This is a genomic window from Shinella daejeonensis (genome assembly GCF_024281235.1).
In the GTDB taxonomy this organism is placed as follows: domain Bacteria; phylum Pseudomonadota; class Alphaproteobacteria; order Rhizobiales; family Rhizobiaceae; genus Shinella; species Shinella daejeonensis.
Genome location: NZ_JAHWXY010000002.1, coordinates 738,581 through 839,825, shown reverse-complemented (window position 1 = coordinate 839,825; position 101,245 = coordinate 738,581). Strand labels below are relative to the sequence as shown.

General features: G+C 60.5%; 119 protein-coding genes, 2 tRNA genes and 2 pseudogenes (1 of these 123 only partly in view). 56 read left to right on the top strand and 67 right to left on the bottom strand.

The window, feature by feature from the left end:
• Positions 1 to 108 precede the first annotated feature (108 nt).
• Positions 109 to 1,566: a hypothetical protein gene (locus KYK29_RS10595; RefSeq protein WP_254690844.1), complete on the top strand. Its 1,458-nt coding sequence runs from the start codon at positions 109 to 111 to the stop codon at positions 1,564 to 1,566.
• 33 nt (positions 1,567 to 1,599) lie between these two features.
• On the opposite strand, the pseudogene KYK29_RS10590 reads toward KYK29_RS10595, so the two are convergent.
• Positions 1,600 to 1,805 (bottom strand): annotated as a pseudogene (locus KYK29_RS10590) (flagellin); the annotation flags it as partial.
• Positions 1,806 to 1,910: 105 nt separating this feature from the next.
• On the opposite strand from KYK29_RS10590, the gene KYK29_RS10585 reads away from it, so the two are divergent.
• On the top strand, positions 1,911 to 3,521 hold the full coding sequence (locus KYK29_RS10585; protein ID WP_367880985.1) for a recombinase family protein: 1,611 nt from the start codon (positions 1,911 to 1,913) through the stop codon (positions 3,519 to 3,521).
• Here KYK29_RS10585 and KYK29_RS10580 read toward each other — a convergent pair.
• The 11 genes from KYK29_RS10580 to KYK29_RS10530 all read right to left on the bottom strand — a co-directional run bounded on the left by KYK29_RS10580 (position 3,496) and on the right by KYK29_RS10530 (position 10,986).
• The gene (locus tag KYK29_RS10580; protein ID WP_254690842.1) at positions 3,496 to 4,806 is read right to left on the bottom strand and encodes a tyrosine-type recombinase/integrase; all 1,311 of its coding nucleotides are present in this window, start codon (positions 4,804 to 4,806) and stop codon (positions 3,496 to 3,498) included. The genes KYK29_RS10585 and KYK29_RS10580 overlap by 26 nt on opposite strands.
• Before the next feature lie 190 nt (positions 4,807 to 4,996).
• Positions 4,997 to 5,072: transfer RNA gene (locus KYK29_RS10575), tRNA-Phe, on the bottom strand.
• A gap of 166 nt (positions 5,073 to 5,238) precedes the next feature.
• The gene (yacG, locus tag KYK29_RS10570; protein WP_254690841.1) at positions 5,239 to 5,448 is read right to left on the bottom strand and encodes a DNA gyrase inhibitor YacG; all 210 of its coding nucleotides are present in this window, start codon (positions 5,446 to 5,448) and stop codon (positions 5,239 to 5,241) included.
• A gap of 4 nt (positions 5,449 to 5,452) precedes the next feature.
• The gene (locus tag KYK29_RS10565; protein ID WP_254690840.1) at positions 5,453 to 6,073 is read right to left on the bottom strand and encodes a Maf-like protein; all 621 of its coding nucleotides are present in this window, start codon (positions 6,071 to 6,073) and stop codon (positions 5,453 to 5,455) included.
• A gap of 61 nt (positions 6,074 to 6,134) precedes the next feature.
• Positions 6,135 to 6,353: a translation initiation factor IF-1 gene (infA, locus tag KYK29_RS10560; RefSeq protein ID WP_004435948.1), complete on the bottom strand. Its 219-nt coding sequence runs from the start codon at positions 6,351 to 6,353 to the stop codon at positions 6,135 to 6,137.
• A gap of 143 nt (positions 6,354 to 6,496) precedes the next feature.
• Positions 6,497 to 6,961, bottom strand: coding sequence for an arsenate-mycothiol transferase ArsC (locus tag KYK29_RS10555; RefSeq protein ID WP_254690839.1), 465 nt, complete (start codon positions 6,959 to 6,961; stop codon positions 6,497 to 6,499).
• Between the two features lie 4 nt (positions 6,962 to 6,965).
• A complete protein-coding gene (locus KYK29_RS10550) occupies positions 6,966 to 7,442 on the bottom strand; it encodes a UPF0262 family protein (protein ID WP_254690838.1) in 477 nt (158 codons plus the stop codon).
• 2 nt (positions 7,443 to 7,444) lie between these two features.
• Positions 7,445 to 8,743 (bottom strand): histidinol dehydrogenase, encoded by a 1,299-nt coding sequence (gene hisD, locus KYK29_RS10545; RefSeq protein WP_254690837.1) that lies wholly within the window; start codon positions 8,741 to 8,743, stop codon positions 7,445 to 7,447.
• A 48-nt stretch (positions 8,744 to 8,791) separates the two neighbouring features.
• Entirely contained in the window at positions 8,792 to 9,229 is a 438-nt protein-coding gene (locus KYK29_RS10540) for a DUF2948 family protein (RefSeq protein WP_254690836.1), read from the bottom strand.
• Positions 9,230 to 9,328: 99 nt separating this feature from the next.
• Positions 9,329 to 10,621, bottom strand: a complete 1,293-nt coding sequence (murA, locus tag KYK29_RS10535) for a UDP-N-acetylglucosamine 1-carboxyvinyltransferase (RefSeq protein WP_254690835.1) — start codon at positions 10,619 to 10,621, stop codon at positions 9,329 to 9,331.
• A 155-nt stretch (positions 10,622 to 10,776) separates the two neighbouring features.
• Entirely contained in the window at positions 10,777 to 10,986 is a 210-nt protein-coding gene (locus KYK29_RS10530; protein ID WP_437437241.1) for a hypothetical protein, read from the bottom strand.
• A 139-nt stretch (positions 10,987 to 11,125) separates the two neighbouring features.
• On the opposite strand from KYK29_RS10530, the gene KYK29_RS10525 reads away from it, so the two are divergent.
• The 3 genes from KYK29_RS10525 to KYK29_RS10510 all read left to right on the top strand — a co-directional run bounded on the left by KYK29_RS10525 (position 11,126) and on the right by KYK29_RS10510 (position 12,814).
• Positions 11,126 to 11,200: transfer RNA gene (locus KYK29_RS10525), tRNA-Thr, on the top strand.
• Between the two features lie 255 nt (positions 11,201 to 11,455).
• Entirely contained in the window at positions 11,456 to 11,944 is a 489-nt protein-coding gene (locus KYK29_RS10520) for a hypothetical protein (RefSeq protein WP_254690833.1), read from the top strand.
• A 237-nt stretch (positions 11,945 to 12,181) separates the two neighbouring features.
• Positions 12,182 to 12,814, top strand: a complete 633-nt coding sequence (locus tag KYK29_RS10510; RefSeq protein WP_254690831.1) for an SOS response-associated peptidase — start codon at positions 12,182 to 12,184, stop codon at positions 12,812 to 12,814.
• 533 nt (positions 12,815 to 13,347) lie between these two features.
• Here KYK29_RS10510 and KYK29_RS10505 read toward each other — a convergent pair.
• The 7 genes from KYK29_RS10505 to KYK29_RS10475 all read right to left on the bottom strand — a co-directional run bounded on the left by KYK29_RS10505 (position 13,348) and on the right by KYK29_RS10475 (position 17,672).
• Positions 13,348 to 13,701, bottom strand: coding sequence for a hypothetical protein (locus KYK29_RS10505; protein WP_254690830.1), 354 nt, complete (start codon positions 13,699 to 13,701; stop codon positions 13,348 to 13,350).
• A complete protein-coding gene (locus tag KYK29_RS10500; protein WP_254690829.1) occupies positions 13,698 to 14,063 on the bottom strand; it encodes a hypothetical protein in 366 nt (121 codons plus the stop codon). The genes KYK29_RS10505 and KYK29_RS10500 overlap by 4 nt, the downstream gene beginning before the upstream one ends.
• Positions 14,064 to 14,187: 124 nt before the next feature.
• Positions 14,188 to 14,490, bottom strand: coding sequence for a hypothetical protein (locus KYK29_RS10495; RefSeq protein WP_254690828.1), 303 nt, complete (start codon positions 14,488 to 14,490; stop codon positions 14,188 to 14,190).
• 63 nt (positions 14,491 to 14,553) lie between these two features.
• Positions 14,554 to 14,859 carry a hypothetical protein gene (locus tag KYK29_RS10490; protein ID WP_254690827.1) on the bottom strand — a complete coding sequence of 102 codons (306 nt, stop codon included), beginning with the start codon at positions 14,857 to 14,859 and terminating at the stop codon, positions 14,554 to 14,556.
• Positions 14,856 to 15,509, bottom strand: a complete 654-nt coding sequence (locus tag KYK29_RS10485; protein ID WP_254690826.1) for a lysozyme — start codon at positions 15,507 to 15,509, stop codon at positions 14,856 to 14,858. The genes KYK29_RS10490 and KYK29_RS10485 overlap by 4 nt, the downstream gene beginning before the upstream one ends.
• Positions 15,510 to 15,596: 87 nt before the next feature.
• A complete protein-coding gene (locus KYK29_RS10480; protein ID WP_254690825.1) occupies positions 15,597 to 16,184 on the bottom strand; it encodes a phage antirepressor N-terminal domain-containing protein in 588 nt (195 codons plus the stop codon).
• 678 nt (positions 16,185 to 16,862) lie between these two features.
• Positions 16,863 to 17,672 carry a LicD family protein gene (locus KYK29_RS10475; RefSeq protein ID WP_254690824.1) on the bottom strand — a complete coding sequence of 270 codons (810 nt, stop codon included), beginning with the start codon at positions 17,670 to 17,672 and terminating at the stop codon, positions 16,863 to 16,865.
• 54 nt (positions 17,673 to 17,726) lie between these two features.
• Here KYK29_RS10475 and KYK29_RS10470 point away from each other — a divergent pair, with 54 nt between their 5' ends.
• The gene (locus KYK29_RS10470; protein ID WP_254690823.1) at positions 17,727 to 18,338 is read left to right on the top strand and encodes a class I SAM-dependent methyltransferase; all 612 of its coding nucleotides are present in this window, start codon (positions 17,727 to 17,729) and stop codon (positions 18,336 to 18,338) included.
• 45 nt (positions 18,339 to 18,383) lie between these two features.
• Here KYK29_RS10470 and KYK29_RS10465 read toward each other — a convergent pair whose 3' ends face one another.
• From KYK29_RS10465 to KYK29_RS10415, 12 genes are all read right to left on the bottom strand, one after another.
• Entirely contained in the window at positions 18,384 to 21,755 is a 3,372-nt protein-coding gene (locus tag KYK29_RS10465; RefSeq protein WP_254690822.1) for a glycoside hydrolase family protein, read from the bottom strand.
• Positions 21,756 to 21,823: 68 nt separating this feature from the next.
• Positions 21,824 to 23,929 carry a phage tail protein gene (locus tag KYK29_RS10460; RefSeq protein ID WP_254690821.1) on the bottom strand — a complete coding sequence of 702 codons (2,106 nt, stop codon included), beginning with the start codon at positions 23,927 to 23,929 and terminating at the stop codon, positions 21,824 to 21,826.
• 4 nt (positions 23,930 to 23,933) lie between these two features.
• On the bottom strand, positions 23,934 to 24,350 hold the full coding sequence (locus tag KYK29_RS10455) for a DUF6950 family protein (RefSeq protein WP_254690820.1): 417 nt from the start codon (positions 24,348 to 24,350) through the stop codon (positions 23,934 to 23,936).
• On the bottom strand, positions 24,335 to 24,916 hold the full coding sequence (locus KYK29_RS10450; RefSeq protein WP_254690819.1) for a hypothetical protein: 582 nt from the start codon (positions 24,914 to 24,916) through the stop codon (positions 24,335 to 24,337). Before KYK29_RS10450 ends, KYK29_RS10455 begins: the two co-directional genes overlap by 16 nt.
• Positions 24,916 to 25,635: a hypothetical protein gene (locus KYK29_RS10445; protein WP_254690818.1), complete on the bottom strand. Its 720-nt coding sequence runs from the start codon at positions 25,633 to 25,635 to the stop codon at positions 24,916 to 24,918. Before KYK29_RS10445 ends, KYK29_RS10450 begins: the two co-directional genes overlap by 1 nt.
• Positions 25,636 to 28,218, bottom strand: coding sequence for a tape measure protein (locus KYK29_RS10440; protein WP_254690817.1), 2,583 nt, complete (start codon positions 28,216 to 28,218; stop codon positions 25,636 to 25,638).
• A gap of 4 nt (positions 28,219 to 28,222) precedes the next feature.
• Positions 28,223 to 28,651, bottom strand: coding sequence for a phage tail assembly chaperone (locus tag KYK29_RS22625; RefSeq protein ID WP_437437240.1), 429 nt, complete (start codon positions 28,649 to 28,651; stop codon positions 28,223 to 28,225).
• Positions 28,564 to 29,001, bottom strand: a complete 438-nt coding sequence (locus tag KYK29_RS10435; protein ID WP_254690816.1) for a phage-derived protein YdaY family protein — start codon at positions 28,999 to 29,001, stop codon at positions 28,564 to 28,566. The genes KYK29_RS22625 and KYK29_RS10435 overlap by 88 nt, the downstream gene beginning before the upstream one ends.
• Positions 29,002 to 29,083: 82 nt before the next feature.
• Positions 29,084 to 29,791, bottom strand: a complete 708-nt coding sequence (locus tag KYK29_RS10430) for a hypothetical protein (protein ID WP_254690815.1) — start codon at positions 29,789 to 29,791, stop codon at positions 29,084 to 29,086.
• A gap of 264 nt (positions 29,792 to 30,055) precedes the next feature.
• Entirely contained in the window at positions 30,056 to 30,511 is a 456-nt protein-coding gene (locus tag KYK29_RS10425; protein ID WP_254690814.1) for a phage tail terminator-like protein, read from the bottom strand.
• On the bottom strand, positions 30,508 to 30,966 hold the full coding sequence (locus tag KYK29_RS10420; RefSeq protein WP_254690813.1) for an HK97 gp10 family phage protein: 459 nt from the start codon (positions 30,964 to 30,966) through the stop codon (positions 30,508 to 30,510). Before KYK29_RS10420 ends, KYK29_RS10425 begins: the two co-directional genes overlap by 4 nt.
• The gene (locus KYK29_RS10415; protein ID WP_254690812.1) at positions 30,959 to 32,014 is read right to left on the bottom strand and encodes a putative phage head morphogenesis protein; all 1,056 of its coding nucleotides are present in this window, start codon (positions 32,012 to 32,014) and stop codon (positions 30,959 to 30,961) included. The genes KYK29_RS10420 and KYK29_RS10415 overlap by 8 nt, the downstream gene beginning before the upstream one ends.
• Positions 32,015 to 32,096: 82 nt before the next feature.
• Between KYK29_RS10415 and KYK29_RS10410 the strand changes: the two genes are divergently transcribed.
• A complete protein-coding gene (locus tag KYK29_RS10410; RefSeq protein WP_254690811.1) occupies positions 32,097 to 32,606 on the top strand; it encodes a lipocalin family protein in 510 nt (169 codons plus the stop codon).
• A 1-nt stretch (position 32,607) separates the two neighbouring features.
• Here the strand turns inward: KYK29_RS10410 and KYK29_RS10405 are convergent, their stop codons facing one another.
• Positions 32,608 to 32,982 carry a hypothetical protein gene (locus KYK29_RS10405; RefSeq protein ID WP_254690810.1) on the bottom strand — a complete coding sequence of 125 codons (375 nt, stop codon included), beginning with the start codon at positions 32,980 to 32,982 and terminating at the stop codon, positions 32,608 to 32,610.
• Positions 32,983 to 32,985: 3 nt separating this feature from the next.
• Positions 32,986 to 33,405: a DnaT-like ssDNA-binding protein gene (locus tag KYK29_RS10400; RefSeq protein WP_254690809.1), complete on the bottom strand. Its 420-nt coding sequence runs from the start codon at positions 33,403 to 33,405 to the stop codon at positions 32,986 to 32,988.
• Positions 33,406 to 33,435: 30 nt separating this feature from the next.
• Between KYK29_RS10400 and KYK29_RS10395 the strand changes: the two genes are divergently transcribed.
• Positions 33,436 to 33,825: a pyrimidine dimer DNA glycosylase/endonuclease V gene (locus tag KYK29_RS10395; protein WP_254690808.1), complete on the top strand. Its 390-nt coding sequence runs from the start codon at positions 33,436 to 33,438 to the stop codon at positions 33,823 to 33,825.
• Here the strand turns inward: KYK29_RS10395 and KYK29_RS10390 are convergent.
• The 7 genes from KYK29_RS10390 to KYK29_RS10360 form a co-directional block, all read right to left on the bottom strand.
• Positions 33,785 to 34,624, bottom strand: a complete 840-nt coding sequence (locus tag KYK29_RS10390) for a hypothetical protein (protein ID WP_254690807.1) — start codon at positions 34,622 to 34,624, stop codon at positions 33,785 to 33,787. The genes KYK29_RS10395 and KYK29_RS10390 overlap by 41 nt on opposite strands.
• Positions 34,625 to 34,691: 67 nt before the next feature.
• Positions 34,692 to 35,219, bottom strand: a complete 528-nt coding sequence (locus KYK29_RS10385; protein WP_254690806.1) for an HNH endonuclease — start codon at positions 35,217 to 35,219, stop codon at positions 34,692 to 34,694.
• An 88-nt stretch (positions 35,220 to 35,307) separates the two neighbouring features.
• Complete coding sequence (locus KYK29_RS10380; protein WP_254690805.1) at positions 35,308 to 36,297, bottom strand: major capsid protein; 990 nt, start codon at positions 36,295 to 36,297, stop codon at positions 35,308 to 35,310.
• Between the two features lie 110 nt (positions 36,298 to 36,407).
• The gene (locus KYK29_RS10375; protein WP_254690804.1) at positions 36,408 to 37,163 is read right to left on the bottom strand and encodes a hypothetical protein; all 756 of its coding nucleotides are present in this window, start codon (positions 37,161 to 37,163) and stop codon (positions 36,408 to 36,410) included.
• Between the two features lie 72 nt (positions 37,164 to 37,235).
• Positions 37,236 to 38,675 (bottom strand): DUF4055 domain-containing protein, encoded by a 1,440-nt coding sequence (locus KYK29_RS10370; protein ID WP_254690803.1) that lies wholly within the window; start codon positions 38,673 to 38,675, stop codon positions 37,236 to 37,238.
• Entirely contained in the window at positions 38,675 to 40,126 is a 1,452-nt protein-coding gene (locus KYK29_RS10365) for a PBSX family phage terminase large subunit (protein ID WP_254690802.1), read from the bottom strand. Before KYK29_RS10365 ends, KYK29_RS10370 begins: the two co-directional genes overlap by 1 nt.
• Positions 40,093 to 40,491, bottom strand: a complete 399-nt coding sequence (locus tag KYK29_RS10360; protein WP_254690801.1) for a terminase small subunit — start codon at positions 40,489 to 40,491, stop codon at positions 40,093 to 40,095. Before KYK29_RS10360 ends, KYK29_RS10365 begins: the two co-directional genes overlap by 34 nt.
• Positions 40,492 to 40,514: 23 nt before the next feature.
• Here KYK29_RS10360 and KYK29_RS10355 point away from each other — a divergent pair, with 23 nt between their 5' ends.
• A complete protein-coding gene (locus KYK29_RS10355; RefSeq protein WP_254690800.1) occupies positions 40,515 to 40,745 on the top strand; it encodes a hypothetical protein in 231 nt (76 codons plus the stop codon).
• Between the two features lie 466 nt (positions 40,746 to 41,211).
• Here the strand turns inward: KYK29_RS10355 and KYK29_RS10350 are convergent, their stop codons facing one another.
• Entirely contained in the window at positions 41,212 to 41,523 is a 312-nt protein-coding gene (locus KYK29_RS10350) for a hypothetical protein (protein ID WP_254690799.1), read from the bottom strand.
• 125 nt (positions 41,524 to 41,648) lie between these two features.
• On the opposite strand from KYK29_RS10350, the gene KYK29_RS10345 reads away from it, so the two are divergent.
• The 3 genes from KYK29_RS10345 to KYK29_RS22565 are packed head-to-tail and all read left to right on the top strand — an operon-like array spanning position 41,649 to position 42,648.
• A complete protein-coding gene (locus tag KYK29_RS10345) occupies positions 41,649 to 41,963 on the top strand; it encodes a hypothetical protein (RefSeq protein ID WP_254690798.1) in 315 nt (104 codons plus the stop codon).
• On the top strand, positions 41,963 to 42,187 hold the full coding sequence (locus KYK29_RS10340; protein ID WP_254690797.1) for a hypothetical protein: 225 nt from the start codon (positions 41,963 to 41,965) through the stop codon (positions 42,185 to 42,187). Before KYK29_RS10345 ends, KYK29_RS10340 begins: the two co-directional genes overlap by 1 nt.
• Positions 42,187 to 42,648: a MucR family transcriptional regulator gene (locus tag KYK29_RS22565; RefSeq protein WP_367880984.1), complete on the top strand. Its 462-nt coding sequence runs from the start codon at positions 42,187 to 42,189 to the stop codon at positions 42,646 to 42,648. Before KYK29_RS10340 ends, KYK29_RS22565 begins: the two co-directional genes overlap by 1 nt.
• A gap of 492 nt (positions 42,649 to 43,140) precedes the next feature.
• Here KYK29_RS22565 and KYK29_RS10335 read toward each other — a convergent pair whose 3' ends face one another.
• The 15 genes and pseudogenes from KYK29_RS10335 to KYK29_RS10265 form a co-directional block, all read right to left on the bottom strand.
• Positions 43,141 to 43,524 carry a hypothetical protein gene (locus tag KYK29_RS10335; RefSeq protein ID WP_254690796.1) on the bottom strand — a complete coding sequence of 128 codons (384 nt, stop codon included), beginning with the start codon at positions 43,522 to 43,524 and terminating at the stop codon, positions 43,141 to 43,143.
• Positions 43,525 to 43,908: 384 nt separating this feature from the next.
• On the bottom strand, positions 43,909 to 44,157 hold the full coding sequence (locus KYK29_RS10330) for a hypothetical protein (RefSeq protein WP_254690795.1): 249 nt from the start codon (positions 44,155 to 44,157) through the stop codon (positions 43,909 to 43,911).
• 193 nt (positions 44,158 to 44,350) lie between these two features.
• On the bottom strand, positions 44,351 to 44,803 hold the full coding sequence (locus tag KYK29_RS10325; RefSeq protein WP_254690794.1) for a helix-turn-helix domain-containing protein: 453 nt from the start codon (positions 44,801 to 44,803) through the stop codon (positions 44,351 to 44,353).
• A 9-nt stretch (positions 44,804 to 44,812) separates the two neighbouring features.
• Positions 44,813 to 45,277 carry a hypothetical protein gene (locus KYK29_RS10320; RefSeq protein WP_254690793.1) on the bottom strand — a complete coding sequence of 155 codons (465 nt, stop codon included), beginning with the start codon at positions 45,275 to 45,277 and terminating at the stop codon, positions 44,813 to 44,815.
• Entirely contained in the window at positions 45,219 to 45,941 is a 723-nt protein-coding gene (locus tag KYK29_RS10315) for a DNA replication protein (RefSeq protein WP_254690792.1), read from the bottom strand. Before KYK29_RS10315 ends, KYK29_RS10320 begins: the two co-directional genes overlap by 59 nt.
• Positions 45,938 to 46,330, bottom strand: coding sequence for a RusA family crossover junction endodeoxyribonuclease (locus KYK29_RS10310; RefSeq protein WP_254690791.1), 393 nt, complete (start codon positions 46,328 to 46,330; stop codon positions 45,938 to 45,940). The genes KYK29_RS10315 and KYK29_RS10310 overlap by 4 nt, the downstream gene beginning before the upstream one ends.
• Positions 46,327 to 46,893: an MT-A70 family methyltransferase gene (locus tag KYK29_RS10305; protein ID WP_254690790.1), complete on the bottom strand. Its 567-nt coding sequence runs from the start codon at positions 46,891 to 46,893 to the stop codon at positions 46,327 to 46,329. The genes KYK29_RS10310 and KYK29_RS10305 overlap by 4 nt, the downstream gene beginning before the upstream one ends.
• Positions 46,890 to 47,075 (bottom strand): hypothetical protein, encoded by a 186-nt coding sequence (locus KYK29_RS10300; protein WP_254690789.1) that lies wholly within the window; start codon positions 47,073 to 47,075, stop codon positions 46,890 to 46,892. The genes KYK29_RS10305 and KYK29_RS10300 overlap by 4 nt, the downstream gene beginning before the upstream one ends.
• Positions 47,072 to 48,082 (bottom strand): phosphoadenosine phosphosulfate reductase domain-containing protein, encoded by a 1,011-nt coding sequence (locus KYK29_RS10295; protein ID WP_254690788.1) that lies wholly within the window; start codon positions 48,080 to 48,082, stop codon positions 47,072 to 47,074. Before KYK29_RS10295 ends, KYK29_RS10300 begins: the two co-directional genes overlap by 4 nt.
• A 24-nt stretch (positions 48,083 to 48,106) precedes the next feature.
• Positions 48,107 to 48,526 carry a hypothetical protein gene (locus KYK29_RS10290; protein ID WP_254690787.1) on the bottom strand — a complete coding sequence of 140 codons (420 nt, stop codon included), beginning with the start codon at positions 48,524 to 48,526 and terminating at the stop codon, positions 48,107 to 48,109.
• A gap of 253 nt (positions 48,527 to 48,779) precedes the next feature.
• Positions 48,780 to 48,956, bottom strand: coding sequence for a hypothetical protein (locus KYK29_RS10285; RefSeq protein ID WP_254690786.1), 177 nt, complete (start codon positions 48,954 to 48,956; stop codon positions 48,780 to 48,782).
• Positions 48,957 to 50,193: 1,237 nt separating this feature from the next.
• Positions 50,194 to 50,433, bottom strand: a pseudogene (locus KYK29_RS10280) (DUF2312 domain-containing protein); the annotation flags it as partial.
• A gap of 3 nt (positions 50,434 to 50,436) precedes the next feature.
• The gene (locus tag KYK29_RS10275) at positions 50,437 to 50,730 is read right to left on the bottom strand and encodes a hypothetical protein (RefSeq protein ID WP_254690785.1); all 294 of its coding nucleotides are present in this window, start codon (positions 50,728 to 50,730) and stop codon (positions 50,437 to 50,439) included.
• Between the two features lie 83 nt (positions 50,731 to 50,813).
• Positions 50,814 to 51,080: a hypothetical protein gene (locus KYK29_RS10270; RefSeq protein WP_254690784.1), complete on the bottom strand. Its 267-nt coding sequence runs from the start codon at positions 51,078 to 51,080 to the stop codon at positions 50,814 to 50,816.
• Positions 51,077 to 51,292, bottom strand: coding sequence for a hypothetical protein (locus KYK29_RS10265; protein WP_254690783.1), 216 nt, complete (start codon positions 51,290 to 51,292; stop codon positions 51,077 to 51,079). Before KYK29_RS10265 ends, KYK29_RS10270 begins: the two co-directional genes overlap by 4 nt.
• Positions 51,293 to 51,379: 87 nt before the next feature.
• Between KYK29_RS10265 and KYK29_RS10260 the strand changes: the two genes are divergently transcribed.
• A complete protein-coding gene (locus KYK29_RS10260) occupies positions 51,380 to 51,751 on the top strand; it encodes a helix-turn-helix domain-containing protein (RefSeq protein ID WP_254690782.1) in 372 nt (123 codons plus the stop codon).
• A 25-nt stretch (positions 51,752 to 51,776) separates the two neighbouring features.
• Here the strand turns inward: KYK29_RS10260 and KYK29_RS10255 are convergent, their stop codons facing one another.
• Positions 51,777 to 52,028, bottom strand: coding sequence for a hypothetical protein (locus tag KYK29_RS10255; protein ID WP_254690781.1), 252 nt, complete (start codon positions 52,026 to 52,028; stop codon positions 51,777 to 51,779).
• Between the two features lie 179 nt (positions 52,029 to 52,207).
• On the opposite strand from KYK29_RS10255, the gene KYK29_RS10250 reads away from it, so the two are divergent.
• The 10 genes from KYK29_RS10250 (at position 52,208) to KYK29_RS10210 (ending at position 58,104) form a co-directional block, all read left to right on the top strand.
• Complete coding sequence (locus KYK29_RS10250; protein WP_254690780.1) at positions 52,208 to 52,402, top strand: hypothetical protein; 195 nt, start codon at positions 52,208 to 52,210, stop codon at positions 52,400 to 52,402.
• Positions 52,403 to 52,442: 40 nt separating this feature from the next.
• On the top strand, positions 52,443 to 52,847 hold the full coding sequence (locus tag KYK29_RS22560; protein ID WP_367880983.1) for a type II toxin-antitoxin system PemK/MazF family toxin: 405 nt from the start codon (positions 52,443 to 52,445) through the stop codon (positions 52,845 to 52,847).
• Positions 52,848 to 53,257: 410 nt separating this feature from the next.
• Positions 53,258 to 53,896: a hypothetical protein gene (locus tag KYK29_RS10245; protein ID WP_254690779.1), complete on the top strand. Its 639-nt coding sequence runs from the start codon at positions 53,258 to 53,260 to the stop codon at positions 53,894 to 53,896.
• Between the two features lie 59 nt (positions 53,897 to 53,955).
• Positions 53,956 to 54,345: a hypothetical protein gene (locus KYK29_RS10240; protein ID WP_254690778.1), complete on the top strand. Its 390-nt coding sequence runs from the start codon at positions 53,956 to 53,958 to the stop codon at positions 54,343 to 54,345.
• Between the two features lie 161 nt (positions 54,346 to 54,506).
• Positions 54,507 to 55,493 carry a hypothetical protein gene (locus KYK29_RS10235; RefSeq protein ID WP_254690777.1) on the top strand — a complete coding sequence of 329 codons (987 nt, stop codon included), beginning with the start codon at positions 54,507 to 54,509 and terminating at the stop codon, positions 55,491 to 55,493.
• Positions 55,493 to 55,969 (top strand): hypothetical protein, encoded by a 477-nt coding sequence (locus KYK29_RS10230; protein WP_254690776.1) that lies wholly within the window; start codon positions 55,493 to 55,495, stop codon positions 55,967 to 55,969. The genes KYK29_RS10235 and KYK29_RS10230 overlap by 1 nt, the downstream gene beginning before the upstream one ends.
• 2 nt (positions 55,970 to 55,971) lie before the next feature.
• Complete coding sequence (locus tag KYK29_RS10225; protein ID WP_254690775.1) at positions 55,972 to 56,826, top strand: recombinase RecT; 855 nt, start codon at positions 55,972 to 55,974, stop codon at positions 56,824 to 56,826.
• Between the two features lie 2 nt (positions 56,827 to 56,828).
• Positions 56,829 to 57,152, top strand: coding sequence for a hypothetical protein (locus KYK29_RS10220; RefSeq protein ID WP_254690774.1), 324 nt, complete (start codon positions 56,829 to 56,831; stop codon positions 57,150 to 57,152).
• Between the two features lie 8 nt (positions 57,153 to 57,160).
• Entirely contained in the window at positions 57,161 to 57,601 is a 441-nt protein-coding gene (locus tag KYK29_RS10215) for a recombination protein NinB (protein ID WP_254690773.1), read from the top strand.
• Positions 57,601 to 58,104 (top strand): DUF968 domain-containing protein, encoded by a 504-nt coding sequence (locus KYK29_RS10210; protein ID WP_254690772.1) that lies wholly within the window; start codon positions 57,601 to 57,603, stop codon positions 58,102 to 58,104. The genes KYK29_RS10215 and KYK29_RS10210 overlap by 1 nt, the downstream gene beginning before the upstream one ends.
• On the opposite strand, the gene KYK29_RS10205 is transcribed toward KYK29_RS10210, so the two are convergent.
• Positions 58,045 to 59,115: an RNA-guided endonuclease InsQ/TnpB family protein gene (locus tag KYK29_RS10205; RefSeq protein ID WP_254690771.1), complete on the bottom strand. Its 1,071-nt coding sequence runs from the start codon at positions 59,113 to 59,115 to the stop codon at positions 58,045 to 58,047. The two genes, KYK29_RS10210 and KYK29_RS10205, sit on opposite strands and share 60 nt — an antisense overlap.
• A 115-nt stretch (positions 59,116 to 59,230) precedes the next feature.
• On the opposite strand from KYK29_RS10205, the gene KYK29_RS10200 reads away from it, so the two are divergent.
• From KYK29_RS10200 to KYK29_RS10155, 10 genes are all read left to right on the top strand, one after another.
• Positions 59,231 to 59,623 carry a hypothetical protein gene (locus KYK29_RS10200; RefSeq protein WP_254690770.1) on the top strand — a complete coding sequence of 131 codons (393 nt, stop codon included), beginning with the start codon at positions 59,231 to 59,233 and terminating at the stop codon, positions 59,621 to 59,623.
• Positions 59,616 to 60,491 carry a hypothetical protein gene (locus tag KYK29_RS10195; protein ID WP_254690769.1) on the top strand — a complete coding sequence of 292 codons (876 nt, stop codon included), beginning with the start codon at positions 59,616 to 59,618 and terminating at the stop codon, positions 60,489 to 60,491. Before KYK29_RS10200 ends, KYK29_RS10195 begins: the two co-directional genes overlap by 8 nt.
• Positions 60,488 to 60,982, top strand: a complete 495-nt coding sequence (locus tag KYK29_RS10190) for an HNH endonuclease (protein WP_254690768.1) — start codon at positions 60,488 to 60,490, stop codon at positions 60,980 to 60,982. Before KYK29_RS10195 ends, KYK29_RS10190 begins: the two co-directional genes overlap by 4 nt.
• The gene (locus KYK29_RS10185) at positions 60,975 to 61,241 is read left to right on the top strand and encodes a hypothetical protein (protein ID WP_254690767.1); all 267 of its coding nucleotides are present in this window, start codon (positions 60,975 to 60,977) and stop codon (positions 61,239 to 61,241) included. The genes KYK29_RS10190 and KYK29_RS10185 overlap by 8 nt, the downstream gene beginning before the upstream one ends.
• A complete protein-coding gene (locus KYK29_RS10180; RefSeq protein WP_254690766.1) occupies positions 61,238 to 61,465 on the top strand; it encodes a hypothetical protein in 228 nt (75 codons plus the stop codon). Before KYK29_RS10185 ends, KYK29_RS10180 begins: the two co-directional genes overlap by 4 nt.
• Positions 61,466 to 61,736: 271 nt before the next feature.
• Positions 61,737 to 62,120, top strand: a complete 384-nt coding sequence (locus KYK29_RS10175; protein ID WP_254690765.1) for a DUF2493 domain-containing protein — start codon at positions 61,737 to 61,739, stop codon at positions 62,118 to 62,120.
• 184 nt (positions 62,121 to 62,304) lie between these two features.
• Complete coding sequence (locus tag KYK29_RS22555) at positions 62,305 to 63,339, top strand: tyrosine-type recombinase/integrase (protein WP_254690764.1); 1,035 nt, start codon at positions 62,305 to 62,307, stop codon at positions 63,337 to 63,339.
• A gap of 314 nt (positions 63,340 to 63,653) precedes the next feature.
• A complete protein-coding gene (locus tag KYK29_RS10165) occupies positions 63,654 to 65,171 on the top strand; it encodes a CHAD domain-containing protein (protein WP_254690763.1) in 1,518 nt (505 codons plus the stop codon).
• Complete coding sequence (locus KYK29_RS10160; protein ID WP_254690762.1) at positions 65,171 to 65,920, top strand: ParA family protein; 750 nt, start codon at positions 65,171 to 65,173, stop codon at positions 65,918 to 65,920. The genes KYK29_RS10165 and KYK29_RS10160 overlap by 1 nt, the downstream gene beginning before the upstream one ends.
• On the top strand, positions 65,917 to 66,372 hold the full coding sequence (locus KYK29_RS10155; RefSeq protein WP_254690761.1) for a CYTH domain-containing protein: 456 nt from the start codon (positions 65,917 to 65,919) through the stop codon (positions 66,370 to 66,372). Before KYK29_RS10160 ends, KYK29_RS10155 begins: the two co-directional genes overlap by 4 nt.
• Before the next feature lie 73 nt (positions 66,373 to 66,445).
• Here the strand turns inward: KYK29_RS10155 and KYK29_RS10150 are convergent, their stop codons facing one another.
• Positions 66,446 to 66,967, bottom strand: coding sequence for a SixA phosphatase family protein (locus tag KYK29_RS10150; protein WP_254690760.1), 522 nt, complete (start codon positions 66,965 to 66,967; stop codon positions 66,446 to 66,448).
• A gap of 184 nt (positions 66,968 to 67,151) precedes the next feature.
• Positions 67,152 to 68,021 carry an SDR family oxidoreductase gene (locus KYK29_RS10145; RefSeq protein ID WP_254690759.1) on the bottom strand — a complete coding sequence of 290 codons (870 nt, stop codon included), beginning with the start codon at positions 68,019 to 68,021 and terminating at the stop codon, positions 67,152 to 67,154.
• A 140-nt stretch (positions 68,022 to 68,161) separates the two neighbouring features.
• Between KYK29_RS10145 and KYK29_RS10140 the strand changes: the two genes are divergently transcribed.
• Entirely contained in the window at positions 68,162 to 68,350 is a 189-nt protein-coding gene (locus KYK29_RS10140) for a hypothetical protein (protein ID WP_254690758.1), read from the top strand.
• 96 nt (positions 68,351 to 68,446) lie between these two features.
• Here KYK29_RS10140 and KYK29_RS10135 read toward each other — a convergent pair whose 3' ends face one another.
• A complete protein-coding gene (locus tag KYK29_RS10135; protein ID WP_254690757.1) occupies positions 68,447 to 70,000 on the bottom strand; it encodes a phospholipase D family protein in 1,554 nt (517 codons plus the stop codon).
• 305 nt (positions 70,001 to 70,305) lie between these two features.
• Here KYK29_RS10135 and KYK29_RS10130 point away from each other — a divergent pair, with 305 nt between their 5' ends.
• On the top strand, positions 70,306 to 71,193 hold the full coding sequence (locus KYK29_RS10130; RefSeq protein ID WP_254690756.1) for a DMT family transporter: 888 nt from the start codon (positions 70,306 to 70,308) through the stop codon (positions 71,191 to 71,193).
• A 69-nt stretch (positions 71,194 to 71,262) separates the two neighbouring features.
• Here KYK29_RS10130 and KYK29_RS10125 read toward each other — a convergent pair whose 3' ends face one another.
• Together KYK29_RS10125 and KYK29_RS10120 are read right to left on the bottom strand one after the other, a co-directional pair.
• Positions 71,263 to 73,248 (bottom strand): oxidoreductase, encoded by a 1,986-nt coding sequence (locus tag KYK29_RS10125; protein ID WP_254690755.1) that lies wholly within the window; start codon positions 73,246 to 73,248, stop codon positions 71,263 to 71,265.
• Between the two features lie 53 nt (positions 73,249 to 73,301).
• On the bottom strand, positions 73,302 to 74,297 hold the full coding sequence (locus tag KYK29_RS10120) for a glycine betaine ABC transporter substrate-binding protein (protein WP_254690754.1): 996 nt from the start codon (positions 74,295 to 74,297) through the stop codon (positions 73,302 to 73,304).
• Between the two features lie 178 nt (positions 74,298 to 74,475).
• Here KYK29_RS10120 and KYK29_RS10115 point away from each other — a divergent pair, with 178 nt between their 5' ends.
• From KYK29_RS10115 to KYK29_RS10020, 20 genes are all read left to right on the top strand, one after another.
• The gene (locus KYK29_RS10115) at positions 74,476 to 75,501 is read left to right on the top strand and encodes a GlxA family transcriptional regulator (RefSeq protein ID WP_254690753.1); all 1,026 of its coding nucleotides are present in this window, start codon (positions 74,476 to 74,478) and stop codon (positions 75,499 to 75,501) included.
• A 140-nt stretch (positions 75,502 to 75,641) separates the two neighbouring features.
• Complete coding sequence (locus KYK29_RS10110) at positions 75,642 to 76,415, top strand: enoyl-CoA hydratase/isomerase family protein (RefSeq protein WP_254690752.1); 774 nt, start codon at positions 75,642 to 75,644, stop codon at positions 76,413 to 76,415.
• 50 nt (positions 76,416 to 76,465) lie between these two features.
• The gene (locus KYK29_RS10105) at positions 76,466 to 77,992 is read left to right on the top strand and encodes an AMP-binding protein (protein ID WP_254690751.1); all 1,527 of its coding nucleotides are present in this window, start codon (positions 76,466 to 76,468) and stop codon (positions 77,990 to 77,992) included.
• Positions 77,993 to 78,042: 50 nt separating this feature from the next.
• Positions 78,043 to 79,146 (top strand): Zn-dependent alcohol dehydrogenase, encoded by a 1,104-nt coding sequence (locus KYK29_RS10100; protein ID WP_254690750.1) that lies wholly within the window; start codon positions 78,043 to 78,045, stop codon positions 79,144 to 79,146.
• Between the two features lie 26 nt (positions 79,147 to 79,172).
• Positions 79,173 to 80,606, top strand: coding sequence for an NAD-dependent succinate-semialdehyde dehydrogenase (locus KYK29_RS10095; protein ID WP_254690749.1), 1,434 nt, complete (start codon positions 79,173 to 79,175; stop codon positions 80,604 to 80,606).
• Between the two features lie 87 nt (positions 80,607 to 80,693).
• Entirely contained in the window at positions 80,694 to 81,389 is a 696-nt protein-coding gene (locus KYK29_RS10090; RefSeq protein WP_254690748.1) for an acetoacetate decarboxylase family protein, read from the top strand.
• A 27-nt stretch (positions 81,390 to 81,416) separates the two neighbouring features.
• Positions 81,417 to 82,205: an SDR family NAD(P)-dependent oxidoreductase gene (locus KYK29_RS10085; RefSeq protein WP_254690747.1), complete on the top strand. Its 789-nt coding sequence runs from the start codon at positions 81,417 to 81,419 to the stop codon at positions 82,203 to 82,205.
• Between the two features lie 137 nt (positions 82,206 to 82,342).
• Positions 82,343 to 83,458 (top strand): branched-chain amino acid ABC transporter substrate-binding protein, encoded by a 1,116-nt coding sequence (locus tag KYK29_RS10080; protein ID WP_254690746.1) that lies wholly within the window; start codon positions 82,343 to 82,345, stop codon positions 83,456 to 83,458.
• A gap of 70 nt (positions 83,459 to 83,528) precedes the next feature.
• Entirely contained in the window at positions 83,529 to 84,479 is a 951-nt protein-coding gene (locus KYK29_RS10075; RefSeq protein ID WP_254690745.1) for a branched-chain amino acid ABC transporter permease, read from the top strand.
• 3 nt (positions 84,480 to 84,482) lie between these two features.
• Complete coding sequence (locus tag KYK29_RS10070) at positions 84,483 to 85,478, top strand: branched-chain amino acid ABC transporter permease (protein ID WP_254690744.1); 996 nt, start codon at positions 84,483 to 84,485, stop codon at positions 85,476 to 85,478.
• Positions 85,454 to 86,278, top strand: coding sequence for an ABC transporter ATP-binding protein (locus tag KYK29_RS10065; RefSeq protein WP_254690743.1), 825 nt, complete (start codon positions 85,454 to 85,456; stop codon positions 86,276 to 86,278). Before KYK29_RS10070 ends, KYK29_RS10065 begins: the two co-directional genes overlap by 25 nt.
• Entirely contained in the window at positions 86,217 to 86,918 is a 702-nt protein-coding gene (locus KYK29_RS10060; RefSeq protein ID WP_254690884.1) for an ABC transporter ATP-binding protein, read from the top strand. Before KYK29_RS10065 ends, KYK29_RS10060 begins: the two co-directional genes overlap by 62 nt.
• Positions 86,919 to 86,960: 42 nt before the next feature.
• On the top strand, positions 86,961 to 87,731 hold the full coding sequence (locus KYK29_RS10055; protein ID WP_254690742.1) for an SDR family NAD(P)-dependent oxidoreductase: 771 nt from the start codon (positions 86,961 to 86,963) through the stop codon (positions 87,729 to 87,731).
• A gap of 119 nt (positions 87,732 to 87,850) precedes the next feature.
• On the top strand, positions 87,851 to 88,435 hold the full coding sequence (locus KYK29_RS10050; RefSeq protein WP_254690741.1) for a helix-turn-helix domain-containing protein: 585 nt from the start codon (positions 87,851 to 87,853) through the stop codon (positions 88,433 to 88,435).
• A 19-nt stretch (positions 88,436 to 88,454) separates the two neighbouring features.
• A complete protein-coding gene (locus KYK29_RS10045; protein ID WP_254690740.1) occupies positions 88,455 to 89,219 on the top strand; it encodes an SDR family NAD(P)-dependent oxidoreductase in 765 nt (254 codons plus the stop codon).
• 291 nt (positions 89,220 to 89,510) lie between these two features.
• Positions 89,511 to 90,725 carry an ABC transporter substrate-binding protein gene (locus tag KYK29_RS10040; protein ID WP_254690739.1) on the top strand — a complete coding sequence of 405 codons (1,215 nt, stop codon included), beginning with the start codon at positions 89,511 to 89,513 and terminating at the stop codon, positions 90,723 to 90,725.
• A gap of 127 nt (positions 90,726 to 90,852) precedes the next feature.
• Entirely contained in the window at positions 90,853 to 91,584 is a 732-nt protein-coding gene (locus tag KYK29_RS10035) for a GntR family transcriptional regulator (RefSeq protein ID WP_254690738.1), read from the top strand.
• Positions 91,585 to 91,617: 33 nt separating this feature from the next.
• Positions 91,618 to 93,684 (top strand): hydantoinase/oxoprolinase family protein, encoded by a 2,067-nt coding sequence (locus KYK29_RS10030; protein ID WP_254690737.1) that lies wholly within the window; start codon positions 91,618 to 91,620, stop codon positions 93,682 to 93,684.
• A 29-nt stretch (positions 93,685 to 93,713) separates the two neighbouring features.
• Positions 93,714 to 95,528 carry a hydantoinase B/oxoprolinase family protein gene (locus KYK29_RS10025; protein WP_254690736.1) on the top strand — a complete coding sequence of 605 codons (1,815 nt, stop codon included), beginning with the start codon at positions 93,714 to 93,716 and terminating at the stop codon, positions 95,526 to 95,528.
• 101 nt (positions 95,529 to 95,629) lie between these two features.
• A complete protein-coding gene (locus tag KYK29_RS10020; protein ID WP_302795452.1) occupies positions 95,630 to 96,769 on the top strand; it encodes an alpha-hydroxy acid oxidase in 1,140 nt (379 codons plus the stop codon).
• An 89-nt stretch (positions 96,770 to 96,858) separates the two neighbouring features.
• On the opposite strand, the gene KYK29_RS10015 is transcribed toward KYK29_RS10020, so the two are convergent.
• The 3 genes from KYK29_RS10015 to KYK29_RS10005 are packed head-to-tail and all read right to left on the bottom strand — an operon-like array spanning position 96,859 to position 99,639.
• A complete protein-coding gene (locus KYK29_RS10015; protein WP_254690735.1) occupies positions 96,859 to 97,935 on the bottom strand; it encodes a branched-chain amino acid ABC transporter permease in 1,077 nt (358 codons plus the stop codon).
• On the bottom strand, positions 97,932 to 98,843 hold the full coding sequence (locus KYK29_RS10010; protein ID WP_254690734.1) for a branched-chain amino acid ABC transporter permease: 912 nt from the start codon (positions 98,841 to 98,843) through the stop codon (positions 97,932 to 97,934). The genes KYK29_RS10015 and KYK29_RS10010 overlap by 4 nt, the downstream gene beginning before the upstream one ends.
• A gap of 1 nt (position 98,844) precedes the next feature.
• The gene (locus KYK29_RS10005) at positions 98,845 to 99,639 is read right to left on the bottom strand and encodes an ABC transporter ATP-binding protein (protein ID WP_254690733.1); all 795 of its coding nucleotides are present in this window, start codon (positions 99,637 to 99,639) and stop codon (positions 98,845 to 98,847) included.
• A gap of 111 nt (positions 99,640 to 99,750) precedes the next feature.
• Here KYK29_RS10005 and KYK29_RS10000 point away from each other — a divergent pair, with 111 nt between their 5' ends.
• Positions 99,751 to 100,464 carry an ABC transporter ATP-binding protein gene (locus tag KYK29_RS10000; RefSeq protein WP_254690732.1) on the top strand — a complete coding sequence of 238 codons (714 nt, stop codon included), beginning with the start codon at positions 99,751 to 99,753 and terminating at the stop codon, positions 100,462 to 100,464.
• Between the two features lie 100 nt (positions 100,465 to 100,564).
• Here KYK29_RS10000 and KYK29_RS09995 read toward each other — a convergent pair whose 3' ends face one another.
• Positions 100,565 to 101,245, bottom strand: the final stretch of a protein-coding gene (locus tag KYK29_RS09995) for a xylulokinase (protein ID WP_254690731.1). 765 nt of this gene lie beyond the right edge of the window; 681 of the gene's 1,446 nt are visible here — the last part of the coding sequence; the start codon falls outside the window, past its right edge; its stop codon occupies positions 100,565 to 100,567.

Below are 101,245 nucleotides of genomic sequence, written 5' to 3'. Positions count from 1 at the left end.
GTTCGTCGTCTTGCTTGTCATAGACCCTACTTCTCACGAGTTGGGGTCTCCGGCAAAGCCGGGGCGGTTCATTCCTGTTAATCTACAACGCTAGGTAACGGAGGAAACATGTCCATTTTTGCATCAGAGTTCCCGGTGAAGCGCAAAATCAATCGCGCGGAATTCGTCTCTCAAGTCCTCGCATGGTTGCGCGGGAACAATTTCAGTCGTGTTCTTGATGAGGCAAAAAGCCGTGATCTCGATGGAACATTTGCTCATCTTAAAGCTGAGAACGGCGAGGAGTTGATTTTCAGAGAACTTCCCGATGGGGCGGCTTCAGTCGCAATCGGGTTTCGTCATGACATGCCAGATGAAGAAGGTCGTCTATGGCGGACTGAGGCAGTACTAGTCGGACAGCGCGATCGAAAAGGGCCGGATTTAATCCGATTGCGGACGCAGTGTATAGCTACTGGACCGACCGTTCGTGCCGATGTTCCTAAAAAGCCTTATCTCATAAAGACTCTCATTAAGGATGGCTGGGGCGAAGAGGACGGGTTATTCGCGATATCTGATAGTCCGATTTGGCTTGCGGACGATCAAGAGGGGCTCGAAATAGCCAGCGCAGTCACTAACGCCACTGCGACAAATTATCTTCCAGTTGTCTATATCTCCGCCACAGCATCTTCAAAGTGGGCTATGAGCAAAGCCATAATTGAAAAACTGGCCTATGAATTGGGTGGTATTGCTCATGTCGTCGTTGAGCCCAGCCGTGCGTTCTCATTTACACTACGAGAGATCACCCATGGTGTAAATGTCTATGGTGGAAGTGTCGGCATATCTGTGCCCAAGCATGGCATGCTTCGGCAACTCTTCATCGGTCGTACTCTACCGGATGAAGACGCTCTCCACCGCGAAGTCAGAGTGGTGTCGACCGCCATCAGATCACAAATGGCTTCCGAAGGGTGGGATTGGATCGACTTGCAGGAAGCTAGTCTTCGCGATCAACGAACACGCGAGCGAAATAGACTGTCTACCCAAGACATCGAAGCAATTTATCTGGAGGAGATCAAAGCAAAAGAGGAACGAATAAAAGATCTTGAGCTTCAATTATCCGAACGACCGATCACAGCCTCGATATCCAGAGATGAGGAAACTTTGCTGGATATTGAGTTCGTGAAGCGTATCGGTGCTGAGATTTACCCTGGAGAGTTTTCTGATCGTGTTCGAGCCAGCATAAAGGACTGCCTTGCTCGCTCTGAAAATGATGGTTTAGATAAAAGAAGTTTTCGAATTCTTGATGAATTGTTGAAAGCAACTAGCTTTTCCGACAGCGCAACAGAACTACGCGAGGAGCTAAAAAGAGCAACAAAAGACCCGAAGAAAGTAGCTTCACGGCTCCAGGACGTTTTGAAACGGCATGGTTATGCGGAAAAATCGGACAACAAGCATATAAGGATGGAACCCAAAGCTGGCTTTGAGGGGCTTGATAGCATTACGTTACCAAAAACACCAAGCGATCATCGCGGTTTGAAAAATCTGTGCAAGCAAATTGAGAAAACGCTGGGAATCAATAAATTTTCCGAATGATAAAGGGTCGTGTGCAATAGGAATTGATCGGAAAAATAGTTGTAGGATATTTTCGGCATCGCTATTGGCGATCTGCAGGGACTGAAGCGCAAGTTGCTCCTGTGCCTGTACGCCTTGAGCCGGGTCGAGGCTTCGTCCATGTCGGCGTCCACCAGAACGCCAATGCCCTTGTCGATGCTTTTCATGAAAGTGCGAACAAATGTCGTCTGCATGTCGATACGCGTTTTGAGCGCGCCGAGAATTGCAGCTGTGCCAATCACGTCGGCCGACACGGTTTCGATATCGAGAAAAGCCAGTTCGGCCAGTGGCTCGATGCTAACCACAATCTCCATTCCTCGGGTTCGGTGCGGGCCTATTCCTATGTCCGTATGAGCACCCGCAAGCAGCTTCGCGGCGACAGCCTGCGCCGGCAGCTTGAACGGTCGAAGGCCTTTGCGGACGAACACTCCCTGCTTCTGGGCGATAGCTTGCAGGACCTTGGTGTCAGCGCATGGAAGGGCCGGAACTTCAAGACCGGCGCGCTCGGCCGGTTCCTCGCGATGGTCGAGAGCGGGCAAATCCCGAAGGGTAGCTATCTGCTGATCGAAAGCCTCGACCGGCTGTCGAGGGAAGCGGTGCCGGATGCGCTGACCCTGTTCATGGCGATCATCAATGCCGGCATCGTCATTGTGACCTTGGGCGAGGATCGGCAGATTTACAGCCGAAGCGGCCTCAACGGTGACTGGACGAAACTGATCATCGGCCTCGCGGTCATGTCGCGCGGCCATGAGGAGAGCCGGACGAAGAGCGAGCGCATCCGGGCAGTCGCCAAGAGAAAGCGGGAACAAGCCCGTGAAGGCAAAGGCCATATCACCAGCATCACGCCCACATGGATAGACGCCGAGCGGATCGACGTGAGCCGCTATGCCTTCACGCTGAACCATCACGCCGAGACTGTCAGGGCCATCTACGAGATGGCGGCACGCGGGCTCGGTGCGACGGCAATTGCCCGCAAGCTGAACGCGGACGGCGTACCCGCCTTCAAGAGCAAGGACGGCTGGTATCAGAGCATCATCAAGGCATTGCTGCTCCGCGCCGATGTCATCGGAACGTTCCAGCCGCATCGGGTCGTTGACGGCAGGCGCGTTCCGGATGGCGATCCGATTGCCGGTTACTTCCCCGCCGCCATCGACAAGGATTTGTTCCTGCGCGTGCAGGCGATGCGCAGCAATCCCGGCCGACCCGGACGCAAGGGCAACACGTTTGCCAATCTCTTCACCGGGCTTTGCCATTGCACACATTGCGGCGGGCCGATGACGATGAAGATCAGCCGGGCCAAAGGCAACGAGAACGGTCGCTATCTCGTCTGTGCGAATTATGTACGCGGACATCGCTGCAAGGATGGCAAGCGGCACTTCCGGTATGAGCCGCTTGAAACGGCGGTTCTCGATCACGTCAAGGAACTGAACCTTGCAGAGAGTTTGGCGGCCAGGCATCGTGGTTTCGGCAACGAGGAAACCGATGATCGCATTGCGGCCCTGAAGCTCGATCTGGATGCGATTATGCGGAAGGAGCAGCGCTTGCTGGCAGCACTGGAGGACGGTGATAGTCCTGTTACGAGCATCGTGGATCTGTTGAAGGAGCGCCAGCGGCAGCGGCAGGAGATCGAACGGCAGCTACGGCATGCTATTCAGGAGAAAGCCAGCCACCATGCATGGCGTGCTGGCCCCGTGCTCGAAGCCGATCACGTCGGCCGGCTTCGAAACGCATGGGAGCAGACGGCTGACGAAAACACTCGCTACCTGCTGCGGGCGGAAGCGCATGCCGCAATACGGGAACTGGTCTCCACCATTGATTTTGACGCGGAAGACGAGACGATAACCTTGGCCGTCGCGAATGGTGTGTCGACATACAGGCTTGGGAGAGACTGCGGACAGCCTAACCGAACGCTCAAAATCGGGTGTGCTCCGGTTTGAGTTTGTCTTTCAAGCGCTCCACATCAACCTGACCGTAATGCTTGTCGATCACCGCGATGGAGGTACGAGTGTTGCGGGCTACATCATACACATCGGCGCCGCTCGCGATCATTTCCGAGATGTAGTAGTGGCGTAGGGAGTAGGTCGTGCGGGATGCACCACGATAATCCTGTTTCAGCCCACAGGCATTCAGGAGTTCCGCGAAACCTTTCTTGAACGACTGAATACGCTTGCCCTCCCGGTCAGCAAAAACCGGATCGTCATCATTGGGCTCCCGGCCGACTTCATCTATGAATTTGTCCCACAGCGTATGCACCCAGGAAATCACGCTCGGCAGCGGCACCAGTGTTCCATGTTTGCCCTTACCCTGCACTTGGAAGCGGACGTCTCGGTCGCGGACTGGTGCGTCGCGGGTTGCTCGAAAGCCGACGATATTTCCCCAGTTGAGGTTTTTCATCTCTGTGGGCCGCATTCCCGTTCCCGCACCGATTTCGATATAGGCGTGAAGCTTTATGCGGTCTGAAAGAACATGCTGGTTCTGCCTATGTTGCAGCCAGACGCGACCATCGCGGGAAAGGATTTTCCGGCCACTCGGAGCAGGATGAATTCGCTCCAAGCTCGTGGTGATGAGTAGCGCGAATTCCTCCGGTGTGAAACTTGGCCTCCGATTGTCGGTGCGCTTTCGAACCTTGATGTCGGGGATTTCAATCTTGCCCATATAACCCCACTTTAGGGCCTGCTGGAAAAGGGCGCGGACGATTACGAGTTCACCACGCTGGCGGCTCACCGAAGGAACTTCGTGCCGCGCCGAGCGGCGCAGGATTTTGCCACCGCGCTCATAGCGGATGTACAAGATGTCCTTGCCCGGTCCCGTCGTCCAATAGGTCCGGCGCCATTCGATATAGCGCTCGATATCCGGTTCACGGATTGCATCGATAGGCTTGTCGCCGAAGAAACCGACGAGATAACGGTGGATGACCGGCGGCCAGTCACGGGGCTGATATTCGCTGCGATCGCCACGCTCGCTTTCCGTTTCCACGAGCTTGATGAACTCTTCCGCAACTTCATGAAAAGGACGGACAGTAGCCGTCAGTCCATTTTTTACGCGATAGTTCGCCTCGCTCCATATCTGATATGCCCGGTGATGAGCTTCATCATAGTTATCGGTTTCGAGGCTCTTTCTGATCTGCTTGCCGCCGGCAGAAAACCGCACGGACCAAATGGTGCCACCGGGGCGCTGGAAAAGGGTAAAGGGCGGTTTGGGCTGCTTCGCGCGCTGCAACATGACACTCTCCAAGTGGTTACGCTGCTAGCACGCCTGCGCTAAAACTGTGCTAACGCGTGACCGTGGCACGCAAGGCAAGCCTTGAAGGGAAAGAGCAATTTTGCGGGGTGTGCTAGACGTGTGCTAGCGTATTTCCAGCACATGCGGGCTCAAAGAGCTTTTCAAAAATTCAATGATTTTAAAGGCTTAATGGTGCCCGGAGGCGGATTTGAACCACCGACACGCGGATTTTCAATCCGCTGCTCTACCAACTGAGCTATCCGGGCATCTGACCTTCCGGGGAAGGCGCGGGGCGGTTGATTTCGCCCCGGAAGCGAGCGGGGTTATAGCATCTTGCAAAAATGTGTCCAGTCCCATCAGGGCGTTTTTGCCGGAAAAATCTCTGCTTTCCAAGACGTGGAAAAGGTTGCCTTTTCCGCGTCCCGCCGAGGCTCAACGATCCTCTCCTTCCTCCCCATTCCCCTCCCCGCCGGCAGGCACGACATAAGCGCCGGAAAGCCAGCGATTGAGATCGACGTTGCGGCAGCGATCCGAACAGAAGGGATAGTGTTCGCGCGCCGAAGGCCGCCGGCAGTTGGGACAGGGGACCGCCTTGCGCAAAGGAGCGACCGTTGCCGCAGGTTGACGTTTGTTGTCTGTCATCGTGTCAGATATCCGCCCAGCCGGCCTGCACCTTGAAACCTTCGCCGGACAGCAGCGCGAGCGTCTCGTAAAGCGGCAAGCCTACCACATTCGTATAGGAGCCGACCAGTTTGACGACGAAGCTGCCGGCGATGCCCTGGATGGCGTAGCCGCCGGCCTTGCCGCGCCATTGGCCGGAGGCCAGATAGTTCTCGATATCGGCGCCGGAAAGCCGCTTGAAGCGCACTTTCGTGTCGATGACCTTCTGGCGCACCGTGCGATCGGGCGTGACGAGGCAGACACCGGTGAAGACACGGTGGTTCCGGCCGGACAGAAGGTGCAGCACGCTCGAAGCCTCGTCGATCATCTCCGTCTTCGGCAGGATGCGCCGGCCGACGCAAACGACCGTATCGGCGGCAAGAATATAACGTCCGGACAGCGACGGATCGTCCTTGAGGGCTGCGAGCGCCGCCTGCGCCTTGCCCGTCGACAGACGGCGCGCCAGCGATCGGGGATGCTCCGACCGCTTCGGCGTTTCGTCGATATCCATCGGCATCAGGCGTTCCGGCTCGATACCCACCTGCGCGAGCAATTCCACGCGGCGCGGCGAGCCGGACGCCAGGATGAGCTTCTCGTTTTGCGCCATGAAGACTCCGGAAATCGAAGCGCCGGGGAACCGTCGTCCAGACCGCGGCGATACCGCCGACTTACTTGAAACGATAGGTGATGCGGCCCTTCGTCAGATCGTAGGGCGTCATCTCGACCAGCACTTTATCGCCGGCCAGAACGCGGATGCGGTTCTTGCGCATGCGGCCGGCGGTATGGGCGATGATCTCGTGCTCGTTTTCAAGCTTCACGCGAAACGTCGCATTGGGGAGAAGTTCGGTCACGACACCGGGAAATTCAAGGACTTCTTCTTTTGCCATCTTGTGATGATATTCCTGTAGGATGAATTCAGGCGGCCGGATGCCACCGTGAAAAATTCGCCGGAACCTACACAATCCCCGGGCTTTTGTGAACACCGAAGCGCCGGGTTTCTGCTTTTCGTGGCGGCAACGAAACGTTATGCTCACTCTTCCGCCGCAAGCCGCCTCCGGATGAGGCTCTTCAACTGCTCACGGACATCGCGATAGGCCGAAAGAATCTGATCGCGGGTGCCGGTCGCCACCGTCGGATCGGGCATGGGCCAATAGATGACGTCGACAGCCATCGAGCGCGTCAGTTCGAGCGCCGCATGATGCGCTTCCGGCGCAAGCGTCACGATCAGGTCGAAATAATCGTCTTCCAACTGTTCGAGCGAATGCGGCGCATGGCGGCCCAGGCTGAGCCCCACCTCCGCCAGAACGGCATCGACGAAGGGGTCACGCTCTCCGGGCCGAACCCCGGCGGAAGCGACATAGGTCCCCGCCGGCAGGCATTCGCGGGCCAGCACTTCCGCCATGGGCGAGCGGACGGCGTTCATGCGGCACATGAAAAGGATCGAGCCGGGCATCCGGACCTTCTCCGCCTTTGCGCCGGGGGGCAGGTCCGTCATGGCGTCAACCGCGCCAGTAGAGCACGCAAACGAGCGTGAAGAGACGGCGCGCCGTATCGAAATCAAAGCGGATCTTGCCGGAGAGACGGTCCATAAGGGTCTGCGAACCCTCGTTGTGAATACCCCGGCGCCCCATATCGATGGCCTCGATCTGGCTTGGCGTCGCCGAGCGGATGGCCTGGTAGTAGCTTTCGCAGATCATGAAGTAATCCTTCACGATGCGCCGGAACGGCGTCAGCGAGAGGATATGGGTCGCCACCCCCTCGCCGCTTTCCGTGCTTATGGCGAAGACCAGCTTGGAATCGATCAGCGAGAGGTTCAGGCGATAGGGGCCTCCGGAATGACCGGCGGGCTCGAAGACGTTGTCCTCGATCAGGTCGAAAATGGCCACCGCCCGCTCGTGCTCGACATCCGGCGTGGCGCGGCCGATCGTATCGTCCAGCACCACATCGCAAAGGCGAAAGCAGCCCTTTCCGGCCATCGCTAACTCTCCGGGTTCAGCCTTATGGCGACCGAGCGCGCATGAGCGCCGAGACCCTCCGCCCGTGCCAGCGTGACGGCGGCAGGGCCGATCGCCCGCAATTGCGCCGGGCCGAGCCGGAGGATCGACGTGCGCTTCATGTAATCGAGCACGGAAAGACCGGAGGAAAAGCGCGCCGAACGCGCGGTGGGAAGAACGTGATTGGAGCCGCCGACATAGTCGCCGATCACTTCCGGCGTATGGCGGCCCAGGAAGATGGCGCCCGCATTGCGGATCTGCGGCACCAGGGCGTCAGGCTCGGCGGTCGCGATCTCCACATGTTCGGCGGCGATGCGGTTGGCCAGCGGCACGGCCTTTGCAAGATCGGGCACGAGAATGATCGCCCCGAAGTCGCGCCAGCTCGCCGCGGCGGTCTCCGACCGCTCCAGCGTCGTCAGCTGCCGCTCGACCGCCACCTCCACGGCGTCAGCCAGCGCCGGGCTATCCGTGACGAGGATCGACTGCGCGCCGGTATCATGTTCGGCCTGCGCCAGCAGGTCGGCGGCAAGCCAGTCCGGATCGTTGTCTGCATCCGCGATCACCAGGACCTCGGAAGGGCCCGCGATCATATCGATGCCGACCGTGCCGAAAACCTGCCGCTTGGCGGCCGCGACGAAGGCATTGCCGGGGCCGGTGATTTTCGCGACCGGTGCGATGGTCGCGGTGCCATAGGCGAGCGCGGCCACGGCCTGGGCGCCGCCGATCCGGTAGATCTCGTCAACCCCGGCAATCCGCGCAGCGGCAAGAACGGCCGGATTGACCGCCCCCCGGCTGGCCGGCACGACCATGACGATGCGCGGCACGCCGGCGACCTTGGCCGGAATGGCGTTCATCAGAACCGAACTGGGATAGCTCGCCGTTCCGCCCGGAACATAGAGGCCGACGGCGTCGATGGCCGTCCAGCGCGAGCCGAGGCCGACGCCGATCTCGTCCTCGTAGAGGTCATCCTCCGGCCGCTGGCGGGCGTGATGCTTTTCGATACGGCCGGCGGCAAGCTTCAGCGCCTCGACGATGTCGCTGTCGACGGAGGCCAGCGCGGCATCCAGTTCCCCGGGCGACACGCGCATGGGCAGGACCGAAAAGTCGATCCCGTCGAATTTGCGGGTATAATCCGCAAGCGCCGTATCGCCGCGCTCGCGGACGTCCTCGATAATCGCGCGGACGGTCGCGTTCACATCTTCGGAAACTTCGCGCTTGGTCGTCAGGAAGGCGGCGAACTGCGTCTCGAAACCCTCATTGCTGTAATCGAGCCTGATCGCCAATTTTCCCGTTCCTGTCGCCGGCCGGCGCAAGGCGCGCCGGATATTGCCTCAAACCGCCGGATGGCGGGGTTTCAAGCTGGTTTCCCACGCTCCGCCGGTATCCGCAAGCTGTAGTTCCACACATTCCACATCGAGCGCGATGGAGGCCTCGCCGGAGAGCAGGACCTCAAGCGTCCCCTCCGGCCCCTCGCCCTTCGGCGTGAAATCGAGCGCAAGCATCGAGAAGACGGCATCGCCGTTGCCACGGTCGATACCGATCGTTCGCACAGCGTTCACCCGCTTGATCGCAACGACGGAACGGCGGCGCTCGAAGGTTCTGCCGCGCGGCATGGCCTTTTCCCAGACGAACCGGTTTGCGACGATCGAGAAGACGCCACGCCGGGCGTCGTAGGCAAGGCCTTCCGTCTTGAAGACCGCGTCCTGAAGATGGGCGGAAACGACGGCAAGATCTTCCGTATCGAGGGCAAGCAGTTTCAGACTGTCCATGGATCCTGTCCTTCCGGGACGGTCCCGTTCGGGGCCGTCTGCTACCCTATCGAGATAGGATTTCCCGCGCCTGTCCGCAACGGCGGCGGGCAATGAAGGTCACTCGCTGACGCGCTCGACGATCGCACCGCAACGCGTCAGCTTTTCCTCCAGCCGCTCGAAGCCGCGGTCGAGGTGATAGACGCGCGACACCAGGGTTTCCCCCTCCGCCGCAAGGCCGGCGATGACCAGCGACACCGAGGCCCTGAGGTCGGTCGCCATGACCGGCGCGCCGCGCAGACGCTCGACGCCCTCGATCTTGGCCGTCTGGCCGGAAAGCGAGATTTTCGCTCCGAGACGGGCAAGCTCCTGCACATGCATGAAGCGGTTCTCGAAAATCGTCTCGGTGATGTGCGAAACGCCGGAGGACTTGGCCATGAGGCCCATGAACTGCGCCTGAAGGTCCGTTGGGAAACCCGGGAAGGGATCGGTGACCACATCGACCGGCTTGATGTCGCCGCCGTTGCGCACGACGCGGATACCGCTTTCAGTCGAGGTGATTTCGGCCCCCGACCGACGGATCGCCTCAAGCGCGGTCTCGAGCAATGCGGCGTCCGTGCCTTCCAGAAGAACATCGCCGCCGGTCATGGCCACCGCCATGGCATAGGTGCCGGTTTCGATCCGGTCGGGCAGAACGCGGTGGCGCGCGCCGGAAAGCTGGCTGACGCCCTCGATGGTGATGGTGGGCGTGCCCGCACCGGAGATTTTCGCGCCCATGGCGTTGAGGCAACGGGCAAGATCCTGCACTTCGGGTTCCTGCGCGGCATTGCCGATGACGGTAACGCCGCGCGCGAGCGTCGCGGCCATCATCGTCACATGGGTCGCGCCGACCGAGACCTTGGGAAAGGTATAATGCGTTCCGATGAGGCCGCCCTTCGGCGCCGTCGCCTCGACATAGCCGCCGTCGATCTCGATCTTCGCGCCGAGCGCCGTCAGCGCCTCGATGAAAAGATCGACCGGACGCGTGCCGATGGCGCAGCCGCCGGGCAGCGACACCCGCGCGCGGCCTTCGCGTGCAAGCAGGGGGCCGATCACCCAGAAGCTCGCCCGCATCCGGGAGACGAGTTCATAGGGGGCGGTCGTGTCGACGATGGTGCGCGAAGTGAAATGGATGGTGCGCGAATAGCCTTCGCTCTGGCGCTCGCGACGGCCGTTCACCGAGATATCGGCGCCATGGTTTCCGAGGATGCGGATCAGTTGCTCCACATCGGCCAGATGCGGCACGTTCTCCAGCGTCAGCGTGTCGTCGGTGAGCAGCGAGGCGATCATCAGCGGCAGGGCGGCATTCTTGGCGCCTGAAATCGGAATGATGCCGTTCAGCGCGTTGCCGCCTACAATTCGGATACGATCCATGTGCGATTACGGGCCGCGCCCGCCTTTCTCAAAGAATTCCGGCTTTCGGAGGTGGCGGCCTCTTTAGAGCATAGCGACGAGAAAATGAAGCCCGCCGCCGAACGGCGGCCTTTGCCCGAGGCAGCCCTCCTTCCACGGAAGGTTGCAGCAACCTCTCAACCGTCCGATTCGTCTTTTTTTGCGGCAGGCAGGCCAAAGGTCTCGTCGGCGTCGCCGGCGCGGCGCGCACGCGCCTGCTGCTTGCGGCGCTGGAGATTGTCCCGAAGCGTCCTGGCGAGCCGCTCGGCCCGCACCTCCGCCTCGGTTCTCCCGCCACGCCCCTTGCCCGCACTCTTTCCATCGCCATCGCTCATATCCTTCCTCATAGCGAAATTCGCGGAATGAAAAAAGCATGGCGGGCGAACAGATTTTGTTGGCCAATCCCGACATAGCGGCTTGCACTGCCGCATAACCTGTGGCAATAGGCCCTCGCCTCACACAGAAGCACCCGCTGCTTCACCGGACGCTGCTATAGCTCAGGGGTAGAGCACTCCCTTGGTAAGGGAGAGGCCGAGAGTTCAAATCTCTCTAGCAGCACCATTTCCCGAGGGGTTTGCGCCTACCATATCAAGCCTCTGCGCAGAACAGTGCAGGAACGCGCGTAGACTTACGGCACAGATATGGCACAGCCTGTTCCCCACACGTTCCGTCACTGCCTGAACCACGCCGCAATTTTCATCACTGACTCCCCGAGCATCACTACATCGCTTGACCTCGTCGATCATTGGAACATATTGAGAACGAAACCGGCAGGCGGCGGCCGATCGGAAACCACGGGGCAAGGGTTTTGAAATCTTGGCGTTACAATACAGGCGAGATCCGCCCTCCCCGGCCGCCGGCCTTGAGGACGAGGACAATTATCAGATCGAGGTCTGGGACCGCGAGGGCGGCGAATTTCTTGGTTTTGCCCTGAAGACATCGATGAGCGGCGTCGTGCATGGTGCTTTTCGGGAGGCGGTCGAGCGATACCCGGGAAAGTACCTGGTGCAGACAAATGGCCCCTACGCCATCAAGGCGGTCACCGCGCCCACGGGTGAGCCGGATCAATTCGGCTGGATTTCGGGAAACGACGTCGCTCTCGAAGGGCTGCCCGAGTGGTACGGGCTGGTCGCGAAGTGCAGTTGCGGAAATATGGCGCGCATCGATCGGCACGATCCGAAGGTCAGCCGCTGGAAGGGCTATCCGCTCAGCGCAATCGCCGCGAAACTGAGTTGCAGCGAGTGCAAAAAAGCGCGGCGCGATGGATCGTCGATCGAACTCGGCCTATACAAATTGCCCCGATGAGGCCTAAAAGCGCACTATGGCCATAGACGATCGCACCGACACCCGCCCGCCTGCACCGATCCACGAAGAACACTGGTGCGAGCATCCAGGCTGCAACAAGTGGGGAGGCCTCGGCTTTGCGAGGTCGGCGTCCGAACGGCCGCGCTGGTGGTGCTCGGAGCACTACCCGCACTGGACCGACGCGGAGCGGGAGAGGCGCACCTTGTCGCCGTAGGGCGGCCGCCCTATCCTCCCTGTATGTGCAACCTCTACAACATCTCAACCAATCAGGACGCCATCATCGCCGTGACGCGGGCGCTACGCGGCGATATCGGCAACCTCGAACCATCGCTGGACGTCTACCCCGACCGCCCCGCCCCGGTGATCCGGAGCATGGGAGGCGAACGTGAACTGGCGATGCTGACGTGGGGTATGCCGTCGCCGCCATTTGTCACCAAGGGTCGGCCGGATACCGGCGTCACCAACATCCGTAACACCGAATCCGCTCACTGGCGGCGCTGGCTCGGCCCCGAAAACCGATGCCTCGTGCCGTGGACCACGTTTTGCGAGTGGGAGGACACCAGGCCGAAGAAAACCAAGCGATGGTTTGCGCTGGACGAAAGCCGGCCGCTGGCTTTCTTCGCGGGGCTCTGGACAGCCTGGAGCGGCGAGCGCGGTTCGGCGAAAAACCCACGCTCCGGCGAGCACCAGCTGTTTGGGTTCTTGACGACCGCCCCAAACGCTGTCGTCAAGCCAATCCACCCGAAAGCGATGCCGGTGATTCTGACAACCGCGGAGGAGCGAGACGTGTGGATGCGTGCGCCGTGGGACGAGGCCAAGGCCTTGCAGCGTCCGCTTTCGGACGATGAGTTGATTCTGTTGCCGGCCTGACCAGCAGGTCAAGCGCGCCCATCCGCACAAGCCTCCAGCCCACCCCTCATCCCTGCCTCGCTTCCAGCCCGGCCAACGGCCTCGTTGAGTTTTGGGCAGTCGGCAGCATTCTATCGTAACGCATGGAACCAAGGCCGTAGCGTCGCATTTTTCTCAAAACAGGAGATAAGCGATGATAGGTTCTGAAAAGGCGACACAGACGCCCGAAGTCGAAGATCCGCATCCAGGAAGCGTTTCTGACGGAACGCACCCTGAAGCCGCAAAAGGAAATCCTCCACGGCCAAACAAGCCGTCGCGCGATAGGCCGGAAGTGAAAGAGATCACCGAGAAGAGGACTTACGCCGAAGCGCCAAGGCATCCCACAAAGTCAGCCGGAGCCTCCTGACACCCAGCAAGACTCGGGGACACAGGCATCGCAGACTAACGCCCATGTTGATCCTTAAATGCAACAAAAAGCCCGCCACCACGCGGCGACGGGCTCCACGCTTGGTGTTCAAGCCTAGCCTTTTACAGGAAGCGTGTTGTACTTGCGATCAGTTTAGAAGCGGAGCCAGAGGGTCATAGCCAGTTTTGGGATCGGGTCCGCCTGCTCCACCGCGGCCGGGAGTATAAGCTCCCCTTCCACTCACCCCCATTGTCCCTGCTATATCTCCGACCATGCCGCCCATGTTCGGAATTGGAGTTTGAGACGGAAGCCGACCAGATGCAACGGTCGGCTTGATGCCGGATTTTTTTACTCTTTCGGAAATTTTTGCAGTGACGCTTGCTCCCGCAGCCTGGAGGTAAGCCTTGAACTTAGCGATCAGGGTGTTGTCTTCTGCCATGGCTGGCGCAGCCATCATAGACGCGGCGACAAACGCCAAAACAACCATTGTTTTTTTAATCATGGCTTAAGCTCCACAATATCCTTGATGGTGTTTTTTATGACCTTATCCGACTCTCGAATCAGTTTTTGGGCGGTAAGACGGCGGTAGTTCTCATTCACATTTGCACGGCCAGAAAATGTATTTCTGTACCCATACTGATAGAGCGCGTTTCTGCGAGACGAGCAATTCTGAAGTGAGCGCTCGACCTCATCATCGAAGTTTACGTTCTTCCCAGAATTTCTTTTGAAAAAATCAGTGATCGTACAGCCCATATAGGCATCAGCGACCTTTTCGGCTTCCGCGTCAGGCAAGTCAGCGGTTACGCATCCTGCAAGCATGCTAGCCCCGACCACAAATCCGAATGGATGGATGATTCTCCGCATAAGCCCCTCCTTTTTGGCACGCGGAATGTAGAGGCTCCCTTTAAACGGGTAAATAGTTTTCCATGTTAGGCTCACAACTCACTTGTCACCACTCCCTCAATATGTGTCAGCGACCTTCTGATCGTCAGGGCGAAAACCCACCCTTCATAAGGAAGCTGACAACGCCCGCCCCGATACCGCTGATGAGCAACCATGTAATTCGGGAGAGGACTTTCTTGATGTCGCTCACAGAGTTTTCGAGGCCGGAAAACCTGGTGTCGATCCGGGCGTCCATGGCGGTCCACTTCTCATCGTGACGAGCGGATTCGATATCCTTTTGCCGCTGCCAGGATTCGATGGCGGTGATACGTTGCGTGTTGCTCTGTATGGTGTGCTCTGCGCTCACCATGCGGCTGCGAAGATCGGGGTCGGCTTCCGATGGGGTCATTTCCAGCATCCTGCTTTACTGCCATGCGCGTTGTGAGAGGCCACCTGGTTGGCGAACTGTCGGTCATCCATCGTTATCTTGAGAGCGCTTTCGAGCGTCGGCGTCAGCTTCCGCCAACCGTCGCACGCATTCCCGCTCGTCGTCTTCGAGCAGCCCGAGATGACGGCACAGGCCAGCAAGATCGGAACGAGATATTTCGTCATCGGTGGCGCTCCTTTCGCGCAGGACTTTGACGGATTGTTCAAGGGCGGCCGTTGCAGCCAACTGGCGGCCTTCGCGCTTGCCGAGGTGATGGGCGATCGGTGTGACCAGCGCGGCACCAAGGAGGGCAGCGCCGGCCAGCTTCGCAGCGTCGAGGATGCCGATCATGTCGGGTTCATCCGCTTGCGAATGAAAAAGAACAGCGCCACGGCAAACGAGACAACGAGGATCACCGCGAGAGCCCATTGCAGCGGTCCACTGCCAGCGCCAGCCAGACCAAGCGTCGACAGGATACCCGCAAGCCAGGATACATTCTCCTTCGTCGCGATAGGCTCTGCCGCAGGCTTTGCCGGGATGTTGTTGCTCGCGACAAACTCGCCCTTCGCCCAAAGACCTGCTTCGGCCGAGCGGCGATTGACAAGGCCCTGCACCCGCTTGCCGCCGGCGTTGACCCACTTCATGAGTTCCGCGGGGACAGCATCGTAATCGCCGGCATTGAGCTTCTTCAGAAGCGTGGACTTGTGCAGTGCGCCGGTGTTGAAGTCGAAAGAGACGAGAACGGCGAACTGGTTGTCGGTCAGCGGCACCTTGACGAGGCGCTCGACGCGCTCTTCAAACTTTCCGAGATCGGAGCGCAGGATGTCTTCCGCCTCCCTGTCGCTGACCCGCATGCCCTCCTTGACGTAAGGCACGCCGGCCGCGCTGGTATGGCCGTATCCGATGGTCAGGACACCGCCGACGTCACGATAGGCGACGTTTCGTTTTCCTTCCCATTGCTTGACGTGCGAAAGCCCCGCCGCGTTGATGCGTCGTGTCATGGTGATGCTCCTTTGTTGGGTCTAGCCAATCCGGCAATAGAAAAGGCGCCCCGAAGAGCGCCCTTGAAGGTGTGGTAGACGTAATAGTCAGGCCGCTGGTGAACCCGACGCCGACTTGATCGCGTCGTAGTCAATAAAGCTCAGCTGCCGCGGATCGTGCTGCATTGCCGGAACGACCGGCAGGCCGAGACGAAACCAGAGCTGAGCCGCCGCCTGGGTACCGAAAACCTGACGGCTTTCGTTGACCATGCGGAGTTTGACGCTCTCGTTTTCGTGCGGGTCGTCGACGATATCACCGCTCTTCTCCGCTGAGACGCCGGCCGCCTTTCCCAGAAAATGCTTGGCGAGGACGCCGTAGCATTCACGCTGATAGACGATCACTTTTTCACGCACCGCATCGTCCTTGATCCGCGACGTGTCGATGGTAAAGAGCCAGCCGTTGACCAACTCGAGCTTAAGGCAGACGGCATCCTGAGCGCCGCCGCGCCCGAAAGGTGTGGTCATGATAACCATACCTTCGGAGAGGATCGGGTCACGCTTCACGCGCTGGAGCTGCGCCGACCAATCCATTCCCATGCTCTCGACGATCGGCTTAAGTGCAACAAACACACCGTCATCGTTCTCGAAGCCGTAGAGATCATCTCCACGGAAGTTGACACTCACAATGGTTCCCATGATATGGGTCTCCATGTTTTCTGGCGCGCTAATCGCCAGGGACCAAAGGGGATGGGGCGGTTGGCAACGATGGGGGTCCAATCCAATGTGCCAACCGCCCCGCCGTGTTTAGCGCCACGGCATTCGCCGCTAAGCGAATCTTCTATTTTCTCGCCGAACTACCTATACGAATGCAAATGTGAAGACTGACTTTTCCACGTTCATCTTCAATATTTGTTCTTCATTTGATCTGAGCTTTGCATTCGATTCGTCGAAACACCGATCGCACGCCAGCGAAGAACGCTGCGCGGTTCATGGTCATATCCTCGATGTTGAAAGATGTGGATGACGTGTCGTCAGGTCGCCGCCAAAGGCTCTCCTAACGTTTCGTTAAGCTGATGTGCTCACGTTAAGGCGCGGTTAGGACCATGCCCTGGCCCCCCTAGCCGCAGAAGCCCCGGACGATGCAGGTCGCCGGGGCTTCGCCGTGCACGGATGTCTCGGCTGGTTACCGCAGCAAGTCTAACGGCGCACCCGTAGCGTCAAATGCTACACGGATTGCTCCGACATCAAACTGTCATGTGGACCAGCTACACATCGGTCTGAACGAGGGATCTGGATAGATGAGAACCGAAGACCACGAAGCGCTCGCAGCAAAACATCGCGATGCAGATTTCTCTGATCTCCTTGCGGACGCTGCTACGATGTTGACTGATCGGAAATCAGATCCTCAAAACCCAGCCCGCCCCACTTGTGGCCAAACATCGGATCCGGAACGCGCCAGTTCGGACCGTAAACCTTAGATAGGTACGCCTCCATGTCGGCAGGAGCATCTATCTCGACCCCAAACACATTCATGAGTTTGGAGGGAAAGACATCCGTAAAAAGGATTTCCTTTCGCGGCCCAGGATATGAACTGATAAATTCGCCCTCCTGCAAGGCCACGAAAACATCAAGGGCATAAGGCTGCTGGCCGAATTTGAGGTGTCCTGGATGCTTTCCGAACGTGTATATGTCTGCCTTCCCGGAAAAGGCCTCGCGAATCGCGGTTAGAGCTGACGGAAAATCAGGATGAACACTGGTTGGGATGGCGCAGATCAGATCCACGTCGTCATCGTGCGGGATCAAATCACCTTCTCTAGCTATACCGAGCGCGGTTCCATAACCAATCGTTGCGCTAAAGCCCATTTGGCTCTGAAGTCGGTCGATGACTAATTTAGCGAACCGAATCAGTCCTGCCTTCTCTTCCTCCGACCAAAAGCGAAACGTGCGCTTTATGCCATGGATCGACATCTCACGGCTCTTTTCGGCCAGAACGTGCTCATTAATAAAGTCCCTAATCCTTAACTGCTCTTCCCTTGGAACCTCCCTCCAGGAAGCGCCTAACGCCCTAATCGCCGCTGCCTCATCACCGTATTGCAAGGCACCCGTAATCGTATAGAGGCACTTCAGTCCCGCTTGGCTGAAATCTGGCAGTGATTTTTCGCTCATTGTGGTTGTACCATTCATTTAAAAAAGATACCTGTCCTTACTAGTACAGGTTGACAATCGCAAGGAGCATTCATGGACACGAATTACTGGGATCGTTATTATACGGGCCGCAGTGCACCCATTTTGCCATCTCAATTCGCAGTTTTCATCCTTGGCGAATATCAGCCTGATACGGTACTGGATATTGGATGTGGTTCAGGACGAGATAGCTTCTGGTTTGCTCAGCAAGGTATACCGACAATTGGCGTCGACGGCAGTCAAGCGGCTGTCGATATGTGCAACGAACGTGCCAACGGTACGGAGCACCTTAAGTTCGTTCAAGCTGATATAGCCGCCCCGGGGCTTGCTGATCGACTGCTGGGAGAGACGCAGGGCTCGACCTTGATCTACGCACGCTTTTTTCTTCATGCGATTAATGATGACGGGCAAACAGCGTTCCTTCAACAGGCGGTTCAGATTCTGAAAACCCGCGGCGGTATTTTGGCAGTCGAGTACCGCACTGTACGTGATCAAGCTTTGGCTAAGGCGACGGATGATCATTATCGCCGTTTTATCGAACCCGCAAACCTCGTCGCAGAAGCCGCCCGCATGGGCCTCAGGTGTAGTTACGCTGTCGAGGGGTTTGGCTTTGCCAAATACAAATCTGACGACGCGTACGTAGCACGGATGATATTTGAACTTTAGTCGCATCGAGAGACGGACTGCGCTTGCCTTTACTGAAACGACCTATTAGCTCGACTCATCAGTAATAAGCCCGAGGTTCGTCAGAGCCTGAATCAAACTCGTGAGGGCGGCGTTGCCGCCCTTCGCCCCGGAGACGGCGGGTTTGGAATGCATCGCGGCTCCGAAGAAACCAAGACCACCCGGCCCACTCGTTAGATTGACCGTGTAGAGCCTATTTACCCGATAACTGGGGTCTCCAATATCATACATTGCGTCACCAGATGGCAGGATGTTCCCATTTCCACCCATACTCCATTTGGCTGACAATGGTTGGGCCAGTCCTTTTGTGATGAAGACTAGGTCTCCGCCGAGGTTCGAGCCACTGACACGTGCTCTGGCCAGCACCCGTGCGACTGGCTCAGGCGAACTACTACCCGAGGCCAGACCATAGCCTTCAAGGGCCACGAGGCTTTGGTAGTCACCGGACGGGCCGGGATCGAGCAGGGACCCTGAAACACCGATGCCTCTATAAGCGGGAGTGTCGCCGTTCGCGATAAGGGCAAAGGCAGGGCTCATGCCCTCGGCCGAGATGGCAGCCTTGATTTGGGGGCTGATCAGGCTGGACGCGAGGCGCGATTCCGAAAACAGATACGGATAGGGGTAGTTTACACCCGTGCTTGCCAGGCGGCCCGTCTGGTGGATTTCGCCGGAACCGGTCCCGGCAAACGCCCGGTCCATAGAGGGCGCATGACCGAAGTTGTTGAGTTGCCAGTTGCCAACGATGACGAGGGAGCCTGCGACTAGGTTGCTCTTGTAGATCAACGGCTGGCCGAGCATTTGCACACCCGTCATCTGATCGAACGTGATCATCCCGTTCGTGCCAGCGACAAGCACCGCTCCGAGATCATTGTGCGCGGTCCCTTCGAAGTCCCCGCTGACGTGTCCGGTCGCAGACGAGAAAATGCCGCGGAAGGATGAAGCGCCCACCCCATAGACGTTGTTTTGCGCGTGCAATTTCAGGCGCGGCATGAAGGCATTGACGGCCTTGTGAAGAACAAGACCACACCCTCGATGCTGCTCGATATGCAGCCCGTCCCAGACAAAATCATTCGTCCCCGCGTTAGCGCCAACACTCTCGCTGAAAATCTCGATCGCCGGCGAGAAAATCACATAGACATCCGATACAGTGAGCAAGGGCGCGGTGTCGATCACGCAGGTGGTGGCGGAGGTCACCTCATCGATGGTCGCCCGATGAAGCTCCCTTGGCGATCCGCCCCCTCCGGGGTTGGCCGCGTCGACGATGTAGATCGTCCGCCCGACGTCGGCGCTCGAAAGACTTGCGCCGCTCTCTAAGGTCAACAATGAGGAGCTTGCACTGATCGATCCCTTGACGCCGTCAAAATTAGCGGGGCCATCCACGATCGGGAATACGGCCTGCTGTTTTGTCGTCACCGTCGTGCTGGACGTCACCTCATCGATGGTGAAAAGATGCGTCCTTCCACCGCTGTTTGTCAGGACAATGATCCGGTCTTCATCGCTGGCGTCAAAGATCGGTGCGCTGGCTATCAGGGTGTTTGAGCCTTGAGCGATGCTAAAAGTCGTCGTACCGGCTAGTTTACGCGGCTTGTTATGGCCACCACCCCAAATGGACAGCCCGCCCATGTCGCAGTTCCAGAGTGACGACAGGCTTACGACGGTGTTGTTGCGATAGTGCAGCCAAGAGTGTGCGTCCCCCTCGATTTTGAGATTGGAGGCACGGCGGTATTCAAAGAACTTCGCGCCGATCGCGTTACCGGGCATCGACGGAGAAATAACGATTGACGAATTGCCGGATAGCGTCAGATTTTTCCCGCGCGTTTCGCCATCAGGGTGCGTTGCCTCCAGCAGCACCGCGTCGGCTCCGACAAGCCCGCAGATCAGGCTGGCGCCGTTGTTCCAGTGCAGGCGCAGGTGCTTGTTGGGGTGGATGTTGTGGGGGGCCGTCAGGTAATAGCCAGCACCCGCTAGCATCACGATAGTGCCGCCGTTCGGCTGCGCCATACACCAGTCATAGGCCCGGTCGAATGCATCATCGTCGGGGGTAACACCATCGTTTCTCGCGCCGAACATATCCGGTGTAACCGTGTCAGCCCGCAAGATCCAGCGCCGGGTTCCACCATTGGACAAACGTTGCCATGGCAGGAGTGGCGATCCGTCTTCTGCCACCTCGACCACAAGCGGCCAAGCGCCGCCATCACCTATGGCACTATAGCCGTTCGTGCGTACAGCGGTCATTCCAACCGGGAGATCCAGTAACGTTAGGCTTTCCACCGTGCCAACTATCGGGACTTCTTTTTCGGATGCGATATCATTGACGATTGACGCCGCCATGTCCCTCGCATCCTCCGCACCTATCTGCGCAACCTCGGCACGGTCTGCATCGTCTTCCGCACGATCCGCCTGCTCATAGCTTTTCGCAGCCCAATGCCTCGCCGAAAAGGTGGTGCTCCCATCGCCACCGGATACCACGCTCACCGGGACGTCCTCGGCGTTATTGGCCCACTCCTTCGCAGCTTGCATGTGCAGCAGCGAGTTCGGATCAACCATCAGCCGGAATGTCGATCCCGACACGAAACCCGACAGGATGTCGCCAGCCTGAAGCTCACCGATCGCCGGATCTTCTCCGCTGCGGGTTTTGATCGTCAGGACTGCACCAGCGTTGAATTTCACGGTGACGGGGGACGCCGTATTGTCGGCCGAGATCGGCAGGACGATAAGCGCCTCGCCGTCGCCAGCCGGAATCGGATAAGGCGTCGTAGCGGTAATGGCATTCACGCCGCCGGTGTTCGTCGCCGTAATGAAATGTGAGCCGATATCATTCAGCAGGCGGAAATTCGATCCGGAGACAAAGCCCGCCACCATCACGCCGGCGCGCAGGTCGCCTGCTTTCATCGGGGCGCCCGAGGCGGATATGATGGTTTTCGCGACACCCCCATCGAATTTGACGGTTACGGTCGAGCCGGTGTTGGTCTGCGGGATCGGCAGGGTGATAAGCGCAACGCCATCACCTTCGGGCAGGCGGGGCGAGGTAGTGGCGACGATCGCATTGGCGGTGCTGGCACCGGTGGGCGATGCAGTGACAAACTGATAGCCAGGCAGAAAGGTCGTGAGTTGAATCCACGAGCCAGCCCCGCTCCCTCCGGACTTTCGATAGAGACCGTTGTTGGCGGCGGTCGTGTCATTATAGACGATAGCGATCGTGTTCGCCGGATACGTCAGGGTCATCGCGGCCTTGGTAGCAAACCACGGCCCGGAAGACAGGACGCCGGAGGTGACGAGGTTCTCAAGCCAGCCGGCCCAAGCGCGAATATCGGCCTTGTAAGGGTGATTGGGGCCAGAGGACGGGATACCGTCCGTTACGAAATCGCGCCAAACTTCGACTCCACGAGGTGCGGTCATAGAAATCTCCACAGATGATCGTCCCGCCGTTACCGGCAGGATGCGTCAGGTTGGTTTATTGACTGGGATTAGGTGACTGTGGCCGCCCCCGTAGCGACGGCGCTGGCAGCTACACCGGATGCATTGATCGACACGATAAAGCCGTAGTATGTGCCCGCCGAAAGTCCGGTGATAACCCGGCTGTCAGCGGTTGCAGGTGGTCCGTATTCAGTGCCGACGAGCGTGGCACCCGTCATGGTGTTGCTGGTGTTCAGATAAAGGCGGGAGGCAAAATAATTGGCCGAGTTCGGAGCTTTCCATTCGAACTCGGCTTGTTCTACACCGCCGATTAGATCGGCATTTGCCACTGGCCCCGGCGCGACGGGATCGGCGGTCGCGGTCAGGGTCTGGTACGCCGTCCAGTCGCTTGATGTGCCTCCGCCCCACGCTCTCAAACGCAGACGATACTCTTTGCCGTCAGCCAAATATGCGGAACGGACAGAGGCCTTGCCCGGATCGGAAAAGATAGAGCGAGCTGGTTCGGATAAATCCGTTGGCTCCCACTCCAGTTCATAAACGAGGCTCACATCGTCGAGTGTCCATGTCGCCCTGGCAAACGCTGCGGTTCCTCCACCAGCAACGACTTCGGTTCGGATGCTCGCTGAAAAATTTTCGGGAACCGGAACACCGGTGTCTGGAACAACCTCTATAACCTCCCCCGGCGTTCCTTCCTCCGTTGCGGCGTCGAAAGCATAGAGCGATGCTGGGACAACGATGCCCGAAAAGCTGATGCGCATATTTCGCAGATCACGGTTTACAGTCCCCGTCACCTCGATAACTGCCTCTACGAGACCTCTCGATGGATAGTGGACCCGCACGAAGCGGGAGTAAGCCGCACCCTTTGCTGCGCGGTAATCTGCGCTCACCGTCACCCGCCGGGCGTTGGCGCGCGTAAACGTCAGCTTTTGTTTCCGCTGGCAATGATTGTGGGACTGGATGCAGACATTGTCGAAAGTCTTGGTCCGCTCGCTGTTATCGTCCAACACCCCGTAGGGAGAGCCGTAAATCGCGGCGTCTTCGGTGTTGAAGTGATTGGTACGGTTTATGTAGCGCCCACGGACGGCCAGGACCGTTGCATTCTTTCGCCGGTTCTTGTCGACCGAGATCGAGAAGATGTCGTCGACTGTCAGGCGTACCGTCGGCTCCACGTACTCACCGGCATGAACTCCAATCTGCCCCCCAGCGCGTTCGTAGACGACCATTTCGCCGGCTTCGTCGAGTTGCCGGCCAACCTCGATCGGATCGTTGTTCGCCCGGAACCAGATCCCACCATGGTATCGCTTTTCAGACCCACCCGATCGATTTGTTACATCTTCATCGGCCACATCGGCGGCATGCATCCAGTCCTGCATGTACATGTCCGAGTAGGACAGCTTCCCCCCGTACGGTTTGGTCAGATGGTCGAGCCGGATCAGGGCAAGATTCCGCGAGAACTCCCATGTGTCAGGGTTGCCCCACCGGTGCGGCCCTGACCCACCCGGCCGCGTTGAATCCTTCCGTGGATCGTAGAGCAATGCACCCTGCCCGATAGCCGAGTGCTCCGGCATCTGGTTCGGGAAAATCTTCAGATAGTCTTTTTGCGGCGCGGTCTTGCACAGCATCAGGACAGACGCGAGACCGTCCCCCCGATGATTGTTTGTCCAAACACCAAAGGCTGAAACAACGAGACCGTACGCCGTCGAGGCGGCCTCCCCATCACGCCAACGAATGCGCACATACTTGGTCGCACCAAGCACGAAGTGATCTGGATCGATTACAAAGCCGTCAGCATCAAGCGTGACCGGCTTATCGTGCAGGTAATGACGCGTGAACCCATTAATACGCCGTCCCGACCACACAATGATGTGGTACGCTGTACCCTCGGTCTCTTCGAGAAAGACGTAATCGCCGCCTTTTTTCACTGTCCCGTAAACAATTGGGAGGGAGGGAACGTTCTGCTTTAGATTATAGGAGCCGTCTTCCGGGCGCGGGACAGACGGCTTCTGAACGAACAGGCTCTGAACGGTGCTGTAAAGGTAAGCGCCCCCGACCAGAGCGCCGCCCATCAATCCGACATACAGCAGATTCGAAACGAGAACGCTCGTCGTGCCGATCGATGCAATGATCGACAGCACAAAGCTTTCAATGATGCCCATATGATCAGATTTCCCACATACCCAATGCGCGGGCCGCGATGCCGTGCCAGCCGGTTGGCGTGCGCGTTATCCATCCCTCGCCGTCGTGGATCACGCCGAATTGTCGCGTCGGCTTTGACAGGCTGCCCACAACTGCGATGCAGCCAAGCTTGGGGACCGCAAGTGGGCGCCCGCCTATGGCCTCGGCCTGTCGGCGGACCAGTTCAAGAGCGCCGCCGTGACGAGCCAGCATGTCTAATTGGCCTTGCCCCGCCTGATACGTGCCGCGGAACTTCAAAACCGGATCAGGGTAGCCAAGCCAAATCGCCCATTCAGCGAGAGCAAGGCAGCAGTCGACAGATCCGCCTGGCGTCCATGGTCGAGAACTGTCGAATGCAATAAAATCAGCAAGCGACTGCGGTGTGATCACCAGTTCGGCCAACGAACCGTCTTGTCCCTAAGGCTTGGAACACGCGCACAAAACTTGTCGTCAGGCGCGGATGGATTCAGTTGTTTCGCCCGCGCCCTTTGATCGACGTCGGAAAGGACTGATCCATTGGCGATGGTTCGCAGTGTGAAGCGATTGACGACCTCGATCGTCACGATGGACTGTGTAACGTCGCCCTCGTCGCTCTCTGCGGCTTGGTCAGACACCGCCATATTGTCCACCATGCCAGTGAAAACGATCTCGGGAGCGCCGAGTGGCTGCGAGAACTGATCGACTTCCTGGATCTTGATGACAAACTTCGCCCCACTGACCGGCGTCGTCTCGTCGTACTCCCATATTTCATCGCCAGCCATCTGCGGGAGCCCGATAAGCGACAGAGACAGGGTGTATGATGCCCCATTGATTGCAGCTTCGATCTGCTGGAGCGCATCTTCTGAAAATTGGGCAGCGCGGTAGAGGTTGCCATCACCATCGACAAAGGTTCTTCCGGACCCATCCCAGACACGAAGCACCTTGTCCGGCAGATTTATGTCGCACAAGATGCGTAGCTCATAGCTCATCAGGCGATCCCCGCGGCGAGATCGTTGAGGTATCTAACGTCCTCGATGAATGAGACCGACAGAAACTCAACACCGTCATGACGCATTCCGCGCCGCATCCCGGTATCTGAAACAAGGTTACAAACGCATGTCGGACGGTGGAATTCCAAATCAACGCCATCAGGGATTATCGCGGCGATTGACGGTGTGATCCTGACAGTCCAGACGTCACCAGCGACATCGAGCACCTGCCCGACTTTGTAGGCAGCATGGTTGTAGGAAAACCGAGTTCCTGCGAGGTCTGGGCCGGCATTGATGACGCGCACCGACACAACCGTGGCACCAACTGCGGCGACACCTTGAGAAACAATCGATATCGGGCTCTGCATGTAAAGCGTGCCATCGCTAAACGGCGTGCCGTCGCTATGCGGTACGAGGATATCTTCTTCCCACCCGCATTCAGCGTTGGCATACGGTGCAGAATCCAGCGTCCAGATCGGTACAGCGATACGCCCAGACGAACCACCGAGGTAGGTTGAGATCGCATCCCATGCCCTGCGCTGTTCCGGCGAGGAAACGGCCACGTTCTCCAGATCAATGCGCCAATGTCCAAGATCCGTCCGGTAGGCCGGCTTCGCTCCACCTATGACGCGCCCCCCAGTTCGCGTAAAAGGGACAACGTCCGCGATGGTATTTTCCGGCTGCAAGAGTTCATGCGGCCAGACAAGAACTTCCACCATTTACCGCCACTCCGATCCGGCGACATTCGCCTGATACTCCGCCATTGCCGGGACAGCCTGTTGCTTTGCCGCGTTGATGATGCCTGGCGCGGCCTTCTGGACCTGCTTTTGAGAGCGCTTATCAATGACGGCGCTGATTTGCCCGTCCTTCTCAACTAGGTTGCCTTGCACCTCGACAACGACGTACTGTATGCCGCCATTGTTCTGGTTCGCAGCGCCATAGACGCCGAGCCGGCCGTTTGCATCGCGGCCGAGCGGCATGATCGCTTCTGGTCCCGCCTCGCCCATAAGTCCGGCACCACGGGAAAACCGGAATGGCGTGGGACGATTGACGATCTGGTTTGTAAACGCTCCACCCTTGGCGAAGGTCTGGACGCCACCTTGGAAAGCACCACCATCGGCGAAGCCGAACAGCTTGCCGAGGCCGCCGAGAAGCCCTCCGAAAAGGCCGCCTGCTCCACCTGATGCGCCGCCTACACTGAACAGCGCATTCACCAGTTCGTCTTCAATCTTCGAAATCACCTTGTTCAGCAGGTTCATTGCGGCGTTGGCGAAGGACTTGAAAAAACCTTCACCGTTCTGAAGACCGGTGCGCAGATCGGTGATGAAACCCTTCGTGGCGTCCTTGGCAAAGTCGAAGGCTTCTTTCAGGCGCTTCGTGTTCGCCTCGGTATTCGCCATCTGTTGGGCAAGGCCAGCGATTTCCGTCTTCTGCGCTGCGGTCAGCCTGATATTGTCGTTCGCGGCTTTGTTGAGCATGTCTTGCTCGTAACGAAGCTTGTTGGCCGCTTCGGCTGTCATCCCGATAGTTTGAGCCTCAAGCTTCTGCTGCTCAATGAACTGCTGCGAACTGCGGACCAGTTCGGCGTAAGGGTCCTTCTTGGTGGATCCCTTGCCGCCGGTGGCTGCCGCAACTCCACCGCCACCTCCGAGGTTATCGAGTGCCGCACCGCCAAGGTTCTCCTGACGCTTCTTGTCAGCCTCCGCCATTGCCTTGTTCAGTGCGGCGAGGCTTTCGAGAGGCTTCATTGCGGCGGCGGCCTTGGCGTCAGACTCCGCCATGAGCCTGTTAGCTTCCCCATAGGCATTCGTTGCCGCCTGCGCTGTCTCTTCGAAGTTTTTCTTCGCCGAATTCGCATATTCTTGGAGGCTCGTAGTCGCATCCCCCATGCCAGGGATGTAGGACATACCAGCAACGACAGCGGAGATGAATTCCGCCCACCCGGCTTGCATCACCGCGAGCATGGTAAGGAATGCAGCCTGGATCTTCTGCCAGAGCGACGAAAGGCCCAGTACAAGAGATTCGCCATCGAGTTTGATGCGCTCCCACACCTCTGACGCCACATCGCCGAGCAGCCCCATGGCGTTGCCAAAGCTACCAGCGCCGTCGACCAGGCGCGTGAACTGATAAACAAGCTCGCCGGCCATAACCACCAGCGCGAGGATGCCCGTGCGGAGCAGTGCTGCGCGCAGGAAGGCGAGCGCCCCATTCAGTGTCCACGTTGATGCCGCGGCAATAGCCATCGCACCGGCATAGTACGTACCAAATGCGGTAACGGCCGTGCCGGCATAGACAAGGGTTCGCTGTAGAGTTTCGGTGTTCTGCGAAAGCCAGCGGATACCATCGGCCACGGAGATGATCACGCCAGCGACAGCCGAAGAGGCGCCCGTCATCTGATCCATGGTCCCGATCAGCGCCGTAAAGTTCGTCCCTATCCGCACGAAGGCGTCGGAAATTGTAGCCGGCATTTCTCCGGCACGCTCGCGCACGTCATTGAGCGGCTTTATAATTGCGTCGGCGATTACCTGACCGGTGATCTTGCCTTGAGATGCCAGCCCGCGAAGGCCATTGACTGTCGTTCCAAGCTCCTTCGCGAGGGCTTGGGCAACCTCGCCGCCGTTGGCAAGAATGGTTTCGAGCCCGTCAGCCTGTAGCTTGCCGACAGCCATCGCCTTCGACAATGCGTTCTGGACTGAAGCTGCTCGCTCGCCGCGCGTGGCCGTCAACACCAGCATGTGGTTGAGCGATTCCGTGAAGTCTGCGGCTTCCTGCGCGCTCTTCCCGAGATCCCCCAGTACAGTGACGTTACGGCTGTAGGTCTCGACTGTCTGGGAAAGGGGCGAATATGACGCGTTCGCTACATCCACCATGCGTTGCATGAGCGCCGGCGCTGCTTCCATATTCTTCACCGCGGCGCCGACGCGAGATTGCATGTCGGACCAAGCATCGGCGATGCTCGCCAAAGCACCGACGCTGAAGGCCGCAAAGAACCCACCTATCGCGACGGATGCCAGACGGACGAGCGCGCCAGAGACGCCATTAACACCGGTGGCAATTCGAGCGAACGCGCCTTGAGATTTATTGGCGGCATCTCCGACCTTATTGGTGGCTGATGCTGCCTTACCTGCCTCACCGGCCAGCTTGCCTTTGGCGTCACTGGCCTTTTTGGACGACTTTGAAAGATTGTCATTAGCGACATCGGCTTTGGTCGCAGCTTCGGTGAAGTCCTTTAGCCGATCAGTGGCCTGCGGAACACTATCGCTCGACACCTTCAGGCCAAGAGCGGCGACTTCTGTTGTCATCGTCTCACCTCATCCTCGCCCTAAAGGCATCTCGTGCGGGGTTGTCGCTATCCGGCAGATCAACGTCAGAGCTGATCGCCTTCATGAAAGCCTTGTCCATTTCGCGGATACAGTGACGGAATCGGGAAGCCTCTTCGGGTTCCCATCCTGCGGTGTATCGATCAATAGATGAGGAAGGCACCGGCCCTGTGGCAAACCCGATCTGCCTGTCTGTGGAGAGTTCCCAGAACGCAGACAGCCAAGCATCAGCACCAGGGAGTAAATCGGGCGGCCATAGTTCATCGGGGATAGGTTTCCCCCTCGCCTCAAGCCGCCGTCTGCGCTGCTCGTTTTCTTCGCCGTCTGCTACTTCCCAGCGGACGGCTTCTGCAAGTTTTTTGCCAGATCCTCGGTGCTCTCGGCATTGCCGTTGTCGACGACACCCGCCGCCCACGTCACCGCATCGGCAAAGGAGCGATAGTCAGGGTTCGTCAGCCATTCTTCGGCAAGCGCCGCCTCGTAAGCCACAGGCTTGCCGCCGTCCGTCAGCCCATCCCATTCAAGCAGAACGCCTTTGTGAAGCACTTCGGCGAAGACGCGCAGGTTTGCGGCAACGGTGAGCGAACCGTCGCGCTCGCGCTGATCCTTCGGCACCTGGCGCTCGAGACGGGAGCGAAGGGCGATCACCTGCGGCGAGGTCAAGCCCCGCACGCGCAACCTCATGTCGCCCATACCCGGGATTTCACCGACCCACTGACCACCAGCGATAGCCGAGGCGTCTTTCTTGAGAGATGCAATATCCATAGTCTGTTCCTTCGGTTCTCGGTTCATTCGGTGAAGTGTGGCGACGGGCGAACCGGACCCGCCGCCACTATCGGCCGTTCAATCAGACGGTGATAAACGGCGCGATGGGCTGGATCGGTAGATTGAGGAGGCGCGTTGCCGACGCATCGCCGCCGGTCTTGGTGCCATACATCGCGAAGCCGAACAGCAGGTCCGTCTCGCCCTGCTCGGGGGCGAGAGCAGTATGAACACCGCTCCCGGCCGTCGTGGTGTCGATTGCCGTTCCGCCGGCTGTGGCTGCAACAGAGAACGAGTTCGTGGTGGACGCGACCACGTAGTAGAGCGTTCCCGCTACCAGGGGAGCAGGGAGAGCACCGGTCGTGCTGAAAACGATGGGATCACCATCGGACAAGCCGTGATCGTTCCACGTAACCACGCCGGGCTCAGCATTGGAAATTGTGACTTCGCTTTCCTCGCCGCAGTCCGCGCCCCAATCGATCCTGAAGGCGTAGGGCTTGCACGACTTCTGGGCCAAGGCGAACGCGATCTGGCCGGGATCAGCAAGATCGGGAGCGAAAGTATTCGTCATTATCGGGAAAGAAATCAGACCCTTGGCGTAAATGGTCGTGTTTTCCGAAATCAAGGTCTGCGTGATCGTTGCCTGCTCGGACCCGAGGTCGCCGGTCTGCGCCCACTGGCCGATTTCAGTCCACGTCTGGCCGGCGAAGTCAGCCGGGCGTACGCTCGTCTTGTAGGGCACGCGCTGCCCGATGTAGATTTTGGCACCTGCGACTTTTGTCAAGCCTGCCATTTGCTTTCTCCATGTGAAAAAGCCCGCTCAGGGGCGGGCAGTTAACCGGTCAGGCCGGATTTGTGTGCAACTTTACTGCTTCCCGGGCTTGGGCTTGGGTTTGTCCTTCCCCGCCATTTCAGCCGCGCCAGTCTTTTCCTGGACGCCGACAATCTCGGCCACACCTAGGGCGACGTGGCCCAATGCTTCACTGAATTTCGCATTCAACAAGGCTTCCCGCGCCATCTTGCGACGCGCTTCACAGTCTGTGCACATGGTCTTCCCCTATGCGAAGCAGGTGTAGGTGATGCGAACCTGAGTGCGTAGATAGGCGTCATCTCGATACGATCCGAGGACGCTAGGTGCGGCGGTCACGCGGACCCTGACTCCTTCAAAATCCATCGGCAGATCGGCCGGGAAGTGTGCCGCAGCCTGACCCGCAATCTCCCTGATCGCGTCCTTGTGTGTTTTGCCGGAGCCAGCACCAACCTTGGTAATCGGCCAGCAGAGGGTCAGCAGCAGCAGGCCGGGTCGCTCGTGCGGATCATCGGACCCGATGAAGTGCCGCACCGTCCGGTTCGGCTCGTGATGGCATTCGATATAGGACGCAGGCTGGCCGCCAGCCGTCGGCAGTGATACGGGCTCGCCATCTGTCCAGATCTTCGGATAGGCTGGCAGGCAGGTTGCCACGCGCGCCTGTATGGCTTGGCTGATCTTTGTCTCAATCGTGGGCGTGGTCATAACAGGCCGAACCTCTTCCCAACTTCGGCAGCCTTTGCGGCAACGATTTGGGGCCACCGCTGCGCCACCAGATCAACCCATGGGCGCGGCGCGCGACCGTTCGATCCCGAGTGCACGAAAAATCCGTAGGCGGCCGTGTAGCCCAAAAAGACCGTATCCCCGAGTTCCGCCCCTGCGATGACAAGGATCACGCTGCCCATGTCAGGGTTGACCGCCGCGCCCGGATTGTCACGGATCAGGCGGGGCATTGCCTCAGTTGATGCCACGAGCGAGGCCCGAAGAAAGCCGGTGCGCCGGTAATTCGGCGTCTCCGGCGTGTCGTAGACCATCTCCGTGATCTGGTCATTGAGTTGCTTGACCAGTTCCTGCGCGGATTCCTTGAAGATGGCTTCCACCGCTTCCGGTATCTTGTCCGCCCATGCACCGATCTGGGCAGCGAAAGTCTGCTTAGCCACCAGTGCGCTCCCGATACCGGCGAAGCGCTTGCCCGGTGAAGTCGATCCGATATTCAGGCATAGGGCACTTGCAGTTCACGCGATGGCTTGCAGGCAGGGCCGGGTCATGCGGGCCGGTGCATTGGATGCCATCCGGCAGCGTGAACGGCCGATCGAAAGGAACAGTCACACCCACCATTTCAAGATGCATCTGACGAGGCTCGCGGCTGATCGTGCGGCCCCAGGTCTTTGTCACGTCTCCAGCTTCAAGCTTGCCGGCGTCAATCTGCTGCTGGAAAGCGTCGTGCTTTGCCTTCGCCAGCGCTGTGTTCATTTCGACAATGGCAATAGCCTCGCCACGCTTCCTGAGGGCAATGTTGCTGTAGAGCCGTGCAACGCGCTCGGCTTCTTCTGGCGCAAGCGCCCTGCCCTCGCGAATGGCCTTCAGTACCGTCCGGTCGAGCCGCTTGTCGCGGTTGGCGAAGGTAAGATACTGGCGCATGTATTCGGCATCGCCCCCACGCATGGCGCGCTGGATACGGGCGACAGTTTCCATCTGCGGCCGCGACAGGCCGATGAGACCTCCTTCGCGGCGTCCGGTAGCCCTGTTCACCCGGCCGGCGATCATGCGCCCAGCGTCATACGGGCTTTGACCGCGTGCCAAGTTCTCGGTCAGCACATCACGGATGCCGTCTCGCGCCTCAGTCGTGATGGCTGTGACGAGGCTCGCAGCGTGCTGACGCATGGCCTGCTCGGCCGGCAGATTGCGTACGCCCCACGAAAACACGATCCTGTTTCCCGCCGGGTCACGAAGCGCCGGCATGCTGTCTACCGTCGCGATACCTCCCGAATGGTAGGCTTGGATCAGCGACTGCTCGAACTTCGCCAAAACGCCGTCTTCTATGCCCAGATCAGCGACCGCGCCGGCCACGTCACCGCGTTCTAGCCGCTCGACAATGCGCTTCAGGACGATGTTGGACCGGATGCGATCAATTGCCTCGACCCACGCGGCCCTGATCTGTGGCTGCCAATCAGCAGCGATTTGTTCCAGCAACTCGCGAGGCGTCAATCTGCGTAACATAGCGTCCTAACGCCCCCTCTCTGGAACTTGCTCGAAAGCTTGACGTTGATGGGCTCATGGAGAACCCAATATGAACGATGTGACTGCTGTTCCGACCCTCGACCTCGATCGCTATCTCGGCCGCTGGTACGAGATTTGCCGCCTTCCCCTCAAATACGAGGATGAAACCGCCACCGACATCACCGCGACCTATTCTCTCAACGAGAACGGGAAAGTCAGGGTTGATAACCGGTGTTTCAACGCCGAAAACGAACCGACACAAGCGCTGGGCGAAGCGTCACCGGTGGATGATACGAACGCAAAGCTCAAAGTATCTTTCTTGCCCAAGGGCTTGCGATGGATTCCGTTCACCGAAGGCGACTATTGGGTTCTGAAAATCGATCCAGACTATCAGGTCAGCCTCGTCGGGACGCCTGATCGAAAGTTCCTTTGGGTTCTTGCCCGTTCACCGGACCTTCCTCAATCAACCCGTGACGAATATCTCGATGAAGCTCGCCGCCAAGGTTTTGACCTGTCGCAGCTGATCGCTCCGAAACATACCGGGCGCGAAGTCACAAATTCGATGCTGGAGGCGCACTGATTTAGCGCTTCGCCCTCACCTCAAGCGTGGCGCGGGCCGGGTCTTCGGCAATGTCCAGAATGGTGTAGGTCGCGCCCCTTGCCGTGATCGTGTCCGTCAGATCGGGCCGGAACGGCATGCCCTGCTGGATGATGACGATTTTCACGTCGCCGACATTCACAACGCCGGCCGCGATCAACCGCGCATCGTATGTGTCGATGAAGCCCTGAAACTCATGCTCGACAACCGTGATTGGAGCCAGCCACTCCTGCCACGAAGGCCAATCGTCCGGCGGCGGCTCCTGATGCAGGCGCGGGATCGTCATGTCGTAGGGGATATCCGCTGCGACGAGTGCGTCGCCGATAATCTCGGCCAGTTCACCTTCGAGAAGCGACATCGGTCAAACCCTCAGAAGATCGATCGAGCCGCCGGACAGCGCCGTGATATAGGGCGCAAGGCGTTTATCAATCGCTGTGAACGTGTCATAGCCCGGAGCGCCGTCCATATACTCGACGCGAGCGGAGCCGGCCCCAACCGCTTTGATTTTTCCGCCCCGTTTCAAATCCTTCTCTAGCGATCCGGGCGACACGAGTTCGCGCCGCGCGCCCTCGATGATGGCGAATTTCACCCCCTCCGGTGCGTCATCGTTCTCCCAGTCATCCTTCCAGCGGCCATTGTACTCTCCTGCAATGTAGTCCTGCGAACGACGGATCGCTGCGGCCTTCACCGTATCCGAGCCGGTCCAGTTCGACCATCCGCGCGCCTCGGCATAGGCGCTGGCCTCGGCTGGTGTTACAGCGGCTTCGGTGTATGACAGCATGAATCGCCCCCTGTCGAAATTCAAAGGCCAATGACCCGGATAAACTGCATTCCAGTGAGCGAACTTAGTGGACCGCATCTTGTTGCTGAGTACCGAGAACTTCCGCGCGTGTTTGCGTTGGTGCGCGCTGCTATCGCGCGAGGCGAAAGGCCGGATGACCCACGAAATCCGCAGGAATATCGCCTTGGTGCGGGCCATGTCCGGTTCTTCTATTGCCGGTTGGGTTATCTCGCACGGCGACAGGTCTCACTGGTTCAGGAGATGCGAGCGAGAGGCTACCAGCCTCAATATGACAACCCCTTGGCTCTACTGGACGGTCTGCCGTCCGAATGGTGCCAAGACTGGACCCCAACACCGCAAGCAATTGCTTTAAACAGAGCTAGAATTGCTGAGAGAAGGAGGGAGCAGCAGACGCTATAGCGTTCAACTCGTTATATTTCGCCACCAGCGTTTCGTACTTGGCTGCCGGGTGTGGGGCTTTGCCCGTTTCCTGCTCGATGATCTTGCGCAGTTCATGCTCGGAGAGCTGATCGCCGCTGTCCGTGCCGAGGTCGATCTTGCCTTCCTCATTCTCCAGCTTGGCAACATCTGCTGGCGCAAACCGTGCATCGATGATCTTGTAACCCTTGGCGTTCAATTCGCGCTTGCGCTCCAGCGAAACCGGGTGCGGCTCATAGGCGATCTTCGTCAGTTTGACCTTGCTCATTCTGGCGCTCTCCAGAGTTGGGGCCGGCACATCGGCATCAGTCGAGCCGGTCGCCAGCCATTCGGTTGTCGGAAGCCCGAAGAAATGCGCAGTCCAACCGCTCATCGAACGTATGCGGGCACGGTATTCAGGCCGAAGCGCTTCCCAGACCGCGCGATACCCGCCTGCGGCTTCCCACTGGACGGCATCGAAGTAATGCGAGCTGCGAACCAGGGGAATGCCCGCAAGCACCGCGCTGTCGGCTCCCATATCGATCAGCGCCGCTTTGGCCGTGAATAGCCCGGACGACCCACTGTCACCCTGCCCCGGAAACCGGAACTCGACCAATTCGGTCCATTCAGGCGGATAGTCGCCGTGAACGAGATAGCGCGCAGCATCAGGATGCCCGTTTGCGCGTCGCTGGTCGCGCCAGCGAGTGATATGTTCCGGATGCAGCGTAACCCACGCGTCCAGCCTGCCGGGCCAGATCGTGCCCACGTCATTGCAGGCGACGACGAAATCGAAATCGGCCATTGCCAGCGCGGCGGTCCATTCATCTTGAACGCCAGCCGCGCCGCCAAGGCAGAGTGCAGTTTTGCCCCTATTGGATCGCCGGGCGGAAGAATTCGCCGTGATTGCGCTTAGCGTAGTCGTCTCTCGCCCGCGCTGCTTCTTCTGCTGTATCGAATAGGCCAAGGTTCACCCTCTTTCCATTCGCCCGCACGCGCGCCAACCACTTCCCTGATCGGCGGTCAAAGTTCACCCCAACGAAACCGCTGGTGTTACTCCCCTTGAGGCCGGTGTTGGCATTGTTCTGCATCGGGCTCGCCAGCCGAAGGTTCGCGAACCTGTTGTCTCGCTTATCGAGATTGACGTGATCGATGTGCTGTTTCGGCCATTCGCCGGTCATGTAGAACCAAGCGAGCCGATGCGCGTAGTAGCGATGTCCGAATACGCTTACTCGCCAATATCCGTTGTAACCGAAGCCGCCAGCATCGCTGCCAGCTACGCGCCTGTGTGAATTCGTTACCAGCCACCGGAACTCGCCAGTGACAGGGTTATATTCCAGAGCTTCTTTGAGCTTGGATTGCGTGAGATCACGCGGCGAGATAATCTCGCATTTAGCCATCTCTACCTCCTTACAGGTGGGGCTTGGTCAGAGCCGCCAAAGGTCTGCAAACCGATGGCGGCTCGTTGATTCTAAGAGGTTTCAGCCTTTACGCAAGGCCAACTGCCATGACCCCTGCGGTATGTTTGATATCGCTGGCGATTTTATCCCAGTTGCTTCCGGTCGCCAGTTCGACGTCCGTGGGGGATTTGCCGCCATTTCCTTCATCCCATGTGAAGCCCTTGAGGCCCAGACCGAAGCTGTAATCCAGCTGCAGCGTGGTCTCGATGCGCTCCTTGCCGTTCGACGTCTCGATGTTCGAGATAATGTCGCGGCTGTCGGTGACAGTCGCAGCACCCGCAACAAGCGAAAGAACGCGGCGCTTTGCCGGCGTGGCGGGCGACACAACCGGCGCGGTGTAGAGCGCTGGGGCGTCGGTCACCACTGCAACACGGCCCAGAATGTCGACAACGCGGACGTTGCCAGCCTGGAACAGCGTGCTGGTGTTGGTGAGGTTGAGGCCGATGAAGTTGTGATAGGCCGCGCCATCCATCACCTGCGCAACGATCAGGCTGGAATGATCGCCGAACTTGGCATGGCTTTCATTCACCGCCAGATAATCGACCTTCTTGGCACCGGAGCCGGTCGAGACATCGACCGTGGTTGCCGTGCTCTGATTGCCGATCGCTGCCACAAGGGCCGCAACCGCCGTGTTGAGTTGGTCCTGAAGCAGCGCCTCGGCGAAATTGCGCGATGCAACTTCGACGCCCTCGGCGGTCGGCTTGTTGAGCCAAGTCATCTGCGACGGCTCATAACGAACCGGCCCAAAGCCACCCGCAACCTTCACCGAAGAATGCTTGAGTTGCGTCAGGTCGGTCGGGCTGGCTGCCGCATTGGATGCGTAGCGGTCAACGCGGCGACGTGCCGAGTGGATGGCGGCGTAGAACGATTCCTGAAGGAAGTCGCCCTCAAAGCCTTCCGTGGTCAGGCGGATTGCACCGCCGGAAGCACCGTTGAACTTGTCAACGAGTTGCGCCAGCGTCTCGATGGTCGCGGGCATGAAGTACTTATTGAAAACAGTCATCTGGGAAAGCGACATGATGATCTCCTTTGCGTCGCGGATTGATGATGGGCACTGCCCGAATGCCCGTCAGTTCTCGCGTGACGGGAGAAGTTGCCGCGCCACTGGCGAGGCGGGAGAGAAGGCCCTTAGTTTTGGGCCAACTCCGGGAACTTGCTGGCGATGGCCTTCGTCCGTGCGGTCTTGTCGCCGCCGAAATCGCCACCTTGTGTCTTGATGCCGCCGCGGTTGCCGTTGTTGCCCTCGCCGCCGGGGCCGGTCGCCTTGCCGAGATAGGCCTTGCCTTTGCCGCCAGCCCATTCCTTGACGAAATCGGTCACTGGCACATCGCCGAGGTCCGTTTCGACAAGGGCAGCGCGACCGCCGTCATCAGCTTTCTGGACCTTCACGTTTCCGCGAAGGCTAGCGAGAGCGCCATCAAGCAGATCGGGGTTCACGCCCACGTCGAGCAATGCGTCCTTGAGGCCACCATCGATCAGCGTGCGATCGATATAGCCGTCGCGCTCGCCGATCAGAGCATCCTTCTCGGCCAGGTCTTTCGCATGCTTCGCCTTCAGCGCCTCGACAGCGCGGGCGTGCTGGTCTTTGAGCGCCTGGACGGCTTCATCGGGCTTTCCGCCTTCACCAGCCTTCAGGCGCGTCCATTCGTCAGGATCGAAGTCGTCGGGCAGGTTCTCGACCTTGCCCTCCAGTTCCGTCACCTTGGCGGCGAGCGTTTCCTTGTCCTTGTTGACCTTGTTCAGCGTGCTTTTCAGCGACACTGCGCCGTAGTGCTTGCCGAAGTCCTCAAGAGCGAGGTGAAACCCACCGTCACGCTCGGTGTAATGGTCGCGAAGGGCCTCATCGACACTGTCGAGGCTTTCTACGAATGCTTTGAGAGCCACTGGCTTTCTCCTTTGCTGGAACCGGCACTGCCGGCATGAAAAACCCGCCTCAGTGGGCGGGCAGTGAAATCGTTATTCCTGTTCGTTTGGCTGCCGGTTAGGCAGTATGACTGAGGTCAGATCGTCTTCGCGCTCCACCTCGTCCTTGTCGATCAGCTCAAGCTCTTCTTCAGGGGTTCGGTCCTCGGGGATGATGCCGCCCTTCTGAAGGCGCTCAAAGGCTGTCTTCCAACTATAACTGCCCGCTTGCCACCCACGAACGACAGCGTCGATTTCCTGTCCGCTCAAGGTGTGATCGAAGAAATCGAGGTTCGGCGTAACCTTCACTTTCTCGGGATCAGCGCCGATCCATGTCGCGACATTCTTCAGCGCCTTTTCCAGCCCGGCGGCCGAGGTCATGGCAATGCCCTTGAGCGTGGCGTGCTGGCTATCGAGGCGAACGCGCTTGGCTTCCCCACTTTCCTGCGCCCTGCCCTCATCGGCGAGCATCTGAGCGCCGAACATGACCGCCCGGTCGTAGTTCTTCTGGATCACATCCTCTTGCTTCTGAATGCCAGGGCCGTTGAATTCCAGAAACTTGCCGTCACCACCCTGTGGCAGCACCCAAAGTGTTGATGCGCCGATGCCCTGCGGAACCTTTCCGTCCTTGATCGCCTGTGCCGGATCGTCATAGCCCGAAACCATCGGCGTCGGCTCGGCCGTCATATGCAGCGACGTGGTGAGATCGGCGTCCATCCGGTAAATTCGGACGGCCAACTTGGCGAGGCCATAGAGCGGCACATCATCCGGCGAAGGCGTCAGGTCTGCCGTGCTGATGAAAACGAAAGGTAGGAACGTCAGCGGTCGGCGCTTGCGATCCGCGGCCTCAACCACCTCGCCCGCTTCCCAGCCCTTTTCATCCTTCGTCCAGACCCGAGCGCCATAGCGCCCATTCTCGACAAAGCACTCACGGTAGCGCTCGACAGAATCCCACTCATTCGTTTCGCGATCACGAACATAGCCGCTTTCGTCCAGCACCACGAAATCAGCAACGTTATTATCGTCCTGGTCCCAGTTGATGATGCTTTCGGCAACGTAGCCCGCAAGGTACGGGGAGCCATCAAGCCCAATGCCGGGTAGCACGCCGTAGCGGCCGGTCAGCATAACTTCCGTGGCAATCCGCCTGTGCAATGCCTCCAGCGTCAGGCCGTCCCTCGTGGCCTTCTCGCGCAGCGGCTCAAGCTCGCCCGGCAGTTCGATCACCGCTGCTTTGTCGAGCATCGTGCCGACCGCACCGCGAACCGTAAGGGCGACAAGGTCAGGGAACTCAGCTCGTAGTTTATAGGCATCGTAGGCCTTAGCCGCCCGGGCCGGGTCTTTCAGCGCCAGCGCCTCAATTCCGGTCTTTGTTGGCAGATAGGCTTCCGCCCTGCTCTTGATCTGGTCTTCGCCGTCAAAGGAATCCCTCATCAGCGTCCATGACGGGAGAAATTCGTCATACAGGGGATGGTGCACTGCGATGTCGAAAGCCATCAATAAAAACCCCTGAACTCGGCGGAGGCTGCCGGCCCACTTCGGACGATGTTCACGTTGTCCGCCGCGATCACCGCGTCAGCCAGGTTGTGCGACTTCACACCCAAATCCTTCTTGAGCTTGACCTTCGGCACGACGCGCTTCTTTCCCTCGCTTTCGACCCACCACGGGACGCACAGTTCGGTGAACAGCGCATCGAGCTTTTCCTTTCCCATGGCAGACGAGAACGACAGAACGTCTTCGGGCTTGATCGACTGCCCGCGCGTGACGGCGTTGAAGGTCAGCATGGCGCGGCGGGCAGTATTAGCCCATGCCTGCGCCTTGAGGTTCAGATACTCGTCCTTGTTGAGCGGGCTATTACTGTTCTGCGGATCGCTCGGCTTGTCAGCATCCATGACAGCGCCACCAGCATGGAACGCGAAGTGCTCGACCTTTGCGGCGCTGGCTTGGTTTTGTTCATCGATGTAGCCGCCGACGAATGCCCCGATACCGATGGTATCGTAGGAGACCGTGGCGTTGAGAAGTTTAGCCTTCGCCCAAACCCGCTTTGCGTTCTGGACCAGTTCATCCTTACCAGACGACCAATCCTCGGCATCCACGAAGACGCCTTCGATCTTGTCTGCCGTGGCTGACTTATCTTCGCCGTCATCGGCCGGGTCAAAGCCGATGATGTTCCGACCGGTCAGGTCGATCTTCAACAGCTTGTGCGCGTCAACGCAAGCATCCAGCCAGCGGCGCTTGAAGATGGAAAGCTCGCCCTCGCCCAGCGGCACACCGCCGTAAACGTGCTCGAATTTCTCCGGATTGCTTTCCTGCATTGCAGCGATGTCGCGCAGCGCCTTCTGCGACAGGAACGGGTTTTCTGTGTAGTCGATCTTCCGCACCACCGTATGCGGCGGCGTGTTGACGACGAAATGCTTCCAGACGTAATCGGTGACCAGCTTCGGGTTGAACAGCAGGATCGCCAGGCTGTCTTCCTTGCGGATCGTCGGGCCGATGACAGTCCATTGATCCTCAGTAAGCTTTTCGGCTTCTTCGACCCAGAGAATGTCAACGTCGGACGTTCCCTTGATGTCTTCAAGGTTCCGCTCGATTCCGTAGAAAATGAACTCCGAACCAGTCGCCCTATGGATGATCGTCGTCTTTTGAACGTCGAACGCGGCTTGCAGGCCCAGGTGAGCAACCGCCCATTTCAGTTCGGTGTAGACCGATTCCTGAATGCGGTTCTGGAAGCGCCGGATGCACAGAACCCGCATTCTGACGCCGACATGATCGACCAGGCGCACCAGCTGGCAGGCTGTGTCTCGCGTCTTTGAACTTGAGCGCCCGCCATGCAGAACGGCAATATCCGCATTGCCAAGAAAGACCTGTTCCCAAAAATCGAATAGCGCCGGATTTGTGAGGTGCGTTGTGGCGTCTAGCTCTTTTCGCTTCGCAGCACCTGCCGCCATGTCTTGTCTTCCGCCTGCTCCCATCCGCCCGGCTCGCTAACCTCAGTCTTTGCCGGCGCATGCGAGCCCTGCATCTTGTTCGCTTCGGAAATGGCAGAGACGGCCACACGCGGGTCTGTCATCGCAGTGCGCTCAACGATCTCTGAAAGCGTCTTGAGCCTGTCAGCAGCCGTCCATTGGGCCTTGGCAGCCGCCCCAGCCTGCAACTCAGCAACCCTGTCTGAAATGCTTTGATTTGCTTTAAGCGTAGCCGCGTTCCCACGGTTCGGCTTATACCCCGCTTCCTGATAAGCCTCATCTGCCGTCTTGCCTTTGGCGAGAGCCTGCGCGAACTTCTCATGCCGGGCATTTTTCAAAACTGGCATGGGCTAACCTTGGGAGGGTGGTAATGGATCGCGAACAGCTTTTGGCGCGACGCGCTGGGTATGTGGAAGAGCTGCAAGACGTTGAAGAGTCCCTTGCGTTGCTTGAGAGCGGCACATTCAGCATGCAAGGGAGAAACGGCGATGGCCCTTGGGAAGATCGTACGGGACAGATGCGTGATATGGCCAGGCGTAGCCAGAAGACTTATCAGGATATCATCGCCGACATCGATGAAAGACTGAAGGAACTCGACTGAAGCCCCCGTATCTACCCTCCACCGAGGATACAGAGAGAAGCATCTGAGGACGGTATGATAGACCAACTACAGAACTGGTACACCTGCGAGATTTCGGCCGGCGTCGATATCAATCTCCCGGGAATCTATGAGTGGAGGATCGAAGGAGTTGGCAGTTACATTGGCCGCTATACCCGCAGTTCGCGACCGTTCAAGGAATACGAGCGGAATGTCCTCAAGCTGATGAACGGCAAACCTTATCGCCCCGCGAAGCCCGATAAGTTTCGGGCTATCCACCGCGCCCTCTTCGCTGCTCACCTGGAGCGCCGCCAAATCACTTTGATCATTCTCGAGAACTGCTCACCAAGCGAACTGAACGACCGGGAAGCGGTTCATATCAGAGATCGAGGAGTCTTGAACGGACCTGCCACACGGAGGCTAAGCAGCCGGACCTAAGCCCGGCTCTCGTTTTGGGTGGGCGGGAGCGTTACGCCGCTCGGATGTCGGGGTCGATGTGCTCGTAGGCGGCGACGGCGACGGGCGTACTGGCAACGTTCATGCTCGACGGTTCGATCGAACTTCGGCCGGCGGCGCGGGCCATGGTGGCAGCCGGGGCTTCGCAGGTCAGCGCGGCGTGATCATCATGGACCTGGATAATGGCCGGCGTTTCGGTCGATGCCTTGACGGCTTCGTAGATGCCTGGGTCGGTGGGCGTGACCGCGACGGCCGGTATGATAGAGGCGATGGCCATTGCCGCAAGGGCGATGCCAGCGACGATCAGACTTCGGATCATGCGCATACTATTTCCTTTCTGCTGGGGTGGAGGCGAAAATAGTGGTTGACGGCGCACATGAAATGTCCTAATTATAGGACATGAACGGAAGGGAAAAGTCCCGCCGATCTGGGCAAGGAGGCCCGAACATCATGGCTCACATCATCTCTGCGCAGGAATACCGCAACGAAGCCACTGTCGCTGAAAAGCTTGCTGCGGCTGACTTCACGGTATTCCTCTCCCCCGTCTTTGAGATTGGCGGCGAAGAATATCAGGTCGTTGTTGATGGCCACCACTCTTATGAGGCAGCTGTTCAGGCCGGTGTTGAACCGGAATTCGAAGTCCAGTCAGCCCGCGACAATGACACGATCGCCCTTCTCGACCAGGGACGCATCGAAGACTTCCTCGAACTTCACCTTATCGATGGCGAATATCGCCACATCGCAACCGGAAAGGCTGTCTGGTAATGAGCGACCTTCTGAAACGTACCGGCGAGGCCCTCTATGGTCCTCAATGGCAATCGGCCATTGCCCGCGATCTCGATGTCTCGGACCGGCATGTTCGCCGCATGGCGGCTGGTGAACAGCCGCTGAAACCTGGCATGGCTCTCGATCTCTGGCGAATTGCACTCGAGAGGACTGCAACGCTGGAAGACCTTGCGGACGAGTTGAAGCGGGCGTCGACGCCCTGATGCCACACAAGGACCGTGAGCAACGGCTCGCATATTTGCGGGCATGGAAACTCAAGAATCGGCCGTCGCCCGAACCTGAAGCGCAGCCTGACGCCTCTCTTCCTCCGAGGGGCGTCGTTGTTTTTTCCGCAGACGGAACGCAGGTGCAATGCCATTCCTGCGGCGAATGGTTCGGGAACCTGAACATGCACTTCCGCACGCACGGCCTGGATGCTCGCTCGTACAAGGGACTGTATGGCCTCCCGCGTACGCGGTCACTTTGGCCGCCAGCGATGAAGGACAAACAGCGTGAAGCCGCGCTAGACCGCGACCAGGGCGCGATCGGCCGGGAGAATATCCGCCCCACCACCGGCCGACCAGCGGGTCAAGAAAGTCGCCTCGGGGTTAGGTTGGAGGCAAGCGAAGCACGAAAAGGCGTCAACACCAGAGCAGGGCAGAAAACGAAACGACCCTTTCCCTAGATGAAAGCCCACCGCCGGGCGACAAACTCCGGGGTGGGCTCTCTCTGGCGCTATGGATTTCAGGACGCACCGTAGTCGGCCCCGAAGGGTGGCAGTCTACGCGGGCTTTCCCCTGCCGTTTAACCGACTGGCGTGGCGTTCTTTCGCAGGTTTTCACCACGCTCGGCTGCGATCCGGCGTCCTGAACTGTTACGGCTATGCCGTATGGGGTCGGGAAGGGTCGGGCGCTTTACGCCGTTTCACCGTTTCCAGCGGGAGCGCTGTCGGCAGCACCCCACTCCCATTTCGAGATATCCGACAATCTCGCCTTCCCGATCTCGTTTGCCTTTCGGCGAATTTCTCGAGAAGGAACGGCAGGGAACATTCTCCGTCTGCCTGTACGAACCGGCTACGCGCCGTGCCCGCCTTCCCGATCTGAGAATCAAAAAGGCGACCTGGCCCCAAAGCCACAAATCGCCTTTTCTCATTTCATGCGCAAAGCCGAAGGCTTTGTCAAGCCGCCTCAGCCATCATTTTCCACAAAACGGCCAATCTGTTGAGGGCGAGACGCAAATCTCCGCGCAAACTCTCGACGGGTTGGTTTTCAATCACGATGGCTTCGATCGCCATCATGCCAAAGGGGCCGGATTCGAGAATAGCTGTCCGGGCGGCCTTAAAGTCTGCCTCTATTCTGCCATCCCGCTCAGCCCTACTCTGCTCGAAAGGATCGCTGCCGTCATAGCCACCAGCCTCGTCAAAATCAGTCGCTGACCGCTGCCCAGTTGCACCAAAGACAGCAAGCCATCGTCGATGCAGTTCCTGGTAACGCTCCGCCGCATCCTTGTGCATCTGCGAGAACATGTTGATGTGCGCCTTGTCCGGGCTCTTCTTCATCATGCGAAGCCATTCCTGATGCCATCGCTCAATGACCGATCCGTACTCGGGAAGGCGAGCCTCCGAAACTGTGATGCCGGGGTTATCTCTTCGCCGCTTCCAGGTTGCCGCCTCAAGCTCAAGCCGCTCCGTCAATCTGAGGCTTTCTTTCGATCTCGACTTCTGCCCGCTTGGGGTCCGCATTGCCCCAGCATCTCTCTTACGTCCTGCTTTTGCTCTTGCCATTGTGCTGTTCCTCGTGTTCCGCCGTTCAGGAGTTTGCCGCGCCGATGAGCGCGAATACCGCGAGAGCCCAAAAGAAAATCCCGCTATGGCTCTCATCGTTCTTGGAGAAATATGCTGCGGCTACTGCCGCAAGACCGATGAGGCCGCATGCCGTTGCACCACTCATCCCGCCACCTCGTTAAGGGCGGCGTCGATCATGGCTTGCCAGGCTGGTTCGGCGTACCGATTGAAGTTGTGGTCCCTGCCCACTTCTGACATCACCTCTGTCGGTTCCCGCATGGCCTCTATGGCGGCGCTGGCGTCGGTCAGATACGGCTCCTGATGCGACCTAGGCAGCCGGGACCATGGCTTGCATCCATGCCCGTTGCGGCGCTCGTAAATCTTGCGTGCAGCCTTCTCCACCATCTTCATTCGATCCATCCTTTCCTGAGAGCTAGGGCGACCAACCCGTAACGAGTGCTCGCACCGGTGGCCTGATAAGCTCGGTCAATACGACGCTGTATCGCCCGACTGCTGATGCCGATGATCTCCTCAATCTCCATCCCGGTCTTACCGAGGGATAGCCAATGGACGATTTCCTTCTGTTGGGCGGTCAGCGGGCAGGTCATGGCTGGCCGCTCAATCTTGCCGTATGACGGCGCACGCCATGGAGAGCCGTCGTATGATCGCGCCCGCCAAAGAGCCGGCCTAGCTCGGGAAGCGAGATCGATGGCTTCACGTGGGTCTTGATCTCCCACATGAGCATGTGCCGAGCGCGAGCAATTTCATCCGTCTTTCGCGGCCCGATCATCTCTTCGTAGGAGAGGCCAAGCTCATCGCATCTGGACACGATGTAGTTTTTGAGCGGTGATCCCGCCGACGCCTTCCATCGCTGCCATGCTTTCACGTGGGCGTCGTATTCTCGGTAACGGGCTGGCTTCAACGTCGAGCGTATTTCTGGAGCCGAGGCAATCCGTGGGCGCACGGACGGCGAGAGAAGCCGACGGCGGACAGCGGCCGCATTCGCGACAATCTCCGCTCCGCTCTTGAAATCTTTCGCGCTGAACTGGAGGTTCATGCCGCGCTCCTATGCCCTTCGCGCCGCGGTGACACTGGCGATAATGTCGGCCGCTCTGCGCTTCTTGACTTGCGACACGATCTGCCTTTCAGCCATGACCTTCGCACTTTCCTCAATGCCTCTCCGGCGATCTGCGGCCATGCGGCGAAGCTCCATCTTCGGCAACGCCTCCTGACGAGCCAAGCGAGCGAGTGCCGCAGGGAGCGGGATGAAATCCGGATTGAGATCAGTGTATTCGCCACGCTTGATCTTCGAGAAAGCGGCCCGAAGCCCGAAGGTCGGAACGCCCTTAAGCACGATCCGATATTCCTCGACCGGATCGGCGGCCTTGATCGAGGCCGGGAAGAGCATGCCGCCATCCATCAGCCAGGCGATCGCCTTGGCGATGTCGTCAGGCCCTGCCGGAGAAAGCTGCTCAGTGAGGGCGGAAATCTCCTGATCCAAGGTCGAGAGTTGTGCCGGTAAATTGGTCATCGGTATCTCCGGTCTCGCGTTTCAGTTTTCGGTAAATTTCGTCTTGGTGCTGGCGGAAAGCGGATTGTCTGGGAGGGGCCTGGGATTGCTGGCGGGGACGGTCGTCGTACTTTCCCTCGATCAGCCCATTGAAGCTTTTCGGCTGGCAAAGGAAATCCAGATCGGCGCGCCAGCCTCGATCATTCTCGCCCCGGCAAAACGAGCTTTCCGCCATCTTCCGGCAGGCCTCAGCCCAAACGGGTTCACCGTGCTCCCGAAGTCGAGCCTCGACCTTGCGGCGGCGATCAGCGGTGATCTTCCGAGGCACGGGAAGACCGGCTCTGGAAGCCTGCTCAGAAAAAACCTCAATCGCCCGATCCGTGGGGGAAGAGCCCCCTTTAGGGGGCGAAGGGGGTATGGATTGAAGGGGTTTAGGAGAAGGGGGTGTGGGGGAAGAACCTTCAGGGGAAGAAAGGCCGTCGGTAGCGTCTGAAACGTCTTGATCCGTCTTATTAAGACGCTTTTCAGACGCCCTCTTCTGATAGTAGCGCGCATTCCGCTCTTGTCTGGCTGTCTTTGCCGGGACCGTCGGCGTGTTCGCAAGCGCTGCGGCAGTCCTCCCGATCAATTCAGGGTCGACGCCAGCGCGCACCATATCGGCGATGAGGGCAGCAACGTCGCTCATGCCGCTAGTTCCTGTTCGGCGGCGCAGATCAGAACGACAACAGCAGGGCCGCCCAGATTATCGGCCCACTTCGCGTTAACCTCTTCCGCCAGGTTGTCGTCGGAGATGACGCCAGCAGCAACCAGCGCGTCGGAGACCGGCTTGATGATGTTGTCGATGTCGCGGGCGCGCTTGGACCGCCAATGGCGCTGGACGGCGATGTACAGGCGGTACGGACCGTCTATGCGTCCCGGTCGCGCCCCGGCAATCTCCCACGCTGTGGCCTTCTTCCAAGCAGCATAGGGCTTGCTCTTCGTGCTGCGGACCTTCTCTCCATCATAGAAGTGCGAGCGCATGGCATTCGCTGATGGCGGCATATTGCTGATGGGGATTCGGATCGCACCTGTCATGCCGCCACCCCGTCGAATTTGGTCGCCTCGTTGCCGAAGCTATGCCAGCCAGCGCGGCTCTCACGTGCAAAAATATCAGCCCGGCGAGCGTGGGGCATGACACGATCGCAGATGGAATAGAACTCGTCCGGCTTGCGGCTATGCTCGCGGGCGATCCCGTCGAAGACTGTCGGCGGGACATAAGACTGACGCGGATTGCCGAGCGTGCCGACGAGAATGATTTCGGCAGTCGTGCGGACGCGATAACCAGTGCCCATGCGGACCTTGCCCGCCGGCGTCGTCTTTCGCCAAGCCATGAAGCTCTTGTAGGTGAAGCCCCACGCCTGAAGAGCCTGGATCGCAAACGGCAAGAGCGGCGCGGTCGCGTACGAATAAACAAGGCTGTTCATGCTCGCGAGCTGACCGATCGGCAACGCCAGTATCTGCTCAGCGGTCATGACATCGTATTGCGCCGACGCCGACTTCTTTGCTCCGGCCTCGCTGTAAAGGTCGAACGGCCACGGGATATCGATGACCATCAGTTCGTAGTGGAGCGGGATAAGCGGGTCGAAGAACCACGTCATGCGCTCGCCCTCCTGTTCTCAAGGACAGCAAGAATGTCCTTCAACCGGGAGACGGTGCGCACTCTAACCGCTATCCGGTGGAGCTTGACGCCGTTGTCGGCACGCTGCATCGAGCCGCGAAGACGGAAGATGTCTTCTTCCTGCTCTTTGATTTCTTCCTTGATGAGGGTGATGTCGTTCATTCGCACGCTCCCCACTGATTGCAGGTCGTGTTGAAATCCGCCTGCATGAGGGCCAGCCCGTCGTACTGAAGACCACCGCGGGAGGTCTTAGACCACTCGACGCGAGCTCGAATTCCTGTTCGGGATAGCGACCAGTCGTAGTCGTCTTTATCCCAACCATTCGACAATGCCGGATCATCCGTCACACTGAAGAAGGTTGAGTTTCCCCGCTTCGAGACGGCGCTTACAAGAGCTTCCCATTCTTCGATCTTATCAACGTGCTCGGGGAACCGATCTGCGATGGAGCGCATCTCGTCTTTCCGACACATGATACAAGGCATGCATCCAACGCGCCCCATGCCGTTGTCGTACAGCGGGTTCCAAGCAACGCCGTGCCGACGGTGGTAGGCGAATACTTCTTGAGTTTTCCAGTCTATCAGGGGGCGGTAGGCATAAGCCGTCCAACTCTCCCCAAGTCGACGCATTGAGGCCGGCAGAGAGAACGGAACTGGGTTGATCCGCTGAAGGCGAGGCAAGCCAGACCGAGCCAAACTTTCTTCGCTTCGGACACCTTGCCACGAGATTAGAGCGCCGCCGCGTTCGAAAATTGGCTTTTGCACCGCATCGAACATCGGAGCAATTTTCAGTTCATCGGTGCAAAATCTGGTCTTTGACGATGGAAACCGCGTTTTCCAAAGGCATAGATCGAGAAACGGATTCCCGGTTGGATGTAGTAACGAAACCGCTCTCTCCACCTTTACGGCCGAAACACCTTCGGTCGGCCAAACCTTCGCGACATATTCGCGCTTCTTAGCGAGCCTTTCGCTGAAGTCAGCCTTGACCCATGTAATTTCAGGACCACCGGTACGGCTAGGGAGTTCGCGCACGAAGTCGTAGGTCCACTCATGCTCATTACCAGTATCGGCAAACACGGCGGTAAACGGCAGCCCACGCTCCAGCGCTCGAAGATAGAGAGCCGTGCTATCCTTGCCACCTGAGACGGATACAACGTGATTGAGACGCCCCACGGTTATTCTCCCTCCCCGATCTCGTCACGGAGTTCCGGCGTCAGAGGCTTCTGCCTCTTCAATCGACGCCGCATCCATTCCAGAAATTGACTTCGGCCTCTCGCCAGCAACAAAATCAGCAAGGCGAACAAGCGCCGAATTGCTTTCGCCATGGCGGGACCGCTCCTCTTCGTACAGCGCGTCGATACGTCCGCCCGCGCGCTGAAATGCCTCAAGTATTGACGCCCAGGTACTGAGCTTCATGTCGGTGATTTCGCGGTGACGAAGACGAAGAAGTGCGGCCGCCGGAGCGCCCCACTTGGTCTCGGCGCGCCCGGCAGCAGCTTCTTGCGTGTCTCCAAGGCCGCGATATTCGCGGCGCAGGAGCCATTCGCTCATAGCCTTTGCATCGTTGACGTACGCGACATTCATTTTGTCTTCCACGACATTAGATTTGTTACGCAAGACACAGTCTCCGTGCTTATTTCGGGATGTTCAGGCCCGAAGGGATACACATGAGACGAACTTCAAATTTCGAGGGAGGCGACGGGACAGATGCCAGGAAACCCGCCGCCTCCGCAGGCCCGCCGCAGGGCGGATTTGTTCCCCTCGCCGTTCCTGTCCGAGCCGTGGTTTTGCGGCTTCGAGGACAGTTCCCGAGGGTGAAAGTAATGAGGGGCGCGGATTGTGAGGAGGGTGAACCGCGCCCCTCTGCCGATCAGACGGAGGAGGAACCGTCCTGACCGATCGGAAGAGCACCTTCCGGCGCTCCGCTGTCTTCTTCGTCGAGCGGCGAGTTCAAGAACTGCCAGACGATGGCGAACGCCGCGAGGCCCAACGAAAACCCAACGATGAAGGCCGCACAGCCAATGGAGAGAGCGATAAGCGGGGTCATGGTGACTTCCTCGGGTGGGTGGAGCGGACGAAAGGATCAGCGCCTCGCACTGCCTCGATTGTCGACTGCGCAGCGGAATCTATCGCGGCGGCTACAGCGTCTTCGGTTTCAGTTTCGGGTCCACGCTTCATTCCGCGGCCTCCAAAGCTTCGGCCAGCCCGAAGGCGGCCATGATCTCGTCGGCACGGTCGGGAAGTTCCTTCGCCAACTCGGCGGCGATCTTCCTTTCCTGCGATGGCGTGAAATTTCGGGAAGCGCGCTGCCAGCCGATCAGGTCGATCAGGACGTCATCGCCCCGATAGTTTGCGACCGGATAGGAGATGCCCAAGTTTCTGGCGATGTTGTAACGAGCCCATCCGTCCACGATCATGTCGCCCATGCGGATGATTGGTGTGGAGACGCCGATAGCGATGACGCTGACTTCCAGAGCGCGGTAGTCCGCATTCGACAGCTCCGGGAAGCAGTGCGCATAGGGCAGCCGCTTCATCGACGTCGGCGGGACGTCTTCGATCATCACGTCGGGCCGGCTAGAGGTGAGCGCGGACGAGCGCTGTTCCACCGTAGCTTCAACACTACGCTCGTCCGCTGCGGCGTCCTTTTCAGGTGCCGCGCACTGGCCGGACGACGACGGTTCGACGCCAATGGCGTCCGCCAGTCCGTCTCTTGCGTTCACTGCAACGATTGCGCCGTCGTCCGATTGGGGAATGGTTGCGGTCTCTCCCGCCGTCACGCCTGCCCTTTCGAGGCCGCCGACGTTCACGCCGTCATGCTGGACGGTCAGAGCTGGGATCGCATCGGGTTGCCCCAATCCCCCAGCCACAGCCTCGGCCTTCTCGGCTTCGACCAAAACGGGCGCTACAGTTGCGTCCGTGAATGCGGTCCTCTCGGATACCGCCTCCGCCGCCTTGCGCGGGGATTCTTCCGCCGTTACCGGCGCTGTTCTGATGTCTTCGTGCTTGGTGACGATGGAAAGGCCGGCGTCGGAGCGGCGGGAATCATCAAGGATTTCGCCGGACTCGGTATCGATGACGCCAGCGCCGTACTTGCGGGCGATGGCATCGGACAGGGCGATGTTTTCGGCATGAGCTTCTTCGGAAATAAGGCCAGCGGCGACAAGCTCGGCGGAGAACGCCTTGTTGTCGTCCATAGCTTCGGAAGTCCGGACGGCGGCGCGAGCCTTGCGATCGACTTGGGCCGTCTGCCTCGGCTCATCATCGAAGAACCCCGGCTGCTCGATCATGCCGAGAGCGGCCATATAGGTTTGCAGGATGCTTTCTTCCTCGAGGCGCTCATTGGCGTCCTTCTTGCGCAGCCGGACGATGGTCCGCATCGCCTTGGTGTCGTAGCCGCGTCCCTTCGCCTCGCCGTAGACGTCCTTGATGTCGTCGCTGATCGAGGCTTTCTCTTCTTCCAAGCGCTCTATCCGCTCGATAAGCTGGCGGAGTTCGGCTCGGGTTACTGCGTGTGCGTCAGACATTGGTTACGCTCCCGGCTTCGTGTTGATGAGATCGAGGTATCGCTTCACTTCACCAGTGAGCCCTTCGAGATCAGTAGAGTTGCTGTACGAGAGCGATCGGTTGATGCGGACGACCGCCTTCAAAGCCGCGATATCGATGTTCGCCACGCGCGCCTCGGCAAAAACGAGGCTCTTCAACCGGTTTTGCTCATCCATTCGCTCTTCGATCGAAACGAGGCGACCGACGAGACTGCGCACATCGGCGTCATGGTTTTTCATTCGCTGAGCGAACTCGGCCGGAGTGTCAAAGTCACGCATCGGCTAAAACCTCTCTTCGAGGTTCTTCCAGCACTGGAAGGCGGAGCGGACCTGATCGTCAGCGATGCTGTGTGCGTCGGCGCTCATGGCTGTGACTCCCGTATGTCGCGGAGGTCGATCGCATGACCAGAAGCTGTCACTCTCATCCGCCGATTGCTGAGATATCGCTCGACCATCCCTGCACGTTCGAGCCTCGACCACGTCGAACGCATCACGGGGGCACGCTCGCCAGCGGCGGTGAGAACTTGGTGCTTATCGAACACGCCATCGGCATTGCGGTTGCAGAGCCACTTGAGAGCGGCCTTCATGGCGTTGGTCAATTCGGGAATGCTGTGTGCGTCGGCGCTCATCTCGTCTCCTCCTTGGAGGGGGCGAAGATGTCGGGGCGGCGGCTGGCCATGAAGCCCTTCACCTGCTCGGCCGTTTCGGGCCAAACCCTCCCACCAGAACGCAACCTCTCAACGAGGCGGCCATTGTTCGCTGCCAGGATGCCAAATCGGTGTTCGCCGATTTTCTCCAGCTCGATGAATTTCTCGATGTCTAAAAGCAGGTCGTTGGTCATGCAGGCGATTTTGCACGCTTTCGCGTGTATGTCAATGCACGCTATAACGTTCGAGCCAACTATCGCTCGGAATGCTAGAAACCCAGCATGATTGAGGGGTGGAAAGACCGGCTAGAAGAGATGTTGAAGGCAGATGGGCGCAGCCTGCGCGCCATTAGCCTGAAGGCCGGAACTGGCCCAAATTTCCTATCTCAGATGTTTAAGGATGGGAAAGATCCCTCATTCCCGAAGCTTGCTTCTGTGCTTGACGTGCTGGGATCGACCGCAACTCTTTATGTGACCTCCGGGATGAAGCTCACCCCGGAAGCGGAGGCTTTTATTCGCCTCGCTCTTTCTCTCGACGATCAAGGGAAGAAGGTGGTGCGGGAAGCCCTTGCTTCCTTAGGGTCTCCTTCATTAGATGCACAATCGCCAGGCGCTCCTGTGGCGGAAGACGATACCAGCAATCGAAGAGCCTAAAGGCCTCGCTCATTTCGCCCCCTCTTTAAACCTTTTCCATTCCCATGATCTCTTCCGGCAGATCCTCGCCGTGCGCAAAGATCAGCTTTGGATCTCCGTAATCTCCCGCCTCGGGATCCGCATCGATAACGGTGGCAAAGACCATCGGCTTCTGCTGTGCCAGGCGCTCGGCCATACGCCTTGCGTGCATCATACTGGTTGCCTGCACCGGCACGTCGGCTTTCATCGCGCCGCGCTTGGCCGGCGAGAAGGACTGGACCACGAAAAACAATGCCATGTTCATTCTCCCTTTTTCTAAGCCCATGATGACTCGGAAAAGAGAACGGAACAAGAACATTTTAGGAATCCAGTCCCACGCGCATACGGCTACTAGGTCTTGCCGATGCTACCCATACGCGGGGCAATCTGTTGTGCTGGCAGGGAATCAAGGTATCGTGGCTACGAGAGGAAAGCCTTATGCCAAGAGCCCCCAAGCCTCCCCGCGAACGCGCCGCCCGCGCCCTATGCACGTCGAGAGGGCTGCCCGAGAACACGAAGTTCGAAGGCCGCCCTATGTGGGAAAGCCTGTTGCCGGAGGTGGACGTGGTGCTGAAAGCAGCGCTTTCGCCGGAGGAATGGGAAAGGGTGAAAGCTGAAGGGCCGACCATCTGAGCGGCTTGCGGAATTAGGCCCGGTTGATAACATTGCTGGCATGAGTCTTCTTTCTCACCCACAGGTTGGCACTATTCTGCGCGTTGACTTGAACGATGGGTTCCGCATTCCTGAAATGCGCAAGCGTCGGCCCGCGATCGTAATGTCTCCGAAGCTGTCCGGCAGGGACAAGCTCTGCACTATTGTACCGTTGAGCACGACAGCCCCAAACCCAATGCAGCCATACAACTGTGTCCTGGATCTAGACCCGCCGCTGCCCTTCCCGTACAATGCGGGCCGCATGTGGATTAAGGCAGACATGCTGATGTGCGTTGCATTCCATCGGCTAAAACTCTTGGACCGAGGAAAGGACAACGCCGGTCAACGTATCTACGATGTGCGTGTGTTGCCACCCGAGAAGATCGAAGAAATCCGAGCCTGCATCCGCCACTCTCTGGGGATGTAATTTGACTTTTTGTGACGAATCCCCATATTGGGGGTGGCCCCGGAGATATCCGGGATTTAAGTCCCGCAAGGGCCACCACATGTGCGAAGCCAAGCTAATTGTGGTGTCAGATAGAGCCCTGCCCTAACCGGCAGGGCTTTTCTGTTTATGCCCTGAGAAAAATTCCATTTGATTTTTGCGAGCAGGCGCGTCGGTCATTCCCAACCGCCTGCTCGCTGCCATCCTGAAAGTGCTCTCTGACCTCGAAGCCCTCGGTACCCTCCGGGGGCTTCTTGCGTTGGTGATTCTAGCAGGTTTGGTGGCGGGGGCAATCTTGATGCACGCTTTCGCGTGAATTAATGCTTGACGTGCACGCTATGGCGTGTATTCTCTCCTCACACCCACAAACACAGGTGATGAGGAGCAAGGAAATGGCGAACGAGATCGTCAGCACGCACGAGATTGCCGAGCGTGAATGGGACGGACAGACCGAGCCGCAGGATGTCGATACCGACATGGTCGCGACGAAGGACGCGGAAGGCAAGGGCATCGAGTTTCACGTGTCCATGCGCGACTACACCCTGCGTGACATGGAAACGCTGATCATTGAAGCAGCCGCCCAACAACTCGTCGGAAAGTTCGGGAACGACCGACTGGCGAAGGAGATCGAGGCTAAGACGATTACCCTCGTCACGGCCAAGGCTGACAAGGCGCTTGAAGCTGTGACGGCTGAAATCATCGACCAGCCCATCCTTCCGAAGTTCGGTTACAGCAAGCCCGAAGCCACACCGGTCACTATGCGCGAGTTCATTGGCCTGACGGGTCGCCAGTATCTCGCCGAGCGTGTCGACGGCATGGGAAAGACAACCGATCGCTCTGGATACCACGACAAGAGCCGCATCCAGTTCCTCGTTGAGAAGTACATGGAGACGGCTTTCAAGCGTGAGATCGAAAAGGCGACGAACTCGGCCATTGTCGAGGTCCGCTCCGCTATCGAGGCCAGCCACAAGTCTTTCCTCGCCGCCGAGAAGAAGCGCTTCCTCGAAGCCCTCGAAAGAATCACAACGTGATCCCCTTCGGCATCGCCTCCCCACCGGAGGCGATATCGAAAGAGATCATGGAGGTTGAAATGCACCGCACTCAGTTCTGCACTTCTCGCGAGACGATCCTGATCAAGCTCGTGATTTCCACGGGGACCTACTTCGAGGAAGGCGACACGCACGGCAAGGTTCACGAAACCGTCCGTCACGCCGTAACGCGCCTGACCGCAGATAACGCCTCGGCCTACCTGCGCTTCGACCTCGATACCCTGACGGCCGAGGACGTTACCGAGGATTTCGCCGCCGAGTGGCTGACGACCTTCAAGGGGTCGCCGGAGGATGAAGACCAACTCCCGGCCTACGTCCTGTCCTCGCAGGCATGGGATGACTGGTGTTCGGACTTCACCGTCGAGAACGGTCTTGCCTTCACGCGGCGCAGCCACGGCACACTCAACCACCGCCAGCAGTTCGGGCGCTGACCATGTCACGCCCCGACCTACCCACCCTCTACGGCACGACGACCAGAGACCTTTGTCTTTGCCTGATTGCTTTTGCTGTCGTCGTTGCCGGTGTGATCGCTGTTGCGAGTGAGAGCTTTCCGCGTGTTGCGCGGGCTTATGAAATCGAAGGGAGAGTTTGAATGTCTACCGATAACGCTTGGGCTTGGTGGCAAGCCGCCCTCGAAGGCAATTTCGGCCCGATGCACGAGGGAGAGCCGCAGCAGGGATACTATCGCACCCGGTTCAAGGGTGGACAGTGGGAGCCTGTTGCGCTGTGGCGCGGCGATGACGGTGAATGGCTTGGCCGCCGCGGCGACAAGATGGTCGATGATGTTGGTGATCTCTGGAACTTCTGCCGGACGCATCCTGTGACTGTCGAGGCATGGGAGAAGGCTATCAATGGCGGCGGGTGGGACGACGAGCCTCCGGCACCCGCTATCGGGCACAACAGCGGGTCAAGAGACCCGCTCGACGCCATCAACCTTGAGCTTGCTGGCGAAAAGGAGATGGCGCGGGAATTCTTGGCGTCTCCGGTGGAAACTCAGGAGGCCGCGAACAAAGCCGGTATTTGGTCGAAGCGTCTTTCTGACCTTGCCAAACGCGCCGACAATCTTCGCGCCGACGAGAAGGAACCGCACCTTGTCGCCAGTCGGGAAGTCGACAACAAGTGGCGCGGCCCTATTGCCGAGGCGAAAGACCTTGCAACGGCTCTGAAACTCCATGTCGAGCCTTTCCTCATCGCGCAGAGACGCGCGGAGGAGGAGCGAGCACGTAAGGCAGCGCAGGAAGCAGCGGAGTTACGCCGTCAGGCCGAGGAAGCCGCTCGAAAATCAGCAGAAAGCGACCAAAAGGCCGAGATGGAGAGCGCGGAATTGCTGCGTCAGGCGGCAGAGGCAGACAAGCGAGCTGTTGAGCGCAACGCAAGCGCCGGAAGGACCGGAGCGAAAGTGTCATTGCGGACATTCGTGTCTGCCCGGGTGACGGACTACCGCGCCGCCGCTCTGGCGCTTCTGGATGCCAATCATCCCGACCTTAAGGCCGTTATCGACCAACTCGCCAACCGGACCATCAAGGCCGGTATCGAACTGGCCGGCGTCGAGAAGGTGGAAGAGAAGAGGGCCGTCTGATGCCTCGCGTCACTCATGGGCACAGCTTCACCGATCGGAGAACGCCAGAATATCAATGCTGGCTCGACATGAAGCAGCGGTGCCTCAACCCGAAGACCGAGCATTATGCTCGGTACGGCGGTCGCGGCATCACCGTTTGTGATCGCTGGGTCCATGGTGACGGTGTCACCTCCGGGTTTGAATGCTTCTTGCTGGACATGGGGTCGCGCCCGAAAGGCATGACCATCGACCGGATCGACAACGACGGTCACTACAGCCCGGAGAATTGCCGATGGGCGACCCGGGCCAAGCAGGTATCCAACCGCGACGTCACGCGACGGGTGATGGTGGACGGCGAAAGCCTCAGCCTTACCGAGGCATGCAAGCGCCTTGGTCTCAACCGGAAAATGGTCGCCACGCGCATCGATCGCGGCATGACAGCCGAAGACGCACTCACCCATCCCCTTCGCAAGCACTTCAAAAAGAGGGCCGCATAATCATGAACGCCGTCGCCAAAGTCGAACAGCTCCGCCCGTCGCTCATCACCATGATGGCATCGCAGCGGAACATGGACCCCGAACAGTTCGCCAAGACCGTCCGCGCGACCGTCATGCCAGCGAACCACACAAACGAGCAGTTCGCCGCCCTGATGCTGGTGGCGAGCAAGTACGATCTCGATCCGATCCTGAAGGAGATTTACGCCTTTCCTGCGAAGGGCGGTGGCATCGTCCCCATCGTGTCGATCGATGGTTGGGTGAACCTGATCAACTCACACCCGCAGTTCGATGGCGTCGAGTTCGATTTCGACCACGACGACGCCAAGAGCCTCGTCTCATGCACCTGCCGGATTTTCCGCAAGGACCGCAGCCGCCCGGTTGAAGTCACAGAGTACCTGTCGGAATGCGTGCGCAGCACCGATCCGTGGAAGATGAAGCATCGGATGCTTCGTCACAAAGCGATGATTCAGGCGGCACGATACGCGTTTGGATTTGCCGGGATCTACGACGAAGATGAGGGCTCCAAAATCGCCGAGGCGCGCGACATCACACCCGCAGAGCGCCCTACCCCTCCGAAGCCTCCGGCCCCACCCGCGCCGCCGACCGCCAAGGTCATCGAGGCCGATCCGCCGACGGAAGAGCAGCCGACCGAAACCGATTTCGACCTCGGCGGGTTTCTCGAAGAACTGGAGACCTCGCTGGCGACGGCGAAGGATTCCGCCTCGGCTGCCGAGATCTGGAGCGACTACGACGCGCCGGCGGTGCTGGAAAGTGCTGGTCATGCCGACATGATCGACACGGCGTTCGCCATACGCGACCGGGCGTATGCGAAGCTCGAACCGTATAACGGGGGCTGACCATGGGAACCGAACGAACAGACTACCTGATGCTGGCTACCGATGTAGGAGCTACAGCATTCGATTGGGACAAACACGCAGCCGAGGGCGAAGGTCGCCCGGATAGAAGGTTCGACATCGTCTACGACGGGATGTCGGGCGAATACTGCATGGCTGGCAAGATCATTGCCAAGAGTGATGCCTATGAAGGATTCACGCTCCATCGGATCGATCCGGAGACGATCAATATCGACAAGGCCGAATTGGCATCGAAGGTGTCAACGGCATTCGAAAAGTCGATAGAGCCGGCTGAATTCTCCCTCGTCCTTTTCTCTCACTTTAGCTGAGGGCGACCATGGAAAAGCAGCGCTTCATCCTCATCAACGACAGAGTTCGCCGGAATGCCGTAGACGCTGTCATACGAGCCGCCGCCGGCAGCGCTGTGACGGTCGGCGCGGCAACCCGCAGCCTGGATCAGAACGCGAAGTTTCACGCGATCTGCACCGACATTGCCAATTCCCCACTGACATGGGCCGGGAAGCGCCGCTCCGCAGAAGAATGGAAGGTTCTTCTCGTCTCCGGCCACACTAAGGCGACGGAAGGTGAGGTCGAGTTCGTTCCCGGCCTTGAGGGCGAGTTCGTAAACATCCGTGAGAGTACTGCCCGCATGTCGGTAAATCGGGCCGCCAGCCTCATTACCTACGCCATTGCCTTCTGCGATGCGAACGACGTTCGTCTTACCGAGACCATCCGCGGTGGTTTCCATGATGGAGAAAACGAAGGGAGGGCCGCTTGATGGCATTTCGTCTCCCTCGCCACTCCGAAGCCTTCTCGCGCCAGCCGACCGGCAAAGCGTCGAAGCGCGTCGAGAAGCCGGCATATCTCGACTTCATCCGCTCCCTGCCCTGTATCGTGACAAAGCGTGAGCCGGTCGAAGCTGCCCATGTCTCCTATGCAGAGCCGCGCGCCGGGAAACTCGGACGCGGCAAGGCATCGAAGGAAAGCGATTGCTGGACGCTACCGCTGCATCCCGACGAACACCGCCGCCAACATTCCATGGGAGAGCGCGAATACTGGAGGTCAGTTGGCATCGATCCATGCGTGATCGCTGCCTTCCTCTACGCCGCCTATCCCAACCGTGAGCGCGCAATGCTGGTTATCAACAATATCCAGCGCGGCAAGGTTTCGCGCGCCTCTTTCAACCCTCACACCGGGGAGGTGTGTAACGTCCGCCACTCCCTAACCGGAGAGGATTCCCGTCGATTGGAGGGCGACGTTCCGCCCCGACATCAGGATTAACCGAGCAGAGTTGACATCACGATCATGATGCGCCCCGCACTCGTTGCAAACCCAATGTCTCACTTCGAGACCCTTCAACCCTTTCGGGCCGCCGAGGCTTCCGCACTCGGAACAGGTCTGCGAGGTCCATCGTTCGTCAGCTTCGACATATACCGCCTGCCTTCTGGCAGCCTTGTACCGCAGCATATTTCTGAACGTCGACCAGCTCGCGTCCAACACAGATTTCGCCATGTTGGTTTTTGCAAGCTGCGCCGCGTTCACATTGCCGACGACGATCAAACTGTTGGCGTCCGCCAGTCTTCTGCTGGCGACGTGAAGGTGATGCTTCCTCGCGTTGGCGATCTTGGCCTGGATAGCGCGGGCCAGTTTCTTCCGCCCTGCGCGCTGGGCCTTGCCGAGTGCACGCTCGTATTGCCGATAGTGTCGCAGCGCCGGGACTTCTGTTCCGTCGCTGCATGTTGCCAGTATTTTCAGGCCGAGGTCGATGCCAATTTCACCATTACCGGCCGAAAGGTCGTCCGCGACCTCGCATTGGAAGCAAACGTACCACCGCCCGCGCGCGTCTTGGACGAAAGAGCCTGCCTTGAAGTCACCTTCGATTTCTCGCGACTTCCAGAAGCGGAAGCGGCGCTTGAGATAGACGGCGGCATCTCCGTCGATCCTCATGGCGCGCGGGATGAACGGTATCCATCCGAGCGCGCGCTTGGCACCGAAACTGGCGCGAAAGCGCGGGCATCGGCGGTGAAGATCACGCGATGCGGCAAACTGGCGGCAGATCGTCTGCACAGTATCGGAATGCAGGCCGAGTTCGGCAGCGCTGCCGGTGCAGAGTTTGATGAGGTCGAATGCTGTAGGCCAACGGATAGGCAGGCCGCCCTTTCGGCGTCGCTCAGCTTCGCGCTGCGTGGCAACGCAGAAGTTCCATACCTGATTACAGGCGACCGCGTGGCGAGACAGGTGCTTGCCAGTGACGGAATCCTTGACGCGGAATCTGAATGTGATGATGCTCACTTCGTGTCCGTCCTGCTTCAATCAGGGCCGATCAAGAGCGCGTCGCCGGGTGCCAGCCCTGCGGCGCGTTCGCTTTTTGTACCATCCCTTACCGCCCACATCAAGCGAGAGGTGTATGACGATGCTTAATCCAGCAGCCCTCGAAAGCCTCAAAAGCAGCCGGCGCCAGCTTGATATGGACGGCTGCGAAGTCGGCGTGTCCAGGCAGGCGCTTGAAGAACTGATTGCGGCTTACGAAGCGCTCACCGGCTCAGACGGAGACATGCGCGATTATCACGAGGGCGTCGTGGAATCCCTGATCGACAAAATGAAAACCACCGAAGCCCAACGCGACGAAGCGTTGAAGGCGCTGAATGTCGTGCGCATTGAGGCGCGGACGCGCGAAGCGATGCCGACAGTAAACGCCAGCAAGGACGCTCAGCGAGGCTTCGCACTCTCTCTAGTTGGGAGGCTGGCCGCCATCGAACGCGCCGCCCGCCGCGCACTGACAGGAGGGAAGAATGGTTGATATGCCGGAAAGAATACATGCCTCTCTGCGGGGGCCTACCGTCCGTAATCCCAGCAATGGACGCAGGATGATGGTTGGTGGCTGGTCCGAGAATCCAGCGCGACCGGGAGCCACTGAGTACGTTCGCGCCGACCTTTATGCGGACCTTTATGCCGAACTGGAGGCAGAGAACGAGCGGCTGACGAGCGACCGTGACGGGTGGATGAAGGCCGCCATCGAACAGCAATCCAAAGCAAAACGCTGTGCCGAAGCCCTCTCCCGCACAGGCGCGGTGAAGGTGAAGCGCGGGGTTGACCCGGAGACATGGGGTCATTCGCCAGCCACACAGGAAGGCGACCTGCCGTATGTGTGTGACGCTTGCGTGAATGGGAACGGCGGAACGTGCCGCTGCGATCCATCACCGGAAGGACGGCAAGAGGCGGTGGCACGTCTCACCAAATTCGCCGTGAACGCAGCGAGAGGCATCGACATTCTTGGCGAGGTGTTGGGCGTTTGGGGTTTCCCCGAAGGCCACCCCCAGTGGCAGCGCATTGTTGTTAGGAAGGTTTCGGAAGACATCATCTCTGCTCTATCTGCTCAGCCGATAGAGTTTGGTGAAGGGTGTCAGGACGTATCGGCGTGGCGCGTCACCTATGCCAATGGCGAAACCGTTTTCTTATCAGATAAGCCGGCCGGTGACAGTGGTGTCTATGAGTGCTTGCCCCTCTACGCCCGCCCCTCAGAACAGGCGGTGACAGAGGCGATGGTCGATATTCTGCGGCTGGCCTACTCATGCGGATACGTCGATAGTCCCGGAGATCGTGACTGGTCCGACAATGAGGCACGGCTTCTGGACGCCCTCAAGGCCGCTATGGAGGCAGGAGGATGATGAACCTTACGCCATCAGACATTGAACGCTTCCACGACAGCTACCAGCCAGAGCCCAATTCAGGATGCTGGCTTTGGGCAAAGAGGCTAAACGGCAGTGGTTACGGCATCATGTCAGTGAGAAGCCGCAGGCTTGGTGCTCACCGCGTGGCTTACTCAATTCATAACGGCGATATCACAGATGGGCTATTTGTCTGCCACAAATGCGATGTCCGCTCATGCGTTAACCCGGATCATCTTTTCCTCGGAACGACCCGGGAGAATATCCTTGACGCAAAAAGGAAAGGACGCCTCCACCGGTGGGCGGGTGCCAGATCTGGTGAAGCCAATCCAAAAGCGGTGCTGTCTCGTGACGCTGTAAAACTGATCCGCAAGATTGTGGCGGCTGACATCACGACAAAGAAAGAAATTGCCGATGCATTCAATGTCAGTCGGTCAAATATTTCTATGATTGCATCCGGCGAGCTGTGGAAGGATTGCGCCCATGACTGACGCACGGGAGATCATTGCGCACCAGATACCGGGATCGAGCGCAGAAGTTTGCTTCGGGCTGGCGGATGCCGTCATAGACAGCTTTCACGCCGCCGGCTTACGCATCCTCGGCCCGGATGAAGTCTCGGCGCTCCAGCGGGCGATTTCCAAGGCGGAAGAAGGTGCTGGGACGCTGCCGGCGAAACAGTCGGTGAAGTTGCGCCCAGCCGATTGGCACGCGCTCTGCTCCCTCGTCCGCGCCCTCGGGAGGAAGGCATGAAGCTTACCGCCCAGCAACAAGAGGCCCGGATTGCCATCCTGCACGACATGGAAGAGCGCTTTGGCGGTAAGGCCACATGGTCTCAGCTTCATTCTCGCGGCCACCATTACATGCAGGTCTCGGCGGCGGCTTTACGCGGTGATCTTCGCACGGTGATGGACTACCACTACGAGATCACACCCTCCGGCCGCCAAGCCCTCGCAAGCAAGGGAGGGGAGAGGTGAGCGACATTCTTCGATACCTTGCAACCGTCCTGTTCGGGACGGCGTGGGTGGTTCTTGTCGATCACGACGGAAGTCGCCGCGTCAGGCGCATCAGATGGCAAGGTGGGACGGCCACGGCGGAGCGCGTCGGCTTTGATATTCGCCGAGTCCAGCTTCTCGATCACGGCAAAGTAGGTAACGGCTGCTACGTCCACGCATGGGAACCATATGAACCCCTCGCCGCGAGACGCTGGCCTATCGCGCCAGAAGTCACCGGCCCCGGAGGCAGGACATGAGAGTCCTCGTCTGCGGCGGGCGAGACTTTACCGACAATGATAAGGTGTGGCGGACGCTGGACGGCGTGTTCCCGATTTCGGAACCGGACGCATACGGCAATTACCTGCCGGTAGGAACGCTCATCCACGGCGCATGCCCAACTGGCGCAGATCATCTTGCCGACGAATATGCCGTCGTCAATTGGCTCGATCTGAAGAGGTTCCCCGCCGACTGGGCCACCCACGGCAAAGCAGCCGGCCCGATCCGCAATCAACGAATGCTCGATGAAGGCAAGCCCGACCTTGTCATCGCGTTCCCGGGCGGTCGCGGAACTGCCGACATGGTGCGCCGTGCGCGGGCCGCTGGCGTCGAGATTATCGAGTTCGGAGGCAGGACATGAGCAGAGCGCTACCATCATGGGCAAATGCGCTTGTCCCGGTTGGGATGGATGAAGCCGCAATCCTTCTGGGCGTATCGCGCCGGTTCCTGGTGGACGTAATCCGCGAGCATCGGCATTATGAGCCGCGCGGCAACCGGAAGGTATTCTATCCAGAACACATCGCATTGCTTAGGGAAGCTCTCAAGTGTCCAACCTCGAAATCAAAGAACGAGACGGCATCTGGTACGCCGTTGGAACCGTCAACGGAGAGCGCATACGAAAGAGCCTTGGCACTCGCGACCGCAAAAGGGCCGAAGAGCAATGCGCGCTCTTCGAAGCGAGGATCTGGAAACGTCATTCCTATGGCGAGGAAGCCGTCCGCACATTCGAGGAAGCCGCCGAAAGTTACCTGAGGCAGGGAGGCGAAGGGCGGTTCCTCCCGAAAATCCTAAAACACTTCAAAGGCCATGCCCTAGGTAGGATAAAGCCAGGTGACGTTCGCGATATGGCGGTCACTCTCTATCCGAGCGCCGCAAATGCCACCCGAAACCGACAGGCTATCACGCCAGCCGTAAGCGTCATCAATCATGGCGCAGACCGCGGCTGGTGCTCGCCGATCAAGGTCAAGGGCTTCGAGGTCCCTAAAAGCCGAAAGCACAAACCCGTTGATCGCAAGTGGCTGGACGCCTTCATGGCCGAGGCGGACAGAAGCAAGCTCCCTCATTTATCGGCCATAGTGCTATTCATGCACCAGACAGGCGCTCGCGTAGCAGAGGCCGTGAACTTGACGGGCGAATGCGTCGATCTAGGTCGTCGCATAGCGGTGCTGGCTAAAACGAAGACGGAAGAGGATTCCGTCAGGAGCCTGACGGCAGAACTGGTGGGGAGGATCGCCGGGTTGAACCCGCGCGAAGGAGAGCGTGTGTTTTCCTACACAGACCCGAAGGCCGTAAACCGGAGAATGAAGGCCGTAGCAAAAAGAGCCGGCATCGAGGCTCGTACAACGCACTCTGCCGGCCGTCACTCATTCGGGACGAACGTCATGGCCGGCGGCGCGAAGGTGAAAGACGCCATGGAGGCCGGGGGCTGGAAATCGGCAAAACTTTTTATGGAGACCTACGTTCACAGCAATGAGGCTGGGAAGGCCGTCGCCGCCATTTTTGACGAGCAAAAAGGGCCGATTGACACAAAGGCGGCACAGTCGATAAAGCGGCAACGCAGAAGGTTCGGGAAACACTGACAAATCTACGATTCAGCACCTTACCTTGGTAAGGGAGAGGCCGAGAGTTCAAATCTCTCTAGCAGCACCATCGTTTCCCCTTGAAATCGTTGAAATCTCTGGATCGGCGGCCTCGCCGTCGGGACGCGTGCGTCGTTTCCGGCGGATTTCCTGTATTGTAACAAAACTGTCATCACGCCGTCATGAAACGCGGATCGAGTGGCGTCAGAAGCGGGAAGTCAGGAGAAGGACAAGGCTCTGCGCCTGCCGGGACGAATGCTGAAGATCAGGGTGCCCGAAGATGAAGCGGGCAAGCGAATACGAAAGCAGAGGGGATGACCGTCACCGACGAAACCTGTTACATGCCGGCGAAGCGGGCGGCCGATCTGGCCGAAAGCGACGTCCACAGGCTGACGCCGGTTCTGGAATGGGCCGAAGAGGTCCGACCCTTCACGATCCTTGACTGTTTCGACCACAATCTGCGCTCTACGCAGCGGCTCCTTCTGGTGGAGGACGACCGCATGGTCCTGTTGCCGGCCAGCGGCACCGCCCTGAGCCAGCACGCAACCCCCGAGGCCCGCTTTGTCGCCGATTTCGCCGACGGGCCGGTCAAGGCCGCGCTGGCGGACCTGTCGCCGCTGCGGGCGCTCCTGCCCGTTATCACCGGCACCGCACGGTCGGGTCAGCTTGCATTGATCGACGACGAAGGCAAAACCCGCGTGCGCGCCTGTCTGCGCGAACTGGAGCCGGTCAGCGGCAACACCGTGGTGGTGCTGACGACGCAGGGCCTGCGCGGCTATGACGGAGCCCTCGGCGATCTCGTCGCACGCATCCGGGATTGCGGCGGGACGCCGCTTGCCGCCGGCAATCTCTACCGGATGATCGACCCGGCCAGCGCCCGCTATAGCGCAAAGCCGAGCATCGAGGTCGGCCGCGAGGAAACCGCCTTCGATGCGGCAAGCGACATCATCGACGCCTATCTCCCCGTCGCCCGCGCGAATGAAGAGGGCATCGTCCTGGATCTGGACACCGAGTTCCTGCACGATTACCGCATCGCGCTGCGCAAGATCCGCTCGGTCCTGAGCCTGTTCAAGGGCGTCTACAGCCCGGAACAGACGGCCGGGTTGAAGGCGCGGTTCTCCGCCCTGATGGCGCCGACGGGGCGGCTGCGCGATCTCGACGTCTATCTGCTGGAACAGCGGAGCTTCTTCGATCTTGTTCCCTCCACGATGCATGCCGGGTTGGAGGGGATGTTCACGCTGCTTGGCGAGCGGCGGGCCATGGAACAGGCAAGCCTTGCCGATCATTTCCGTGGCGAACGCTACAGGAAGGACATCAAGGCGCTGGCGAAGCTGTTCGCCAGGCGGCACAAGCTCGCGCCAGGCCCGAACGCCCGCCGCAGTTCCTACGATTTCGCCTGTGAACTGATCTGGAAGCGATACCGCAGGATCCGCCGCATCGCAGCAAGCCTGACCACCGAGACCCCCGACGACGACGTCCATGCGCTGCGGATCGAATGCAAGAAACTCCGTTACCTTATGGAGTTCTTCGCCCCGGTCTTTCCGCAGGATGCGTTCAGGAAAATTCTCAAGCCACTGAAAAAATTACAGGATTCTCTGGGCCTGTTCAATGATTGCGCGGTCCAGCAGACCGCTCTCACGGCCTTTGCCGACAGCCTCGGCGACGAGCCCCGCAAGCTTGAGATCGCGCAGAGCGTCGGTGCGCTGGTCCTCGTGCTGCACCGGCAACAGGCCGCGGAACGCGAGAGGATCGTGGCTGCCTTCGCGCATTTCAACAGCGACCGCGTGCAGAGGACTTTCCGCCAGCTGTTTCATGACGGGAAGGAAGCCTGATGCAGATCATCGCCTGCTATTCCAACAAGGGCGGCGTCGGTAAATCCGCGACCGCCGCGAATCTCGCCTATGCTTTCGCCGCATCGGGCAAGCGGACGTTGCTGTGCGATCTCGACCCGCAGGGCGCATCGAGCTTCTATTACCGCGTGAAGCCTTCGAAGAAACTGACCGAAGCCCGCTTCTTCGAGGATGTCGAGCGTTTCACCCGGGCAATCCGGGGCAGCGACTACGCCAATCTCGACATTCTGCCGTCGAATATGAGCTTTCGCGACTTCGATATTTTCCTGTCGAGAATGAAGAACAGCCGTTCGCGGTTAAAAAAAGCGCTGAAGGCGGTCAAGGCCGATTACGACACCGTGGTTCTCGATTGCCCGCCCAACATCTCGATGTTGTCGGAAAACGTCCTGCGGGCGGCGGATGCGGTGATCGTGCCGGTCATTCCGACGACGCTGTCGCAACGCACCTTCGAGCAACTGCTGGAATTTTTCCGCGACAACGATCTGCCGGCCCGCAAGATACACGCCTTCTTCTCGATGGTTCAGCGCAGCAAGAGCCTGCATGGCGACATGGTCGTCGAGATGACGCGAACGCATCCCAAGCGCTTCATGTCGGCCCAGATTCCTTTCGCGTCGGAAATAGAACGCATGGGGATGACCCGCGCGCCCATTCTCGTCACGGCGCCCAACAGCACGGCCGGCAAGGCGTATCAGGGGCTGTTCGATGAACTGGAGCAGCGGTTGGAGCGATGAAAGAAATCGAACGGAAATTCCTGGTCGAGGGTCCGGTGCCGCAGGGACTGCCCTTCGAGCCGATTCGCCAAGGTTATCTGACAGCCACCTCGGATTCGGTGGAAGTCCGGTTGCGGCAGAAAGGCGGCGATTATTTCCTGACGCTGAAATCCGATGGCGACCTGGTCCGCGAGGAATATGAGATCGCAATCGAGATCACGCAGTTCGAAACCCTCTGGCCCGCCACCGAAGGCCGCCGCGTGGAAAAGAACCGCCATCACGGGACATTGCCCGGAGGTCAGGAATTCGAACTTGACGTCTTTGGCGGACATCTTGCGCCTTTGACACTGGTCGAGGTCGAGTTTCCATCAGAGGAAGCGGCAAGCGCCTTCGACCCGCCGCGCTGGTTCGGCAGGGAGGTCACGCAGGACAAGCGCTACAAGAACAAGGCGCTTGCCCTGTCCGGGCGATAGCCGGCATCCTGCCGGGGGTTTCCCCGCCCCACGGCAAAAAACGCCTTATGGCGCGCGGAGCAGATCGTCGGGATCAGGCGGGTAGGTCAAGCGTCTTCGGCGTCCTGAAGCGCTCCAGACGGCCGGCGCGCGCGGCCACCTCGCTCCAGCTTCCGATATCGAAATCGATCACCGCGAGCCCGCCCGTCGGGTATTTTTCCCTGAGCCGGCCCAGATCGTTTCCGTCGGCTCTTCCGATCAGATCAAGAGTCAGATCCTGAAGTCCCGGATTGTGTCCGACCAACAGCAGCGTATGAATGTCGATACCTGTTTCATGGATGACATCGATGATCGATCCCGCCGGAGCCTCGTAGATGCGGCGCTCGTCAAGCTCGGCAATCGGCTCCGCAAAGGCCGGGCACACCAGTTCCCAGGTTTCCCGGGTCCGGCGCGCCGTCGAAATGACGGCGAGATCAGGCAGCAACCCTTCGCGCGCCATGTAATTGCCCATCAGCGGGCCTGCGTGCCGGCCGCGACGTGCCAATGGTCTTTCATGGTCATCCACACCGCTCGGCCAATCGGATTTGGTATGGCGCAGGAGCATGAGCCGTCGCATGGGTCCCTCTCGTCACGGTTTACGGGAGGAAACGATTGAGCCTCGTTATACAAGCCCGGACGATCCCCGATATCATTCCGCAAGAACGGGGATACCCGAATTGATCCGAAAGGAACAGTTTCCTTTCTCCGTCACCCCTTGCCCGTCGCGGTTCGCCTGGAAAGCAGCCGGAATATTCCCTGCCTCAGATCATGATTTCCCCACCGGTAACCGGGATAATCGCCCCCGTCATGTAACTGCCGAGTTCCGAGGCGAGCAAGACGTAGGCTCCGGCCAGTTCAGCCGGCTGGCCCGCCCGCCCGAGGAGCGTCTGCTTGCCGAAGACCCTGGTCTTTTCAGATGGCATCGTCGAAGGAATGAGGGGGGTCCAGATCGGCCCCGGCGCAACGGCGTTCACCCGAATGCCTTTCTCCGCGACCATTTCCGCAAGACCCGCGGTAAAATTGGAAATCGCGCCCTTCGTCGATGCGTAGGCGAGAAGATGCCCGGACGGCTGGCGAGACTGGATCGAGGTCGTATTGATGATGGAACTGCCGGGCTTCATATGCGGGATAGCCGCGCGCGAGAGAAAGAACGGCGCATAGATATTGGTCCGGAAAGTCAGGTCCCATTCCTCGGTACTGATATCGCCGATTTCCGCGTAGGTTCGCTGAAAACCCGCATTGTTCACGAGGATGTCAAGCCGTCCGAAGTTTTCCAGACACTGGCGCACCAGATTTTCGCAATGGTCCTCGCGGGTGATATCGCCCCGAACCGCGAGGGACCTCCGCCCCGCCGCCGCTATCCAGCGGTTTGTTTCCTGAGCATCCTGATCCTCGCTCAGATAGGAAATGACGATATCGGCGCCTTCCCGCGCGAAGGCGATAGCGACCGCGCGGCCAATGCCGGAATCCGCACCGGTGATCAACGCCACCTTGTCCTTAAGGCGTCCTGCGCCGACGTAGCTTTCCTCCCCGTGGTCGGGACGGGGGATCATGGTATCGGTCAAGCCGGGCGGGCTTTGTTCCTGTGCGGGCTGACGCGGAAAGGGACGATCCCCATCGGTTCTGTTCATCTTAACCTCCACTGGAAAGGCTTCAGATGGCTGAACTCGCCCGTGGCCGATGATGTTCCCCATTCCTGTGCCTGCGTCGGCGGGGCGGAAACCGGTGGAACTTTTGCGGATGGCGAAGGTTGGTTGCGAAGGAGACAGCTATGGCCATCATTCCAAACGATCCGAATCCCGCCCCCGGCCCCGGTCCCGTTCCGGATCTGCCGCCGATCGACAAGCCGGCACCGCCGATCAGGGAGCCGGAGCCCGACCGCCTGCCGGACGAGGAGCCCAATCCCAATCCCGACGAGAACGACGAACCTCCAAAGCAGATGCGGTCGCACCCCTTGTGAGCCGGCGTCGACCGGCATCACAAGAGAGCGTTGATGGATATCGGGCAGGTCCCGTCCGCGGCGCGGCCGGCGATGCGCGCCATGCAGCAGGACGCCTTATAATTGCGACTCGATCGGCAACCAGCCGATGACGGTGGCGGCGATGCGCCGCCAGATACCGGCCTCGGGCTCGCGGACCAGCATCTTCGCCTCCGGACCTTCCCCGTCCTGCCAGGCGATCGCGCCGTCTTGCAACGAAAGCCGATAGCTGCTTGCCGGGGATATCTCATCGGCGAACACGGCGTTCACTTCCTGCGTCAGGGCCGGGTCTCCAAACAGGACGCCCATCTCGGTGTTGAGTGAAATAGAACGCGGATCAAAGTTGAAGGAACCGATGAAGCCGGATTTCCCATCGACGGTGAAGGCCTTGGTGTGCAGGCTGGCGCCACTCGATCCGAACAGGGAGATGTCTCCACCGACCATCCGGGGCCGCAACTCGTAGAGATCGACACCGCCGGCCAGGAGCGGCTCGCGATATCGGGCATAGGCGCCATGTACGGCGGCGACATCCGTTGCCGCAAGCGAGTTCGTCAGCACGGAGACGTCCGCGCCCGCGCCTGCCAGATTGCGCAATGTCGCAACCCCCTGATCCCCGGGAATGAAGTAGGGCGAGATGATATGCAATTCGCGCGTCGCCGCGGCGATGATCGGGAAAATGGTGTTCGCCAGCCAGCTTTCTGCGCCGGAGCCCCTGGCTTTCTCAGCAGGGTCGGCCACGATCCTCGCATCGGCCGTCCAGTGGATCGCCTGTTGCCGGCTCAATACCGCTTCGGTGCCTTTTTCCTCATGCAGCCGTTGTAGGTATGGCTGGGCGTCGCCGCTGGACAGCAGCGCTTCCAGCTTCGCTCTCGTTTTTGCCAGATCGCCCTTGCGGGCCTTTGAAAGCGACGTGATGGGCAGCACCGCCCCGCTGTTCCAGTATTCGTCGAAAACGGTTTCGGCCTGCTGCACCACCGGCCCGAGCAGCAGGAGGTCCATATCGCGGAAGTTCGCGGTGTCCGCCGCATCGAAATAGGCGTCTCCGATATTGCGTCCTCCGACGACCGCCATGCGGCCATCGGTGATCCAAGCCTTGTTATGCATCCGCCGCGTCACGCTGAAGGCGCGAAGCGCCATCTCGACGCCCCGCTGCAACACGTTGGTGCGGCTGCGCGAGGGATTGAACAACCGAACCTCGATGCCGGGATGGCTGTCGATGGCCAGATAGGTGGAATCGTCACCTTTCGTGTTGATATCGTCGAGAAGCAGCCGCACCCGGACGCCGCGATCGGCCGCGGCGATCAGTTCGCGCGCCAGCAGGCCGCCCGTCAGATCATCCTTCCAGTAATAATATTGCACGTCGAGGCTGCGCTCGGCGCTGCGCGCCGCCATGGCGCGGATCGCGAATGCCTGAAGATTGCTCGCGACCAGCATCAGACCGCTCTGGCCCGCATGCGCCTGGAGCTTCGGCACGATCAGGCGGTCGAGCGAGGTATCGCCCTCCGCGACCGGCAAGGCCATGGACGGCGTGCCCCGGCTGCGTTCGACGAAACGTCCGTAGGAATAGATCGCCGCCAGCGATGCCAGACCGAACAGGATCACGAAAAGAACGATTATCCAGACAAGCCGCATTCCCAATCCTGCCGCATACTCACCGACGCGAAGCTATTTGCCGGATCGGGCGCGTTCAAGTCTTTCTTGAGTGGCATGTCCGGTTCCGATGGCTATATTGATCGAGGATGCCCTCCTGCAACCCGACGCCTGGGCAGGCAGGGAAAAGCCGCGGATTTCATCGCGGGAAACGGCTTGCCGGCGGAATAGCCATCGGACGAATGGAGAAGAAACGCCGAGGGCTGTGGCGTTCCCTTACCGCTAACGCTAAACCTGCCCTGACACCGTCGCCTCGCCAGACCCCTGAAGATAAAGTTCGCGCATCCATGAAAAGCAAAACACTGGGCTACGTCTATGTGCTCCTGGCCGTCACGATCTTTGCCGGCCAGGACGGGTTTTCCAAACTGCTAGGCGAAAAATATCCGCCGATCGTGGTCACCATGATCCGCTTCTGGGCGTTCGCGGGTTTCGTCGCCCTGCTGGCGGCGTCGTCGCCGGGTGGCCTGCGTCGCGCCTTCGTGACGCGGCAGCCCGTCCTTCAGACCATCCGCGGCGTCTTGCTGGCGACCGAAATCGTCATCGTCATCTTTGCCTTCACCACCGCCGGACTGGCGATGAGTCAGGCGATCCTCCAGGTCACGCCGCTGATCATCACCATCCTCTCGGTCCCGCTGCTCGGTGAAAAGGTTGGCTGGCGACGGGGCCTTGCGGTCGTCGTCGGCCTCATCGGCGTTCTGGTGATCCTCAATCCCCTGAACGTCCATTTCGACATCCGGCTTCTGCTGCCGCTTGTCGCGGGCATCATGTATGCTTTTTACGGCATCGCCACCCGGGCGGTCAGCCGTCAGGATTCCGCCGTAACCAGCGTCCTCTACGCCGGCGTCATGGGCGCGCTCGCCATCACCCTCGTCGGTCCGTTCTACTGGACGCCCATTCCAATGAGTGACTGGCCGGCGATGGCCGCGCTCTGCGTGTGCGGCGCTCTCAGCCACTACTTCCTGATCAAGGCTTACGGATTGCTGAGCGCCTCGGAGGTGCAGCCGCTGACCTATCTCCAGCTCGTTCTCAGCGTCGGCGTCGCTATCGTCTTCTTTGGCGAGAGCCTGACATTCAACATGGTGATCGGCGCCCTGATCGTCGTCGGCGCCGGCCTGTTCACCGTCTGGCGAGAAAGCCGTCTCGGCATCGAGAGCCCGCCCTCGACAACCTCCTGAAAGCCCACAGCTGGAGCAATTCCGCTTTTCTCCGAAGCGCGAAATCGCTCTATCTCTTTGTGTTCCGCTTCAGAGGCTCATTCCAGCCCTGCGCCCCTCGTAGAAAGCGTAGGGTGCCTGGCGCGGCGCGACTCCATCGCCGATCTCGATAAAATCGACGCCTTCCCCGGCAAGTTCGAGGGCGAGCCAGTTCGCCGCTTCGTTCGTCGTGGCCATCACCAGGCTATCGGCCGCGACGGTCTCCACAGCGCCCGTCAGATGCGAGATCAGCACGGCAGCATCGCCCTGCCAGCGATCGACGCTGGTTTCCGTGAAGAACTGCACGCCGAGTTTCCTCAAGGTCCGCCGCAGCGCCACATCCGCGGCAGTGCGCTGCAATTCCTTGCCGACGAGGGCGTCCGGCGTGACGAGCAGCACCTCATGTCCCTGTTCGGCAAGTTTCCAGGCTGTGCCGCAGCCCTTCCATCCGCCCGTTTCATCGAGCAGTACGATCCGCCTTCCGGGACGCGCCGCGCGCGCCATGACACTTTCAGCGGAAAAGACATTGCCGTTTTCCAGTCCCGGCAGGCCGGGACGCTCCGGCAGCGCCTTCTGGAATCCGGTCTCCGGCGGCAGCGAGCCCGTCGCCACGACAACCGCATCCGCCCCGTGCGCCGCGACGTCCGCCGCCTCCATATAGGCGTTGAGGCGAACCTCCACGCCGAGCTTTTCGAACCGCGTCTCGTACCAGCCGATGAGATCGAGGATCTGCGCACGGCGCGGCTGCTCGCCGGCAAGACGGAAGGCTCCGCCAAGCCGGTCCGAGGCCTCCGCGAGAACGACGCGATGACCGCGCTCGGCGGCGACGCGCGCCGCTTCCAGTCCTGCCGGCCCACCGCCGACCACCAGAACCGATTTCGGCCTTTCGGCGGGGCTCAGGCGATCCCCGCCCCATTCCGCCTCCCGGCCGACCGAGGGATTGATGAGACAGCTTATCCAGTAGTCGCGGGAGCGACGGCCCCAGCACATCTGGTTGCAGGACAGACAGCCGCGGATATCCTCCGGCACGCCATCGCGCGCCTTGTTGACGAGATGGGGATCGGCGATCTGGCCACGCACGATCGAAACGAGGTCCGCCGCACCCTCGCCCAGCGTGATTTCCGCGTTTTCCGGCGTGCGGATATGGCTTTCGGCAATCACCAGCGCGTTGTGGACCACCGTCTTCAGCCGCGCCGACAGTTCCGCGCCGAGCCGCTCGGGATAAAGGAACGTCGGCATCAGGCTGCCGTAGTCGAAATAGCCGCCGGAGCCGCAGGTCACATAATCGATGAGACGCTCGCCATCGAGCAGCCCGACGATCTCGGCAAGCTGGTCGCGCGTCAGCGCGGTGGGACAGCCCGGCTCGTCGCTGACCGTCAGGCCGATAACGAATTCCGGCCCGCAGCGCGCGCGGATGCGACCAAGGATCTCGCGTGAAAAGCGCATGCGGTTTTCAAGCGCCCCGCCCCAGCGATCCTCGCGCCGGTTGTAGAATGGCGTCCAGAACTGGTCGACCAGACCGCCATAAGCCGCCCAGACCTCGACCCCGTCGAAGCCCGAGGCCCGGCAGCGTTCGGCAGCCTTCACGAAGGCTTCGACGGTCTCCTCGATCTCGCTTTCCGTCATCGCATGCGAGCCATCGCTGTCATGGTAGCTCGGACCGCCGGAGGGCGACCAGTGGGCATGATAGGACAGATCGGAATCGCCATGACTGCCGACATGATAGAGCTGCTGGAGCACCACCGCGCCATGCGCCTTGACCGCATCCGTCAGCCGGCGGAAGGCCGGGATCACCGCATCGTCGCAGGTGCGGAAATTGCCGCGCGTGAGAACCGCCGCCGGATGGACCGGCATCGGTTCGACGACGATCATCGCCGCGCCGCCCAGCGCCCGCTCCACGTAATAGGCGATATGCTGATCGCCGGGCAGGCCGTTCTCGGACATATTGGCGGTATGCGCGCCGAAGACGACCCGGTTTTTCAGGCGATGCGGACCGAGGGCGATCTCGGAGAAGATTTTCGGGAACTTGCTCGTCATCTGACTATCCGAAGCGGGCGGCGCGGACGGATGCCCGCACCGGAGCCGCGTTGCTAGAGGGCGGTTTCGATCTTGGCCGCGACGTCGGCCGGAAGCCATGTCTTCCAGAGATCGGGATGTTCCCTGAAGAAGTGGATCGCACCTTCCTCGCCGCTTGCCTGCGTGTCCGTCATCCAGGCCATGACCGAACTGACGGTCTGGTTGTCCCAGGCGCGTTTGCCGAGGTAATCCGCCACCTCCGGATGGCTGCCGTCCGCCAGCCGCTTCGTGACGAGCGTCACGACATTGTCCTTCGGCCATTCGTTCCGCTGCGGATCCGGACAATCGGCAACGGTGTTGCACCGCTTCCATTCCGCTGCGTCATGCGGCACGCCCGCCTCCAGCCGAACCATGGCGTATTTGCCGAGAAGGGCGGTGGGCGACCAGTAATAGCCGAGCCATCCCTCCTTGCGCTCGTTTGCCTTCGCCATCGCCCCGTCGAGACCGGCCTGCGTGCCGGGATCGACGAGACCGAAGTTCTTCGAGGGGCCGCCGTAGGCGTTGAAAAGCTGCGCGCTCACCACCGAGCCGCCCGAACCGCTCGGACCATTGAAGACCGCGCCCCTCGACGGGTCTTCCGGATGGGGAAAGAGTTCCGGATGGGCGAAGGCGTCATCGACCGTCTTGATCTGCGGATTGGCGTCGACGACATATTTCGGAACGAACCAGCCCTGCACGCCGCCCTCGGACAAAGCCTGTCCGATTTGTACAATCCGGCCTTCGTCCGTTCCGCGCTTCACGATTTCGGGAACGAGGTCCACCCAGGCCTCGCCCGCGATGTCCGGCGCTCCCTTTTCCACCATGGATGTGATGGTCGGCACCGTATCACCGGGTATGAAATCGACCTGACAGCCGAAGCCGCGCTCAAGGACGATCTTGTCCACATGCGCGAGCAGTTCGCCGCTTTGCCAGTTCATGTTCGCCACGGTGATCGTACCGCACTCCGCGCTTGCCGGCGCGGCGAAGCCCGCAGTCATGCCGATGATCCCAAATGCCAGAAGATTCCTCATGTCCGCTCCCCCTCAGGATGTCTTGCTGCGTCAATACGCCGAGCGCGGTGCAAGGCTTGCCTTGTTGTTCTGCCTGTCCACCGTTCCCGTTTCTCCCACGCAACGCAGGCTAGTTGCCGTGAGAGTGCGCGTATTGTACGTTTCGGACAATTTTCGTCGGAAGCCGGAGGCGGGCCGCTTGCATCGGGATTATTCTCACCTCGGCCCCGCCAAACCGCCCCCGCTCATCGAGACGCCGCTGCGGATCGGCATCGTGCCGGTCCCGCACTTCACCTTGATGCCGCTCGCCTGTTTCGTGGACTTCCTGCGCCTTGCCGGCGACGAAAGCGATTTCAGCCGCCAGATCTATTGCACCTGGGATTTCCTTTCGCACGACACATCTCCCATTCGCGCGAGTTGCGGCATGACGATACAGCCGGACAAGGCTTTCGGTGATCCGGCCGACTACGATTATATCGTCGTGCACGGCGGCATCCTGCACAGCACGGAAAAACCCGCCCCCGCCCTTTATGATTTCCTGCGCAAGGCCGCGGGCAAGGACGTTCCCCTTGTCGGAAGCTGCACCGGCAGCTTTATTCTTGCAGAAGCGGGATTGCTTGCGGGCAAGCGCTGCGCGGTACATTTCTCGGTCGCCGGGGCGCTCCGGCAATATTTTCCCGATGTCATCGCGGTCACCGACACGCCCGTCGTTTCGGACGGCAACATCATCACCTCGCCGGGCGGCCTTGCCGCGATCAATCTGGCCATGTTCCTCGTCGCGCAGGCCTGCGGAGAATCGCGCGCCCACAAGGCGGTCCACTATCTTCTCGGCGACCACGGCTTCGACAGGACCAAGGCGGCGGAGGAATTCGATCTCGGCCTGAAATGCGGGGATCGCCGCGTGGTGAACGCCATCGGGATCATGCGCCAGAAGATGTACGAGCTTTGCCCCATCTCGGATATCGCGGCAAGCATCGGCACGTCCGAGCGGGAGTTGAGCCGGCTGTTCCGCAAGCATCTACAGGTTTCGCCGGCCCGCTACTGGCGTCAGATGCGGCTGAAAGCGGCGAAATGGATGCTTCTCAACAGCGACCGTTCCATAGCGCAGATCGCCTATGAATGCGGCTTCACCGATTGCGCCCACTTCATCCACTGGTTCCGGCGCTCCTACCATGTCACACCCGCAAGACTGCGCCGGTCGCATCGCCTGTTCGGGGTTCGCTGACCGTTCCTGCACGGCGATCCCGCCCTTTCAGCATCATTCCGTTCTCCGGCTGATAATTCTCGCGCCGTGAAGAATCCCGTTGACATTTTCATATATTAAAATACGATATTTCGTATTGCAATGTGATACGGAATACTTTGATGGCAAATTTCATCCTGACAGAACAGCGCGGCGCATGCCGCGTGATCACGCTGAACCGCCCGGAGGTTCTCAACGCCTGGCATTCCCCGATGCGTTCCGATCTCATAGAGGCGCTGGAGGCGGCCGAGCAGGATGCGGCAGTCGGTGCGATCATCCTCACGGGCGCCGGCGAGCGCGCGTTCGGCGCAGGACAGGACCTCAACGAAACCAAGACCTTCGATCCCGACCGGGCGGAGCTTTGGATCGGCGAATGGGAACGCCTCTACGACCGCATTCGCAGCCTGACCAAGCCGCTGATCATGGCGCTGAACGGCCTTGCCGCCGGCTCCGCCTTCCAGGTGACCTTGCTTGGCGACTTCCGGATCGGCCACGAGGGCGTCAGGATGGGGCAGCCGGAGATCAACTCCGGCATCGCCAGCACCACCGGCCCGTGGATCATGATGGAAATGATCGGGCTTGCGCGCACCACCGACCTGACGCTGAGCGGCCGTATGATGGAGGCGGCGGAATGCGTCGCGATCGGTCTCATCAACCGGATCGTGCCGCGCGAAGACGTGCTTGCCGCCGCGCTTGAACTGGGCGAAGAACTTGCCGCCAAGCCCCGGCTCGCCATGAAGCTGAACAAGCAACGCTTTCAGGAAATCACAGAAGCCCGCTTCCGCGATGCTCTTGCCGCCGGCGTGCGCAACCAGCGCATCGCCTATGGCGATGGCGAGCCCAATCGCATGATGGAGAAGTTCCTCGCCGCAAAAGGCAAGGTGAAATCCGGCTGACCGGAACGCGAGAGCCGTTTTCCATACCCATTGTTTCCCAGGATTCCAGCGTGCAAGACCAAGGTTTCATTTCCCGCCTGCCGGCCCGCGCCGCCATTGCTCCCGACGCCATCTATGCGACGTTCGACGGCGCGCCGATCAGCTTTGCGGACCTGCATCGCAAGTCGGACAGCGTTGCAGTCGCCCTTCGCCGTCTCGGTGTCGTCAAGGGGGATCGCGTGGCGCTCATGCTGCGCAACAGCCCCGACAGCCTCGCCGTGCTGTTCGCCATAGCCAAATGCGGCGCCGTCTGGGTGCCGGTGAACGTCCAGTTGCTTGGTGACGGACTGAAATACATTCTGGAGCACTGCGACCCGAAGGTGGTCTTTGCCGATCGCGACCTCTTCCCGAACATCCAGGGATGCGGCGTCGACGTGACGACCTTCCGGCTCGTCGCCGAGGCGGGAGAGGCGGATTCGCTGGATCGGCTGGCCGATGGCGGTCATGTCTTCTCCGAGGAACTGCCGTCAGCGGACGATCTTTTCGCGCTGAACTATACCTCCGGCACGACCGGCCGCCCGAAAGGGGTCCGCGTGACCCACCGCATGCTGCGCTACGCCGCCGAGGGGGCGATGCTCTGCTCGGAGGCGCGGGACGGCGACGTCTTCTTCGTCTGGGAACCGCTCTATCACATTGGCGGCGCCCAGCTCATTCCGATCCCCCTGCTGCGCGACGTCACGCTTTCCATGGTGCAGCGCTTCAGTGCAAGCCGGTTCTGGGATCAGGTCCGCGAATGCGGCGCGACACAGATCCATTATCTCGGCGGTGTCCTGCAAATCCTGCTCAAGCAGCCGGAGAGCGAGCGCGACCGCGATCATAAGGTACGCGTCGCCTGGGGCGGTGGCTGCCCGCGTGACATCTGGCGCGCCTTCGAGGACCGCTTCGGCACGCCGCTGCGCGAATGCTACGGCATGACCGAATCCTCCAGCATCACGACCTTCAACGCGAACGGCGTGCTTGGCTCGGTCGGCACCCCCGTGCCGTGGCTTTCGGTGGAAATACACGACGAACAGGGCTTGCCCGTGGCGGCCGGCGTACAAGGCGAGATCGTCGTCCACCCGCGCCAGGCAGGCGCGGTCTTCGCGGGCTATTTCCGCAATGAGGAGGCGACGGCAAAGGCGCTGCGGCCCGACGGCTTTCATACCGGCGACCTCGGCATGATCGATGCCGACGGCAATCTCTACTTCCTCGGTCGCCTGACCGACAGCGTACGGGTGAAGGGCGAGAACGTCTCGGCCTTCGAAGTCGAGCATATCGCCGGCGGCCATCCCATGGTGGAGGATTGCGCGATGATCGGCGTCAAGGCAGAGGTCGGCGAGCAGGAGATCAAGCTCTTCATCAAGCCGAAGGCCGGCGCCGAGGTTGACTATGCGGACCTTTCCGACTGGCTCGCCCGGAGGCTCGCCCCGTTCCAGAACCCGCGCTATCTCGCCGTGGTCGCCGATTTCGAGCGCACCCCGAGCCAGCGCATCATGAAACACCGCCTGCCGGCATCCCTCGAAGACAGCTGGGACAGATTGCAGGGCCTCGGCCGATAAGCGCCGGTCCCGGACACACGAACACATGCCCCGAGGGGAGGAAAAGCAGAATGAAGGCCGCCGTTCTCTATAACTACAACGAAGACCTCGTGATCGAGGATGTGCCGATCGCCGATCCGGGCGAGCGCGAGGTCCTCGTCCGCATCATTGCCACCGGCGTCTGCCACAGCGATCTCAGCGCCGCCAGAGGCAAGTCGCGGCCCAAACTGCCGATCATCCTGGGACATGAAGCGGCCGGCATCGTCGAACGCACCGGTTCGGCCGTCTCCAAGGTCCGCAAGGGCGACCACGTCGTCCTCTCCTGGGCTCCGAACTGCGGCGAATGCTTCTACTGCCACAAGCGCCTGCCGACCATGTGCGACACCTATGGCGAAGCCGCCGGCGGCGGCACGCTTTGGAACGGCGCCCGCCGGCTTGGCAGCGCTCAACAGCCCGTCAATCATTTCACCTGCGTTTCAAGCTTTGCCGAACTCGCCGTCGTGCCGGAATCCGGCTGCTCCAGGATCGACAAGGACATTCCCTTCGAAGTCGCGGCGCTTGTCGGCTGCGCGGTGACGACCGGCTTCGGCGCGGTGGTCAACGACGCACGCGTCGAGGCCGGTGAGATCGTCGGCGTTATCGGCGTCGGCGGTGTCGGCATCAATGCCATCCACGCCGCTTCGGTCGCAGGCGCCGAAGCGGTGGTCGCCATCGACATCAAGCCGGAAAAGGAAGCGCTCGCCCGTTCGTTCGGCGCAACGCATTTCCTCAATTCGGCCACGCAGGACGTCGCCGCCGAACTGAAGGCGCTGAGCCGTGGCCGCGGTCCCGACAGCATGATCGACTGCACGGGGCGGCCAGCGGCGATCGCGCTGGCTTATGACGGCGTCCGGCCGGGCGGCACGGTTGTTTCCGTCGGCATCGCGGCGAAGGACGAGATGGTCTGCCTTCCGGCCTCCACCCTTCCCAATACCCAGAAGCGCATCATCGGCAGCAACTACGGCGGCGGCGTGCCGGAGCGGGATTTCGAGCGCATCCTCGGCCTTTACCGCGCCGGCCGTTTCGAACTCGACCGCCAGATCGGCAAGCGCGTGCGACTTGACCAGATCAACGACGCCTTCCGCTGGCTGGAGCAGGGGGTCCTCGCCCGTACGCTCATCTGCTTCGACCACTGACCGCAAGAACCCGAATGAGACAGACCATGTATCCCGATACAAAACTCTTCATCGCAGGCAAATGGATCGATGGCACCGGCGCTGAAACGCTCCCCGTCCTCAACCCGGCCACCGGCAACGAGATCGGCCGCGTGGCGAAGGCGACGCAGGCCGACATGGACCGGGCGCTTGCCGCCGCCGCCAGCGCCTTCGGACAATGGCGCAGGACCCCGGCCCGCGACCGCGCCCGGCTGCTGCATGCGGCAGCCGACAATCTGCGCGCCCGCATCGAGGATATCGCGCCGATCCTGACGATGGAGCAGGGCAAACCGCTTGCCGAAGCCCGTTCCGAGCTGCGGAACGCCGATGACGTCATCCGCTGGTTTGCCGAAGAGGCGATCCGCTCCTATGGCCGCATCATTCCGGCGCGCAAGCCCGGTGTGCAGCAGATGGTGATGAAGGAACCGATCGGCGTCGTGGCGGCCTTCACGCCCTGGAATTATCCGGTCGCCCAGGCCATCCGCAAGATTTGCGCCGCCCTTGCCGCCGGTTGCACCGTCATCCTGAAGGCAGCCGAGGAAGCGCCGGCGTCCTGCGCCGCGATGATCCGCGCCTTTGCCGATGCCGGCTTGCCGGAGAGTGCGATCAACCTTCTTTACGGCGTGCCGTCGGAAATATCCGAATATCTCATCGCGCATCCGACGATCCGCAAGGTTTCCTTCACGGGTTCGACGCCGGTCGGCAAACATCTGACGGCGCTTGCCGGCGCGCATATGAAGCGCGTGACGATGGAGCTGGGCGGCCACGCGCCCTATATCGTCTGCGCCGACGCGGATCTCTCCTCAGCGGTTTCGATGCTGGCCGGACACAAGTTCCACAATGCCGGCCAGGTCTGCATCGCGCCGACCCGCGTGCTTGTGGAAGAACCGGTCTTCGACAACGTCCTGGAAGATTTCATCTCCGCAGCCCGGGCCGTGAAGGTCGGCGACGGACTTTCCGAGGGCGTGGACATGGGGCCGATGGCGAATGCGCGCCGGCTCGACGCCATGGACCGGCTGATCGGCGATGCCGTCGCCCGGGGCGGACGCCTGCTGTCGGGCGGCAACCGGATTGGCAACGCCGGCTTCTTCTTCGAGCCGACCGTGCTTGCCGATGTGCCCCTGGAGGCCGCGATCATGAATGAGGAGCCGTTCGGTCCGGTCGCGGTGGTGAACCGCTTTTCCGGGATCGACGCGGCGATTACCGAGGCGAACCGGCTGCCTTTCGGACTTGCCGCCTACGCCTTCACACGCTCGCAGAAGAACGCCCAGCGTTTCGCCGAGGAAATCGAGACCGGCATGCTCTCGGTCAACGATTACGGACTTGCCTATGCGGAAGTTCCGTTCAACGGCGTGAAGGACTCCGGATATGGCTCCGAGGGCGGACCGGAGGCGCTGGAGACTTTCCAGACGATCAAGTTCGTTTCACAAACAAACCTGTAGAAATCACTCATATGAAATCTTGACATGATTTCTTCATTTATGTGAATGTCCGCCGGACGTGAACAGACAGGAAAGACAATATCCCCCATGTCTCAGCAGGCCTATTCCATTCCGCAGCGCTCGCCCCTCTATCAGGCGCCGCCTTTCGACTACAAAGCCTTCAGCAAGGTCAGCGTGTTCTGCCGTGTCGATGAGGCGGCGATCCGCGCGGCGCTGCCGTCGCAATTCGAGCTGAGGGGCGACGTGATCGAGTTCTTCATCATGGACGTCCCGGCGGGCGGCTCGCTTGGCTCCTATGCCGAGGGCGGGATCGTCGTACCGATGAGCTATCAGGGCCGGCCCGGCGGCCACGTCCTCTATGAGATCGTGACCAATGACGACTCCATGGCCGTCGGCCGCGAAGTCTGGGGCTACCCGAAGAAGATGGGAGACGTCACCTGGAACGCGACGGACAGCGCCATTACGGCGACGCTGTCGCGTCGTGGCACGTCGCTGATCGAGATCGATTTCAAGGCCGACGGCCCGGATTTCGAAAAGCCCGCACTGCATCCGCGCTTCCAGACGCGCATCATTCCCTCGCCGGAAAGCGCCGCCGTCGAAACGCAGATCATCGAGAATTCGCTTGGCCAATCCACGACCCTGCGCCACGCCTTCGGCACGGCTGACATCAGGGTCGGCGGCAATGCGAGCGACCCGTTCTCCGATTTCCAGATCCGCGAGGTCGTCGGCGCGGAGATGATCGTCGCCAATTTCGTGCTCGGCTTCGGCAAGATCGTCGGCTGATACGGCGCAAGACAGGAACCCGTACACATGACGTGTGCACAGGCACCCGAAAAGATGTTCAGGCTCGATGAAAAGCGGGTCTTCATCACCGGCGGCGGTGGAGGGATCGGTCGCTCGGCGGCTTTGCTCTTCGCCGCCTTCGGGGCGCATGTCGTGGTTCTCGACCGGGATCTTGCGGCGGCGCAAGCCGTCGGTAACGAGGTGGCGGACGCGGGCGGCACGGCGTTCGCCGCCGCCCTCGATGTCACCGACGAGAGTGATGTCATCTCGGCTTTCACCGCCGCTGAAGAAACCGCCGGCGGCTTCGATATCCTGATCAACAATGCCGGGATATCGATCCGCCGTCCTTCGACGGAACTGTCGCTGGCCGACTGGAACAGCGTGGTCTCGGTCAATCTGACGGGCATGTTCCTGTGCTCGCGGACGGCCGCCCGCTCCTGGATCGCCCGGGGCGTTGCGGGCACGGTCGTCAACACCGCCTCGATCATGAGCTATTCAGGCGGCGGCCTTCATCCGAACGTCTCTTATCAATCGGCCAAGGCGGGCGTGGTGAACCTCACCCGCACGCTCGCGGTCGAATGGGCCGACGACGATATCCGCGTCAATGCGGTGGCGCCCACCTGGGTCCGGACACCGTTGATCGAACATTTGGCGGCCGATGCGGCGCAGATGCAGAAAATCCGCGATCTGACCCCGCTCAAACGCCTTGCCGAACCCGAAGAGGTGGCCTTCGCCATGGTCTTCCTCGCCGGGTCCGCCGCGTCGATGACCACCGGCCACGTCCTGGCGGTGGACGGTGGCTATCTTGCGAAATGAGGAGGTCCGACGAAAACTTCAGATAGCCGTGCATAAAATCACTCGCATGAAGAGTGAGCGAAATAATTTCACGATTGTGTTGCTCGAACGGACGTTCCATGCAACCAGTCCCGACAAGATGAAAAAGGGGAACCTTCATGACCAGAACCCGTGTAATTCTTTCGGCTGCCGCACTGTTGCTGGCGTCCAGCGCCCTTCCCGCCGTTGCCGACGACATCGTTCTCGGCGGCAGTGCGCCGATGTCCGGCGCGCAGGCCGAATTCGGCCAGTCGCAGATCGACGGCGCCCAGATCTATTTCGACCAGCTCAACGAAAAGGGCGGCATCAAGGGCAACAACATCGTATTCAAGGCCCTCGACGACCGCGCCGATCCGCGGCAGGGAACGCTCGTCGCCCAGCAGTTCTGCGATGACAGCACTGTCATCGGCGTCATCGGCCATATGAACAGCGGCGTCACCATGCCCGCACTCGACATCTATTCCGAATGCGGCATGGCGCAGGTCGTGCCCGCCACCAATCCGGAGCTGATGCGCATGGGTTTCGAGACGGTCGTGCGCCCGGTGGCGAACGACTTCGTCCAGGGCGCGCTGCCCGCGAAATACGTCACCGAGACGCTCGGCCTGAAGAAGGCTGTCCTCGTGCATGACAAGACGGTGTTCGGCCAGGGCATCGCCGGCGTGTTCAAGGACAATTTCGAAGCCGGCGGCGGGGAAATCGCCGGTACGTTCGGCGCCAATCCGGAAGATGTGGATTTCTCCGCCCTGATCGCCTCGATCAAGCTCGAAAATCCCGACGTCGTCTATATGGGCGCCGGCATGCCGCAACTGGCCCTGTTCCTCAAGCAGATGCGCGAACAGAGCCTGCAAGCCCAGTTCATCGGTCCCGATATCGGCTTTACCGTCGATTTCATCACCCAGGCCGGGGCGGCGTCCGCAGAGGGCGCGCTGATGACCTTCCAGCTTCCTCCCTATGATTCCTCGCCGGAGCTGCGCGACTTCTCCGAGCGTCACCAGGCCCGCTTCGGCCGCGCGCCCGGCCCTTATGCCTCGCTCGGCTTCGCCAACGCACAGGTCATGGCGGCGGCCGTCGAGAAGGCGGAGACGCTCGATCGCGAGGGCGTTCTCGCCCAACTTCACGGCGTGACGGTCGACACCCTGCTCGGCCCGGTCGCCTTTGACGAAAACGGTGAGAATACGACGGCGTCGATGTATCTCTACGTCGTCAAGGACGGCAAGTTCGAACTGGTCAAATAATAACGGCCGGACGCTTTTCAACAGGACCGGCGCGCATGGCGCCGGTCCGTCGTCACAGAGGCGATCTCCCTTGTTCGACTATTTTCTCCAACAACTGATCTTCGCGCTGGCGATCGGTGCGATCTATGGGCTGATCGCGCTCGGCTACACGATGGTCTATGGCGTCATGCGCCTGATCAACTTCGCGCATGGCGAGTTCTTCATGCTCGGCCCCTATGTCTACACGTTCGTCTTCAGCGGGCTCGTCGGCCTTGGCGGACTGGCGCCGATGCTGGATTCGGCCCTGGCCATCGTGGCGAGCTTCGTGATCATCGGCCTGCTCGGGGTGACGATCGAACGCTTCGCCTATCGGCCGTTGCGCGCCTATGGCCGGCTGGCGCCGATGCTGAGCGCGCTCGGCATGTCGATCGTGCTGCAAAGCGCGGTGCGTGTGACCGTGGGCCCGCAGCCGGTGCACTTTCCGGCGATCGTGGCGAGCGAGCCGATCGCCGCGCTGGGCGGCATGGTCACGACCATGCAACTCGGCATTCTCGCCGCGGCCATCCTGCTCATGGTCGGCCTGACGCTGTTCGTGAACGGCACGCGCCTCGGCATCTGGATCCGTGCTGCCTCGGAAAGCTGGACGACCTCCAGCCTGCTCGGCATTCGCGTCAACCGCGCCGTCAGCCTCGTCTTCTTCATCGGCCCCGGCCTCGGTGCCATGGCGGGCATCATGTATGCATCCTACTATGGCATCATGCAGCCCACCATGGGCTCGGTCATCGGCCTGAAGGCCTTCACGGCAGCCATTCTCGGCGGCATCGGCTCCATTCCCGGCGCCATGCTCGGCGGCTTCCTGCTGGGCGCGATCGAAGTCTTCGGCACCGCCTTCCTGCCGATCCTGTCCGGCGGGCTCATCGGCACGGAATACCGCGATGTCTTCGCCTTCGCCGTTCTCATCCTCGTTCTTCTGTTCAAGCCCGCCGGCCTGCTCGGCGAGACGATCTCGGAAGAAACGACTGTCGCAAAGAAGGATTACTGACCCATGGGGACCTCGGTGATCGCACGGCGGGCCGGTCTGCTTGCAACACTCGCGCTCTGCGTGATCCTGCTCGCGCTGGTGCCGAAACTTCCGCCCTATTACGTCCGCGTCGCGGACAGCATCCTGATCTATATCATCCTGGCCGTCGGCCTGAACCTCGTCGTCGGCTACGCCGGCCTGCTCGATCTGGGCTTCATCGCCTTCTATGCGGTGGGCGCCTATGCCTATGCCTTCCTGGCCAGCGGCCAGTTCGACATCCATCTGCCGTTCATCGTGATCCTGTTCATCGGGGCGGCGGCGGGAGCGATCGCCGGCGTCCTGCTCGGCTTTCCGGTCCTGAAGCTGCGGGGAGACTATCTCGCCATCGTCACCCTCAGTTTCGGCGAGATCATCCGCATCGCGATCAACAATGCCGACGAACTGACGAACGGCCCGCAGGGCATCGCGGGCCTCGACCGTGCCAGCCTCTTCGGCCTGCCCCTCACCAGCCCGGTTCATTTCTACTGGCTGCTGCTGGCGCTCGCGATCATCATATGCGCCAGCGTCTACTATATGGAGCGCTCGATCCTCGGCAAGGCCTGGCGGGCGCTGCGGGAAGACCAGGACGTCGTGCGCGGCCTCGGCATCAACACGACGACGCTGAAGCTGCTCGCCTTTGCGCTCAGCGCGGCGATCGGCGGCGCCGGCGGCGTGATCTTCGGCTCGTTCCAGCGGTTCGTCAGCCCGGAAAGCTTCACCTTCCAGGAATCGCTGCTCGTCGTGCTGATCATCATCATCGGCGGCGTCGGCAATATCGTCGGCGTGATCGCCGGCGCCATCGTGCTCGTGGTCCTGCCGGAGGTGCTGCACTTCGCCGCCCAGTACCGGCTGCTGATATACGGCATCGTCCTCGTCACCGTCATCGTGCTGCGCCCGGGCGGTCTCGTCTCGCCCCGCTTCAACCTCAGCTTCATCATTCGAAAGGTCCGGAACCTATGGCTCTCGCCCTCGAAAACGTAAGCAAGCATTTCGGCTCGCTGGTCGCGATCAAGAACCTGTCGCTCACCTTCGACGTCGGCTCGGTCTACTCGATCATCGGGCCGAACGGCGCTGGAAAATCGACGGTCGTGAATATGATCGCCGGATCCTATAGCGTCACCTCCGGCGCGATCCGCCTCGGCGCATCGGTGCTCAACAGGCTGCCCAAGCATCGCGTGGCGCAACTCGGTATCGCGCGGACCTATCAGAACCTTCGCCTGTTCGACGGCATGACCGTGCTGGAAAACCTGGAGGTCTGTTTCTTCCCGCAATCCTGGCTGACGTATCTGACCGGCGCCAGACGGCTGGGCAAGAGCGAGCGGCTCGATATCTGCCATGCGTGCCTCGAACGGTTCGGCCTTTCGGATGTGGCCGACACGCTTGCCGGCGACCTGCCCTACGGCCGCCAGAAGATACTCGAACTGGCCCGCGCCTTCGTCACCGAAGCGCCGATCGTACTGCTCGACGAACCGGCGGCCGGCCTCAACCATACCGAAACGAAAGACATGGCGGCGTTGATCGCCAGTCTGAAACGCGCGGACCGCGCGATCATTCTCGTCGAGCACGACATGGACATGGTGATGTCGATCTCCGACCGGATCGACGTGCTGAACTATGGCGAGCTGCTTTGCTCCGGCACGCCGGAACTGGTGCGCACCAATGAGAAAGTGCAGGAGGCCTATCTTGGAACCACGGAAGAACTCGACACCATCCGCAAGCTTGCTCAAGGTCGCCGGGCTCAAGGCGGGTTACGGTCGAACGCAGGTATTGTTCGGCATTGATCTGGAGGTCCGCTCCGGCGAGATCGTGACGATCATCGGTGCGAACGGCGCCGGCAAGACCTCGACGCTGCGCTCCATTTCCGGCCTGACGCAGATCTACGGCGGTGAGATCGAGTTCAAGGGGCAGGCCATCAAAGGCCGGCCGCCGGAGGAGATCACCCGGCTCGGCCTGGCGCATTGCCCGGAAGGCCGCCAGATCCTCCAGCGGCTGACCGTCGAGGAAAACCTGCTTGCAGGCTATATCCCGGGCCGTGGGCGGAGCTTCGACGAGATCCGCACGCAAGCCTACGATATGTTCCCGATCCTGAAGGAGCGGCGTCATTCGCTGGCCAGCCGCATGAGCGGCGGGCAGCAGCAGATGCTGGCGATTGCTCGCTCGCTGATGGCGACACCGGAGCTTCTCATGCTGGACGAGCCCTCGCTCGGTCTGGCGCCGAAGATCATCAACCAGATCTTCGAGATCATCATCACGCTCTCCAAGTCCGGCATCAGCCTCATCGTCGTCGAACAGAATGCGGCCGTGGCGCTGGAAATCGCCGACTACGCCTATGTGATCGATGCCGGACGCTGCTCCGTCGAAGGCGGCGCGCACAACGTGCTCAACGATCCCGATCTCAAGGCCGCCTATCTCGGGGCCTGAGACCGGTCAAATCGGGAAAGAAACAGCCGATTGGAGAAAGACATGGCGAAAGCCCGGGCAGCCTCCATCCTGATCTCCGGCGCGGCATCCGGCATCGGACGCGCGACGGCGCTCGGGCTTGCAAAGGCCGGCGTCGCGCTCACCCTGTTCGATCGCAATGCCGCAATGTTGCTCGACGTCGCGGGCGCCTGCCGGCAGGAAGGTGCCGATGTGCTTGACGTCGCCGGCGACGCCGCTTCGGACAGCGATGTGAAAACGGCGGTCGAGCGCGCCGTCAAGACGCATGGTTTTCTTTCCGGCGTGGTCGCCGCCGCCGGCGTCGCGCACAAGGGCGATGTCACGGCGTTGACCGACGAGATCTGGAACGTCACGCTGGCCGTGAACCTTACCGGGCCGTTCCTGCTGGCGAGGCATGCCGTCCCTCACCTGTTGAAAAACCCCGCCTCCGCCTTCGTCGCGGTCAGTTCGGATTCCGGCATACGCGGATCGCGCGGCTATGCCGCCTATAGCGCTTCCAAGCACGGCGTCGTCGGACTGATCCGCTGTATGGCGCTCGATCATGGCCCGGGCGGCCTTCGCAGCAACGTGGTTTGCCCGAGTTTTGTCGCAACGCCGATGGCCGACGGCCTTCTGAAGGAGAATGACGGCGCCTACGATCGCGCGTTCTATGAACGTCGGGTGCCGCTCGGCCGCTTCGCCCGGCCGGAGGAAGTGGCGGATGCCATCTCGCATCTGCTGTCGCCGCAGGCGAGCTACGCCAACGGCATGGTCTATATGCTCGACGGCGGCACCACGGCGGGAACCTTCGGTTGACATGGGACCGCAGATGGGGAGAACCGATCCTGTTGCCGATGCCGTCGCTATCCTGCATTGACTTTGGTGAAGTATCTTATCAATCCCATCACTAAAATGAATTTATCAGGTTATGCGCGATGTCCAATTTCATTCTTGATGCAAAGGTTCCCGATCACGTGGGAAAGACGCTGCGTGAATTGCGGCGGTCCCGGCGCATCACGATCCAGCAGCTTGCCGAAGGGCTGAACCGTTCGACCGGCTATGTCAGTCAGCTCGAACGCGGGTTGTCGCAACCGACACTGAAGGATCTCTACGCCGCGTGCACGATTTTCGGCGTGCCGATGAGCTGGTTCGTCGATCTGGAGGAAAAGCAGCCGGAAGCCGAGCGCGAGAAGGACATTGTCGTGCGCAGCGGTCAGCGCCGTTTCCTGCTTCACCGGGGGGCCAGGACAGAGCTTCTGACGCCGCAACTCGATCCGGATGTCGAGTTCATGATGTCGACCTTCGAGCCCGGACTGGAGACCGAAGCCAAGCATGTGCCGATCGCGGGCGCCGAATACGGCTATATCCTCAAGGGCCGACTGGAACTGTGGGTGGATGAGGAAAAATTCGAACTCGTCGAAGGCGACAGCTACCGTTTCGACCGTTCCCTGACCTATCGCTCCCGCAATCCCTCCGAGAGCGAGCCGGCCATCATCATCTGGGTCGGCGTCTACAAATAGAGCAGAGCGCAACGCCCCCATGTCATCTTCCCCTTTCGATCCCGCGGGCTTTGCGGGCAAGGTCGCCTTCCTTTCCGGCGCGGCTTCGGGCATCGGCGCTGCGACCGCTACGCGTCTCGCCGACCTTGGAGCGAAGCTGATCCTGACCGACCGGGACGGGGAGCGGCTTGCGGCATTTGCGAAAACGCTCGGATCGGACGAGGTTCTGGCCCTCGACCTGGACGTGACGGCGGCCCCAGGCGTGGAAGCAGCGATTGCGCAGGCGGTCCGTCATTTCGGGCGTCTCGATCTCGCCGTCAATTCCGCCGGGATCGACCTGCCCCGCTGCGAGACGGCATGCTATCCGGCCGAGGACTGGGACCGGGTCATCGCTGTCAACCTGACCGGCGTCTTCCATTGCCTTCGCTACCAGATCCCAGCCATGCTCGCGAACGGCGGGGGTTCCATCGTCAATGTCGCCTCCATCATGGGATTTCGCGCCTTTGCCGGGCAGCCTTCCTATACCGCGGCCAAGCACGGCGTGATCGGCCTCACCAAGGCGGCCGCACTCGACCATGCGGCGCAGGGCGTGCGCGTTAACGCGGTCGCCCCCGGGTTCATCGAGACACCGCTGCTTGCGCATCTGAGTGACGAGAAGAAACGGGCGGCGGCATTGCTTCATCCGATGGAACGTCTCGGACAGCCGGACGAAATCACGAATGTGATCCTCTTCCTGCTCTCCGGCGCCGCATCCTTCGTAACCGGCGCCTGCTACGAAGCGGATGGCGGCTATCTCGCCCGATAAACCGGGCTATTCCCGTCGATACCAGGTCACATCAGAGCCATTCCTGCAAAAACCCGGACCGGGTTTATGTGCGCAATTGCCTGAGCCTGACCGCCCGGCAACACGGTAGATCCTCCTCCGCCGGCCGTATCGGCTCCCAAACCCGCCCATCACGATCGACCGCCATCGAGGGCGATCGCAACGCACCGGCAAGCCCATCGTCATATTTTCCGCTTGACACAGGGTGGGGTAATGGCAACAGTAAAATTGTCCACAGTCCGCATTGAACAAAATATAAAAGGGGATCGATGCATGACGCAGATAATTCTGAAAAGACGGGCATTACTGCTCTCGACCAGCCTTCTCGCAGGAACCCTCGCCTTCGGCACACACGCCGTCGCCGCCGGGGAACCGGTCAAAATCGGCTTTGCCATTGCCGAATCCGGATGGATGGCCAACTACGACAGCGCGCCCTTCAGGGCTGCGGTGCTGAAGATCGAGGAGATCAACAAGGCCGGCGGCCTGCTTGGCCGGCAGATCGAATACGAGGTTCGCGACACCAAGACCGAACGCGAAGGCTCGGCCACGGCTGGCCAGGAACTTGTCGCGTCGGGCATCGATTTCCTCGTCGTCTCGGGGGACTATGACTTCGGCGCGCCTGCCGCGCTTGCCGCCGCCTCGGCGGACATCATCTCCTTCAGCTCGATCGCCGGCGATGCCAAGATGGGCGCCCAGGGTGTCGGCCCCCTCGCCTTCACCGGCATCGGGGCCGCGCAGACCGAAGGTATCGCAATGGCGCAATGGGCCGCCGGGCAGAACTACAAGACCGCCTATCTCCTGACCGATACGCTCATCCAGTACACCAAGTCGGTCTCCGCGGGCTTCAGGCTCGGCTGGTCCGAGGCGGCCGGCGCAGAGACCCTCGTCGGCGAAGACACATTCGTCAATTCCGACGCTTCCATCGCCTCGCAGATCACCCGCATCAAACAGCTGCCGGTCCAGCCGGACTTCATCTTCCTGTCATCGGTGACCCCCGGCGGCGCCAGCGCCGTCCGCCAGTTGAGGGCCGCCGGCATTCAGCAGCCGATCCTCTCCAATACGGCGATGAGCGACAACTACTGGCTCGATGCGGCGCCCGGCCTATCCGGATTTTATGTTCCCGCGCTGATGTCGCTCTATGGCGACGACCCGCGCCCGGAACTCAACGCTTTCGTCGAGGCGTTCAAGGCGCGCTGGAACGAACCGCCGGTGACGTCCTATGCGATCGCCGGTTACTCGATGATCGAACAATGGGCGCGTGCGGTTGAAAAAGCCGGGACGACGGAAACCCGGCCCGTCCTTGACGCGCTCAACGCCTTCAGGGACGAGCCCTTCACGATCGGGCCGACGACCTTCACGCCCGACGTTCACATTCAGCTCAACCGCCCGTTCCTCATCATGGAGACCAGGGATGGCAGCTTCCGTTCGGTCGAAGTCTATCGAAGCGCCATCGTGCCGACGATCGAGCAGCTCCTGACGGCAAACTAAAAGGGCAGACATCCTCATCGCCGATACGGTACGAACCTGCCGACAGCATTGGTGCTGCGGTTTCGTATCGGGAAAGTTTGGAGCATTCTCCACCCATGAGGCTCTGAATTTTCAGAAGGACAGGCAAATGGCGTATTTGAGATCGTTGAACGAGAAGGCCCTCCACGACGAGGAGGCCGGGGATGCGGATTACAGGGAAGACACCCTGAAATCCGACAGCCTCGTCGACCAGCTTTTCGAGCTGCTGCGCAACGACATCATAAACGGCAAGATCGCCCAGGGTGAAAAGATCACGGAGATCAAGCTGGCCCAGCAGCTGCGGATCAGCCGGAATCCGATCCGCGAAGCCGTCCGCCGCCTTGAAGGTGTCGGGCTTCTGGTCAACCATCCCCGGCGCGGCCGCTTCGTTCGCGAGATCAGCCGCGAGGAGGCCGATGACATCATGTTCTTCCGGACCGGTATCGAATGTGCCGTCATCCGGGAGGCCGCCGCGACCCGAAGCCCGCGCGACCTCACGCGCCTTCGCGATATTCTCGATCGCATGCATGCCGCCGCCGCCGCCGGCGACATCGCCGCCACCTTTGCGCTCGACACCGAATTCCACCGCACGATCTGCGAAATCAGCCGAAGCCGGCGCTCGCTGCGCGCATTCGACGAAATCCACGGCGAGCTTCGGATGCTGCTTGGAATGATGGGCACGATCTTCTCGACGCTTGAGGATGCGGCGGCAGCCCACGAGCCGATGCTCGATGCCATTGCCGCCGGAGACAGGGAACGCGCCGGCCAGCTCATGGCCGATCATATCAAATCGACCCATCTCGAGGTCGAACGCTACTTCCAACGCCTGAATACGACCTAGCGGACAACCGCTCAGCAAAGGGGAACCATAAGAATGAAGTACAGGATATCAGTCGACACCGGCGGGACGTTTACCGACGTGGTCGTCCAGGACGACAGGGGAAAAGTCGTCATCGGCAAGTCGCTGACCACGCCGGACCGGATTTTCCACGGCATGCGCGGCGCCATGCAGATGGCGGCGGGGGAACTCGGTGTTTCCGTCGAGACGCTCCTCGGCGAAGCGGGGCTGCTGATCTATGGAACGACCCACTCCACGAACGCGATCGTCCAGGGAAAGGTCGCAAAGACGGCCTTCCTGACCACCAGGGGCTTTCCGGACATCCTGGTGACGCGCGAGGGCGGCAAGTTCGGCCCGCATGATTTTTCCTACGACTTCCCCAGACCCTACATTGCCCGCCGCCACACGTTCGAAGTCGATGAACGCATATCGTCCGAAGGCGAGGTCGTGACCGGCCTCGACGAGGCGGCGGCCCGCAAACTGGCGAAGCGACTGGTGTCGGACGGTTTCGAAGCGGCGGCCGTCTGCTTCCTCTGGTCCATCGCCAATCCCTTGCACGAGTTGCGCATGGGTGAAATCCTCGCCGAAGAAGCACCGGGCATCGCGGTGTCCTTGTCCCATGTGCTCGTGCCGATCGTGCGCGAATATCGCCGCGCTTCGACGACGGCGATCGACGCCTCCATCAAGCCGCTGATGCAGAACCATCTGCGCGAAATGCAGCGGGACCTGGTGGCCGCAGGCTTTGCCGGAGACATCCTGGTGTCCACTTCCGCCGGCGGCTGCACCCATGTGGCGGACCTTGTCGAAAAACCGGTCCATACCGTCAAATCCGGCCCGGCCATGGCGCCGGTCGCCGGGCGCGCCTTCTCGCGCATGGAAGATCTCGGTGACGACGTCATCATCTGCGATACGGGCGGCACCACCTTCGACGTCGGGCTGGTTCGCGAAGGCGAGCTCAAATATACGCGCGAAACCTGGCTCGGCGGCCAATGGATGGGCCATCTGACGGCGATCTCGTCCGTCGACGTGCGGTCGATCGGCGCTGGCGGCGGGTCCATCGCCTGGATCGACAATGGCGGCCTGCTCAGGGTCGGGCCGATGTCCGCCGGTTCCGTTCCCGGCCCAGCCTGCTACGGCAAGGGCGGCGACAAGGCGACGGTCACCGACGCGGCGCTGGTTCTCGGTTATATCGATCCCGCCTACTTCCTCGGCGGGCGGATGAAACTTGATGTCGACGCAGCGAAGAAGGCGGTCGGGACCCTGGCGACGGAGCTCGGCATCTCGCTGGAACGCGCGGCCTTTGCGATCATCAACATCGCAAACGAGCACATGATCAATGCGATCCAGGACATCACCGTCGCGGAGGGCTTCGATCCATGCGAATCGACGCTTGTCGCAGGCGGCGGCGCCGCCGGCATCAACATCGTTCCCATCGCACGCGAACTCGGCGTGCGGACGATCATCCTACCCAAAACCGCCAGCGCCCTCTCGGCAAGCGGCATGCAGTTCTCCGATATCATCTTCGAGGAATCGGGCAACTGCGTCACCACGACCGGACGCTTCGATTACGAAGGCGTGCGCAACACCCTCGACGAAATCGATACCCGGCTCGACAAGGCTTCCGAGCAACTGGAGATCGCGGCCGGCGGCAATATCCGGCGTGAATATACGGTCGAAGCCCGCTACCTGACGCAGGTCTGGGAGCTGGACGCCGCCCTGCCCAGCCGCAGGATTGAAGGGGAGCAAGACGTCCTGGGACTCGTGGATGCATTTCACCAGTCGCACGAGCGCGTATTTGCCGTTCGGGACGAAACCGCACAGGTCGAATGCCTCAACTGGCGCGGCCGCATGACCGTCTCGCTCGGAAAAGCCAACTGGGCCGGCGAGAAGACGGCGGAAAGCGGAAGCGGCTCCAGCGGGACGCGCAGATCCTACTTCGGCGATTCCATTGACGATGTGCCGGTCTACCGCGGGCAGGATCTCGAAATCGGATGCACGATCACCGGACCGGCGATCATCGAGGAGCCGACGACCACCGTCGTCGTCTATCCGGGGTCCACCGCCCGCGTCAGCGCCAATAGCAACTACATCATCTCGCTTTGATGTCCGCGAACAGTCAAAGGGTTCCTGAAATGAACGCTCCCACCGTAAATCCCTCCCCGTCGCCCGCTTCCGAAGCCATCGATCCGATGCTGTTGTCCATCATGGCCAACCGGGTCGACGGCATCGTGCGCGAGATGACGAGCACCCTGTTGCGCGCCGCCCGCTCCGCGGTCATCGCCAGCGCCCGCGACATGTCCTGCGCGATCGTCACGGGCGACAACGAACTGCTGGCGACCGCCGAAGGGCTTCCCGTCCACATTTTCGGCTCGCATCTACAGACGATCTCGATGCAGCAGCTGCATGACGATCTGGCGCCGGGAGACGCCTTCCTCCACAATGATCCCTATATGGGCAACACCCACCCGGCGGATCATACGATCCTCGTGCCCGTCTTCGTCGACGGGGAGCACATGTTCACGGTCTGCGCGAAATCCCATCAGGCCGACACCGGCAATTCGACACCCACGACCTATGCGCCCTACGCCCGCGACGTTTACGAAGAAGGCGGCCTGATCTTCCCCTGCGTGCGGGTCCAGCGAGACTACAAGATGGTCGACGACATCATCCGCATGTGCCGCAAGCGCATTCGCGTACCGGATCAGTGGTACGGTGACTTCCTCGCCGCCGTCGGATCCGCGCGGGTGGGCGAACGCCGTCTTGCGGAGTTCTGCCGCAAGTATGGCAAGGACAAGGTCAAGGCGTTCATCAGGCAGTGGATCGACTATTCGGAAAAGCGCACCATCCAGGCCATCAGCAAGATGCCGGCGGCCACCATTACGCACAATGGCGCGCATGATCCCCTGCCGGGCCTTCCCGACGGCATTCCCATCAACTGCAAGATCACCATCGATCCGGCCGAAGCGACCATCGAGATCGATCTTCGGGACAATATCGATTGCCTCGACAACGGCTTCAACGTTTGCGAGGCCTGCGCGATCAACAATTCGATCGCCGGCGTCATGAACTGCCTCGATCCGGACATTCCGCGCTGCGCCGGCATCTTCCGCCGCGTGCGGGTGCTGCTGCGTGACGGCGCCGTCATCGGGCGAACGAGCTTTCCGCATTCCGCGTCGATCGCGACGACCAACGTCGGCGACCGTCTGGTCAATCTTACCCAGTCCGCGCTCGCCAAACTCGGCGACGGTTACGGGCTTGCGGAAGGCGGCGTCGGCATGGGAGCCGGGTGGGCTGTCGTCTCCGGCAGGGATTTCCGCCGCGACAACGAGGTCTACATCAACCAGCTCTTCGTCGGCGGCAACGGCGGCCCGGCAAGCCCGTCTGCGGACGGATGGCTGACCTATGGCATTCCGGTTGCAGCCGGCCTCATCTACCGGGACTCCGTCGAACTGGTCGAGGTCAAGCATCCGATCCAGATGAAATCCGTCCAGATTCATCCGGGCACCTGTGCTCCGGGCAAATTCCGCGGCGCACCCGGAGCCGAACTCGTCTACGGCCCGAAGAAGGACACGATGACCGTCGCCATTCCCTGCGACGGGCAGGTGTTTCCGCCCAAGGGGGTCAACGGCGGCCACGACAGCCCCGGCGCCAGAACCTTCAAGATCGATCTGGACGGCAATGAAGAGCGGCTTCCGGGTGTCGCCCAGGTCGATCTTGCGCCCGGAGAATGGCTGCGTGGCATCGACAATTCCGGCGGCGGCTACGGCAACCCGCTCGATCGCGATCCGCAGCGCGTCCTCTACGACGTTGCCGAGCGATGGGAGACGCTGGAACGCGCGCGCGACATCTACGGCGTCGTGCTCACCCCGTCCGAAAACGATCTCGGCTACGCCATCGATCTCACCGCGACCACGCAACGTCGAAACGCTTTGAGAACGGCGGCCTGATCGAGTAAACCGGACCGCGCGCCCCTTCGCGCGGTCCACGCATCTATCGCACATGACGAGTTTGACGGTCCGCAATCCACGAGCGCGGAAAAGGAGAGACTTTGCATCCGCCCCTTACCATCGACGACCTCAAGGCCCGCGCCCGCAAGCGTGTGCCCCGGATGTTTTTCGACTACGCCGATTCAGGCTCGTGGACCGAGAGCACCTATCGCGCCAACGAAGAGGACTTCACCCGGATCAAGCTGCGCCAGCGCGTGATGGTGGACATGGAGAACCGGTCCCTTGCAAGCGAGATGATCGGGCAACCCGTATCGATGCCGGTCGCCCTTGCACCAACGGGCATGGCGGGAATGCAGCATGCCGACGGCGAGATGCTGGCGGCGCAGGCCGCCGAGGAATTCGGCGTCCCCTTCACCCTTTCGACCGTCAGCATCTGCTCCATCGAGGATGTCGCATCGGTCACGACAAAGCCGTTCTGGTTTCAGCTCTATATCAACCGTGACCGCGATTTCGCGCTGACGCTCATCGACCGCGCCAAGGCGGCGGGCTGTTCCGCACTCGTCTTGACGCTCGACCTGCAAATCATGGGACAGCGCCACAAGGACATTCGCAACGGATTGTCGGCCCCTCCCCGCTTCACGCCGGATCACCTCTTCCAGATGGCGCGCCACCCCGGCTGGTGCCTGAAAATGCTCGGTACGAAGCGAAGGACGTTCCGCAACATCGTCGGCCATGCGCACGGCGTCAACGATCTGGAGAGCCTTGCCGCCTGGACCGGCGACACCTTCGACCCGACCCTTTGCTGGGACGATATCGAATGGGTCAGGAACCGCTGGGGCGGCAAGCTCATCCTGAAAGGCATTCTGGACGTGGAAGACGCACAGATGGCGGTGCGAACCGGCGCGGACGCCATCATCGTCTCCAACCACGGCGGCCGCCAGCTGGATGGCGCGCCGTCCACGATCAGCATGCTGCCCCGCATCGTCGAGGCGGTCGGCGACAGGATCGAGGTTCATATCGACGGCGGCATCCGCTCGGGGCAGGATGTCTTGAAATCACTCTGCCTCGGTGCGAAAGGCACCTACATCGGGCGGCCGTTCCTCTACGGCCTCGGCGCATCCGGCAAGCAGGGCGTCACACAGGCGCTCGACATCATCCGGCGCGAACTCGATACGACGATGGCGCTCTGCGGCGAACGCGACGTGCGCGATCTGTCACGAAAGAACCTCGCCAGCCCTTGAGGATCGCCACCAGACCGCCCCCGCGCGGCGCGATCGCGGGAATCGCGACCGCCACCGGGTTTTCGAGAAAGGGCGGAGCGCCTTTCCTTTCATGCCGCCGCTTCGATCTTCTCACCAGAAGCGCTCACGGGCTGATGCCGCGTGAAAGGCCAGGTGATTTCCTTCCAGCCCATGATGCCCTCCCTTCTCCAGATGAGGATGCAGAGCATGATGACGGCAAGCACCAGTTCCTGGCTTCCCGCCGGCAGGGATGCCTTCGTCTCCCCAAGCCAGATCCCACGCTCCAGCGTCCGGAAAAGCTCGATCACAAGCGACAGAGAGACGACGCCCACCACCGCCCCGGCAAGACTGCCCATGCCGCCGACGACAAGCATGGAAAGGCTGAGGAAGGTCAGCTGCATGAAGAACATGTCGATCGCCAGGACACCGAGGAAGTGGGCATAGAGCACGCCCGCCAGTCCGAGGACCGCACCGGAAATGGTGAACGCCAGAAGGCGTGTCCGGAAGATGGAAATCCCGACGGCCTGCGCGGCGATTTCATCTTCCCTGGTGGCGCGCAACGCCAGCCCCGCGCGGGAGATCTGGAACAGGTAGGCGACGACGATCGACCCGCTGGCGGCCGCAAGCGCGATCCACACCGTGACATAGGTCGGGATCCCAACCACGGAACTTGCGCCCATCGTCACGCTGTCCCAGTTCGAATAGGTGACATTGACGATGAAAAGCAGCGCCAGCGTGCCGATTGCCGCCGCCAGCCCGGAAAGACGCATCAGCACGAGGCCGGAGATGAATGCCGCCAGGCCGGCGAGCGCGACCGCGATCAGCGCGGCCGGGGCGAAGGGCACGGTCATATGCTTCAGGAATTCCGGCAGTCCGCTCATGACCATCGGCTTCATCATGCTACAGCATGTCTGCCAGGTGGTCGCATAGGCGGCAATCGCCATGAACGCGGTCCCGCCGAGCGAGATGACACCGGAATTTCCGATAAAGATGTAAAGCCCGACGACGACGACGATCTTGATCAACGCTTCCGTGACGGAACGCAGGACGCCAATCGAACCGAACTGGTCGGCAAGCAGCGCGGCAAGCACGAGCGGCACGATCAGAAGAAGGACCGGCGTGGCGGCTTTGAGGTGGCAAATGAAATTGTTTCGGGCCGCGATCATACTCTTTCCTTCGATTTCGATGCGATGATGCCGCGCGGGCGAACAAGGAGAACCACGATCACGGCGGCAAAGACGACGGCATCGCGAAATGGCCGGACATCGGCCGGCAGGATCGTCTGAAGCACCGCACTGACCGCTCCCACGAGAAAGCCGCCGAGCGCCGCGCCGACGAGGCTGCCCATTCCGCCGATAACCGTCGCGAAAAAGCCGAAGACCGCGAGAGTCGCGCCGGCCCTGACATCGATGACACCGGTCTGCGCCGTTAAAAGCAGGGCGACGACCCCGCCCAGAAAGCCGGCTATGGCGAATGCGCCGGCAATGACGCGGTTGGCCCTTACGCCCAACAGCCGGGCCATGCGGAAGTTCTCTGCGGAAGCACGCATCTGCAAGCCGAGCGGCGTAAACCGCAGGAAGGCCGAGATCGCGACGAGAAGCGTGATCGTGACCACGATCGTCAGCAGCTGGATACTGGCGATGCGAAGCCCGAATATATCGACGACGGTGGAAATCTCCGTCCCCAGCGACAACGCCTTCGGCCGGCTCGTATAGAGCACGATGACGAGATTTTGCAGGAAATAGCTGACGGCGAAGGAGGAGACGAGGAGGGTCGCGGGCTCGGCGTTGCGAAGCGGGCGAAACGCGACACGCTCGGTGACGAGCGCCAGGACGACGACGACGGCAAGAACGAGAACGATCATCAGCGGCCAGGGCAGCGCGCCGAGGAACAGCACCGGCGCCGCGCCGGCGGCAGGCGCCAGCAACGAATAGGCGCCGATCGTCACGAAGTCCCCTTGCGCGAAATTGATCAGCCGCATGATGCCGAAGATGAGGCCGATGGAAAGCGAAACGAGCGCAAAGAGACTGCCGAGGCTGACGGCGTCGATGACAACCTGAAGGAAGTATCCCATGTCAATGGATCCCGTTGCCGCCGGCGGCGGTGGCATGGCGCGTTCCGAAATAGGCAGCGCGGACACGCGCGTCGGTGATGATCGCTTTCGGCTTGCCCATGGCGATCCGCTTGCCGCCGTCCATGACCTGGATGCGTTCACAGGCGTTGAGGATGACCTTCATATTGTGCTCGATGAGCAGGACACCGCAGCCGAATTGCGCCGGGATACCGGCGATACAGGCGACCAGTTCCTCGCATTCGGCGTCGTTCATGCCGGATGCGGGCTCGTCCATCAGGACGAATTTCGGTTTCGTCGCGAGCGCGCGGCCGATACCCACCCGTCGTTCGTGACCATAGTTGAGGCTGCCGGCTGTGCTCCCGGCAAAAGCCGTGAGGTCCAGTTCCTCCAGAAGGCGATCCGCGGTCTCCCGCGCCTGACGCCGGGTGCATCCGGTATGGAAGCCTGCGACTTCCAGATTTTCGCGGACGGTGAGCCGCCTGAACAGGCGGCCGGCCTGAAAGGTGCGGCTGATGCCGCGCGCCGCAAGCTGAAACGGCTTGTCGCTCCTCAGATCCAGGCCATCCAGTTCGACCTTTCCCTGTGTCGGACGCTGAAAGCCGGTCAGCACATTCACGAGCGTCGTCTTTCCGGCCCCGTTCGGACCGATAAGGCCGACGATCTCCGATTGCCCCAGTTCCAGATCGACGCCGGACAGGGCGGAGACCCCGCCGAAGCGGACCGTGACACCTTCGGCGATGAGCCGCGAACCCGGATACCCGGACGGCCCGCCTCGCGGCAGGTCTAGAATTCCCATCGAAGTTCCCCATTCGGCGCTCTTCGCGCACTTATGTAAATTTTGTGGACAATGGACAACGTGTCGTGCATCGTCCTCCCGGTCAAGAGGAAAACGACATGGAGACTGCGGATGGCCCTGCTGGAAGTGACGGAGATCGACGCGCGCTACGGACGGACGCCGGCGCTGCACGGGGTTTCGTTCGGCATCGAAGCGGGTGAGGCCGTCTTCGTGGTGGGTCCCAACGGTGCCGGCAAGTCGACCCTGGTTCAGACCATCATCGGCGCGCACCCGCCGGCAGCCGGCGCCGTCTCGTTCCGTGGCGCAAGCATTACCGGCCGGTCGATCGAGGCCAATGTGCGTTCCGGCCTGTGCCTGGTGCCCGAGGGACGCCATGTCTTTGCAACCATGTCCGTCGCCGAAAATCTCCGGCTTGCCAGAGTGGTCTCATCCGACACGGCGCAATTTCAGGAAGACGAAGAGCGTGTCCTGACGCAGTTTCCCATTCTCAAGGCGCGATACAGGGGGTCGGCCGGCATGCTTTCCGGCGGTGAGCAGCAGCAGCTGGCAATCGCCCGCGCCCTGGTCCAGCGCCCGACGCTGCTGATGATCGACGAGCCTTCGCTCGGGCTTGCGCCCATGGTGACCGATGGCATCTACGACATGCTGGGATCGCTGCGCGAAAGCGGCCTTACGCTTCTGGTGGTCGAACAGTCCACCGCCCGCATCACGGATATCGCGGACAAGGTACTCGTCCTGAAAAACGGACGGATCGCCGCCGAACGGACCATAAGCGATGCCAGCGATGTTCGGGCAATCGAAGATCTTTACTTTGCAAGCGTATAGATGCGGGGGGCCGACTCCCGCTTTTTCCGGAATCGCTCCAATATATTGTTTTTAGCGTATTATCCAACGCCGAAGCGATCTCACTCCGGCTGGAGACACCCTACGCCGTGCTCTCGTTTCCCTTGAGCCCGCGGTAGGTTCCGCGGAAACGGAAAAGCAGTTCGTCCAGCCCGTCGAAGGGTCGCGGCTCGACGGGAGCGCCGGGGCTTTCGGGAACCGGAATGTCCGAAAGCCCGCTCCAGCGGTCGGCGGCTAGCCCACCCAGATAAGCGGCGCCGATCGTCGCGTTGCCCAGTTCATGGGCTGGAACGAGCGGGACTTGCAGGATATCCGCCAGCATCTGCTGCCAGCGCGGATCGACACTGCCCCCACCGGTCAGGAGGATCCGGTCGGCCGACACGCCGATTTCCCGCATCGCATCCCAACTGTCGCGCACCGCAAGGGCCACGCCCTCGAAGACGGAACGGATGAGCTGATTGCGCGTGCAGCCGAGCCGCATATAGGCCCAGGCCGCCGAGGCGTTCGGATCGAGCAGCGGCGCGCGTTCGCCCGCCGCATAGGGCAGGAAGACGATCCCGCCGTTGCCTTCGTTCTCTTTGAAGCCGGCGCGGTACATTTCGGGCCAGGATGCGCCGAGGATCGCCCGGGCCCATTCGAACACGGTTCCGCCGTTCTGGAGCGCGGCCATGCTGTAGAGGCTGCGTCCGATGGCGCGATAGCTGTTGTAGAACGGCTGGATGCGCGGCTCGACGCCTTCCACCACCGACATGATCTGGATGCC

Excerpts from the sequence above, each read along its gene's own strand:
- KYK29_RS10595 (WP_254690844.1), top strand. The coding sequence starts at position 109 with ATGTCCATTTTTGCATCAGAGTTCCCGGTGAAGCGCAAAATCAATCGC.
- KYK29_RS10580 (WP_254690842.1), bottom strand. The coding sequence starts at position 4,806 with ATGTTGCAGCGCGCGAAGCAGCCCAAACCGCCCTTTACCCTTTTCCAG.
- yacG (WP_254690841.1), bottom strand. The coding sequence starts at position 5,448 with ATGACAGACAACAAACGTCAACCTGCGGCAACGGTCGCTCCTTTGCGC.
- KYK29_RS10565 (WP_254690840.1), bottom strand. The coding sequence starts at position 6,073 with ATGGCGCAAAACGAGAAGCTCATCCTGGCGTCCGGCTCGCCGCGCCGC.
- infA (WP_004435948.1), bottom strand. The coding sequence starts at position 6,353 with ATGGCAAAAGAAGAAGTCCTTGAATTTCCCGGTGTCGTGACCGAACTT.
- KYK29_RS10555 (WP_254690839.1), bottom strand. The coding sequence starts at position 6,961 with ATGACGGACCTGCCCCCCGGCGCAAAGGCGGAGAAGGTCCGGATGCCC.
- KYK29_RS10550 (WP_254690838.1), bottom strand. The coding sequence starts at position 7,442 with ATGGCCGGAAAGGGCTGCTTTCGCCTTTGCGATGTGGTGCTGGACGAT.
- KYK29_RS10540 (WP_254690836.1), bottom strand. The coding sequence starts at position 9,229 with ATGGACAGTCTGAAACTGCTTGCCCTCGATACGGAAGATCTTGCCGTC.
- murA (WP_254690835.1), bottom strand. The coding sequence starts at position 10,621 with ATGGATCGTATCCGAATTGTAGGCGGCAACGCGCTGAACGGCATCATT.
- KYK29_RS10530 (WP_437437241.1), bottom strand. The coding sequence starts at position 10,986 with ATGAGGAAGGATATGAGCGATGGCGATGGAAAGAGTGCGGGCAAGGGG.
- KYK29_RS10510 (WP_254690831.1), top strand. The coding sequence starts at position 12,182 with ATGTGCAACCTCTACAACATCTCAACCAATCAGGACGCCATCATCGCC.
- KYK29_RS10505 (WP_254690830.1), bottom strand. The coding sequence starts at position 13,701 with ATGATTAAAAAAACAATGGTTGTTTTGGCGTTTGTCGCCGCGTCTATG.
- KYK29_RS10500 (WP_254690829.1), bottom strand. The coding sequence starts at position 14,063 with ATGCGGAGAATCATCCATCCATTCGGATTTGTGGTCGGGGCTAGCATG.
- KYK29_RS10495 (WP_254690828.1), bottom strand. The coding sequence starts at position 14,490 with ATGACCCCATCGGAAGCCGACCCCGATCTTCGCAGCCGCATGGTGAGC.
- KYK29_RS10490 (WP_254690827.1), bottom strand. The coding sequence starts at position 14,859 with ATGATCGGCATCCTCGACGCTGCGAAGCTGGCCGGCGCTGCCCTCCTT.
- KYK29_RS10485 (WP_254690826.1), bottom strand. The coding sequence starts at position 15,509 with ATGACACGACGCATCAACGCGGCGGGGCTTTCGCACGTCAAGCAATGG.
- KYK29_RS10480 (WP_254690825.1), bottom strand. The coding sequence starts at position 16,184 with ATGGGAACCATTGTGAGTGTCAACTTCCGTGGAGATGATCTCTACGGC.
- KYK29_RS10475 (WP_254690824.1), bottom strand. The coding sequence starts at position 17,672 with ATGAATGGTACAACCACAATGAGCGAAAAATCACTGCCAGATTTCAGC.
- KYK29_RS10470 (WP_254690823.1), top strand. The coding sequence starts at position 17,727 with ATGGACACGAATTACTGGGATCGTTATTATACGGGCCGCAGTGCACCC.
- KYK29_RS10465 (WP_254690822.1), bottom strand. The coding sequence starts at position 21,755 with ATGACCGCACCTCGTGGAGTCGAAGTTTGGCGCGATTTCGTAACGGAC.
- KYK29_RS10460 (WP_254690821.1), bottom strand. The coding sequence starts at position 23,929 with ATGGGCATCATTGAAAGCTTTGTGCTGTCGATCATTGCATCGATCGGC.
- KYK29_RS10450 (WP_254690819.1), bottom strand. The coding sequence starts at position 24,916 with ATGAGCTATGAGCTACGCATCTTGTGCGACATAAATCTGCCGGACAAG.
- KYK29_RS10445 (WP_254690818.1), bottom strand. The coding sequence starts at position 25,635 with ATGGTGGAAGTTCTTGTCTGGCCGCATGAACTCTTGCAGCCGGAAAAT.
- KYK29_RS10440 (WP_254690817.1), bottom strand. The coding sequence starts at position 28,218 with ATGACAACAGAAGTCGCCGCTCTTGGCCTGAAGGTGTCGAGCGATAGT.
- KYK29_RS10435 (WP_254690816.1), bottom strand. The coding sequence starts at position 29,001 with ATGGATATTGCATCTCTCAAGAAAGACGCCTCGGCTATCGCTGGTGGT.
- KYK29_RS10430 (WP_254690815.1), bottom strand. The coding sequence starts at position 29,791 with ATGGCAGGCTTGACAAAAGTCGCAGGTGCCAAAATCTACATCGGGCAG.
- KYK29_RS10425 (WP_254690814.1), bottom strand. The coding sequence starts at position 30,511 with ATGACCACGCCCACGATTGAGACAAAGATCAGCCAAGCCATACAGGCG.
- KYK29_RS10410 (WP_254690811.1), top strand. The coding sequence starts at position 32,097 with ATGAACGATGTGACTGCTGTTCCGACCCTCGACCTCGATCGCTATCTC.
- KYK29_RS10405 (WP_254690810.1), bottom strand. The coding sequence starts at position 32,982 with ATGTCGCTTCTCGAAGGTGAACTGGCCGAGATTATCGGCGACGCACTC.
- KYK29_RS10400 (WP_254690809.1), bottom strand. The coding sequence starts at position 33,405 with ATGCTGTCATACACCGAAGCCGCTGTAACACCAGCCGAGGCCAGCGCC.
- KYK29_RS10395 (WP_254690808.1), top strand. The coding sequence starts at position 33,436 with ATGACCCGGATAAACTGCATTCCAGTGAGCGAACTTAGTGGACCGCAT.
- KYK29_RS10390 (WP_254690807.1), bottom strand. The coding sequence starts at position 34,624 with ATGGCCGATTTCGATTTCGTCGTCGCCTGCAATGACGTGGGCACGATC.
- KYK29_RS10385 (WP_254690806.1), bottom strand. The coding sequence starts at position 35,219 with ATGGCTAAATGCGAGATTATCTCGCCGCGTGATCTCACGCAATCCAAG.
- KYK29_RS10380 (WP_254690805.1), bottom strand. The coding sequence starts at position 36,297 with ATGTCGCTTTCCCAGATGACTGTTTTCAATAAGTACTTCATGCCCGCG.
- KYK29_RS10370 (WP_254690803.1), bottom strand. The coding sequence starts at position 38,675 with ATGGCTTTCGACATCGCAGTGCACCATCCCCTGTATGACGAATTTCTC.
- KYK29_RS10365 (WP_254690802.1), bottom strand. The coding sequence starts at position 40,126 with ATGGCGGCAGGTGCTGCGAAGCGAAAAGAGCTAGACGCCACAACGCAC.
- KYK29_RS10360 (WP_254690801.1), bottom strand. The coding sequence starts at position 40,491 with ATGCCAGTTTTGAAAAATGCCCGGCATGAGAAGTTCGCGCAGGCTCTC.
- KYK29_RS10355 (WP_254690800.1), top strand. The coding sequence starts at position 40,515 with ATGGATCGCGAACAGCTTTTGGCGCGACGCGCTGGGTATGTGGAAGAG.
- KYK29_RS10350 (WP_254690799.1), bottom strand. The coding sequence starts at position 41,523 with ATGCGCATGATCCGAAGTCTGATCGTCGCTGGCATCGCCCTTGCGGCA.
- KYK29_RS10345 (WP_254690798.1), top strand. The coding sequence starts at position 41,649 with ATGGCTCACATCATCTCTGCGCAGGAATACCGCAACGAAGCCACTGTC.
- KYK29_RS10340 (WP_254690797.1), top strand. The coding sequence starts at position 41,963 with ATGAGCGACCTTCTGAAACGTACCGGCGAGGCCCTCTATGGTCCTCAA.
- KYK29_RS22565 (WP_367880984.1), top strand. The coding sequence starts at position 42,187 with ATGCCACACAAGGACCGTGAGCAACGGCTCGCATATTTGCGGGCATGG.
- KYK29_RS10335 (WP_254690796.1), bottom strand. The coding sequence starts at position 43,524 with ATGATGAAGAAGAGCCCGGACAAGGCGCACATCAACATGTTCTCGCAG.
- KYK29_RS10330 (WP_254690795.1), bottom strand. The coding sequence starts at position 44,157 with ATGAAGATGGTGGAGAAGGCTGCACGCAAGATTTACGAGCGCCGCAAC.
- KYK29_RS10325 (WP_254690794.1), bottom strand. The coding sequence starts at position 44,803 with ATGAACCTCCAGTTCAGCGCGAAAGATTTCAAGAGCGGAGCGGAGATT.
- KYK29_RS10320 (WP_254690793.1), bottom strand. The coding sequence starts at position 45,277 with ATGACCAATTTACCGGCACAACTCTCGACCTTGGATCAGGAGATTTCC.
- KYK29_RS10315 (WP_254690792.1), bottom strand. The coding sequence starts at position 45,941 with ATGAGCGACGTTGCTGCCCTCATCGCCGATATGGTGCGCGCTGGCGTC.
- KYK29_RS10310 (WP_254690791.1), bottom strand. The coding sequence starts at position 46,330 with ATGACAGGTGCGATCCGAATCCCCATCAGCAATATGCCGCCATCAGCG.
- KYK29_RS10305 (WP_254690790.1), bottom strand. The coding sequence starts at position 46,893 with ATGACGTGGTTCTTCGACCCGCTTATCCCGCTCCACTACGAACTGATG.
- KYK29_RS10300 (WP_254690789.1), bottom strand. The coding sequence starts at position 47,075 with ATGAACGACATCACCCTCATCAAGGAAGAAATCAAAGAGCAGGAAGAA.
- KYK29_RS10285 (WP_254690786.1), bottom strand. The coding sequence starts at position 48,956 with ATGACCCCGCTTATCGCTCTCTCCATTGGCTGTGCGGCCTTCATCGTT.
- KYK29_RS10275 (WP_254690785.1), bottom strand. The coding sequence starts at position 50,730 with ATGCGTGACTTTGACACTCCGGCCGAGTTCGCTCAGCGAATGAAAAAC.
- KYK29_RS10270 (WP_254690784.1), bottom strand. The coding sequence starts at position 51,080 with ATGAGCGCCGACGCACACAGCATTCCCGAATTGACCAACGCCATGAAG.
- KYK29_RS10265 (WP_254690783.1), bottom strand. The coding sequence starts at position 51,292 with ATGACCAACGACCTGCTTTTAGACATCGAGAAATTCATCGAGCTGGAG.
- KYK29_RS10260 (WP_254690782.1), top strand. The coding sequence starts at position 51,380 with ATGATTGAGGGGTGGAAAGACCGGCTAGAAGAGATGTTGAAGGCAGAT.
- KYK29_RS10255 (WP_254690781.1), bottom strand. The coding sequence starts at position 52,028 with ATGGCATTGTTTTTCGTGGTCCAGTCCTTCTCGCCGGCCAAGCGCGGC.
- KYK29_RS10250 (WP_254690780.1), top strand. The coding sequence starts at position 52,208 with ATGCCAAGAGCCCCCAAGCCTCCCCGCGAACGCGCCGCCCGCGCCCTA.
- KYK29_RS22560 (WP_367880983.1), top strand. The coding sequence starts at position 52,443 with ATGAGTCTTCTTTCTCACCCACAGGTTGGCACTATTCTGCGCGTTGAC.
- KYK29_RS10245 (WP_254690779.1), top strand. The coding sequence starts at position 53,258 with ATGGCGAACGAGATCGTCAGCACGCACGAGATTGCCGAGCGTGAATGG.
- KYK29_RS10240 (WP_254690778.1), top strand. The coding sequence starts at position 53,956 with ATGCACCGCACTCAGTTCTGCACTTCTCGCGAGACGATCCTGATCAAG.
- KYK29_RS10235 (WP_254690777.1), top strand. The coding sequence starts at position 54,507 with ATGTCTACCGATAACGCTTGGGCTTGGTGGCAAGCCGCCCTCGAAGGC.
- KYK29_RS10230 (WP_254690776.1), top strand. The coding sequence starts at position 55,493 with ATGCCTCGCGTCACTCATGGGCACAGCTTCACCGATCGGAGAACGCCA.
- KYK29_RS10225 (WP_254690775.1), top strand. The coding sequence starts at position 55,972 with ATGAACGCCGTCGCCAAAGTCGAACAGCTCCGCCCGTCGCTCATCACC.
- KYK29_RS10220 (WP_254690774.1), top strand. The coding sequence starts at position 56,829 with ATGGGAACCGAACGAACAGACTACCTGATGCTGGCTACCGATGTAGGA.
- KYK29_RS10215 (WP_254690773.1), top strand. The coding sequence starts at position 57,161 with ATGGAAAAGCAGCGCTTCATCCTCATCAACGACAGAGTTCGCCGGAAT.
- KYK29_RS10210 (WP_254690772.1), top strand. The coding sequence starts at position 57,601 with ATGGCATTTCGTCTCCCTCGCCACTCCGAAGCCTTCTCGCGCCAGCCG.
- KYK29_RS10200 (WP_254690770.1), top strand. The coding sequence starts at position 59,231 with ATGACGATGCTTAATCCAGCAGCCCTCGAAAGCCTCAAAAGCAGCCGG.
- KYK29_RS10195 (WP_254690769.1), top strand. The coding sequence starts at position 59,616 with ATGGTTGATATGCCGGAAAGAATACATGCCTCTCTGCGGGGGCCTACC.
- KYK29_RS10190 (WP_254690768.1), top strand. The coding sequence starts at position 60,488 with ATGATGAACCTTACGCCATCAGACATTGAACGCTTCCACGACAGCTAC.
- KYK29_RS10185 (WP_254690767.1), top strand. The coding sequence starts at position 60,975 with ATGACTGACGCACGGGAGATCATTGCGCACCAGATACCGGGATCGAGC.
- KYK29_RS10180 (WP_254690766.1), top strand. The coding sequence starts at position 61,238 with ATGAAGCTTACCGCCCAGCAACAAGAGGCCCGGATTGCCATCCTGCAC.
- KYK29_RS10175 (WP_254690765.1), top strand. The coding sequence starts at position 61,737 with ATGAGAGTCCTCGTCTGCGGCGGGCGAGACTTTACCGACAATGATAAG.
- KYK29_RS10165 (WP_254690763.1), top strand. The coding sequence starts at position 63,654 with ATGACCGTCACCGACGAAACCTGTTACATGCCGGCGAAGCGGGCGGCC.
- KYK29_RS10160 (WP_254690762.1), top strand. The coding sequence starts at position 65,171 with ATGCAGATCATCGCCTGCTATTCCAACAAGGGCGGCGTCGGTAAATCC.
- KYK29_RS10155 (WP_254690761.1), top strand. The coding sequence starts at position 65,917 with ATGAAAGAAATCGAACGGAAATTCCTGGTCGAGGGTCCGGTGCCGCAG.
- KYK29_RS10150 (WP_254690760.1), bottom strand. The coding sequence starts at position 66,967 with ATGCGACGGCTCATGCTCCTGCGCCATACCAAATCCGATTGGCCGAGC.
- KYK29_RS10145 (WP_254690759.1), bottom strand. The coding sequence starts at position 68,021 with ATGAACAGAACCGATGGGGATCGTCCCTTTCCGCGTCAGCCCGCACAG.
- KYK29_RS10140 (WP_254690758.1), top strand. The coding sequence starts at position 68,162 with ATGGCCATCATTCCAAACGATCCGAATCCCGCCCCCGGCCCCGGTCCC.
- KYK29_RS10135 (WP_254690757.1), bottom strand. The coding sequence starts at position 70,000 with ATGCGGCTTGTCTGGATAATCGTTCTTTTCGTGATCCTGTTCGGTCTG.
- KYK29_RS10130 (WP_254690756.1), top strand. The coding sequence starts at position 70,306 with ATGAAAAGCAAAACACTGGGCTACGTCTATGTGCTCCTGGCCGTCACG.
- KYK29_RS10125 (WP_254690755.1), bottom strand. The coding sequence starts at position 73,248 with ATGACGAGCAAGTTCCCGAAAATCTTCTCCGAGATCGCCCTCGGTCCG.
- KYK29_RS10120 (WP_254690754.1), bottom strand. The coding sequence starts at position 74,297 with ATGAGGAATCTTCTGGCATTTGGGATCATCGGCATGACTGCGGGCTTC.
- KYK29_RS10110 (WP_254690752.1), top strand. The coding sequence starts at position 75,642 with ATGGCAAATTTCATCCTGACAGAACAGCGCGGCGCATGCCGCGTGATC.
- KYK29_RS10100 (WP_254690750.1), top strand. The coding sequence starts at position 78,043 with ATGAAGGCCGCCGTTCTCTATAACTACAACGAAGACCTCGTGATCGAG.
- KYK29_RS10095 (WP_254690749.1), top strand. The coding sequence starts at position 79,173 with ATGTATCCCGATACAAAACTCTTCATCGCAGGCAAATGGATCGATGGC.
- KYK29_RS10090 (WP_254690748.1), top strand. The coding sequence starts at position 80,694 with ATGTCTCAGCAGGCCTATTCCATTCCGCAGCGCTCGCCCCTCTATCAG.
- KYK29_RS10085 (WP_254690747.1), top strand. The coding sequence starts at position 81,417 with ATGACGTGTGCACAGGCACCCGAAAAGATGTTCAGGCTCGATGAAAAG.
- KYK29_RS10080 (WP_254690746.1), top strand. The coding sequence starts at position 82,343 with ATGACCAGAACCCGTGTAATTCTTTCGGCTGCCGCACTGTTGCTGGCG.
- KYK29_RS10070 (WP_254690744.1), top strand. The coding sequence starts at position 84,483 with ATGGGGACCTCGGTGATCGCACGGCGGGCCGGTCTGCTTGCAACACTC.
- KYK29_RS10065 (WP_254690743.1), top strand. The coding sequence starts at position 85,454 with ATGGCTCTCGCCCTCGAAAACGTAAGCAAGCATTTCGGCTCGCTGGTC.
- KYK29_RS10055 (WP_254690742.1), top strand. The coding sequence starts at position 86,961 with ATGGCGAAAGCCCGGGCAGCCTCCATCCTGATCTCCGGCGCGGCATCC.
- KYK29_RS10050 (WP_254690741.1), top strand. The coding sequence starts at position 87,851 with ATGTCCAATTTCATTCTTGATGCAAAGGTTCCCGATCACGTGGGAAAG.
- KYK29_RS10045 (WP_254690740.1), top strand. The coding sequence starts at position 88,455 with ATGTCATCTTCCCCTTTCGATCCCGCGGGCTTTGCGGGCAAGGTCGCC.
- KYK29_RS10040 (WP_254690739.1), top strand. The coding sequence starts at position 89,511 with ATGACGCAGATAATTCTGAAAAGACGGGCATTACTGCTCTCGACCAGC.
- KYK29_RS10035 (WP_254690738.1), top strand. The coding sequence starts at position 90,853 with ATGGCGTATTTGAGATCGTTGAACGAGAAGGCCCTCCACGACGAGGAG.
- KYK29_RS10030 (WP_254690737.1), top strand. The coding sequence starts at position 91,618 with ATGAAGTACAGGATATCAGTCGACACCGGCGGGACGTTTACCGACGTG.
- KYK29_RS10025 (WP_254690736.1), top strand. The coding sequence starts at position 93,714 with ATGAACGCTCCCACCGTAAATCCCTCCCCGTCGCCCGCTTCCGAAGCC.
- KYK29_RS10015 (WP_254690735.1), bottom strand. The coding sequence starts at position 97,935 with ATGATCGCGGCCCGAAACAATTTCATTTGCCACCTCAAAGCCGCCACG.
- KYK29_RS10010 (WP_254690734.1), bottom strand. The coding sequence starts at position 98,843 with ATGGGATACTTCCTTCAGGTTGTCATCGACGCCGTCAGCCTCGGCAGT.
- KYK29_RS10005 (WP_254690733.1), bottom strand. The coding sequence starts at position 99,639 with ATGGGAATTCTAGACCTGCCGCGAGGCGGGCCGTCCGGGTATCCGGGT.
- KYK29_RS10000 (WP_254690732.1), top strand. The coding sequence starts at position 99,751 with ATGGCCCTGCTGGAAGTGACGGAGATCGACGCGCGCTACGGACGGACG.